The sequence below is a fragment of the Streptomyces sp. NPDC002795 genome (assembly GCF_042888725.1).
Taxonomy (GTDB): Bacteria; Actinomycetota; Actinomycetes; order Streptomycetales; family Streptomycetaceae; genus Streptomyces.
Genome location: NZ_JBIAQB010000003.1, coordinates 562,402 through 675,499 on the forward strand (window position 1 = coordinate 562,402; position 113,098 = coordinate 675,499).

The 113,098-nt window shown below is 70.8% G+C and carries 109 protein-coding genes, 1 tRNA gene and 1 pseudogene (2 of these 111 running past the window's edge); 55 read left to right on the plus strand and 56 right to left on the minus strand.

Annotated features, from left to right (window positions below; translation table 11 throughout):
* The 4 genes in view from ACFYWS_RS11950 to manD are tightly spaced (at most 53 nt apart) and all read left to right on the plus strand, a layout consistent with a single transcriptional unit that may run on beyond the window.
* A protein-coding gene (locus ACFYWS_RS11950; RefSeq protein ID WP_389273331.1) for an MFS transporter crosses the window boundary here: on the plus strand, positions 1-606 show its end. The gene continues 747 nt to the left of window position 1, outside the view; the window shows 606 of its 1,353 coding nt (coding positions 748-1,353); the start codon falls outside the window, past its left edge; it ends in the stop codon at positions 604-606.
* A 53-nt stretch (positions 607-659) separates the two neighbouring features.
* The gene (locus tag ACFYWS_RS11955) at positions 660-1,724 is read left to right on the plus strand and encodes an NAD(P)-dependent alcohol dehydrogenase (RefSeq protein WP_389273334.1); all 1,065 of its coding nucleotides are present in this window, start codon (positions 660-662) and stop codon (positions 1,722-1,724) included.
* A complete protein-coding gene (locus ACFYWS_RS11960; RefSeq protein ID WP_389273337.1) occupies positions 1,721-3,280 on the plus strand; it encodes a mannitol dehydrogenase family protein in 1,560 nt (519 codons plus the stop codon). The genes ACFYWS_RS11955 and ACFYWS_RS11960 overlap by 4 nt, the downstream gene beginning before the upstream one ends.
* Before the next feature lie 45 nt (positions 3,281-3,325).
* On the plus strand, positions 3,326-4,543 hold the full coding sequence (gene manD / locus ACFYWS_RS11965; RefSeq protein ID WP_389273340.1) for a D-mannonate dehydratase ManD: 1,218 nt from the start codon (positions 3,326-3,328) through the stop codon (positions 4,541-4,543).
* Positions 4,544-4,562: 19 nt separating this feature from the next.
* Here the strand turns inward: manD and ACFYWS_RS11970 are convergent, their stop codons facing one another.
* From ACFYWS_RS11970 to ACFYWS_RS12000, 7 genes are all read right to left on the minus strand, one after another.
* Positions 4,563-5,585, minus strand: coding sequence for a hypothetical protein (locus ACFYWS_RS11970; protein ID WP_389273343.1), 1,023 nt, complete (start codon positions 5,583-5,585; stop codon positions 4,563-4,565).
* A 37-nt stretch (positions 5,586-5,622) separates the two neighbouring features.
* The gene (locus ACFYWS_RS11975) at positions 5,623-7,227 is read right to left on the minus strand and encodes a hypothetical protein (RefSeq protein WP_389273345.1); all 1,605 of its coding nucleotides are present in this window, start codon (positions 7,225-7,227) and stop codon (positions 5,623-5,625) included.
* Positions 7,227-10,256: a hypothetical protein gene (locus ACFYWS_RS11980; protein WP_389273348.1), complete on the minus strand. Its 3,030-nt coding sequence runs from the start codon at positions 10,254-10,256 to the stop codon at positions 7,227-7,229. Before ACFYWS_RS11980 ends, ACFYWS_RS11975 begins: the two co-directional genes overlap by 1 nt.
* A 6-nt stretch (positions 10,257-10,262) precedes the next feature.
* A complete protein-coding gene (locus ACFYWS_RS11985; protein ID WP_389273351.1) occupies positions 10,263-11,216 on the minus strand; it encodes a hypothetical protein in 954 nt (317 codons plus the stop codon).
* 169 nt (positions 11,217-11,385) lie between these two features.
* Entirely contained in the window at positions 11,386-12,903 is a 1,518-nt protein-coding gene (locus tag ACFYWS_RS11990; protein WP_389273354.1) for a 3-hydroxyacyl-CoA dehydrogenase, read from the minus strand.
* 50 nt (positions 12,904-12,953) lie between these two features.
* Entirely contained in the window at positions 12,954-13,748 is a 795-nt protein-coding gene (locus ACFYWS_RS11995) for a CoA-transferase subunit beta (protein ID WP_389273357.1), read from the minus strand.
* Between the two features lie 47 nt (positions 13,749-13,795).
* Positions 13,796-14,713, minus strand: a complete 918-nt coding sequence (locus ACFYWS_RS12000; protein WP_389274090.1) for a CoA transferase subunit A — start codon at positions 14,711-14,713, stop codon at positions 13,796-13,798.
* Positions 14,714-14,860: 147 nt separating this feature from the next.
* Between ACFYWS_RS12000 and ACFYWS_RS12005 the strand changes: the two genes are divergently transcribed.
* The 4 genes from ACFYWS_RS12005 (at position 14,861) to ACFYWS_RS12020 (ending at position 19,134) form a co-directional block, all read left to right on the plus strand.
* Positions 14,861-15,805 carry a LysR family transcriptional regulator gene (locus ACFYWS_RS12005; protein ID WP_389273360.1) on the plus strand — a complete coding sequence of 315 codons (945 nt, stop codon included), beginning with the start codon at positions 14,861-14,863 and terminating at the stop codon, positions 15,803-15,805.
* A 104-nt stretch (positions 15,806-15,909) separates the two neighbouring features.
* Positions 15,910-17,136 carry an acetyl-CoA C-acetyltransferase gene (locus ACFYWS_RS12010; protein WP_389273363.1) on the plus strand — a complete coding sequence of 409 codons (1,227 nt, stop codon included), beginning with the start codon at positions 15,910-15,912 and terminating at the stop codon, positions 17,134-17,136.
* An 82-nt stretch (positions 17,137-17,218) separates the two neighbouring features.
* Positions 17,219-18,562 carry an MFS transporter gene (locus tag ACFYWS_RS12015; RefSeq protein ID WP_389273366.1) on the plus strand — a complete coding sequence of 448 codons (1,344 nt, stop codon included), beginning with the start codon at positions 17,219-17,221 and terminating at the stop codon, positions 18,560-18,562.
* Positions 18,563-18,675: 113 nt separating this feature from the next.
* On the plus strand, positions 18,676-19,134 hold the full coding sequence (locus tag ACFYWS_RS12020; protein ID WP_389273369.1) for a MaoC family dehydratase: 459 nt from the start codon (positions 18,676-18,678) through the stop codon (positions 19,132-19,134).
* Positions 19,135-19,186: 52 nt separating this feature from the next.
* On the opposite strand, the gene ACFYWS_RS12025 is transcribed toward ACFYWS_RS12020, so the two are convergent.
* From ACFYWS_RS12025 to iolC, 4 genes are all read right to left on the minus strand, one after another.
* Entirely contained in the window at positions 19,187-20,989 is a 1,803-nt protein-coding gene (locus ACFYWS_RS12025; RefSeq protein WP_389273372.1) for an ABC transporter permease/substrate binding protein, read from the minus strand.
* Entirely contained in the window at positions 20,982-22,091 is a 1,110-nt protein-coding gene (locus ACFYWS_RS12030; RefSeq protein ID WP_389273375.1) for a glycine betaine/L-proline ABC transporter ATP-binding protein, read from the minus strand. The genes ACFYWS_RS12025 and ACFYWS_RS12030 overlap by 8 nt, the downstream gene beginning before the upstream one ends.
* 105 nt (positions 22,092-22,196) lie before the next feature.
* Positions 22,197-23,231, minus strand: a complete 1,035-nt coding sequence (locus tag ACFYWS_RS12035) for a Gfo/Idh/MocA family protein (protein WP_389273378.1) — start codon at positions 23,229-23,231, stop codon at positions 22,197-22,199.
* Entirely contained in the window at positions 23,221-24,174 is a 954-nt protein-coding gene (gene iolC / locus ACFYWS_RS12040) for a 5-dehydro-2-deoxygluconokinase (protein WP_389273381.1), read from the minus strand. Before iolC ends, ACFYWS_RS12035 begins: the two co-directional genes overlap by 11 nt.
* A gap of 173 nt (positions 24,175-24,347) precedes the next feature.
* Between iolC and ACFYWS_RS12045 the strand changes: the two genes are divergently transcribed.
* Positions 24,348-24,953: a CatB-related O-acetyltransferase gene (locus ACFYWS_RS12045; RefSeq protein WP_389274092.1), complete on the plus strand. Its 606-nt coding sequence runs from the start codon at positions 24,348-24,350 to the stop codon at positions 24,951-24,953.
* A gap of 19 nt (positions 24,954-24,972) precedes the next feature.
* Here the strand turns inward: ACFYWS_RS12045 and ACFYWS_RS12050 are convergent, their stop codons facing one another.
* The 3 genes from ACFYWS_RS12050 to ACFYWS_RS12060 all read right to left on the minus strand — a co-directional run bounded on the left by ACFYWS_RS12050 (position 24,973) and on the right by ACFYWS_RS12060 (position 27,898).
* Positions 24,973-25,347 (minus strand): VOC family protein, encoded by a 375-nt coding sequence (locus tag ACFYWS_RS12050; RefSeq protein WP_389273386.1) that lies wholly within the window; start codon positions 25,345-25,347, stop codon positions 24,973-24,975.
* A gap of 99 nt (positions 25,348-25,446) precedes the next feature.
* Positions 25,447-26,928, minus strand: coding sequence for a purine-cytosine permease family protein (locus ACFYWS_RS12055; RefSeq protein ID WP_389273389.1), 1,482 nt, complete (start codon positions 26,926-26,928; stop codon positions 25,447-25,449).
* Between the two features lie 40 nt (positions 26,929-26,968).
* Entirely contained in the window at positions 26,969-27,898 is a 930-nt protein-coding gene (locus ACFYWS_RS12060; protein WP_389273392.1) for a flavin reductase, read from the minus strand.
* Between the two features lie 206 nt (positions 27,899-28,104).
* Here ACFYWS_RS12060 and ACFYWS_RS12065 point away from each other — a divergent pair, with 206 nt between their 5' ends.
* The 8 genes from ACFYWS_RS12065 (at position 28,105) to ACFYWS_RS12100 (ending at position 34,588) form a co-directional block, all read left to right on the plus strand.
* Entirely contained in the window at positions 28,105-28,746 is a 642-nt protein-coding gene (locus tag ACFYWS_RS12065; RefSeq protein WP_389273395.1) for an amino acid synthesis family protein, read from the plus strand.
* Complete coding sequence (locus ACFYWS_RS12070; protein WP_389273398.1) at positions 28,743-29,294, plus strand: amino acid synthesis family protein; 552 nt, start codon at positions 28,743-28,745, stop codon at positions 29,292-29,294. The genes ACFYWS_RS12065 and ACFYWS_RS12070 overlap by 4 nt, the downstream gene beginning before the upstream one ends.
* An 8-nt stretch (positions 29,295-29,302) precedes the next feature.
* Positions 29,303-30,070: an alpha/beta fold hydrolase gene (locus ACFYWS_RS12075; RefSeq protein ID WP_389273401.1), complete on the plus strand. Its 768-nt coding sequence runs from the start codon at positions 29,303-29,305 to the stop codon at positions 30,068-30,070.
* Positions 30,063-31,559, plus strand: a complete 1,497-nt coding sequence (locus tag ACFYWS_RS12080; RefSeq protein WP_389273404.1) for an aldehyde dehydrogenase — start codon at positions 30,063-30,065, stop codon at positions 31,557-31,559. The genes ACFYWS_RS12075 and ACFYWS_RS12080 overlap by 8 nt, the downstream gene beginning before the upstream one ends.
* Before the next feature lie 8 nt (positions 31,560-31,567).
* Positions 31,568-31,798, plus strand: a complete 231-nt coding sequence (locus ACFYWS_RS12085; RefSeq protein ID WP_389273407.1) for a 4-oxalocrotonate tautomerase family protein — start codon at positions 31,568-31,570, stop codon at positions 31,796-31,798.
* Entirely contained in the window at positions 31,795-32,838 is a 1,044-nt protein-coding gene (locus tag ACFYWS_RS12090; protein ID WP_389273410.1) for an LLM class flavin-dependent oxidoreductase, read from the plus strand. Before ACFYWS_RS12085 ends, ACFYWS_RS12090 begins: the two co-directional genes overlap by 4 nt.
* 99 nt (positions 32,839-32,937) lie before the next feature.
* The gene (locus tag ACFYWS_RS12095; protein ID WP_389273413.1) at positions 32,938-33,633 is read left to right on the plus strand and encodes a GntR family transcriptional regulator; all 696 of its coding nucleotides are present in this window, start codon (positions 32,938-32,940) and stop codon (positions 33,631-33,633) included.
* A gap of 88 nt (positions 33,634-33,721) precedes the next feature.
* Complete coding sequence (locus ACFYWS_RS12100; protein WP_389273416.1) at positions 33,722-34,588, plus strand: GNAT family N-acetyltransferase; 867 nt, start codon at positions 33,722-33,724, stop codon at positions 34,586-34,588.
* A gap of 6 nt (positions 34,589-34,594) precedes the next feature.
* Here the strand turns inward: ACFYWS_RS12100 and ACFYWS_RS12105 are convergent, their stop codons facing one another.
* Both ACFYWS_RS12105 and ACFYWS_RS12110 read right to left on the minus strand, forming a co-directional pair.
* On the minus strand, positions 34,595-35,098 hold the full coding sequence (locus ACFYWS_RS12105) for a DinB family protein (protein ID WP_389273419.1): 504 nt from the start codon (positions 35,096-35,098) through the stop codon (positions 34,595-34,597).
* 40 nt (positions 35,099-35,138) lie between these two features.
* A complete protein-coding gene (locus ACFYWS_RS12110; protein WP_389273422.1) occupies positions 35,139-35,543 on the minus strand; it encodes a MerR family transcriptional regulator in 405 nt (134 codons plus the stop codon).
* Between the two features lie 181 nt (positions 35,544-35,724).
* On the opposite strand from ACFYWS_RS12110, the gene ACFYWS_RS12115 reads away from it, so the two are divergent.
* Positions 35,725-37,254 carry a SulP family inorganic anion transporter gene (locus ACFYWS_RS12115; protein WP_389273425.1) on the plus strand — a complete coding sequence of 510 codons (1,530 nt, stop codon included), beginning with the start codon at positions 35,725-35,727 and terminating at the stop codon, positions 37,252-37,254.
* A gap of 53 nt (positions 37,255-37,307) precedes the next feature.
* Positions 37,308-37,778 carry a DUF3592 domain-containing protein gene (locus ACFYWS_RS12120; RefSeq protein ID WP_389273429.1) on the plus strand — a complete coding sequence of 157 codons (471 nt, stop codon included), beginning with the start codon at positions 37,308-37,310 and terminating at the stop codon, positions 37,776-37,778.
* A 24-nt stretch (positions 37,779-37,802) separates the two neighbouring features.
* On the opposite strand, the gene ACFYWS_RS12125 is transcribed toward ACFYWS_RS12120, so the two are convergent.
* The 3 genes from ACFYWS_RS12125 to ACFYWS_RS12135 form a co-directional block, all read right to left on the minus strand.
* Complete coding sequence (locus tag ACFYWS_RS12125; protein WP_389273432.1) at positions 37,803-38,192, minus strand: VOC family protein; 390 nt, start codon at positions 38,190-38,192, stop codon at positions 37,803-37,805.
* Entirely contained in the window at positions 38,189-38,497 is a 309-nt protein-coding gene (locus ACFYWS_RS12130) for an ArsR/SmtB family transcription factor (RefSeq protein ID WP_389273435.1), read from the minus strand. Before ACFYWS_RS12130 ends, ACFYWS_RS12125 begins: the two co-directional genes overlap by 4 nt.
* A gap of 75 nt (positions 38,498-38,572) precedes the next feature.
* Positions 38,573-39,760, minus strand: coding sequence for an MFS transporter (locus tag ACFYWS_RS12135; RefSeq protein ID WP_389273438.1), 1,188 nt, complete (start codon positions 39,758-39,760; stop codon positions 38,573-38,575).
* A 54-nt stretch (positions 39,761-39,814) separates the two neighbouring features.
* Between ACFYWS_RS12135 and ACFYWS_RS12140 the strand changes: the two genes are divergently transcribed.
* Positions 39,815-40,657, plus strand: coding sequence for an AraC family transcriptional regulator (locus tag ACFYWS_RS12140; protein ID WP_389273441.1), 843 nt, complete (start codon positions 39,815-39,817; stop codon positions 40,655-40,657).
* On the opposite strand, the gene mnhG is transcribed toward ACFYWS_RS12140, so the two are convergent.
* The 7 genes from mnhG to ACFYWS_RS12175 form a co-directional block, all read right to left on the minus strand.
* Positions 40,591-40,944 carry a monovalent cation/H(+) antiporter subunit G gene (gene mnhG, locus ACFYWS_RS12145; protein ID WP_389273444.1) on the minus strand — a complete coding sequence of 118 codons (354 nt, stop codon included), beginning with the start codon at positions 40,942-40,944 and terminating at the stop codon, positions 40,591-40,593. The genes ACFYWS_RS12140 and mnhG overlap by 67 nt on opposite strands.
* On the minus strand, positions 40,941-41,327 hold the full coding sequence (locus ACFYWS_RS12150) for a monovalent cation/H+ antiporter complex subunit F (RefSeq protein ID WP_389273447.1): 387 nt from the start codon (positions 41,325-41,327) through the stop codon (positions 40,941-40,943). The genes mnhG and ACFYWS_RS12150 overlap by 4 nt, the downstream gene beginning before the upstream one ends.
* Positions 41,324-41,932 (minus strand): Na+/H+ antiporter subunit E, encoded by a 609-nt coding sequence (locus ACFYWS_RS12155; RefSeq protein WP_389273450.1) that lies wholly within the window; start codon positions 41,930-41,932, stop codon positions 41,324-41,326. Before ACFYWS_RS12155 ends, ACFYWS_RS12150 begins: the two co-directional genes overlap by 4 nt.
* Positions 41,929-43,524, minus strand: coding sequence for a Na+/H+ antiporter subunit D (locus ACFYWS_RS12160; protein WP_389273452.1), 1,596 nt, complete (start codon positions 43,522-43,524; stop codon positions 41,929-41,931). Before ACFYWS_RS12160 ends, ACFYWS_RS12155 begins: the two co-directional genes overlap by 4 nt.
* Positions 43,521-44,114, minus strand: coding sequence for a Na(+)/H(+) antiporter subunit C (locus ACFYWS_RS12165; RefSeq protein ID WP_389273454.1), 594 nt, complete (start codon positions 44,112-44,114; stop codon positions 43,521-43,523). Before ACFYWS_RS12165 ends, ACFYWS_RS12160 begins: the two co-directional genes overlap by 4 nt.
* Entirely contained in the window at positions 44,111-47,005 is a 2,895-nt protein-coding gene (locus tag ACFYWS_RS12170) for a Na+/H+ antiporter subunit A (protein ID WP_389273457.1), read from the minus strand. The genes ACFYWS_RS12165 and ACFYWS_RS12170 overlap by 4 nt, the downstream gene beginning before the upstream one ends.
* A 69-nt stretch (positions 47,006-47,074) precedes the next feature.
* Positions 47,075-47,896 (minus strand): SDR family oxidoreductase, encoded by an 822-nt coding sequence (locus ACFYWS_RS12175; RefSeq protein ID WP_389273461.1) that lies wholly within the window; start codon positions 47,894-47,896, stop codon positions 47,075-47,077.
* Between the two features lie 58 nt (positions 47,897-47,954).
* Here ACFYWS_RS12175 and ACFYWS_RS12180 point away from each other — a divergent pair, with 58 nt between their 5' ends.
* Positions 47,955-48,542, plus strand: coding sequence for a TetR family transcriptional regulator (locus ACFYWS_RS12180; protein ID WP_389273464.1), 588 nt, complete (start codon positions 47,955-47,957; stop codon positions 48,540-48,542).
* Between the two features lie 3 nt (positions 48,543-48,545).
* Here the strand turns inward: ACFYWS_RS12180 and ACFYWS_RS12185 are convergent, their stop codons facing one another.
* Together ACFYWS_RS12185 and ACFYWS_RS12190 are read right to left on the minus strand one after the other, a co-directional pair.
* Entirely contained in the window at positions 48,546-49,571 is a 1,026-nt protein-coding gene (locus ACFYWS_RS12185) for an SMP-30/gluconolactonase/LRE family protein (RefSeq protein WP_389273467.1), read from the minus strand.
* 115 nt (positions 49,572-49,686) lie between these two features.
* Positions 49,687-50,745: an SDR family NAD(P)-dependent oxidoreductase gene (locus ACFYWS_RS12190; RefSeq protein ID WP_389273470.1), complete on the minus strand. Its 1,059-nt coding sequence runs from the start codon at positions 50,743-50,745 to the stop codon at positions 49,687-49,689.
* A gap of 161 nt (positions 50,746-50,906) precedes the next feature.
* Here ACFYWS_RS12190 and ACFYWS_RS12195 point away from each other — a divergent pair, with 161 nt between their 5' ends.
* On the plus strand, positions 50,907-52,709 hold the full coding sequence (locus tag ACFYWS_RS12195; protein ID WP_389273473.1) for a flavin-containing monooxygenase: 1,803 nt from the start codon (positions 50,907-50,909) through the stop codon (positions 52,707-52,709).
* Positions 52,710-52,729: 20 nt separating this feature from the next.
* On the opposite strand, the gene ACFYWS_RS12200 is transcribed toward ACFYWS_RS12195, so the two are convergent.
* From ACFYWS_RS12200 to ACFYWS_RS12215, 4 genes are all read right to left on the minus strand, one after another.
* Complete coding sequence (locus ACFYWS_RS12200) at positions 52,730-53,530, minus strand: endonuclease/exonuclease/phosphatase family protein (RefSeq protein WP_389274096.1); 801 nt, start codon at positions 53,528-53,530, stop codon at positions 52,730-52,732.
* A gap of 75 nt (positions 53,531-53,605) precedes the next feature.
* On the minus strand, positions 53,606-54,535 hold the full coding sequence (locus ACFYWS_RS12205; RefSeq protein ID WP_389273476.1) for a PaaX family transcriptional regulator C-terminal domain-containing protein: 930 nt from the start codon (positions 54,533-54,535) through the stop codon (positions 53,606-53,608).
* Complete coding sequence (locus ACFYWS_RS12210; RefSeq protein ID WP_389273479.1) at positions 54,525-55,850, minus strand: MFS transporter; 1,326 nt, start codon at positions 55,848-55,850, stop codon at positions 54,525-54,527. Before ACFYWS_RS12210 ends, ACFYWS_RS12205 begins: the two co-directional genes overlap by 11 nt.
* Positions 55,851-55,957: 107 nt before the next feature.
* On the minus strand, positions 55,958-56,410 hold the full coding sequence (locus ACFYWS_RS12215; RefSeq protein ID WP_266716607.1) for an Lrp/AsnC family transcriptional regulator: 453 nt from the start codon (positions 56,408-56,410) through the stop codon (positions 55,958-55,960).
* 113 nt (positions 56,411-56,523) lie between these two features.
* On the opposite strand from ACFYWS_RS12215, the gene ACFYWS_RS12220 reads away from it, so the two are divergent.
* From ACFYWS_RS12220 to ACFYWS_RS12230, 3 genes are all read left to right on the plus strand, one after another.
* Positions 56,524-57,138 (plus strand): LysE family translocator, encoded by a 615-nt coding sequence (locus ACFYWS_RS12220; RefSeq protein WP_389273483.1) that lies wholly within the window; start codon positions 56,524-56,526, stop codon positions 57,136-57,138.
* A 91-nt stretch (positions 57,139-57,229) separates the two neighbouring features.
* Positions 57,230-57,610: a PaaI family thioesterase gene (locus tag ACFYWS_RS12225; RefSeq protein ID WP_389274099.1), complete on the plus strand. Its 381-nt coding sequence runs from the start codon at positions 57,230-57,232 to the stop codon at positions 57,608-57,610.
* Positions 57,611-57,615: 5 nt separating this feature from the next.
* A complete protein-coding gene (locus ACFYWS_RS12230; RefSeq protein WP_389273486.1) occupies positions 57,616-58,116 on the plus strand; it encodes a GNAT family N-acetyltransferase in 501 nt (166 codons plus the stop codon).
* Positions 58,117-58,132: 16 nt separating this feature from the next.
* On the opposite strand, the gene ACFYWS_RS12235 is transcribed toward ACFYWS_RS12230, so the two are convergent.
* Complete coding sequence (locus tag ACFYWS_RS12235) at positions 58,133-59,314, minus strand: acyl-CoA dehydrogenase family protein (protein ID WP_389273489.1); 1,182 nt, start codon at positions 59,312-59,314, stop codon at positions 58,133-58,135.
* A gap of 176 nt (positions 59,315-59,490) precedes the next feature.
* Here ACFYWS_RS12235 and ACFYWS_RS12240 point away from each other — a divergent pair, with 176 nt between their 5' ends.
* The 3 genes from ACFYWS_RS12240 (at position 59,491) to ACFYWS_RS12250 (ending at position 62,258) form a co-directional block, all read left to right on the plus strand.
* The gene (locus tag ACFYWS_RS12240; protein WP_389273492.1) at positions 59,491-60,705 is read left to right on the plus strand and encodes a CaiB/BaiF CoA transferase family protein; all 1,215 of its coding nucleotides are present in this window, start codon (positions 59,491-59,493) and stop codon (positions 60,703-60,705) included.
* Positions 60,706-60,762: 57 nt separating this feature from the next.
* Positions 60,763-61,434, plus strand: a complete 672-nt coding sequence (locus tag ACFYWS_RS12245; protein WP_389273495.1) for a GntR family transcriptional regulator — start codon at positions 60,763-60,765, stop codon at positions 61,432-61,434.
* 77 nt (positions 61,435-61,511) lie between these two features.
* Complete coding sequence (locus ACFYWS_RS12250) at positions 61,512-62,258, plus strand: SAM-dependent methyltransferase (protein WP_389273498.1); 747 nt, start codon at positions 61,512-61,514, stop codon at positions 62,256-62,258.
* Positions 62,259-62,291: 33 nt separating this feature from the next.
* On the opposite strand, the gene ACFYWS_RS12255 is transcribed toward ACFYWS_RS12250, so the two are convergent.
* The 6 genes from ACFYWS_RS12255 to ACFYWS_RS12280 form a co-directional block, all read right to left on the minus strand.
* Positions 62,292-63,572 carry a YeeE/YedE family protein gene (locus ACFYWS_RS12255; RefSeq protein ID WP_389273501.1) on the minus strand — a complete coding sequence of 427 codons (1,281 nt, stop codon included), beginning with the start codon at positions 63,570-63,572 and terminating at the stop codon, positions 62,292-62,294.
* Positions 63,573-63,900: 328 nt separating this feature from the next.
* Positions 63,901-64,986: an ABC transporter ATP-binding protein gene (locus ACFYWS_RS12260; RefSeq protein WP_389273503.1), complete on the minus strand. Its 1,086-nt coding sequence runs from the start codon at positions 64,984-64,986 to the stop codon at positions 63,901-63,903.
* Complete coding sequence (modB, locus tag ACFYWS_RS12265; RefSeq protein WP_389273506.1) at positions 64,983-65,813, minus strand: molybdate ABC transporter permease subunit; 831 nt, start codon at positions 65,811-65,813, stop codon at positions 64,983-64,985. The genes ACFYWS_RS12260 and modB overlap by 4 nt, the downstream gene beginning before the upstream one ends.
* Positions 65,810-66,592 (minus strand): molybdate ABC transporter substrate-binding protein, encoded by a 783-nt coding sequence (gene modA / locus ACFYWS_RS12270; RefSeq protein ID WP_389274102.1) that lies wholly within the window; start codon positions 66,590-66,592, stop codon positions 65,810-65,812. Before modA ends, modB begins: the two co-directional genes overlap by 4 nt.
* A gap of 200 nt (positions 66,593-66,792) precedes the next feature.
* Positions 66,793-67,188 (minus strand): molybdopterin-binding protein, encoded by a 396-nt coding sequence (locus ACFYWS_RS12275; RefSeq protein WP_389273509.1) that lies wholly within the window; start codon positions 67,186-67,188, stop codon positions 66,793-66,795.
* Between the two features lie 74 nt (positions 67,189-67,262).
* Positions 67,263-67,865 carry a TOPRIM nucleotidyl transferase/hydrolase domain-containing protein gene (locus ACFYWS_RS12280; protein WP_389274105.1) on the minus strand — a complete coding sequence of 201 codons (603 nt, stop codon included), beginning with the start codon at positions 67,863-67,865 and terminating at the stop codon, positions 67,263-67,265.
* 233 nt (positions 67,866-68,098) lie between these two features.
* Here ACFYWS_RS12280 and ACFYWS_RS12285 point away from each other — a divergent pair, with 233 nt between their 5' ends.
* The gene (locus tag ACFYWS_RS12285; RefSeq protein ID WP_389273512.1) at positions 68,099-70,798 is read left to right on the plus strand and encodes an ATP-binding protein; all 2,700 of its coding nucleotides are present in this window, start codon (positions 68,099-68,101) and stop codon (positions 70,796-70,798) included.
* A 121-nt stretch (positions 70,799-70,919) separates the two neighbouring features.
* Here the strand turns inward: ACFYWS_RS12285 and ACFYWS_RS12290 are convergent, their stop codons facing one another.
* Entirely contained in the window at positions 70,920-71,591 is a 672-nt protein-coding gene (locus ACFYWS_RS12290; protein ID WP_389273515.1) for a GntR family transcriptional regulator, read from the minus strand.
* Between the two features lie 154 nt (positions 71,592-71,745).
* On the opposite strand from ACFYWS_RS12290, the gene ACFYWS_RS12295 reads away from it, so the two are divergent.
* The 12 genes from ACFYWS_RS12295 to ACFYWS_RS12350 all read left to right on the plus strand — a co-directional run bounded on the left by ACFYWS_RS12295 (position 71,746) and on the right by ACFYWS_RS12350 (position 86,483).
* Complete coding sequence (locus tag ACFYWS_RS12295) at positions 71,746-73,107, plus strand: malonyl-CoA decarboxylase domain-containing protein (protein WP_389273518.1); 1,362 nt, start codon at positions 71,746-71,748, stop codon at positions 73,105-73,107.
* A gap of 265 nt (positions 73,108-73,372) precedes the next feature.
* A complete protein-coding gene (locus ACFYWS_RS12300; RefSeq protein WP_389273521.1) occupies positions 73,373-74,917 on the plus strand; it encodes a malonyl-CoA synthase in 1,545 nt (514 codons plus the stop codon).
* 48 nt (positions 74,918-74,965) lie between these two features.
* On the plus strand, positions 74,966-75,391 hold the full coding sequence (gene madL / locus ACFYWS_RS12305) for a malonate transporter subunit MadL (protein WP_389273524.1): 426 nt from the start codon (positions 74,966-74,968) through the stop codon (positions 75,389-75,391).
* A gap of 1 nt (position 75,392) precedes the next feature.
* Entirely contained in the window at positions 75,393-76,157 is a 765-nt protein-coding gene (madM, locus tag ACFYWS_RS12310) for a malonate transporter subunit MadM (protein ID WP_389273528.1), read from the plus strand.
* A 121-nt stretch (positions 76,158-76,278) separates the two neighbouring features.
* Complete coding sequence (locus ACFYWS_RS12315) at positions 76,279-77,553, plus strand: SGNH/GDSL hydrolase family protein (RefSeq protein ID WP_389273531.1); 1,275 nt, start codon at positions 76,279-76,281, stop codon at positions 77,551-77,553.
* Between the two features lie 86 nt (positions 77,554-77,639).
* Positions 77,640-78,212: a TetR/AcrR family transcriptional regulator gene (locus ACFYWS_RS12320; protein ID WP_389273534.1), complete on the plus strand. Its 573-nt coding sequence runs from the start codon at positions 77,640-77,642 to the stop codon at positions 78,210-78,212.
* A 47-nt stretch (positions 78,213-78,259) separates the two neighbouring features.
* Positions 78,260-79,465, plus strand: coding sequence for a GDSL-type esterase/lipase family protein (locus tag ACFYWS_RS12325; RefSeq protein ID WP_389273537.1), 1,206 nt, complete (start codon positions 78,260-78,262; stop codon positions 79,463-79,465).
* Positions 79,466-79,492: 27 nt separating this feature from the next.
* Positions 79,493-80,947, plus strand: a complete 1,455-nt coding sequence (locus ACFYWS_RS12330; protein WP_389273540.1) for a glyceraldehyde-3-phosphate dehydrogenase — start codon at positions 79,493-79,495, stop codon at positions 80,945-80,947.
* Between the two features lie 369 nt (positions 80,948-81,316).
* Positions 81,317-82,240, plus strand: coding sequence for a TauD/TfdA dioxygenase family protein (locus ACFYWS_RS12335; protein ID WP_389274108.1), 924 nt, complete (start codon positions 81,317-81,319; stop codon positions 82,238-82,240).
* 125 nt (positions 82,241-82,365) lie between these two features.
* Positions 82,366-83,538, plus strand: a complete 1,173-nt coding sequence (locus tag ACFYWS_RS12340; protein ID WP_389273543.1) for a sensor histidine kinase — start codon at positions 82,366-82,368, stop codon at positions 83,536-83,538.
* Positions 83,535-84,185 (plus strand): response regulator, encoded by a 651-nt coding sequence (locus ACFYWS_RS12345; protein ID WP_389273546.1) that lies wholly within the window; start codon positions 83,535-83,537, stop codon positions 84,183-84,185. The genes ACFYWS_RS12340 and ACFYWS_RS12345 overlap by 4 nt, the downstream gene beginning before the upstream one ends.
* 186 nt (positions 84,186-84,371) lie before the next feature.
* A complete protein-coding gene (locus ACFYWS_RS12350; RefSeq protein ID WP_389273549.1) occupies positions 84,372-86,483 on the plus strand; it encodes an MMPL family transporter in 2,112 nt (703 codons plus the stop codon).
* 81 nt (positions 86,484-86,564) lie between these two features.
* Here ACFYWS_RS12350 and ACFYWS_RS12355 read toward each other — a convergent pair whose 3' ends face one another.
* The 4 genes from ACFYWS_RS12355 to ACFYWS_RS12370 all read right to left on the minus strand — a co-directional run bounded on the left by ACFYWS_RS12355 (position 86,565) and on the right by ACFYWS_RS12370 (position 89,909).
* On the minus strand, positions 86,565-87,041 hold the full coding sequence (locus ACFYWS_RS12355) for a thioesterase family protein (protein WP_389273552.1): 477 nt from the start codon (positions 87,039-87,041) through the stop codon (positions 86,565-86,567).
* Complete coding sequence (locus ACFYWS_RS12360) at positions 87,038-88,018, minus strand: 3-hydroxyacyl-CoA dehydrogenase NAD-binding domain-containing protein (protein ID WP_389273555.1); 981 nt, start codon at positions 88,016-88,018, stop codon at positions 87,038-87,040. Before ACFYWS_RS12360 ends, ACFYWS_RS12355 begins: the two co-directional genes overlap by 4 nt.
* Positions 88,019-88,084: 66 nt before the next feature.
* Positions 88,085-88,975 carry a 3-keto-5-aminohexanoate cleavage protein gene (locus ACFYWS_RS12365; RefSeq protein WP_326015152.1) on the minus strand — a complete coding sequence of 297 codons (891 nt, stop codon included), beginning with the start codon at positions 88,973-88,975 and terminating at the stop codon, positions 88,085-88,087.
* Positions 88,976-89,060: 85 nt separating this feature from the next.
* Positions 89,061-89,909, minus strand: a complete 849-nt coding sequence (locus ACFYWS_RS12370) for a TetR family transcriptional regulator C-terminal domain-containing protein (protein WP_389273559.1) — start codon at positions 89,907-89,909, stop codon at positions 89,061-89,063.
* Between the two features lie 265 nt (positions 89,910-90,174).
* Here ACFYWS_RS12370 and ACFYWS_RS12375 point away from each other — a divergent pair, with 265 nt between their 5' ends.
* From ACFYWS_RS12375 to ACFYWS_RS12410, 8 genes are all read left to right on the plus strand, one after another.
* Positions 90,175-91,152: an ABC transporter substrate-binding protein gene (locus ACFYWS_RS12375; protein ID WP_389273562.1), complete on the plus strand. Its 978-nt coding sequence runs from the start codon at positions 90,175-90,177 to the stop codon at positions 91,150-91,152.
* The gene (locus tag ACFYWS_RS12380; protein WP_389273565.1) at positions 91,149-91,916 is read left to right on the plus strand and encodes an ABC transporter permease; all 768 of its coding nucleotides are present in this window, start codon (positions 91,149-91,151) and stop codon (positions 91,914-91,916) included. The genes ACFYWS_RS12375 and ACFYWS_RS12380 overlap by 4 nt, the downstream gene beginning before the upstream one ends.
* Positions 91,913-92,713, plus strand: coding sequence for an ABC transporter permease (locus ACFYWS_RS12385; protein WP_389273568.1), 801 nt, complete (start codon positions 91,913-91,915; stop codon positions 92,711-92,713). Before ACFYWS_RS12380 ends, ACFYWS_RS12385 begins: the two co-directional genes overlap by 4 nt.
* Positions 92,706-93,521 (plus strand): ABC transporter ATP-binding protein, encoded by an 816-nt coding sequence (locus ACFYWS_RS12390; protein ID WP_389273571.1) that lies wholly within the window; start codon positions 92,706-92,708, stop codon positions 93,519-93,521. Before ACFYWS_RS12385 ends, ACFYWS_RS12390 begins: the two co-directional genes overlap by 8 nt.
* 69 nt (positions 93,522-93,590) lie before the next feature.
* Positions 93,591-95,345, plus strand: a complete 1,755-nt coding sequence (locus tag ACFYWS_RS12395) for a histidine kinase (protein ID WP_389273574.1) — start codon at positions 93,591-93,593, stop codon at positions 95,343-95,345.
* Positions 95,342-95,980, plus strand: a complete 639-nt coding sequence (locus ACFYWS_RS12400; protein WP_389274111.1) for a LuxR C-terminal-related transcriptional regulator — start codon at positions 95,342-95,344, stop codon at positions 95,978-95,980. The genes ACFYWS_RS12395 and ACFYWS_RS12400 overlap by 4 nt, the downstream gene beginning before the upstream one ends.
* Positions 95,981-96,315: 335 nt before the next feature.
* Positions 96,316-97,842 carry a long-chain fatty acid--CoA ligase gene (locus ACFYWS_RS12405; protein ID WP_389273577.1) on the plus strand — a complete coding sequence of 509 codons (1,527 nt, stop codon included), beginning with the start codon at positions 96,316-96,318 and terminating at the stop codon, positions 97,840-97,842.
* Between the two features lie 128 nt (positions 97,843-97,970).
* A complete protein-coding gene (locus ACFYWS_RS12410; protein WP_389273580.1) occupies positions 97,971-98,735 on the plus strand; it encodes a sulfite exporter TauE/SafE family protein in 765 nt (254 codons plus the stop codon).
* Positions 98,736-98,750: 15 nt separating this feature from the next.
* Here ACFYWS_RS12410 and ACFYWS_RS12415 read toward each other — a convergent pair whose 3' ends face one another.
* Together ACFYWS_RS12415 and ACFYWS_RS12420 are read right to left on the minus strand one after the other, a co-directional pair.
* Complete coding sequence (locus ACFYWS_RS12415; protein ID WP_389273583.1) at positions 98,751-100,838, minus strand: MDR family MFS transporter; 2,088 nt, start codon at positions 100,836-100,838, stop codon at positions 98,751-98,753.
* A 141-nt stretch (positions 100,839-100,979) separates the two neighbouring features.
* Positions 100,980-101,468: a DUF309 domain-containing protein gene (locus ACFYWS_RS12420; protein WP_389273586.1), complete on the minus strand. Its 489-nt coding sequence runs from the start codon at positions 101,466-101,468 to the stop codon at positions 100,980-100,982.
* Positions 101,469-101,597: 129 nt separating this feature from the next.
* On the opposite strand from ACFYWS_RS12420, the gene ACFYWS_RS12425 reads away from it, so the two are divergent.
* Positions 101,598-101,671 (plus strand) — tRNA-Pro (locus ACFYWS_RS12425).
* A 366-nt stretch (positions 101,672-102,037) separates the two neighbouring features.
* On the opposite strand, the gene ACFYWS_RS12430 is transcribed toward ACFYWS_RS12425, so the two are convergent.
* The 3 genes from ACFYWS_RS12430 to ACFYWS_RS12440 form a co-directional block, all read right to left on the minus strand.
* A complete protein-coding gene (locus ACFYWS_RS12430; protein ID WP_389274114.1) occupies positions 102,038-102,505 on the minus strand; it encodes a FadR/GntR family transcriptional regulator in 468 nt (155 codons plus the stop codon).
* Positions 102,506-103,009: 504 nt separating this feature from the next.
* A complete protein-coding gene (locus tag ACFYWS_RS12435) occupies positions 103,010-104,104 on the minus strand; it encodes an SPFH domain-containing protein (protein ID WP_389273589.1) in 1,095 nt (364 codons plus the stop codon).
* A gap of 29 nt (positions 104,105-104,133) precedes the next feature.
* Positions 104,134-104,571: an NfeD family protein gene (locus ACFYWS_RS12440; protein ID WP_389273592.1), complete on the minus strand. Its 438-nt coding sequence runs from the start codon at positions 104,569-104,571 to the stop codon at positions 104,134-104,136.
* Positions 104,572-104,766: 195 nt separating this feature from the next.
* On the opposite strand from ACFYWS_RS12440, the gene ACFYWS_RS12445 reads away from it, so the two are divergent.
* Complete coding sequence (locus tag ACFYWS_RS12445) at positions 104,767-105,456, plus strand: GAF and ANTAR domain-containing protein (RefSeq protein ID WP_389273595.1); 690 nt, start codon at positions 104,767-104,769, stop codon at positions 105,454-105,456.
* Between the two features lie 59 nt (positions 105,457-105,515).
* On the opposite strand, the gene ACFYWS_RS12450 is transcribed toward ACFYWS_RS12445, so the two are convergent.
* A complete protein-coding gene (locus ACFYWS_RS12450; RefSeq protein WP_389273598.1) occupies positions 105,516-106,700 on the minus strand; it encodes an alcohol dehydrogenase catalytic domain-containing protein in 1,185 nt (394 codons plus the stop codon).
* A 173-nt stretch (positions 106,701-106,873) separates the two neighbouring features.
* On the opposite strand from ACFYWS_RS12450, the gene ACFYWS_RS12455 reads away from it, so the two are divergent.
* Both ACFYWS_RS12455 and ACFYWS_RS12460 read left to right on the plus strand, forming a co-directional pair.
* Positions 106,874-107,374, plus strand: coding sequence for a hemerythrin domain-containing protein (locus ACFYWS_RS12455; protein WP_389273601.1), 501 nt, complete (start codon positions 106,874-106,876; stop codon positions 107,372-107,374).
* Positions 107,375-107,478: 104 nt separating this feature from the next.
* Positions 107,479-107,940, plus strand: coding sequence for an SRPBCC family protein (locus ACFYWS_RS12460; RefSeq protein WP_389273604.1), 462 nt, complete (start codon positions 107,479-107,481; stop codon positions 107,938-107,940).
* A 313-nt stretch (positions 107,941-108,253) separates the two neighbouring features.
* On the opposite strand, the pseudogene ACFYWS_RS12465 reads toward ACFYWS_RS12460, so the two are convergent.
* The 6 genes and pseudogenes from ACFYWS_RS12465 to ACFYWS_RS12490 all read right to left on the minus strand — a co-directional run.
* Positions 108,254-109,030 (minus strand): annotated as a pseudogene (locus ACFYWS_RS12465) (COG1361 S-layer family protein); the annotation flags it as partial.
* A 105-nt stretch (positions 109,031-109,135) separates the two neighbouring features.
* Entirely contained in the window at positions 109,136-109,972 is an 837-nt protein-coding gene (locus ACFYWS_RS12470; RefSeq protein ID WP_389273607.1) for a YihY/virulence factor BrkB family protein, read from the minus strand.
* A gap of 70 nt (positions 109,973-110,042) precedes the next feature.
* A complete protein-coding gene (locus ACFYWS_RS12475; RefSeq protein WP_389273609.1) occupies positions 110,043-110,591 on the minus strand; it encodes a hypothetical protein in 549 nt (182 codons plus the stop codon).
* The gene (locus ACFYWS_RS12480) at positions 110,581-111,522 is read right to left on the minus strand and encodes a DUF6286 domain-containing protein (protein WP_389273612.1); all 942 of its coding nucleotides are present in this window, start codon (positions 111,520-111,522) and stop codon (positions 110,581-110,583) included. The genes ACFYWS_RS12475 and ACFYWS_RS12480 overlap by 11 nt, the downstream gene beginning before the upstream one ends.
* On the minus strand, positions 111,519-111,710 hold the full coding sequence (locus ACFYWS_RS12485) for a hypothetical protein (RefSeq protein ID WP_389274147.1): 192 nt from the start codon (positions 111,708-111,710) through the stop codon (positions 111,519-111,521). The genes ACFYWS_RS12480 and ACFYWS_RS12485 overlap by 4 nt, the downstream gene beginning before the upstream one ends.
* A 78-nt stretch (positions 111,711-111,788) precedes the next feature.
* Positions 111,789-112,292 (minus strand): Asp23/Gls24 family envelope stress response protein, encoded by a 504-nt coding sequence (locus ACFYWS_RS12490; RefSeq protein ID WP_389273615.1) that lies wholly within the window; start codon positions 112,290-112,292, stop codon positions 111,789-111,791.
* A 193-nt stretch (positions 112,293-112,485) separates the two neighbouring features.
* Between ACFYWS_RS12490 and ACFYWS_RS12495 the strand changes: the two genes are divergently transcribed.
* Positions 112,486-113,070, plus strand: a complete 585-nt coding sequence (locus ACFYWS_RS12495) for an RNA polymerase sigma factor (RefSeq protein ID WP_389273618.1) — start codon at positions 112,486-112,488, stop codon at positions 113,068-113,070.
* Positions 113,067-113,098: the beginning of an Asp23/Gls24 family envelope stress response protein gene (locus ACFYWS_RS12500; protein ID WP_389273621.1), read on the plus strand. Its footprint extends 595 nt past the window's final position; 32 of the gene's 627 nt are visible here — the first part of the coding sequence; the start codon lies at positions 113,067-113,069; its stop codon lies beyond the right edge, outside the window. The genes ACFYWS_RS12495 and ACFYWS_RS12500 overlap by 4 nt, the downstream gene beginning before the upstream one ends.

Genomic DNA, 113,098 nt, shown 5'->3' on the forward strand with positions numbered 1-113,098 from the left:
CTGTTCCGGTACCGGACGGTCTGGGGCATGATGCTGGGCTTCTTCTGCCTCAACTACGTCATCTACTTCTTCATCACCTGGTTCCCCAGCTACCTCGTCGACGAGCGCGGCTTCGACCTCCTTTCGCTCGGCTTCTTCGGCACCGTCCCCGGCCTCGTCGCCATCGTGGGCTCACTGCTCGGCGGCTACACGGCCGACCGGCTGCTGCGCAAGGGCTGGTCCACCACCAAGGTCCGCAAGACCTGCCTCATCTCCGGCACCCTGTGCTCGTCCGTCATCGCGCTCGCCGTCGTCGTACCGACCGCGTCCGGCGCGCTCGCGCTGCTCTCCCTGAGCTACGCCTCGCTGACCTTCGCCACCGCGTCCGTCGCCTCGCTGCCCGCCGACGTCGCGCCCACCGCAGGCCATGTCGCCTCCCTCGCCGGCATCCAGAACTTCGCCTCGAACGTCGCGGGCGCCCTCGGCCCGATCGTCACCGGCTTCCTGCTGGCGGCATCCGGCGGTTCGTACCTGGTGCCGCTGCTGGTCTCCGGCGCGCTGTCGATCGTCGGCGCCCTGACCTACGCGTTCGTCATCAAGCGCGTCGAACCGCTGCCGGTTCGCTAGGGCGTTGGATCCCGTCGTCCCGTCGTTCGACACCCCCAGAAAGGAGCGCCCTCGTGACCACCACCATCACCACGCACCGCGCCGCCGTGCTGCACGGGCCCAAGGACCTGCGCGTAGAGGACCGTTCAGTGCCCGAGCCGGGCGACGGTGAGGTGCTCGTCGCCGTCCGCGCCGTCGGTCTGTGCGGCTCCGATCTGCACTACTACGAGCACGGCGAGAACGGGCCGAACGTGCTGCGGCAGCCGACCGTCCTCGGCCACGAGCCGTCCGGGTACGTCATCGGCCGCGGCGCGGGCACGGACGACCTGCCCGAGGGCACGCCCGTGGCCATCGAACCCGCACACCCCTGCGGGCGCTGCGCGCTGTGCAGGGCCGGGCGCTACAACCTGTGCCCGAAGGGCACCTGCTTCGGCTCACCTCCCACGAACGGCGCGCTGGCCGAACTCATCGCCGTACCAAGGGACTTCGTGCACCCACTGCCCGAGGGCATGGACGTGAGGCTGGGCGCGCTCGTCGAACCCCTCGCGGTCGCCGTGCACGCCGTGCGTCGCGCCGGCGTCGCGCCCGGCGAGCGGGTCCTGGTCACCGGCGCCGGGCCGATCGGTGTGCTCGTCGCCCAGGTCGCCGCCGCCTGCGGAGCCCTGGTGACCGTGTCCGATGTGGCCCCGGCGCGGCGTGAGTTCGTGGCCCGGTTCGGCGCCGAGACCATCGACGCGACCGCGCTCACCCCCGACCCCGACCGGGCACACGCGCTCGCCGACCCGGACGGCTACGACACCGTCCTGGACTGCTCCGGCGTAGGACCCGCACTGGTCTCCAGGATCCGCGCACTGCGTCCCGGCGGCACCGCCGTCGTCGTCGGCAACCCGAACCGCCCGGAGACAGAACTCCCTTTGGCCTGGATGCAGCGCCAGGAGATGTCCCTGCTCACCTCCTTCCGGTACGCCGCAGGGGACTTCGCGGCGGCCGTGCGGCTCGCCGGGGCCGGCCGCGTACGCCTCGAAGAGCTGGTCACCGCCGAGTTCCCGCTGGAGCGGGCCGACGAGGCGTTGCGCTCCGCGCTGGTCGACCGTACGCAGATGAAGGTGCTTGTTATGCCCGGCGGGGTGGTTGTGTGACCGGCTCCGATCGGCGCGGTCTGCCGCGGCTGGGACGGGCTGCGTTGGCCTGCTCAAGCGCCGCGGGGGCTGGAAGAGATTGGGGCTCTGCCCCATACCCCGCTGCCTCTCGTCCCAGAGCGGGGCTTGAGGGTGCCCCCGGCATCGTCCACCTCGGGCTCGGGAACTTCCACCGCGCCCACCAGGCCGTGTACACCGCCGACGCGCTGCGGCACACCGACGGGCCGTGGGGGATCACCGGTGTGTCCACCACGTCCGGCAACCGCCCCCGGCCGGTGATCGAGGGCATGGCCGCGCAGGACGACCTCTACACCGTGCTCACCCTGCACCGCGACGGCGCCGTCGCCGCGGGCGTGCCCGGCGTGCACCACAAGGGACTTGTCGCCGACGGGCAGGGCGCGGACGTGGTCGCCGCCATCGGCGCCGCCACCACCCGCATCGTCTCCCTCACGGTCACGGAGAAGGGCTACACGTTCGGCGCCGACGGCCGCCTGGACCTCGACGACCCGATCGTCCGCGCCGACCTCGCGGGCGGCACACCGCGCACCGCGCTCGGCCTGATCGCACGCGGGCTGCAACAGCGGCTACGCACGGGCGCCCCGCCCGTGACGCTCCTCAGTTGCGACAACCTCATGGACAACGGGCGCCAACTCCGGTCCCTGCTCGACGAGTTCATCGCCGCGCTGCCTGTCGCCGAGCGCGAGGACCTCCAGGCGTACGCCGACGCCTCCGTGTCGACGCCGAACAGCATGGTCGACCGGATCGCGCCCGCCACCACCGACGAGCACCGCGACATGGTCGCCCGCGCGTTCGGCGTCCGTGACACCGTGCCGGTGCCCGCCGAACCGTACAAACTGTGGGTGATGCAGGACGACTTCCGCGCGGGGCGTCCCGCGTGGGAGAAGGCGGGCGCGGTGTTCACCGAGGACGTGGCGCCGTACGAGCTGATGAAGCTGCGCCTGCTGAACGGCGCCCATTCTCTGCTCGCCTACCTCGGACTGCTGCGCGGCCACCGCTCCATCGACCGGGCCGTGGGCGATGAACTCCTTGGCGGCGCCGTCGAGTTCGCGATGCGTGAGGAGATCCTGCCGACCGTCCCCGAACCCGCGGGCATGCCCGGCGCGGCCTACGTCGGCGAACTCCTCGACCGCTTCGCCAACCCGGCACTCGGCCACCGCACCGCCCAGGTCGGCTCCGACGGCTCCCTGAAGATCCCCGTGCGCTGGGCCGGAACCCTCACCGAGTCACTGGCCGCGGGACGCGTGCCGCGCGTGCTCGCGCTCGGTTTCGCCGCGTACGTGCGCGTGTTCACGGCCGACGGCGCGTACGACGAGCGGAGCCTGGGCACCGTCCACGACGGCGCCCGCGCCCGCCTCACCGCCCTCGCGTCCCGCGCGAGCGGCCCCGATGGCAAGGCCCGCCTACTGCTCGCCGAAGGCGGGCTGCTGCCCCAACTGGTGGCCCAGCACGCCGAGTTCGCGGACGCCGTCGCCGAGTCCGCCCGGACCCTGGACGCACACGGGGCCGAAGCCGCACTGCGCGCCGCCCGCATCTGAGCCCGAGACACCACACCACGACGCCTCCCGAGAGAAGGGCTCCGCATGTCCTCCACCATCACCTCCGCCGAGGTCTTCGTCACCTGCCCCGGCCGCAACTACGTCACCCTGAAGATCACCACCTCCGACGGTGTCACCGGCATCGGCGACGCCACCCTCAACGGCCGCGAGCTGTCCGTCGCCTCCTACCTGCGCGACCACGTCTGCCCCACGCTCATCGGCAAGGACCCGGCCCGCATCGAGCATCTGTGGCAGTACCTGTACAAGGGTGCCTACTGGCGGCGCGGGCCGGTCACCATGACCGCGATCGCCGCCGTCGACGTCGCCCTGTGGGACATCAAGGGCAAGGTCGCGAACCTGCCCGTCTACCAGCTGCTCGGCGGCGCCGCCCGCGACGGTGTCACCGTCTACGGCCACGCCAGCGGCAACACGATCCCCGAACTCCTCGACGACGTACGTCGGTTCCGCGACAAGGGCTTCCGCGCGGTCCGCGCCCAGGCGGCGGTGCCCGGACTGGAACGCGTCTACGGCATGCGCAAGGGCGACGGAGACACCTACGAGCCCGCCGACGGCGATCTGCCGACCGAGGAGGTCTGGGACACCGGCGCCTACCTGGACTTCGTGCCGGAGTACATGGCCGCCGTCCGCGAGGAGTTCGGCTACGGTTTCCAACTGCTGCACGACGTGCACCACCGGCTCAGCCCGATCGAGGCGGGCCGGCTCGGCAAGTCCCTTGAGCCGTACCGCATGTTCTGGATCGAGGACCCCACCCCGGCCGAGGACCAGGAGGCCTTCCGCCTCATCCGGCAGCACACCACGACACCGCTCGCGGTCGGCGAGATCTTCAACTCGATCTGGGACTGCCAGCACCTCATCACCAACCGGCTGATCGACTACATCCGCGCCTCCGTCTCCCACGCGGGCGGCATCACCCACCTGCGCAGGATCTTCTCGCTCGCGGAGCTGTACGGGGTGCGCTCCGGTTCGCACGGCGCGGGCGACCTCTCCCCGGCGTCGTTCGCCGCGGCGCTCCACCTCGACCTGTCGATACCGAACTTCGGCATGCAGGAGTACATGGCCCATCTCCCCGGCTACGAGGAGGTGTTCCACACGTCCTGGACCTTCGAGGACGGCCTGATGCACCCCGGCGGCCGCCCCGGCATCGGCGTCGACTTCGACGAGAAGGCCGCCGAGCGCTTCCCGTACGAGCGCAGGTACCTGCCGGTGAACCGGCTGCGGGACGGGGGTGTGCACGACTGGTAGCGCAGGCGGGGCAGGCGGTTCATATCGTGAAGAGGAGGTCGATCATGAACATCAGCTGGTGGACGTCCACGTTGATGTAGTACTGGTCGAAGTCGAGCGGCCCACCCTTGAGGGAGGTCGTGGTGCGGACGTCGTGCGCCAGCATGCCCGGGATGCCCCTTGGGGCGATCGCCGAGTACTTGGTGCCGGCCCCGTTGAACAAGATCTGCTCCGGGAAGAACACCGCTGACTTGAACTGGCCGGGCACCGTCATCTCGACTGCCAGGATTTTGCTGAAGCGGTCCTGGATACGGGCGATCTGCGGGCCCACCGAAAGCGCGGCGCCGGGCAGTTTGATCTCGGCGCCGCTCAGCAGCCCCAGATAGAGCGTGTCGATCACCTGGTCCGACGGCATGAAGTACGACGTGCGCGCGGTGTCCACGAACTTGACCTTGCGGCCGCCGGGCTGATGGATCCAGATGTCCAGGGCGAGCATCGGCGGGCCGAAGCTTCCGGAGAGGTCGGTGACCGGGGTACCGCGGGCGTCGACCAGCTGCTTGGAGGGGTCTTTGACGTCGTCGACCAGCTGGTTCATGGCCCATCGCTCCTTGGCGGCGAGCCGGTCGAGCGTGATGTGCAGCTTCTCGTGGCCGTGGGAGAGCAGTTCGAAGCCCTCCCCACCGAAGACGCCCCGCAACCCCTGCCACTTGGCGCGCAGCTCGGGGGCGGTGTACGCGGGATAGTCCACCCGGTGCATCAGGTTGAGGAACCAGTCGGCGACGCCCAGGTGGTTCACGAGATGCACGCGCTTGGGGTCGATGTGAAGTGCTTCGCTGGCGTCGGCGAGTTTGGCCCGTACCTGGAGCTGGTGCTGGGTTGGCGCCAGGTACGCCTGGTGCGGGCCGAGGACCGTGCGGGCCTCCCGCAGCACCGAGGCGAAGTGCAGCACACCGGGCTTGGTCACGGTGCCGAGGGGTGGCGCGCCGAGGCCCTGGAGCAGCGACGTGTTGTGCAGCCATGCCTTATGGAGCATGCCGTCCAGGCTGAACTTCTTGCCGCCCATGGCCCTGAGCCCACCTCCCGGCCGGTGCTCGCGATGTCTACAGGCCGAGTACCGTGCGCAGATCCCCGTAGTAGCCGTGCAGTTCGAGCAGCGGCCTGACCTCGGCCCACTGACCCGGCCCCAGGGAGAACACGAACAGCAGCAGGCTCTCGTCGACGTTGTCGATGTACTGAGCGCGGTACGCCCGCAGTTCACCGAGGCGGGCCAGCGCGGGCAGCGCGAGCGCGTTCGGCCGCATCAGCAGCGTGGACAGGATCTCGTCGAGCATCGACAGCTGTCCGGTCACGGTGTGCAGGGTGTGCGCCAGGAGGATCGCGTCGGCGATCCGGGCCGCGGTCACCGCGCCCGGGGCGATCTCCGCTGCCGGAGTGAAGAGCAGGACCAGAGAAATGGCCGAGGCGAGCTTGCTGAAGGTCGACCAGAAACCCTCCCACAGAGCGGACGACTTGCGGCGTTCCTCGAGTTCGGGTCGCAGCACGGCCACGTAGTGTTGGCGGACGACACGGGTGAAGCTGTCGCGGCGCACCACACCCGTCTCCGCCAGGGTGTCGAGCATCGAGTCGCAGACCAGCGGGAAGTAGGCGGCCGAAGGGCCCAGCCGGGCCAGCGCCCAGTCGATGAGTGCGGCCTCCGGACCGGGGGGTTCGATGACGACCTCGGAAATGTTGTCGACGGTCACCGGCAGGCCGTCCTCCCAGCGGGGGCCGGCGCCCCGCAGCACGGCGGAGGAGATGCTGCGCCCGGCGTCGATGCCCTCGCCGAGCCGGTCGGCCCGGTCCAGGAACTCCTTGAGCGTGCGGCCGATGAGGTGCTCCATCTGCCAGCGCTTGGTGTCGTCCTCCATGCTGTTGAGGGCGAGCAGCGCGAGCGGGGCGTTGAGGTGGATCACCCGCCGCATCGACTCGTACAGTTCCAGGGCGGCCCGGGCCGCCTCACCTGGCTGCTGCTCCTTGTCGCCGACGAGCGCGTCGCACTTCTTGCGCTGGGCGTGGGCCGTCCGCATCGCCTTGTAAACGGCTTCGGCACAGCCCGGATCCTTGAAGGCCCACGCCTTCCCGGCGATGGTGGCGTAGTAGCCGAGCGGAACGTCGACCTTGATGCGGTGGAAGCCGAAGTGCTTCCAGGCCGCGGCGAGTTCGGACGCTACGTGGGACAGCTGCAGGGTGAGTCGCTCCGCCGCGAGCCGTTCGATCTCGATCAGCTCCTGCCGGATCAGCAGATACAGCACCCGCTGGGTGAAGCGGAAGAACTCCTGAGCAAGCGCCAGCGGCCGGTCCTCGGCGGTGAGCCGGTCCTCGATGGCATCGGCCACGGCGGTGATCGCCGTCCAGCCCTGGTAGGTGTAGAGGTCGAACAGCTGGCGGTAGAGGTCGCGGTCGAAGACGACGACCTCCTCGCGGCCGGCCACCGGCACCTCGGGATATCCGGACTCCTGTGGCAGCCCGCGGAGGTGGGCGGACCCGGCCGCCTTCCGGAAGGCGTCGCGCAGCTGTACCTCGTACTGGCGCAGCCGCACGAGGTACAGCCGCTTCAGCCGGCCGATCAGCGTGGAGTCGTCCTCCGCGCTCGGCAGTGTGAACGGATCCGGCCCGCGGGTGAGGCCCTCGTCCGGATCGGGCCACAGCTCCACATGTGTGAACATCAAGGCCTGACCTGGGGGTTTGACCCATGACCGTTGCGCAGTGCCTGTCCGCCGGACGGCTGCTTGGTGTCGACCTGGTCGGCGCCGGCGCGCTCGGCCGCCAGATCGGGCAGTCGGTCCTGGCTGCCTTGCAGGTACACCAGCGTCGTCGGCACCACGAACGACCAGGGCTTCCCCTCCGGGGTGGCGTGGTAGCGGTCGTCCTGTTGCCGGCGCAGCTCCTCGTGGATCGGCAGATACAGTTGATCGCCGATGACTGGGGCGTCCCCGCCGAACCAGGGCTCGCGGGTGCACAGGAAGTGCTCCACGTCGGCGTTGTAGTGCTCGGACACCGGCACCAGGACCCGTACCGCGCCGGCCCGCAGGAACGCCTCGAAGTGCGGGTCCGTGGGCTCGGTGCGGCCGCTCAGCTCGACCCAGCGCTTCGGTGTGCGCCAGAAGTACGGGTAGAAGACGTACGAGATCTGCCGCCAGTCGAATGCCTGCTCAAGGAACTGGATGTGCCGGCCCTTGTCGCGCGAGGATTCCAGGCGCGGCAGCGGATAGGTCACCTCGCGCGGGCCGTTGGAGAAGGTGACGCAGGTGATCTTCTCCTTCTTCTTCTCGTCCCGGTAGACGTCCTCGTCGACCCTGACCCGGATGGTGTCGGCGTCGACGGTGCGGCTGCCCATGGTCTCGTCGTCGGTCAGCAGATCGTCCGAGTCGTCGGCGTCGAACTCTTTGCTGATCATGGCGAGGCACTGGCGCTTGAGTTCGGTGAGGATCGTCTCCCGGTTGACCGATTCGGGTCCGCCGCGAAGGAGTTGGGCCACCGGCACGGAGCTCATCTCGGCGACCTTGTTGCGGTAGTCGACCTGGCGGGACCGGTAGTCGAGCTCCAGCTGCTGGTTCTCCCGGTCCACCCGCTCCTGCTCGATGAGGCGTACGGCCGTGTGGATCTTCTGCTGCCAGGCCTTGAGCTTCACCGTGCCGATCTTCAGGATCAGCGTCAGGGACACCGAGTACTCCGTGACGTCCTGGTGGGCGACCGACAGGGTGAGCAGGTCCCCGTCCATCAGGATCGGGCCGTCCGCCGGCGGCGAGACGTCGCTCTGCGGCGGGTGCAAGAGGTGGTGCTTGATCGTGAGCACGGTGTCGTCGTAGCGCAGCAGGTCCGCACCGTTCATGGTCACGGTGAACTGGTTCCAGTCGAAGGTCGCCGTGTGCTTGTTCTTGTCGGCCGGGAACTCGTCCAGCTCGCGGTAGAGGATCACGCCGGTCGGCCGGACCGTCCGCACCTCGTAGCCGTCGAGACCCTCGACACGGGACTGGTAGGTGTCGATCAGAGGGTGACGCTCCTTGGGGATGTCCTTGCGGGCGAACGTCACCTCGTTCGTCGCCGTGTTCATGAGGGTCACCCGCTTGTATTCCACTGGGTAACTCTCGTTCTGCAGGCCGTACTTCTGCTGCAGCCCGGCGAAGCACTGCGCGTCGATGTCGTCGGGCGTGAAGGACAGCTCGACCTTCTTGTACTCCGGCTCCTTCGGCTGCTCCAGACACGGAAGTTCCGCCTCGTGCTGCCGCAGCCGCGAATCCACGAAGAACGCCGAGGGCTCGGGCAGCACGAACTCGAACATCATCCGGCAGCCGTAGTTGAAGACCTGCGCGCAGTACTCCTTGTCGACCCAGCGGTAGATGCCCGAGACGTGGCCGTGGCCCTCTTCATTGTGGAACTCGTGCTCGTTGCGCTCCTCGACCTCGCGCAGCTTGGTCATCGAGCGCTGCTGGACGGTGCGCGACTGCACCCGGCTGACCGCCTTGCTCACCACTTCCTGCGAGAAATTGAGGGCGGCCTTGTCGGTGCGGTCCTGGGTCCTGCTCCAGGTGATGCCGCCGCCGATGTTGACGACGACGCTGGGCGCCTGCCCGTACGACAGGCTCAGGTTGGCGTTCGCGCCGAGCTGTTCCTTGACCACGCGCTCGCACTCGTTCTTGACCTCGAAGCGAGTGGTGGAACCGGTGTCGGTGGTCGTCTCGCTGTCCTCCTCGGTGGTGCCGGAGAAGACGTCCTCACTCTTGGACAGCAGCCGGTGGTGGCGCTTCTTCAGCTCGCCGAGCATCACGTTGTGGATGTCGGAGATCTCCCCGGGCCGATAGCCCACCAGCCACTGTTTGACGACCTTCAGTTCGGCCACACCCACCGGCTTGATCTCGTTGAACGGGGTGCCGCAGTAGCGGAACAACCGCGCGAACATCGGGTGGATCACCGGCTTCGCGGCCAGCAGCTCTCTCAACTGGGCGCCGGTGGCCACGGATGGGCCGGCCAGGTGCTCCAGGACGTGCAGCGTCCGCAGCCCGTCGATGATCCCCGACAGGTCGAGCGGGGCCCACCGCCGAAGGATGTAGAGCAGATACAGGGTGTCGAACAGGACCCGCTTGGCCGCCATGAACTCGACGCTGTGCACGGCCCCGTCGTACACGACCTGTCGTGCGACGCGCCCACCGAGGGCCTGGTCGAGGTCCTGCCGGAACTTCGCGGGCAGCGTCGCGGGCGACTGCTCCGCCGCCGCCCGCAGCACCTTCAGCACCGCGTTGAGCCTGGCCACCAGAGGCACGCCCAGTATCTGGTCCAGGGTGTCCGGCAGCACGAAGTACACATCACCCACCCTCAGATGCGCATGCCGCTCCAGCTCGGCGAGGTCCACGGGCGCGCTCGGCTCCATCGCCTCCCGAGGGTGGCAATTGGCGATCACGCGAGGGGTGAGCAGGCCGAGAAGGGCGTCGAACAGGTCCTGCATCGCCGCGTCGGACGGCTCCTGGTGCTCGCAGCACACCTTGGTGAAGACCAGCCGCCCGATCCTGGAAGGGCTGTTCGGCGAGTGCAGATCGGTGTCCTCGCGCACCGCCTTGCCCGCGCGCAGGACAAGGGCGTCGTCACGGATGTACGCGCGGCGCAGCACCGAGGCGTCGACCGCCCGCGGCGGCCGGACCACCAGGAAGTCGAGGATCGGCAGCCGCTCGTACTCCTTGGGTTCCGCGTCGTCGGCCACGGCCGCTCACCCGGCGTACTGCGGGCCAGGGGAGGCCACCGGCGGCGGGGTGAGGCTGCGTAGCGCGGTAGCCCACAGGTAGCACTTGGAGGTCATGTCGATCAGCTGATCGGCCGGGCCGTTCGGAGGGAACCGCAGGACGGCGGCGATCGCCTCCGCGCCCCGGATCGCGGTGCGCTGCCGGTTGCTGCTGCCGGCCCGGGTGAGCGGTGCCGGCGCCTCCTGGCCGGCCACGGCGGGCAGCGGGAACTGGCGGTCGATCTCCTCCAGGAGCTTGTCGGCGTTGGCGTCCTCGCGGAACGGCCAGTCGGGGTGCGGAGGAGTCGTGATCCCGAACGCCGCGTTGATCCCGGCGTCGTGCAGCAGCGGATAGGAGAGCTGCCGGGCGATCCCACCCAGGGTCTCCTCCACGCTCCACACCAGGCTGTCGCCGTGCAGGCCCGCCAGATAGGACTGCAGCGTCACATGGGCGTTGCGCACCGACGCGAGCAGCAGGTCGACGCCGGTGTCGTAGACCCGTTCGGCGTACTTGCAGCAGGCGTCGAGGAGGGCGTCGCGCTCCTGCGGGAAGCTGAAGCCGCCCGCGTCGCGCACCGGCCGGGACGCCGTCTCCTGGAAGGCGCCCAGGTAGACGGCGGTGCGCTGGGCCCTGTCGGGCACCCGCTCGTCGTGACCGTACCGGGCCCGCAGCCGGGCCAGATCACTGGCCGACCCCTTCTCGCGCAGCCGCGTGAACATCTGCGGGCGTTCGACCGCGGCGATCGCGACCCGGTGCGCGGCGCACACCACATGGTCCATGTGCAGGTAGAAGTAGAGCGCCGCCGCCTGGCCGGGGTCCGAGGTCAGCGCGTCGAACGATGCCTCGTCGGCGATCGGCGGCCCGAACCGCCCCTCGCCCTCGCGTCCCTGATCCCGGTCGCCTGCGGCCTTCGTCGTGCCCTTGCGGCTGCTGGTCGGCATTGCGCGCCCCCCTGGTTTCGGGCAGGGCCGACGCGGCGGCCCCAGGCCAGGGAGAGTAGGACGGCAGGCTGGTTGGCGAAACGGGCCAACCGGCCCTGATGTGGGGCATGTTCGGGCGCAGGGGCGGATCGGATCGGACGGTTCACGGTCCGGATGGCCGGCCGGCGGTTCAGCCCAGGCAGTCCTCCGGCCTCGTACCCCGGTGCGTCAACGGCAGCCCCAGCTCGGCGCGTTCGGTGAGCCAGCGCGTCGGGCGGTGGCGGGGGTCGCCCGTGGTGGTGTGCAGGGAGCGCTGAAGGTCCAGCATGCGGGCGGCGCCGATGCGGTCGCCCCAGGCCAGCGGGCCTACGGGGTAGCCGAGGCCGAGTGTCACGGCGAGGTCGATGTCCGCCGGGGCGGCGAGCGAGCGCTCGGCGATCGACGCGGCGACCGACACCACCGAGGCGAGGAGGCGCTGGGCCACCGAACCGGCGGTGTCACGGACGAGTGTCACCGTGTGGTCGCCGCGGGCCAGGACCGCGCGGGCGTCGCGGGCGGCGGCCGGGTCGGCCGCCGGTGTCACCGACAGCACACGGCGGCCGCTCGCCACCGACAGCGGGTCCACGCCGAAGGTGCGCGCGGCGGGGAGCCCGTGGGCGGCGACCGCGTCGGCCACGGTGGTGCCCCAGACCGGGACGAGGGCAATGGCCTCGGCGGATGGGCGGCTGTCGTGCTCCACGGAGGCGCCGGCCGTCGTCAGCGCGTCCCGCAGGGCCTGCACGTCCCCGCCCTCGCCCGCGACGTGGACCGGGCGGCCCGCGTCGCCCGTCACCGGCTCCTCGGGGGAGCCCGACTCCTCTAGGCCGTACGCGTACCAGCCCTGCCCGGTCTTGCGGCCGAGCAGGCCCGCCGTCACCCGGTTCGGTGTGAGGTAGGACGGGCGGAGCCGGGGCTCGTGGCGGAAGCCCTGCCAGATGGAGTCGATGACCGCGGCCGTGACATCGAGCCCCGTGAGGTCCATCAGCTCGAACGGACCCATCCGCAGCCCCAGTACATCGCGCGCGACGCGGTCGATGTCGACGGGCCGCGCCACCGACTCCTCCAGGAGCGCGAGCGCCTCGGTCACCAGGCCGCGCCCGGCGTGGTTGACCAGGAAGCCCGGTGTGTCGGCCACCGTCACCGCCCGATGCCCGCAGCTTTCGACCAACTCCATGAGGAGCGAAGGGAGTTCGGGGCGGGTGGCGGCGCCCGGCACCACCTCCACGATCCGCATCAGCGGAACCGGGTTGAAGAAGTGCAGACCCGCGAGGCGCGTCGGGTCGTCGAGCGAGGCGGCGATCCGCGTCACCGACAGGGACGACGTGTTCGTCGCGAAGACGGTGGTGGCCGGCAGCGCCTGCTCCAGCTTCCCGAAGACCTCCGCCTTCGTGTCCAGGTCCTCCCGTACGGCCTCGACCACCAGCTCCACGTCGGGGCCCGGTGCCCAGGGATCGTCCAGCGGGATCAGCCGCGCCACGGCCGCCGCCCCGTCGTCGGCGGTCATGCGGCCCTTGGCCACCGCGCGGTCCAGCATCGACCGTACGAACGCGACGGCATCGCGCACCGCCTCCGCCCGGACGTCACCCAGCTCGACGGTGTGCCCGCCGCTCGCCGCCCACTGGGCGATGCCGCGGCCCATGGCTCCGGCGCCGACGATCCTGATACGCATGGCAGTTGGGGTCCTTTCGCAGATTCGGGAGGTGTGCCGTACGGGGTGGGTCAGCGGAGGTAGACCCGGCCGGGGTCGACGTCCTCGCGCAGCAGCCGCAGCTCCGCCGCGCTCGGCGGTTCCACCGTCTCGACGCGGTCGGCCACCTTCAGGTCCCAGCCCGTGGCCTCCTTGACCTGCTCGACGGTGACACCGGGGTGGACGGCGGTGAGCCGCAGTTCCTCGCCGACGCCCTCGCGGGCCAGGATGCCCAGCTCGGTGATGACACGCGTGACACCGACGCCCAGCGGCCGGATGCCCTCGGCGAGCGCGCGGTCGGGGCCGGGGGTGGTGCAGAAGTCCAGGGTCTCGGTGAAGGAGCGCGGGTTGTGCCGGCGCATCACGACGAAGACCTCACGGGAGTTGGCCATCACCTCGATGCCGCCGCCGGATCCCGGCAGCCGTACCGACGGGCTCTCCCAGTCCCCGATGACCGAGGTGTTGAGGTTGCCCCAGCGGTCGATCTGCGCGGCGCCCAGGAAGCCGACGTCGATGTGTCCGCCCTGCAGCACACACCCGAACAGGGCCGGCATCGAGAGCACGGCCTCCGCGCCCGAGATGAGCACGGCGTCCGCGATGGTCTCCGGCAGGTGCGAGGGGTGTGCGCCGCACACCCCGGACTCGTAGACGACCTCGATCTGCGGGGCGACCGTCAGGTGCGCCAGTTCGGTGGCGAGGGTGGGGAGGCCGATTCCGGCGAACACCGTGCGGCGGGCGGCCAGTTCGCGTGAGGCGACGACGGAGAGCAGCTCCGAAGAGGTGACCGTGTCGGTGACCCCGGGTGTCTCGGGCGTGGCGGCAGTCATGGTGGTCCGTTCCTTCTCGTGTGTCGCGTCCTTCTCGTGTGTCGCGCTCACAGTCGCCGCCCGTAGTTCACCGGTTCGCTGAGGGCCTCGCCGACCGCGAGTCCCTCCCAGAACTCCTCGCCCTGCTTGGCGACGTACTCGGCGTGGTCGGCCGTCCCGTACACCCACTCCGCCAGCCACTCCTGGAGACGCTGAGGATCCTTGCTGATGTGCGACCAGGCGCGGTAGAAGGCGTTGTCGCGGTCGTAATAGCCCTGCGCGAACGACGGGTGCGCGCCGCGCGGACACACCACGACGGCGTCGACGGCGTGGGCAGGGACGAGCGTGCGGTTGGGGTCCGAGCGGACCACGTCGTCGTCGACGAGCTCCTCGACCACCACGATCGCCTTGTCGGCCGCGTACACCGCCTCGGCCTGGATGCCGGTGAGGCCCCAGATCTGGGTGTTGCCGCGACGGTCGGCGCGCTGCGCGTGGATGATCGTGACGTCCGGGTTCACGGGCGGGACCACGTAGATCTGCTCGGGTTCCCCTTCGGGGCCAGGGTAGGGCGAAGTCACCTTCCGCAGCGCGTTGTTGATGCCGGGCAGGTCGCTGCCGCCGTAGGAGCGCAGCGGGTAGAACGGGAGGCGCTGGGAGCCGGCCAGGTAGCGGCAGATCATCCCGTAGTGGCTGTACTCCTCGAACGCGAGCGGCGCGGGGTCCGCTCGCTCGATCCTGCGGCGCAGTTCACCGAGCGAACCCGCGGAGGAGTTGCCGACGAAGGAGGAGACGAGGCGCGAGACGCAGCCCGCGGCGAGCATCTGGTCCACGACGATGTCCGCCGTCATCCGGACGACCGTGAGGTCCCTGCGGCCCTGCCGGATGATCTCGTGTCCGGCGGCGGTGGGGACGAGGTGGGTGAAGCCCTCGATGCTGACGGTGGCGCCGTCGTGCACGAAGGCGGCGATGGCCTCCTTCATCGACATGACCTTCGGTGACACGGTGCTCCTCGGTGAGTGCGTAGGGGTGGCCCTACCGTGTCAGCGCCTATTGATTGCCGTCCAATACCAAATTAAGGTCGGATCAAGACTCCTGATTAATGAATCTCCTGATTGATGAAGGGGGGCGGGCTCGTGGAGCTGCGTCATCTCACCGCGTTCACCGCCGTCGCCGAGGAACTCCACTTCGGGCGGGCCGCCAAGCGGCTGCAGATGGCGCAGCCGCCGCTGAGCCAGCAGATCCGGCAGCTGGAGAAGGAGCTCGGCGTCCAGCTCTTCGAGCGCAACACCCGCTCCGTGCGCCTCACCAGCGCGGGGGAGTCCTTCCTCGAACCCGTACGGACGGTGCTCGACGACCTCGACACGGCGGTGCGGGCCGCGAAGGCCGCCGGGCGCGGGGAGTTCGGCCGGGTCACCATCGGCTTCGCCGGCGCCTCCAGCCACGAGACACTGCCCCGGCTCACCCGCGCGGTACGGGCCGCGCACCCGGCCCTCGAACTGGTCATGAAGGGCCAGACGTACGCCAACGTCGCGCTCGACCGGGTCGCGGACGGCTCGCTCGACCTCGGTTTCGTGCGGCTCCCGGTGACCCAGCCGGGCGTGGCCCACCGGGTCATCGACGAGGAGGAGCTGCTGTGCGCGCTGCCCTCCGACCACCACCTCGCCGCGCTCGACGAGATCCCCATCGGGATCCTCGCCGACGAGCCCTTCGTCTCCTTCCCCGCGAACGCCGGGTCGACGGTGCGCGACGCCATGGTCGAGACCTGCGAGGCGGCCGGGTTCAACCCGCGCGTGGTGCAGGAGGCCCCCGACTCGTACACGATCCTGGCGCTGGTGGCGGCCGGTGTCGGTGTCACGCTCACGGTGTCCTCGGTGCGGCACATCCAGCAGACCGGGCTCGTCTACCGGCCCCTCGCGGGAGAGCCCATCCGGCGTCAGGCGGCCCTCGCCTGGCGGGCCGACAACCCTTCGGCTGCCCTCCGTGCGGTGCTCGCGGTCTGCGAGGAGGCGCTGCCGACGCCCGGAAGCGCTGATGCAGACCCCGGAGGCGCTGATGCAGACCCCGGAAGCACTGATTGAGACGCCTCCCGTCTTGATGGATCGAAAACTTGGTATTGGACCGACTCAGCGGTCGGGTGCGATGGTCGCCTCACCTCCCTGAGCCGCCCGAAAGGTGTTCCGCCGTGCCCGAACAGGACGATGTCGTCATCTGCGAACCACTGCGCACCCCCATCGGGCGCTTCGGCGGCGCCTTCGCCCGGCAGACACCGGCGGCGCTCGCCGCGCGCGTCGTCTCCGAGCTCGTCGCCCGCACCGGAATCGACCCGGACCGCGTCGACGAGGTGATCCTCGGGCAGGCCTACCCCTCGTCCGACGCCCCGGCCGTCGGCCGCGTCGCCGCCCTGGACGCCGGCCTTCCCGACACCGTCACCGGCGCCCAGATCGACCGGCGCTGCGGCTCCGGACTGCAAGCCGTACTCGACGCCGCCATGCAGATCAGGGCCGGGTTCAGCGAGGTCGTGATCGCCGGCGGCGTCGACGTGATGAGCGCCGCCCCGTACTACACACACGACGGCCGCTGGGGCATCAAAGGGCCCGGCCTCCAGCTCCACGACTCGCTCGCGCGCGGCCGGGTCACCGCGGGCGGCATCCACCACCCCGTCCCCGGCGGCATGATCGAGACCGCCGAGAACCTGCGCCGCGAGTACGCCATCAGCCGCGCCGACCAGGACGCCCTCGCCCTGCGCTCGCAAGCACGCGCCGCCCGCGCCGCCCAGGAGGGCCGCTTCGACGCGGAGACCGTGCCCGTCACCGTACGGGGCCGCAAGGGCGACACCGTCGTCAGCTCCGACGAGCACCCGCGCCCGGACACCACCGCCGAGCAACTCGCCGCGCTGCGGCCCATCATGGCCAAGTCCGACCCGGAGGCCACCGTCACCGCGGGCAACGCCAGCGGTCAGAACGACGCGGCCGCCGCCTGCCTCGTCACCAGCGCCGCCACCGCCGAACGCCTCGGCCTCACCCCGCTGGTCCGCCTCGTCTCCTTCGCCCGCGCGGGCGTCCCCGCCAGGACGATGGGCATCGGACCCGTCCCGGCCACCCGGGCCGCCCTGGAGCGCGCCGGGCTCACCCTCGCCGACCTCGACCTGATCGAGCTCAACGAGGCGTTCGCAGCCCAAGTCCTCGCCTGCACCCGCGAGTTGAGCCTCGGCGAGAAGGACCACGAGCAGCGCATCAACATCAACGGCTCCGGTGTCTCCCTCGGTCACCCCGTCGGAGCCACCGGCGCCCGCATCCTCGCCACGCTCGCCCGCGAGATGCACCGCAGCGAGGCGCGCTACGGCCTGGAGACCATGTGCATCGGTGGCGGCCAGGGCCTCGCCGCGGTCTTCGAGCGCGTGGCCGCGTAACGACTCCCCAGTCACCAAAACAGTCCCCAGCAGTCCCCGCCCGTCCCCATCCGCTTGATCAACGACGTTCACGGAGCGACCCATGAGTGCGTCCACCGCCACCTCACGTGCGGAGACCAAAGCCGCCAACAGAGCAGGAGTCGGTGCCTTCGTCGGTTCCACCATCGAGTGGTTCGACTTCTACATCTACGGCACCGCGGCGGCGCTCGTCTTCGACAAGGTGTTCTTCCCCGAACTGGAAGGCGCCATCGGCACGTTGGTCGCCTTCGCCACCTTCTGGGTCGGCTTCCTCGCCCGACCCATCGGCGGGATCATCTTCGGTCACTTCGGCGACCGCCTGGGCCGCAAGAAGACCCTCGTCATCACCCTGCTGATGATGGGGATCTCCACCACCGCGATCGGCCTGCTGCCGAGCTACGCCTCCATCGGCGTCGCGGCCCCCATCCTGCTGGTCTGCATCCGCATGATCCAGGGCATCGGCCTCGGCGGCGAATGGGGCGGCTCCGTCCTCATCGCCTCCGAGAGCGCGCCCAAGGGCAAGTCGGTGCTGTACGGGGCGTTCGCCCAGCAAGGGTCGCCCGTCGGCAACACCCTGGCCACGCTGAGCTTCCTGGCCATCAGCCAGCTGCCCGACGACGCCTTCGTTTCCTGGGGCTGGCGCGTGCCGTTCCTCGCCTCCGCCGCCCTCGTCCTGGTGGGCCTGCTGGTCCGTCTGAAGGTCGCCGAGTCCCCGGCCATGGCCAAGCTCATCGAGAAGAAGGAAGTCGTCAAGCTTCCGCTCACCGAGGTGCTGCGCAGCCACCCCGGCCTCATCGCCCTCGGCATCGGCGCCTGCACCATCGGCCTGTCCGCGACGTACTTCAAGTCGACGTTCGCCCTGTCCTGGGCCACCACGTCGCTCGACTTCGACCGCAGCTCCTTCCTGACGATCATCCTCGTCGCCAACATCACGCAGGTCATCGTCCAGCCCTTCGGCGCCGTGCTCGCCACCAAGATGAAGAGCTGGTCCCGCGCGGTCACCGTCATGCTGGTGCCCGAACTGGTGCTGCTGCCCGTGATGTTCCTGCTCATCAGCACCAACAACTACGGCCTCGCGATGCTCGGCGTCGCCGTCGCCACCATCCCGCACTGCCTGTACTACGCGGCCCTCGCCGGCATGCTCGCCAGCCGCTTCCCCGCCCACCTGCGCTACACCGGCATCTCCCTGTGCTACCAGCTGTGCGGAACGATCCTCGGTGGCACGACCCCGATCGTCGGCCAGTTCCTGCTCAACCGGACGGGATCCATCACCGCGGTCATCGCCTACGCCCTGTTCCAGGTCGCGTTGACGCTGGGCTGCATGCTGCTCCTGCTCAAGCGCCCCAACCACGACGAACTGGCCGCGGACCCGGCCCCGGCACCCCGCACGGTCGCCGCGTCCGCGTGACCGGCGGCAAAGCAAGCCCCTGCGGCGTTTGAGCAGCGGGTCCGGGGCAGAGCCCCGAGGCCGCACCCCTGGCACACGCGTACCTCAAGTCAACGACGAACGGACACCCCGCAATGCCCCTGACCGTCCATGGCATCCCGGAGATCCTCGGCCTCACCGGACGCGACCTCGGGCACTCCGAGTGGAAGGAGATCACCCAGGAGCTCATCGACACGTACGCGTACGTCTCCGGGGACCACCAGTGGATCCACACGGACGTCGAGCGCGCAGAGGCGGGCCCGTACGGACGCACCATCGCCCACGGCTACATGGTCCTCAGCTGGGGAATCCCGATGTTCGGCGAACTGCTCCAGGTCAAGGGCGTGGGCCGGGCCCTCAACTACGGTGTCAACAGGGTCCGTTACCCGGCTCCCGTGCCCGTCGGCAGCCGTGTACGCCTGCACGCCTCCGTCACCGACGTGACGGAGGTCGCGCGGGGCGGCGTGCAGATGACGCGGGCGTTCACCTTCGAACTGGAGGGCTCAAAGAAGCCGGCGTGCGTGGCGGAGTCACTGACGCACTTCTACCCGTAGGCCGGCGGACCGTCAGGGACGGTCCAGCGGCGCCGGCCTACGGACACCTGCCCTACTTCTTGACCGGCGTCATCTTCTCCGTGTAGCCCGGGTGCCGCTTCAGCCAGGTACGCACCGCGTCCTGCTGCGCGCCCTTGTCGGCCTTGTTGATCACGGACTCCAGGTCCATGAGCTGCTTCTCGCTCATCTTGAAGTTCTTGAGCCAGCCGGCCACGCGGGGGTGCTCGTCGGAGAAGCCCTTGCGGCCGACGCCGCGCAGGTCGTCGCCCTTGCCCCAGGCGTGCTTCGGGTCCTTCAGGTTCTTCATGTCGAAGTCGGCGTAGGCCCAGTGCGGGGTCCACAGGCTGACGACGATCGGCTTCTTCGCCGCGTACGCGCGCTTGAGTTCGGCGAGCATCGCGGGCGTGGAACTGTCGACGACCTTGAACTTGGAGCCGAGGCCGTAGGCGGGTACGACCTTCTTCTTCAGGAGGGCCGTCAGGCCCGCGCTGGCCTCGATGCCGGTGATCTTGCCGCCGAGCTCGCTCGCGTGGCTGTTCAGGTCGGCGAGGGAGTCGACGCCCTTCATGTACGCGGGCACGGCCAGCTTGTTCTCCATCTTGCCGGTGTACCAGGTGCCCAGGGACTCGACGTCCTTGCCGTACTTCTTCCAGTACGGCGCGTGCGTGACCGGGAGTGAGGCGTCCGTCTGGAAGTCCACGTCGCCGCGGGACAGCGCGGTCCACAGCGGGCCGAGCTCGAACTGCTTGACCTGCACCTCGTAACCGCGGCGCTCCAGGGCCTCCTTCCACAGGTACGTGGTGGCGGTGGCCTCGTCCCAGGGGATGTAGCCGATGGTGATCTTCTCGCCGCTGCCGACGCCCGAGACCGTGGACTTCTCGGAGCCGCCGAAGGCGCCCAGGCCACCGGCGACGAGCGCGAGGACGACGATGCCGACCCCGGCGAAGGCGGGGCGGGGGCGGTGGTTCCAGAACTGCGTGCCGAAGCCCGTGACGGTGGCGCGGCGCTTGGCCGTGAAGCGCCTGCCCAGCGGCGAGACCTGGGTGCCGAGCGCGCTGGTCATCCGGTCCAGGTAGATCGCGAGCAGCACGATGGCGATGCCGGCCTCCGCGCCGAGCCCCACGTTGAGCTGGCCGATGGCCTCGTTGACGTCGCCGCCGAGCCCCTCGGCGCCGACCATGCCCGCGATCGCGGCCATGGACAGGGCCATCATGATGACCTGGTTGACACCGGTCATGACGGTGGGCAGCGCCAGCGGGAACTGCACGCGCAACAGGATCTTCTTGGGCTGCGTGCCGAACGCCTCGGCGGCTTCGACCAGTTCCTTGTCGACCTGGCGGATGCCCAGCTCGGTGAGGCGGACGCCGGGCGCCAGGGCGAAGACCAGGGTGGCGACGATGCCCGCGGGGGCGCCACTGCCGAAGAACAGGATGGCCGGGATCAGGTAGATCATCGCCGGCATCGTCTGCATGAGGTCGAGCACCGGCCGCACCGTCGCGCTGACCCGCTCGGAGTACGCGGCCCAGATGCCGACCGGCACCGCGATGACCAGCGCCAGGATCGTGGCGACGAGCACCAGCGACAGCGTCATCATCGCGTGTTCCCACAGTCCGAGGGAGTCGATGAAGGCGAAGCCGACGAAGGCGAGGACACCGGCGAGCAGTCCGCGCAGCCACCAGGCGCACACGGCGAAGATGCCCGCGAGGAGCAGCGGTTGCGGGGCGTCGAGCACGAGGAGGATGCCGTCGTAGCAGCCCTCGAAGACGGCCTTGAAGAAGTCGAACAGCCAGGCGGCGTTGTCCAGGAGCCAGTTGACCGCGGTGTTGACCCAGTCGCCGAAGGGGATGCTAGGCACGGGCGATCACCTTGTCCCCGGCCGTTCCGCCCTGTTCGGCGGTCGCGCCCTCACCGAGCACGGCAAGCAGCCGCTCCTGGCTCACCACACCGATCAGTACCTCGTCCTCGACGACGGCGACGGGCTCGGAGGTCCGCTGCGCGCACGGCGCGAACAGCTCGGCGAGCGGGGTGTCGGGACCGACACGGGCGGGCGCGTTCGCGAGCAGCTCGGTGTCGGTGAGATCCGTCCGGCCCGAGCCCGCGCGCAGTGCGTCGGGGGACTCCATGACGGCGCCGGCGGTCAGCACCCGCGAACGGTCCACGTCCTGGATGAAGTTGGTGACGTAGTCGTCGGCAGGGCGGACCAGGATGTCCTCCGGTGTGCCGTTCTGCACGATGCGGCCGTCGCGCATGACGGCTATTCGGTCGCCGAGGCGCATGGCCTCGTTCAGATCGTGCGTGATGAAGACGATGGTCTTCTTGAGCCTCTTCTGCAGCACGAGCAGCTGGTCCTGCATGTCACGCCGGATCAGTGGGTCGAGGGCGCTGAACGACTCGTCCATCAGCAGCAGTTCGGCGTCGGTGGCCAGCGCGCGGGCCAGGCCCACGCGCTGCTGCATGCCGCCGGAGAGCTCGTCGGGGAAGGACTTCTCCCAGCCTTCGAGCCCGGTCATCGCCAGGGCTTCCGTGGCCCGCTGCTCGCGCTCCGCGCGCGGCACACCCTGCACGGCGAGGCCGTACGCCGCGTTCTCCAGCACACTGCGGTGCGGGAACAGCGCGAAGTGCTGGAAGACCATGCTGATCTTGTGGGAGCGGACCGCCCGCAGCTCCTTGGCGGGCAGGGCGGTGAGGTCCTGACCGTCGAACTTCACGTGCCCCGAGGTCGGCTCCGACAGGCCGTTGAGCATGCGCAGCAGCGTCGACTTCCCCGAACCGGACAGCCCCATGACAACAAAGATCTTGCCGGATTCCACCGTGAAGGAGGCGTCGATCACGCCCGCGGTGGTCCCTTCGGACCGCAGATCCTCACGGTCGGCCCCTTGACGGAGCCGCTCGACCGCCTCGCCCTGTCGCCTGCCGAACACCTTGTACAGGTGCTCGGCCTCCAGCCTGACTGACACGTGAACCTCGTTCTCTTCGACCTGTGAAAGGTTGCAGAATCAAGCAACATCCGTCGGTCGTGGCGCCTGCCCCGGGTTCGTCGGGGCAAACACCGTCGGTGAGCCTCAGGCCCTCGCCGGGGTGTAGAAGTCGGGGCGTTTCGGGATGTCCGTGGTGACCACCCGGCCCGAGGTCCGGGACTCGATGGTGGCGCCGGTGATGACGGTGGCCGCGTAGCCGTCCCAGGCGGAGGGGCCCGTGGGCTCGCGGCCCGCCGTCAGGTGCGCGACCCACTCGCGGAACTCGGTGTCGAAGGCGTCGGCGAAGCGGCCCGTCCAGTCCGGCAGGATCGCCGTGCTGTGCGCGCCCGCCGTGCGCACACCGACCGCCGCCGGATCGGGCAGCCGGACGAGCCCGTCCTCGCCGACCGTCTCGCACTGGATGTCGTAGCCGTAACGGCAGTTGACGAACACCTCCAGGTCGATACGGACGCCCCGCGCGGTCTCGAAGAGCATGAACTGGGGGTCGGTGAGGTGCGTGAGCTTGTGTGTCGTCGAACGCGGGACGATCACCTGGGCGGAGACGATCTCGTCGTCGAGGAGCCAGCGCAGCACGTCGATCTCGTGCACCGCCGTGTCGAGGGCGGCCATGTCGGAGGTGTACGACTCCACGGACGATGCGTTGCGGTGCGCGCAGTGCACCATCAGCGGGGTGCCGATCCGGCCCGCGTCGATGACCTCCTTCATCTGCCGGTAGCCCTGGTCGAAGCGGCGCATGAAGCCCACCTGGACCAGCCGGCTGCCGTGCGCCCGCTCCGCCTCGACGATCTTCAGGCAGTCCTCGGGGGTGGTGGCGAGCGGCTTCTCGCAGAACACGGGCTTGCCCGCCGCGATCGCGTTCAGGACGTGCTCCGCGTGGGTCGGCCCCCACGACGTGACGAGCACCGCGTCGACATCATCGGAGGCGATCAGTGAGGCACCGTCGGCGTGCACCCTCGCGCCCGGGTATCGCGCCGCCTGCGCCGCGCGCTCCGCGTCGATGTCGGTCACCGCGGTGACCCGGGCACCGACGATCACATCGGTGAGCCGACGGATGTGCTCCTGGCCGATCCAGCCGGCCCCGATGACACCTATGCGCACACTCTTCTCCTCAGACGTCACCGTTCACCTCGCGGAGCTTCTCCTCGACCTCTGCCGCGGTGGGCATCGCGTCCGAGCAGGCGAGACGGCCCGCCACCAGCGCACCCGCGGCGTTGGCGAACGACACCGTCCGTGCCACGTCCCAGCCCGAAAGCAGCCCGTGGCACAGCGCCCCGCCGAACGCGTCGCCCGCGCCGAGCCCGTTGACCACGTCCACCGGCACCGGCGGCAGTTCGGCGACCGCGCCGCCGCGGTCCATGGCGAGCACACCCTTGGGGCCCTGCTTCACGACGGCCAGCTCAACTCCCGCCGCCAGCAGGGCCGTTGCCGCCGCGTGCGGCTCCCGCTCGCCGGTCGCGATCTCGCACTCGTCGAGATTGCCGACGGCCACCGTGGTGTGGGTGAGTGCCTCGCGGTAGTACACCCGAGCCTCAGTGGGGTCCTTCCAAAACATGGGCCGCCAGTCCAGGTCGAAGACCGTCGTCCCCCGCTTGGCCCGGTGCCGGAGCGCCGCCAGCGTCGCCGAACGCGAGGGCTCCTCGCAAAGACCCGTCCCCGTCACCCAGAAGATCCGGGCCGCCGCCACCGCGTCCAGGTCCAGATCCTCGGGGTCGATGTCCAGGTCCGGCGCCTTCGGCAAGCGGTAGAAGTACAGCGGGAAATCGTCCGGCGGGAAGATCTCGCAGAACGTCACCGGCGTCGGCGCGACGTCCGACGTGCCGACGAACGAGGCGTCAACTCCATAGCCCGACAAGGCAGTTCGCACGAACTCACCGAAGGGGTCCGCGCCGGTCTTCGTGATCACCGACGTACGCCGTCCGTAGCGTGCCGCGGCGACCGCGACGTTCGTCGGGCTGCCGCCGAGGTACTTCCCGAACGTCGACACCTCCGCAAGCCCCACGCCCGTCTGGAGCGGATACACATCCACTCCGACGCGGCCCATCGTCAACACATCGAACGGCATCTCGGCTGGCGTCCCTTCGCTCCGGGCTTCTGGCGCGCGCTGGCCCGAGTACGATCGTCCTTGTTCAAATGTCCTGTCAATGGGTGGTCGGCCGCTCACGCCGGCCCCACGTGTCCGAGAAAGGCCGACCGGTGACCGCGAACGTTCCCGCCGATCCGACCGCGCTGCACCCGATGCCCGGGCAGCCGCGTGTCGTCCTCCTCAAGCCCCTGGTGAAGTCGCCTCTCATCGAGGTCGGCGAGTTCTCGTACTACGACGACCCGGACGACCCGACCGCCTTCGAGACCCGCAACGTGCTGTACCACTACGGGCCGGAGAAGCTGGTCATCGGGAAGTTCTGCGCGCTGGGGGAGGGTGTGCGGTTCATCATGAACGGCGCCAACCACCGCATGGACGGGCCCTCCACCTTCCCGTTCCCGATCATGGGTGGGTCCTGGGCCGAGAACTTCGACCTCATCACCGGGCTGCCGGGGCGGGGCGACACCGTGGTCGGCAATGATGTGTGGTTCGGCTACAACGCGATGGTGATGCCCGGCGTCCGCATCGGGCACGGCGCGGTGATCGCCTCGGGGGCCGTGGTCGTCGACGACGTCCCCGACTACGGCATCGCCGGCGGCAACCCGGCCCGTGTCATCCGCCGCCGCTACAGCGACACCGACATCGAGCGGCTCCTCCAAGTGGCGTGGTGGGACTGGCCGTTGGAGCACATCACCGCGCACGTACGGGACATCATGTCGGGGAGCGTCGACGACCTGGAGCGGGCCGCGCCGACCGGGTGAGCCGGGCGGCGCGGCGGGCTCAGTGCAGGCAGAGGCAGAAGGGGTGTCCTGCCGGGTCCGCGTAGACCCGCCAGTTGGTGTCCGGATGGATCTGGTCCGTGCGCTCAAGGAGGGTCGCGCCGAGAGCGAGCACCCGCTTCTCGTCCGCTTCGAGGTCGTCCACGTCGAAGTCCAGATGGACCTGTTGCGGGCGCTCCTGGCCCGGCCACCGCGGCGCCTGGTACCCGTCCACCCGCTGGCAGGCCAGAGGTGTCCCCTCGAACCCCACCACGTCGACCCAGTCGGGATCCTCGGGGTCAAGGACCACCCGGCCGCCGAGCAGCTCCGCGTAGAACTCGGCGAGCTGTACGGGGTCGGCGCAGTCCAGCGCGACCGCCTGCAGTTTTCGAATCACTTCCGGCACTCCTCGCTCGTCCGCCGCTTCAGCGACATCCTGCACGGGAAGTGCCGTACCCGCCACCGCGGCGGACACACCCGCCGCGGTGGTGTGCCGTCAGCCGCGACCGATCAAGTCCGGTGCGCGCTCCGGCAGTTGCTCGGCGGAGGTGTCCTTGCCGGGGGCCGTGTCAGTGGCCGTGGCGACGTCGGGGTCCTCGCCGCCCGCTCGGCGCCACAGCGGCTTCAGCCGGTACGTGAACAGGTACACGATGACGGCGACCCCCGCGGCGACGAGCATGCTGAGGTCACCGGCCCCCGGGTGGGCCGCGGCGAAGGCGCCGGTGTAGATGTCGGACACCCAGAACGGCACGGATGCCGCGACGCCGAGGGCCCAGGCCACCAGGCCCCAGTCGACGATCCTGGAGCGGTCGTAGAGCTCGGCGATCCTGCGGGGGTCGCCGCGCCCGCCCAGGTAGAAGTCGATGAGGAGCACGGCGGCGAACGGCGCGATGAAGTACGCGGTGAGGTTGAGGAAGACCTTGAACTTGTCCTCCGTGCCGGAGGCGCCCCACAGGCTGATCCCGTACGCGAGGACACAGATGCCGGCCACCGCCTGGGTACGGGTGACGGGGACCTTGAGGGTCTGGACGGAGATCGCGCCGCCGTACACGTTGAGGAAGTTCTGGGCCAGCGCGGACAGGCCCACGGCGACGAGGGCGGGCACGGCGAACGGGCCCATCAGCTCGTGCAGGGCCGTGATGGTGTCCGAGCTGGAGGCGGAGGCGCCGACCACGACGCCGAGGATGCCGAGCCAGGCGATGGTGAGGAAGTTGCCGAGGGCGGTGTACCAGGTGGTCTGCCGGACGACCTTCGCGGTGTCGGGGAGATAGCGCGAGTAGTCGGAGGCGAAGGGCATCCACGCCACGAGGAACGCCAGGAACCAGCCGCCCAGCGTGATCGAGCCGCCCGCCGCGCCGACATACCCGTCCGCGTGCGGATTCGCCTCGAAGAGGCTGCCGCCGCGGACCACCGCCACGACCGTGATCAGGACGAACAGCGGGGTGAGGACGTACGTCAGCGCCCGCTGAAGGAAATTGATCATGTTGTAGCCGAAGATGGCCACGACGAGCTCGACCACGGTGAGCAGGAGCGCGCACAGCCAGTACGGCAGGTGACTCAGCTCCGCGAAGGCCTTGCCGCCGAGGATGACCGTGACGGCCGCCCAGCCCACACCGGAGAACACGTTGATGTAGGCGACGGGCAGGAAGTTGCCGAAGAAGCCCAGCGGCCCCCTCGCCTGGATCTGCTGCGGCACACCGAGGCGGACGCCCATGCGGGACATGACGGCCATCAGCAGGGCGCCGACACCGGCGCCGACGACGATCGCGGCGGCGGCGGTGGTGAAGCTGAGCCCGAAGTACGCGGCGCTGAAGCCGAGCAGGATGACCGGGAAGTTCAGTCCGGCCGCGAACCACACGAAGAACTGTGAACTCGGTTTGCCGTGTCGCTCGCTGTCGGGGATGTGGTCGACACCGAACGGCTCGACCTTGGTGACGGCGCTGCCGTAGACAGGTGGGCCCTGGGAATCATGGGTCATGGCGTGCTCCGGGGGACGAGGATGCGGGGGCGGACGCGAGTCACCACGGAAGGGGCGCCGTCTGCGAGATGTCGAAGAAGCCACCACCGCTGTAGACAAGCGGGGCGAGCTCGGAATGACCCGCCGACACTACACGTCCGGTGAAGACGGTGTGACTTCCGGCCTCCAGGCGCTCACCGATCTCCACCTCCAGCTGGGCGGCGGAGCCGTCGAGCAGCGGGGCGCCGTGCTCGCCGGGCGCCCAGTCCAGGGCGGCGAACTTGTCGGTGCCCTTGCTCGCGAACACCTTCGCCACGTCGAGCTGGTCGGCCGCGAGGATGTTGATGCCGATGTGGGTGGCACGGTGCAGCGCGGGGTGTGTCGACGAGCTGCGCTGGACACACACCAGGACCATCGGCGGGTCCAGCGAGATGCTGGAGAACGCGTTCACGGCGAGGCCCCTGGGAGTCCCGTCGTCGTCGGTGGTCACCACGGTGACACCGGTGATGAACTTCCGGTGCACGCCCTTGACCAGGTCTGCGTCGACGGCGGCCTCGTGTGCCGTCGTGATGATGCCGAGCGCCTCGAGGAGCTGCCGGGAGTCGAAGGTCACAGACTCCTCGGTGACGGTGTCACCGTCGAAGCGGGCGAACGTGGCGCCCGACACCTCGACAGGCCGGCCGGTGGGCGGCACACCCATGAACGTGTCGGTGTGCCGCCCCGTGCTGCGCCAGCGGACGGCGAGACGGTCCCCGTCCACGACCAGGTCCTCGATGTCGGTCCGCAGATCGGGGAACGCCGCGCGCACGGCGCTGATGCTCTCCTTGAACCCGGCGCGGTCCTGAGCGGTGCCGGCCGGTCCACGGCGGCGCACGTAGCCGGGGCTCAACACGGCGTCCAGGGCGTCGACTTCACCCCGGTTCCAGGCCGCGTCCCAGGCGGCGCGGAGGCGGGCGGGGCGGTCGGTGGCGTGTTCCAGGGTGAGTGACATGGCGGCTCCATCGATCGGATCGGCCTGCTCTTGCATGGCAGATCTGTTGTATGGCAGTGGACCGTAGGAATCGGGCATCCGTCGTGTCAATGGTTCGGACGGAATTCACTGCTTCCCATGGCGTATTGCCGCTAACTCCTAGGTCAGGGAGGGGTATTTGCCGTCGACCCTTGACGGCTCTCCGCGTCACTCTTAGCCTCGCTGCCATGGCACAGCAACAATCAGCAGGCCAACAGCTGTGGGCCACACCCACACGAGGCAGACTGCGCAAGGTCGTGACCGTGGTGGACGAGGTCCTCCTGGAACTCGGGCGGCCGGTCGCCACTCCCGTACGCCGCGTCGCCGCGGCCGCCGTCATCGAGAACCCCTGGGCCGGGCGCGGATTCGTCGCCGACCTGCAGCCCGAGGTGGAGGACATCGCGCCCGGCATCGGCCGCCTCCTCACCGACCGGCTGATCGAGACACTGGGCGGCGTGGAGCACGTCGAGGCGTTCGGCAAGGCGGCCGTCGTCGGGCTCGACGGGGAGATCGAGCACGGCGGGGCGCTGATCCACACCCCGTACTTCGGCAATGTGCTGCGCGAACTGACCGAGGGCACCTCGATCATCGTGTTCAGCGACGACCGGCTCGCCGCCGGCGAACCGCTGACCGTCCCGGTGTGGCACAAGACCGCTGCCGCCACCCGCTCCCACTACCAGACCGTCCAGATCCGGGTGCCCGACGCGCCCCGGCCCGACGAGATCGTCGTCGTGGCCGCCGCCGCTTCGGGGCCGCGCCCCAACGCCCGGATCGGAGACCGCCGCCAGGACCCCGTGGTCCGCCTCGCCGACTTGGAGACCGCCCGATGAACCTCCGCAAGATCCTTACCTACGTCGAAGACATCCACGCCGAGGGCGGCCGCCCCGTCGACTCGGTGGCGCGCACCGCCGTGGTGCTCGCCGTGATCGAGAACCCGTGGGCGGGCCAGGGCTTCGTCACCGACCTGCTGCCCGGCATCGACGAGGTGGCACCCCAGCTCGGCGAGCTGCTCGCGCCGCGCGTCGTGGAAGCGCTCGGCGCACCCGTCGAGGCGTACGGGAAGGCCGCCATCGTGGGCCTCGACGGCGAGGTCGAGCACGGCAGCGCCCTGATCCACACGCTCAAGTTCGGCGACCACTTCCGCAAGGCGGCGAACGCCACCACGCTGCTCCCGGCCGTGGAGAAGCGCGCGGTCGCCGGAGGTGTCTTCGACATCCCGCTCAAGCACATCACCGACGCCACCGTCCGCTCCCACCACCAGAGCATCGAGGTACGGGTCCCGGACGGCCCCCGCGCCGACGAGATCGTCATCGGCCTCGCCGCCGCGTCCCAGGGCCGCCCGCAGGCCCGCCTCGCCCCGCTCTCCACCGAGCAGTAGGCACCGCCATGGACAAGCCGCCCCTCGTACTCCTGCACGGCGTCGGCCTCGACCGCACCATGTGGGAGCCCGTCACCGCCCTGCTGGCCGACCGCTTCACCGTCAGCGCGATCGACCTGCCGGGACACGGCGCCCGCCCACCCGTGCGCGGCGACGTGACCCTGGCGGAACTCGCCGACGGGGTCGCCGGGCACATCCCGCCGGGCTCACACCTGGTCGGGTTCTCGCTCGGCGCCCTGGTCGCCCAGCAACTCGCGCTGCACCGGCCGGAGTTGACGCGCACGCTCACCTCGGTGAGCTCGGTCTGCCGCCGCACCCCGGACGAGCGGGCGGCCGTCCGGGCCCGGCTGCGAGCCGCCGAGAACGACTTCGCGGCGAGCACCGCGGCGTCCATCGAACGCTGGTACGCGGGCACCACCGTGCCGGCCGAGACCATCGACCGGACACGGGCCACACTGAGCGCCAACGACGTCGACTCCTTCCTCGGCTGCTACCGGGTGTTCGCGGGAGCCGACGCCGAGCTGGGCCCGCGGCTCGGTGACATCACCGTGCCCGCGCTCGCCGTGACAGGCGAGAACGACCCCGGCTCCACCCCTCAGATGACGCACCGGCTCGCCGAGGCGCTGCCCTCGTGCCGGGCCGTGATCGTGCCCGGAGCGCGACACATGCTGCCTGTCGAGCGCCCGGACGCGTTCGCCGAGGCCCTCACCACGTTCATCGCGCAGAGCGCACAGCACACCGACGAGAGCGCACCTGGAGACACCGCACATGTCTGAGCCCACGACGCTCACGACCTGGAAGCACTTCATCGGCGGCAGGTGGGTCGAGCCCGCCGCGGGCGAGTACTTCGACAGCACCGACCCGGCCACCGGCCGCACCCTCTACCGCGCCGCCCGCGGCACCGCCGCCGACATCGACAAGGCCGTCGCCGCCGCCCGCGCCGCCTTCGAGGACCCCAGCTGGCGCGACCTCAACCAGACCCGGCGGGGCCACCTGCTGCGCCGCCTCGGCCAGCTCATCGCCGAGAACGCCGACGAGCTCGCCCTCATGGAGTCGCGGGACAACGGCAAGCTGCTGCGCGAGATGCGCGGCCAACTCGCCTCCCTGCCAGAGTACTTCCACTACTACGCGGGCCTCGCCGACAAGATCCACGGCGAGACCATCCCCACCTCCGACCGCGCCGTCCTCAACTACACGGCACGCGAACCCCTCGGCGTCGTCGGCGCGATCACCCCGTGGAACTCGCCGCTGACCCTGACCACCAGCAAGCTGGCCCCCGCCCTGTGCGCGGGCAACACGGTCGTCGTCAAGCCCTCCGAGTACACCTCGGCGAGCGGACTGCGCCTCGCGGAGCTCGCCCTGGAGGCCGGCTTCCCGCCCGGCGTCGTCAACGTCGTCACCGGGTACGGCGCCGAGGCCGGGCAGCCCCTCGTCGACCACGAGGACCTCGCCAAGATCTCCTTCACCGGCTCCACGGCGACCGGATCGAAGATCGCCGCGTCGGCCGCGGGCCGCTTCATCGGCGCCACCCTCGAACTCGGCGGCAAGTCACCACAGATCGTCTTCGCGGACGCCGACGTGCCGAACGCCGCCATGGGTGTCATCGCCGGTGTCTTCGCCGCGGCCGGACAGACCTGCATCGCCGGCAGCCGCGTCTTCGCCCACCGCTCCGTCTACGACGAGCTGCTTGAACGGGTCTGCGAGCGCGCCAAGTCCATCCGCATCGGCGACCCCCTCGACGAGGCCACCGAACTCGGCCCGCTCGCCTTCGAGGCACAGCGCGACAAGGTCGCCGCGTACGTCGACCTCGGCCGCGAGGAGGGCGCCCGCGTGCTGACCGGCGGCGCGCCCACCGACGGTGGCACGGGCGGCTGCTTCTACGAGCCGACCGTCCTGGTCGACGTCGACAACAGCATGCGCGTGGTCCGCGAGGAGATCTTCGGCCCCGTCGTGGCGATCATGCCGTTCGACACCGAGGACGAGGTCGTCGGCCTCGCCAATGACACCGAGTACGGGCTGGCGGCCGGGATCTGGACCACCAGCCTGTCCCGCGCCCACCGGGTGGCCGGCCGCCTCGACGCGGGCACGGTCTGGGTCAACACCTACCGGGCCATGTCCCCGATGTCCCCGCGCCAGGGCTTCAAGGCCAGCGGCGTCGGCGTCGAGCACGGCACCGAGACCATCAAGGAGTACACCCGCCTCAAGAGCGTATGGATCAACACGAGCGAGGAGCCCGTGGCCGACCCGTTCACGATGCGGAGCTGAGGCCCGCCATGCCACAGATCACCGTCACGCTCGCCGAGGGCCGCACCCCCGAGCAGATCAGGACCTTGCAGCACGAGGTCCACGAGGCCGTGCTGCGCTCGATCGACACCCGGCCCGAGTACATCCGGATCGTCGTCCACGAGGTGCCCACGACGCACTGGTCCACGGGAGACACCACGATCGCCGAGATGCACGCGCCCCACACACCCACCCCCACCACCGAAGAGGAGATGTCATGAGGTTTTCGCTGTTCGTGCACATGGAGCGCTGGGACGAGAGCACCACCCACCGCGAACTCTTCGAGAACCTCACCGAGCTGACGCAGATGGCCGAGGCCGGCGGGTTCAGCACGGTGTGGGTCGGCGAGCACCACGCCATGGAGTACACGATCTCGCCCAGCCCGATGCCGATCCTGGCGCACCTGGCGGCGAAGACCGACACCATCCGGCTCGGCGCGGGCACCATCATCGCCCCGTTCTGGCACCCGATCCGCGCCGCGGGGGAGACCGCGCTCCTCGACGTGATCAGCAACGGCCGGGCCGAGGTCGGCCTGGCCCGCGGCGCGTACCAGATCGAGTTCGACCGCCTCGCCGACGGTCTCAAGGCCTCCGACGGCGGCAAGCACCTGCGTGAACTCATCCCCGCCGTACGGGCGTTGTGGCAGGGCGACTACGCGCACGACGGCGAGATCTGGCAGTTCCCGACGTCGACCAGCGTGCCCAAGCCGGTGCAGCGGCCCACCCCGCCGATGTGGGTCGCCGCCCGCGACCCCGCCTCGCACGACTTCGCCGTCTCGCAGGGCTGCAACGTCATGGTGACCCCGCTGATGAAGGGCGACGAGGAGGTCGCCGCCCTCAAGGACAAGTTCGACACCGCCGTGGCCAACCACCCCGAGGTCGAGCGCCCCGACATCATGGTGCTGCGCCACACCCACGTGCACGCCCCGGAGGACCCGGAGGGCTGGCGCCCGGCCGCCGAGGGCATCAACCGCTTCTACCGCACCTTCGACGCCTGGTTCGGCAACAAGAAGGCCCCGGTCAACGGCTTCCTGGAGCCCAGCCCCGAGGAGAAGTTCGCCGAGCGCCCCGAGTTCGCCCCGGAGGCCCTGCGCAGGACCGCGATGATCGGCACACCCGCCGAGGTCATCGAGCGGCTGCGCGGTTACGAGGAGCTGGGCGTCGACGAGTACAGCTTCTGGATCGACAACACGCTCTCGCACGAGGAGAAGCGCGAGTCGCTGCAACTGTTCATCAAGGAGGTCGTCCCGGCCTTCGAGTAGGCCGCCCGGTCACACGGCATTGCCCGCCTTCTTGCATGGCAATTCCGGGATTCCCCGTCAATTGACGCCACACGTCCCCGAAGACTAGGTTCTCGTGCCATGCAAGAGCCCGATCACCTCGCAGGCAGCCCGCTGAAGCAGACCAGCATGCAGGCGAAGGTCGCCGAAGAGCTGCGCCGGATGATCATCAGTGGGGAGCTGCCGCCACGCTCCAGCCTCTCCGAGATGACGCTGTCGCAGACCTTCGGTGTCAGCCGCACCCCGATCCGCGAAGCCCTCAAGCAGCTCCAGATCGAGGGCCTGGTGGAGGTGCGCCCGCGGGTCGGCACGTTCGTCGCCGTGCCCTCGCGCCGTGAGATCACGGAACTCTTCCAGATGAAGGAGCTCCTCGAAGGCGCGGCGGCCCGCCTCCTCGCCTTCCGCGGCAACGTCCCCGAGGTGGAACGGCTCGCCGCCAACATGAGCGCCGCCGACGAGGCGGTGCGGGCCGGCGACTCCGAGCAGTACGAGAAGCTGGTTCACGACTTCCACGAGCTGATCATGGTCGGGGCCGACAACTCCAAGCTGGAGGCCCACTACCGCACCCTGATGAACCAGCTCGCCTACGCCCGCCTCGTGCGCACGTCCCTCTCCCAGCCGGGCCGCCTCACCGAGTCCGACCACGAGCACCACCGCGTACTCGACCTCATCCGCGCCAGGGACGGCGACGGCGCGGAGCGCGTCATGCGCGAACATGTGCGGCGCAGCCATCAGGCACTCATGGCGGGGATGGACGACGAGCGGTTCAAGGACTGAAAGGACTGAAAGGACGCAAAGGGCCGAGTCGGCGGCGTCGGCGGAATTCGGGTGCGGACACCGGGACTTGTGGTGTGTCATCGACCGCATGGCCATCGAGTTGAGGACACCTGGCGTCGACGATCTGGACGAAGCCGCCGACGCCCTGCGGGCATGGCAGCACGACTCGGCGCCGATGCAGCTGCACCCCGGCGACCTGGGCTGGTACCGGCGGTTCGGCGTGGAGCGCGCCGCGGCGGCCGTGCGGACGTGGCGGCGTGACGGGCGGGTCCTCGCCGTCGGACTGCTGGACGGCCCCACCCTGCTGCGGCTGACCCTCGCGCCGGACGCCCACCAAGACGTCGAGCTGGCACGGGAGTTGCTGGCCGATGTGGGGGAACCGGGGCGCGGGGTCCTGCCCGAGGGGCCGGCCGACATCGAGGCGCCCGAGGGCGCGCTGCTGCGCGACCTCCTGACGGAGGCCGGCTGGCGCCCCGGTGAGGCGTGGACGCCGCTGATCCGCGATCTCACCGAGCCGGTCCCGCCCCCGGCCGTGCGGATCGAGGTGGCGGGTCCTGAGCGGGCGGACGCGTACGCCGGTGTGCTCCGGGCGGCGTTCGACAGGTCGACGTTCACCGCGCAGCGATGGCGCGCGATGGCGGTCGGGTCGCTGTATGAGGAGGCGCGGTGTCTGCTCGCCTACGACGACGGGGGCGCGGCGGTGGCGGTGGTGACGGTGTGGTCGGCGGGGCCTGGGCGGCCCGGACTGCTCGAACCGATGGGCGTGCACCGGGACCACCGGGTCCGTGGTCACGGGGCGGCGATCTGCGCCGCCGCGGCGGCCGCGCTGCGCGAACTCGGCGCGTCGAGCGCCCTCGTGAGCACACCGAGCGCCAACACGGCGGCCGTGGCCACCTACAAGGCGGCGGGCTACCGTCCCATGCCCCAGGTCAGGGACCGCTCCCGGCAGGCGTAACGGCTTCTAGTCGCCCACCGCGCCGTCAGCCATCTCCCGCAGGATGTCGATGTGCCCGTTGTGCCGCGACGTCTCCTCGATCAGGTGCATCAGGATCCATCCGATGCTGACGTGCGTACCACCCCTGACCGGCTTCTTCGCCGTCGCCGACAGATCGGTGTCGGCCACCAGTCGGCGATACCGCGCGCTCTGCGCCTCGTATGCGGCGATGAGTTCGGGCACGGGCGTCTGCGCGCCGAGCCGCATCTCCCGGTCGGGATCCTCGTCCGTCCACGGCCCCGCGTCCTCCTCGCCGAGGAAGATCACCTGGAACCAGTGGTACTCCACCCACCGAAGGTGGTTGATCAGACCGCCCAGTGTCATGAGCGGCGAACCGGGCAGCGGCGCCGCGCCGCCGTGCTCCGGCGCGAGGTCGGCGCACTTGGCGACGGCCGTGGCGCGCGCGTAGTCGAGAAACGTCGTGAGCATCGTGCGCTCGTCCAAGGACGTGGGCATGTCGGTGCGTGTCATGGCGGGATCCTGGCACGCCCGGGACCCGAGAGGTACCGGATTACGCGGAGCCCGCCCCGCCCAGCCGCTCCCGCAGCGTCCCCGCGAACTCCTCCGCGCGGCCCAGCTGTTTGCGCAGGTCCGCGACGCGGTCGGCCGCCGCACGCTCGAAGTGGCGTACGCGGTCCAGGAGTTGCTCGCGCTCCTCGCCCTCGGGCGGCGGGGTCGCGTCGAGGCGGTCCGTGGCGTCCAGGAGGTCCCGCATCTGGTCGAGGGTGAAGCCGAGCGGCTTCATGCGGCGGATCACCATCAGGCGGGCCACATCGTTCTCGGTGTAGAGACGGAAGCCGCCCTGAGAGCGGGCGGACGGGATGACGAGGCCCGTCTCCTCGTAGTGCCGGATGGTGCGCAACGACAGCTCGGTCCGCGCGGCGACCTCGCCGATCTGCATGTGCTCGCTGCTCACGCGGCGCCTTTCTCCGTGTCTGCGTGGTGTCACCGAGGCCACAGTCGGCGAAACCGATCTCTACCCTAACGTCAGGGTAGAGTTGCTGGTCGTCCCGGCCGGCCCTGCGCCGCCCGTCCCTTCCGTACACACAGGCCACGCGACGCCGCTGTGCCCGACCACCACGACAGGCTACTTACCCTTGCCCCCCTCCTCCGCCTCCTCCGCCCCTTCCGTCCCGTCCCCGGCCGCCCGGCTGCGGCGCCCGCGCCGCCCCGACTGGTGGTCCGACCCGAAGGTGTGGCGCACCGAGATCCTGGGCGGGCTCGTGGTGGGGCTTGCGCTGATCCCCGAGGCGATCTCGTTCTCGGTCATCGCGGGCGTCGATCCGCAGATCGGTCTCTTCGCCGCGTTCACCATGGCCGTGACCATCTCGATCGTCGGCGGACGGCGCGCCATGATCTCGGCCGCCACGGGCGCGGTCGCGCTGGTGATCGCGCCGCTCAACCGGGAGCACGGGTTCGGCTATCTGGTGGCCGCGGTGATCCTGGCCGGCGTGTTCCAGATCGTCCTCGGCGCGCTCGGGGTGGCGAAGCTGATGCGGTTCGTGCCGCGCAGCGTGATGGTCGGCTTCGTCAACGCGCTCGCCATCATGATCTTCATGGCCCAGGTGCCCGAGATGACGGACGTGCCGTGGGCCGTCTATCCGCTGATCGTCGGCGGGCTCGCGCTGATGGTGTTCTTCCCCAAGGTCACCAAGGCCGTCCCGGCGCCGCTCGTCTCCATCGTCATCCTGACCGTCATCACGGTCGCCGCCGGGATCGCGGTGCCGACCGTGGGGGACAAGGGCGCGCTGCCGTCCTCGCTGCCGGTACCGGGGCTGCCGGACGTGCCGTTCACCTTCGAGACCCTGAGGATCATCGCGCCGTACGCGCTCGCGATGGCGCTCGTGGGGCTGATGGAGTCCCTGATGACGGCCAAGCTGGTCGACGAGATCACCGACAGCCGCTCGTCCAAGACCCGCGAGTCGATCGGGCAGGGCATCGCCAACATCGTCACCGGCTTCTTCGGCGGCATGGGCGGCTGCGCCATGATCGGCCAGACGATGATCAACGTAAAGGTGTCGGGCGCGAGGACCCGCCTGTCCACGTTCCTCGCGGGCGTGTTCCTGATGGTGCTGTGCGTGGTCTTCGGGCCCATCGTCTCCGAGATCCCGATGGGCGCCCTGGTCGCCGTCATGGTGATGGTGTGCTTCGCGACGTTCGACTGGCACTCCATCGCCCCGAAGACACTGAAGCGGATGCCGGCCGGCGAGATCGTCGTCATGGTGCTGACCGTCGTGGTCGTGGTCGCCACCAGCAACCTCGCGATCGGCGTCGTCGTCGGCTCGATCACCGCGATGGTCATCTTCGCCCGGCGCGTCGCCCACGTCGCGAACGTCACCCCGGTCACCGACCCCGACGGCGGCCGGGTCGTCTACTCGGTCACCGGCGAACTCTTCTTCGCCTCCTCCAACGACCTGGTGACCCAGTTCGACTACGCGGGCGACCCCGACAAGGTCGTCATCGACCTCTCCGCGACGCACATCTGGGACGCCTCGTCGGTCGCCGCGCTCGACGCGATCGAGACCAAGTACGCGGAGCGCGGCAAGGCCGTCGAGATCGTCGGCTTCAACCCGGACAGCGCGGCCCTGCACGGAAGGCTGAGCGGCGAACTCACCGCCAGCGGCTGACCCCTTCCATCTGCGATAGCCTCCCTCCTCTTTGGACGAGTGAGAGGCACGACGTGCAGGTTCAGGTGCGGGGGCGGACGGTACGTCGATGGGTCGTGGCGGGGGTGTCGGCGTTCGGCGGGATCTTCCTGGTGGTCGGGCTGATCCTCACGTGGTCGTCGGTCTCGCTGCTGCGGGAGGCGGACCGTACGACGGGCAGGGTCGTGGCCCTGCAGTGGCGCGACGCCGACACCGGTTCGTCCCGCACGTCCCGGGGCCGGGACGAACCCTCCGCGTACCCCGTCGTCGAGTTCGCCACCACGGACGGCACCGCGCACACCTTCCGCAGCTCGACGGGCTCCAACCCGCCCTCGTACGAGGAGGGGGAGCGCGTCGAGGTGCTGTACCGGGCCGACGCCCCCGAGGACGCGCGGATCAACGGTTTTCTCTCGCTGTGGCTGCTGCCGCTCATCTTCGGCGGGATCGGGCTGATCGCCGCCGCCGTCGCCACGGGCATCGCGGTCTTCGGGCGGCGGCGCGCGTAACCCGCCCCGGGTCTGCTCTCGGCGTTACTTGGGCTCGGTCGCGATCTGGATGAGGTTGCCGCAGGTATCGTCGAGCACGGCGGTCGTGACCGGGCCCATCTCCAGCGGCTCCTGGGTGAAGCGCACGCCGAGCGCGGTCAGCCGCTCGTACTCGGCCTGTACGTCGTCGACGGCGAACTGGGCGAGCGGGATGCCGTCCGCGATCAACGCGTCCCGGTAGGGCTTGACGGCCGGGTGGCCCGAGGGCTCCAGGAGCAGCTCGGCCGCGTCGGGCTCCTCGGACGACACGACGGTCAGCCAGCGGGCCTCGCCCAGATCCACGTCGTGCTTCTTCTTGAAGCCGAGGATCTCGGTGTAGAAGTGCGCCGCCTTGGCCTGGTCGTCGACGAAGACGCTGGTCATGTGGATCTTCATGGGGTGCTCTCTTCCGGGTCCTGTGCGGGGGGTGCTGGCATGAGCCACCGCTCCGATATCTGGCGCAGCGGGGCGGTGTTCACGTCGTGGAACTTGTAACGCCCCTCCCGCCTGGCCTCGACGAGTCCGGCCGCCTCCAGCACGGCGAGGTGCTGGGAGACGGCCTGTCTGGACAGGCTCAGCTGATGCTTCATGGTCAGCCGGGAGCAGATCTCGAACAGCGTCTGCCCCGACTTCCGCGTCAGCTCGTCGAGGATCGTGCGGCGGGTGGGGTCGGCCAAGGCTTTGAAGAGGTCGTCGGCCACGAGCCCAGCATAGGCAAGTATTGGCTTGCCTATCAACCGGGAGCTTGCCTATCAACCGGAAGGGGGAAGCGTGTGTCACTGCCGGTGTGCCGGTCGTGGTGTGTCCTTTCCGGAGCTGTCGAGCGCGGGGCTCGTCGGCTCCGGCAGCCCCCGGAACAGCAGCCAGCTCAGCAGGGGCATGAGGATGAGCGGAGTCAGGGCGGTGCGCAGGGATGTCTGGTCGGCGACCGTGCCGATGAGGGGGCTCGTCAGGCCGCCGATGCTCACCGTGAGGCCGAGGGTGATGCCGCTCGCCGTGCCGACGCGCGACGGCAAGTAGTCCTGGCCGAGCGTGACTTGGAGCGAGAAGGGGACGTACAGGCCCGCGGAGGTGAAGGCGAGGAAGACGTAGAGCGCCGGGCCGGGCACCCACACCACACCCGCCACCGACGCCGCCGTCAGCAGGTACGACCAGCGCGAGACGGTGACCCGGTTCCAGCGGCCCGCCAGCGCGCCACCCAGGACGCTGCCGACCGCGCCGCCCACGTAGAGCACGAACAGGGCCGCGGTGCCCGCCACTTCGCCGCCGCCCATGCGCTGCGTCGCGTACAGGGAGACGAAGGTGCTCAGGCCCGTGAACACGATGGAGCGGCACACCACCGCGAGCGACAGGCGGACGAACGCCGGCACGTCGTCCTTGGCGGGGGGCTGCGTGGTGGCGGACGAGGTGTTCTCGCGGCGACCCAGCGCGCGCAGCACCGGCAGGCAGATCGCGGCGCCGGTCGCGGCGGGCAGCGCCAGCAGGGGAGTGAACCGCAGGCCGCCCGTGGCGACCGCGGCGGCGACCAGGAGCGGGGCCAGCGCGAAACCGACGTTGCCGCCGAGCGAGAACCAGGCCATCGCGCTGTGGCTGCCGCGGCTCGCGAGCCGGGCCACCCGTGCCGACTCCGGGTGGTAGGCGGCCACACCGAGTCCGGACAGCGCGACGACGCCGAGGGTCACCGCGTATGAATCGCTCACCCCGCTCAGCGCGATGCCCACGCCCGCGAGCAGGGTGCTGAGCGGCAGCAGCCACGGCATCGCCCGGCGGTCGGTGAGCAGGCCGAAGACCGGCTGCGCCACTGAGGACAGCAGAGACGCCGCGAGCACGATGCCGGACACGGCGGCGTAGCTGTAGGCGCGTTCGGCGACGAAGTACGGCACGAGCGAGGCGACGGCGCCTTGGTAGACGTCCACGCACGCGTGCCCGACAGAGAGCAGAGGGATGGAGGTGTTCTTTCGCACCCGGTCATCGTCGCGACCGGGCGCTGTGTCCCGCTTCCGATAACCTGCCAGACAATGTCGAAGAACCGCCACACCGTCCGGCACACCCCGGTGGCGCCCACCCGCACCAGGTATCTGGCCCACGGGGCCGAGATCGACGCCCACCGGCACGACGACCACCAGATCGCCTACGCGGGCCGGGGCGTCGTCGCCGTCACCACCGACGCCGGGTCGTGGGTCGCGCCGGGAACGCGAGCCCTGTGGGTGCCCGCCGACACCGTGCACGCCCACCAGGCCCACGGCGACGTCGAACTGCACTTCGTGGGCCTGCCCGCGACCGAGAACCCGCTCGGCCTCGACACCCCGGCCGTGCTCGCCGTCGGCCCGCTGCTGCGCGAGCTGATCATCGAGTACGCGCGCACGGGGTCCTCGGACACCACGAACGTCGGAACCCCCGAACGGGCGCGCCTGCGTGCGGTGTTGCTCGACCAGCTGAAGGTGTCACCGCAGCAGCCGCTGCACCTGCCGACGCCGACCGCACCCCTGCTGCGCGCCGTGTGCGACATCCTGCACGCGGATCCCGCCGACCGTCGCACCCTGGCCGAGCTGGGCCGGGAGATCGGGGCGAGCGACCGCACGCTGTCCCGGCTGTTCCGCGGCGACCTCGGCATGACGTTCCCGCAGTGGCGCACCCAACTGCGCCTGCACCACGCGCTGGTCCTGCTCGCCGACCGGACACCGGTGACGACCGTGGCGCAGCTGTGCGGCTGGTCGTCGACGAGCGCGTTCATCGATGTGTTCCGGCGTGCGTTCGGACACACGCCGGGCAGTTATCCGGGCAGCCACACGGGTCAGGACGAGGGCCGGTCCCGCGCCGAAGCCAGTTCGTCCCGCAGCAGTGCGGCCTCGCCGACCTGACCCGTGCGATACGCGGCCCGTGCCACCAGGTGGGCCGCGACCGCGCTGGTCAGGAGCTGGAAGAAGGCGACGAGGGCGAGCGTGCCCAGGTCGACGCCGGAGCGCAGTCGCAGTGCGACGCCCGCCACGAGCAGCAGCATGCCGAGCGTCTGGGGGTTGGTCGCGGCGTGGCTGCGGGTCAGTACGTCGGGCAGCCGGAGCATGCCGATGACGCCGGTCAGGCAGACCGCGGCTCCGGCGAACAGCAGGATGGATCCGGTGAGGTCGGTGACGTCGTGCCAGTTCACGGGCGCTCCTTGGAGCCTTGGTCCTTCTTGAGTTCCTTCTTGAGTTCCTTCTTGAGGTTGATCTTGGGGTTCTTTTTGAGGGAGATGGCGCCGGATCTCGGCCGGATCCCCGGCCGGTCGCGCGCGGCGATGAAGCGGGCGATGGCCACCGAGCTCGTGAAGCCGAGGAAGGCGATCACCAGCATGATCGACAGGTAGTAACTGGTGCGCGTGATAGCGGCGTTGACCCCGATCCCGGCGATGATGAGCACCGCCGCGATGTCCACGGCCACGGCACGGTCCAGCATCGAGGGCCCGCGCCAGATCCGCACCAGGAGCAGCGCGCCGGCCAGGACGATCAGCACCAGCGCGCCGTTGAGCAGGATGTCGTTGGCCAGCTTCATGCGTCGGGCGCCCTTCCGTCGGCAGGTTCGGGAGCTTCGGGATCGTCGGGTGCGTCGGGTGGCGTGGGCTCCGTGAGTCGGGCGATCTCCTCGCGCGTGCCGAAGGCCCGTACGACGAGGGTCTCCAGGCGCCGCACGTCGGCGCGGGCCCGGTCCACCGCCCGTGGGTCGTCGGCGTGCGAGACGTGCAGGAACAGGGTGGCGGTCGAGCCGTTGACCTCCACGAGCGCGCCGCCCGGGACGCTGGACACGGCGACGGCGGTCGCCGCGATCATCAGGTCGGTGCGGCACCGCAGCGGGACCGCGATCACGGCCGCGGGTCCCGGCCTGCCGCGCAGCGTCTGCCAGGTCACGGTGACCGTGGACGATGTCATGTCGTACAGGAGATAGCCGGCGAGCCGGACGATGCCGAACGGCCGCAGGCGCAGGTCGAGTTCGACGGCGGGCAGCGGGAAGACCAGGCACAGCACGACCGCGACCACCACGCCGCTGATGACGTTGCCCCAGCTCAGGCCGGTCCACAGCAGCGTCCAGATCACCGTGAGCCAGGCGATCAGCGGCAGGTCCATGCGGCGCCAACGCGTTTTGTGGCCAGAGGAGTTCACTGGTTGAGCACCGCCTCGACGTAGGGCGTGCGGGTCAGGAGTTCGGCGGCCGAGCGGTCGGCGAGGCCGGTCAGCGGGGTGGCCAGCAGGGTGTAGGACAGGCCGAGGGCGACCGCGGCGGCCGTCGCCACCGTCATGGCGCGGGGGACGCGCATCGTGGTGCGTACGGACACGGCGGTCGCCACCGTGACACCACCGCCCCCGCTCTCCTCCGGCGCCGAGTCCGGATCGTCGCTCTCCTCCAACACATCGCCCTCGGACGGTGGTTGAGCGGGGGCCGCCCGCCAGAACACCAGGTTCCACACCTTCGCCATCACGTACAGCGTCAGCAGGCTCGTCACGGCAGCCGCGGCGAGCAGCGTGTACGACCACACACCACCGGCCGCCGCGCCCGCCCGCATCAGGCCCAGCTTGCCGAGGAACCCGGACAGGGGTGGGATCCCCGCGAGGTTCATGGCGGGCACGAACCAGAGCGCGGCGAGCAGCGGAGCCGAGCGCAGCGTTCCGCCCAGGCGCGTCAACTCCGTTGTGCCGTAGCGTTTTTCGAGCAGGCCCGCCGCCAGGAACAGCGTCGTCTGTACGGTGATGTGGTGTGCCGTGTAGACGATGGCGCCGCCGATGCCGCCCCGAGTGCCCAGCGCGAGCCCGTACAGCATGAAGCCGATGTGGCTGACGAGGGTGAAGGACAGCAGGCGCTTGAGGTCGGTCTGGGCGACCGCCCCGAGGATGCCGATGATCATCGAGGCGAACGCCACCGCCATCAGCACGCCGGAGAGCCGGTTGCCCGGGAAGAACAACGTGTCCGCGCGGATCATCGAGTACACGCCGACCTTGGTGAGCAGCCCGGCGAACACGGCCGTCACCGGCGCGGGCGCCGTCGGGTACGAGTCGGGCAGCCAGGCCGCGACGGGGAACGCCGCCGCCTTCACCCCGAACACCGTGAGCAGCAGCACCTCCGCCAACGTGCTGACCCCCAGCGGGAGTTCGGGCATCCGCTGCGCGAGCTGCGCGAAGTTCACGGTGCCCACCGCCGCGTAGGTCACGGCGATCCCGCACAGGAACACCAGCGACGAGACGAGGGAGACGACGACGTACGTCGATCCGGCCCGCACCCGTGGCTCCGTGGCACCCACCGTGAGCAGCACGAAGCTGGCCATCAGCATGATCTCGAAGCCGACGTAGAGGTTCACGAGGTCGCCCGCGAGGAAGGTGAGTGACACCCCGGCGACCAGCACCAGATACGCCGGGTGGAACACGGCGATCGGTGCCCGCTCCTCGCGGTCGGCCATGCCCTGGCTCATCGCGTAGATCAGGACGATGAAGGTGACGGCGCCGGACACCAGGAGCATCAGCGCGGCCAGCCGGTCGGCGACCAGGGTCACGCCGAGCGGCGGTCCGAAGTCGCCGAGGTGCACCACGAGCGGTCCCGTGCGGTCGGCCTCGACGAGCAGGATGACATCGACCGCGACGACCGCCGCGAGCACCCCGACCGTGATGAGCCGGTGCAGCCAGCGCAGCCGGGGCCCGATGAACAGGGTCAGTCCGCACACCACGAGGGGCAGCACGACGGGCAGCGGGACGAGGGAGTTCACCGGGTCTCCTCCGGGCGGGTCTCGGGGGGCTCGGCGGGGTCGGCGGCGGACGCCTCTGGCGGGTCCGTGCCGAGGACGTCGTCCCACAGGTCGCCGTTCGCGTCCCGGGCGCGGGCCTGGTAGGCGCGGTTCGCGCGCAGCCGGCGGCGCTGGTCGCGCCGCTCCTCGCGCCACGCGCTCGGGCCGTCCTCGCGGTGCAGCTCCCGCAGCTCGGCACGCTCGGCGGAGATCTCCGCGCGCAGCACCACCCGCCGGTCCGCGACGTCGTCCGGCACGAAGTCCGAACCGGTCAACTGGCTGCTGCGGTACGCCATCGCGAGCACGAACGCGGTGGTGGCGAGGGTGATGACGACGGCGGTGAGGATGATGGCCTGCGGCAGTGGATCGGTCACCTTGGACGCCTCGACGCCCGGGTAGAGGAGGGGCGGGGACCCCGCCGCCCCTGTCGAGGCGAGGACGAAGAGATTGACGCCGTTGCCGCACACGATGATGCCGACGAGTACCCGGGTGAGGCTGCGTGTGTGGATGAGGATCCCGCCTGCGCTGGTCAGCACGACCGCGCAGACCAGCAGGGTGAGACTGACGGTCACGAGTTCCGCTCCTCCCCGGCGAGCGCGAGACTCGCCCTGTACTCGGTCTGCTGGTCGATCTTCGAACCGAGCGCCCGTACGACGTCCAGGACCACCCCGAGGACCAGCAGATACACCCCGAGGTCGAAGACGACGGCGGTGCTCGCGTGCCAGTCGCCGATCAGCGGCAGGTGCCCGTGCCAGATCCAGCCGTGCAGCACCGTGCCGTCGGCGAGCCCGACGAGCGCGACCGTCGTCGAGAGGGTCAGTCCGAGTCCGGTGAAGAAGCCCGGGTGGACCGGCGCGGCCACCGCCAACTCGTGCCGCCCGCCCGCCAGATAGCGGATCGTCAGGGCGACACCGGCGACGAGACCGCCGACGAATCCGCCGCCCGGCAGGTTCTCCGCGCACAGCAGCAGGTACACCGACAGCATCAGGATCGGGTGGAAGACGAGCCGGGCGACCACCTCGAAGACGACCGAGCGGTGCTCCGGGGCGAGCGTGTCACCTGCCACCAGCCAGCTGCGTTCGGGCGCGCCCTGCTGGTACTTGGCGGGCACCTTCAGCCGGGACGTCGCCAGCGACCACGCGGTCACCCCACCCGGGAGCCGGGGCGGCGGCGCACTCGCCCGGCCCTGGCGGCGGTGCACGTACAGCAGGCTCGTCACACCGAGCACCGCGACGGCGAGGACGGCCGACTCACCCATCGTGTCCCAGGCCCGGAAGTCCACGAGGATCGTCGCGACGACGTCCTTGAGGCCGTGGTGCGCGGTCTCCTTGATCAGCGCGGCACCCGCCGGTTCCGCCGTGCGCGCGCCTGTCGCCAGCCACACCGAGCAGGCCACCGCCACACTGCTGCCGAGCGCGATCAGCATGCTCACACCCCAGCGCCAGGTTCGCTGCGTGTCACCGAAGAACACCGGGAGGCGCCGCAGGACGAGGACGAGCACCACGGTCGACACCGTCTCCACGCCGAACTGGGTGAGCGCCAGGTCGGGCGCGCCCTGCACGACGTACAGCAGCGCCGTGCCGTACCCGGTCAGGCCCGCGAGCACCGCCGCCTTCATACGCCGCTGCACCACCAGGCACATCAGCGCGCACGCGCACGTCAGCGCGCCGACGCCCACCTGCATCGGGTGGTCCCACAGGCGCGGCGCGGGTGTGCCGTGCCAGGGCCGGTCGGTGGCGAGGACCGCGAGCAGCCCGACGAACATGACGCCCAGGACCGTCGCCACGTACGAGGGCAGCGAGCCCTTCTGTACCGCGCCCGTGATCTGGAGCGCGGACCGTTCGAGGCCGAGCACGGTCCTGCCGAACACCTCGTCCGCCTTCGGCCAGGCGAACCGCCGCCCGAGCCGCACCACCGGCCCCCGCGCCAGGAACAGCGCCGCGCCGCCCGCCCACGCGAGCACCGACAGGCCGAGCGCCGTCCCGAATCCGTGCCACAGCGCCAGGTGGTAGGGGTGCGCGGGGACCGGGTACTGCTTCGCGTACTGCTCGAAGAGGTGCGCCGTCCAGTCGATCCCCGGACCGAGCAGCAGCCCGGCGAGGGCGAGCAGCGCGGGCGGCGCGAGGAAGGCGAAGCCGACGCGGTGCACAGGCGTGTCGGCGACCCGGGGCTTGCGCGCGAACGCGCCCCACAGGAAACGCATGGTGTACGCGGTGGTGAGCGCGGAGCCGACGACGACGCACGCGAGCACCCAGCGCTCGCCCACGCTCCCGTGCAGCAGCGCGTCGAACGCCGCCTCCTTCGCCGCGAACCCGAGCAGCGGCGGGAGCGCCGCCATCGACGAGCCCGCGAGGACGGCGACCACACACACCCAGGGAAGCCTCCGCCCCACCCCCGACAGGCGCCGCAGATCGCGGGTGCCGCTCGCGTGGTCGACGATCCCCGTCACCAGGAACAGCGGCGCCTTGAACAGCGCGTGCCCCAGCAGCATCGCGATGGCGGCGAGGGCGGCGTCGTACGTACCGGCGCCCGCGAGCACCACCAGGAAGCCCAGCTGGCTGACGGTCCCGTAGGCGAGCACCAGCTTGAGGTCGTTGAGCCGCAGCGCACGCCACCCGCCGAGCAGCATCGTCACCGCGCCCAGCGTCAGCAGCACGGGACGCCATGGCGCGACATCGGCGAAGGCGGGAGCGAACCGCGCCACCAGATAGACGCCCGCCTTCACCATCGCGGCGGCGTGCAGATAGGCGCTGACCGGGGTGGGAGCCGCCATCGCGTTCGGCAGCCACATGCTCAGCGGCCAGATCGCCGATTTGGCGAGCGCCCCGCACAGGATCAGGACGATCGCGGCGGACAGCGTGCCGCTCGCGGCGGGCGGCGACTGAAGGATGTGCGAGATCCGGTACGTGCCCGCCAGGTGACCGAGCATCAGGAATCCGACGAACATCGCGAGCCCGCCGACCGAGGTCACCGTCAGCGCCTGCAGCGCGCAGCGGCGGCTGGCGCGTTTCTCGCTGTCGTAGCCGATGAGCAGGAAGGACAGGACGGTGGTGAGTTCCCAGAACAGGTAGAGGGTCATGAGGTCGTCGGCCAGGACGAGCCCGAGCATCGCCCCCGCGAACGCGAGGAGGTTGCCGCCGAACGAGCCCAGCTGCCGGGCGCCACCGTCGAAGTAGCGCACGCAGTACAGCAGCACCAGTGCCCCGATGCCGGCGGCGAGCAGCACCATCACGAGGGACAGCGCGTCGAGCCGGAACGCGATCTCGACGTCGTACTCCCTGATCCACCACCAGGCCTCTTCGCTCGCCCCGCCCCCGCTCACCTCACCCCAGCGGGACAGCGCCAAGCCGAGGGCGGCGGCGGGTGGCAGCGCGAGCAGCACGAACCCGCGTGGCCCCACCCGGTGGATCAGCGGGGCAGCGCAGAGCGCGACGACGAAGTGTGCGAGGACCAGTGCGGTCATACACGATACATATCGGTTGAAATGGCGCGTTCCGGGTGGGGCGCGCCGGGGCGGGAGCCGTTCCTGTGGCTACGGAGCTCGGTGTGCGGCGAGCGATGCCACCACGCCGCCGTCCACCAGGAGGTCGGTGCCCGTGACGAAGGACGCGGCTGGGGAGAGGAGGAAGGCCGTCGCCTCCGTGATGTCGTTCGGGGTGCCCGCGCGGCCCGTGCCCGAGCCCTCGATCATCGCGCGCATGTGGGAGCCCGACTCACCGGCCAGCTCGGCGCGGCCCATCCGGGTGGAGATGACCCCGGGGCTGACCGTGTTGACCCGGGCCCCGCGCGCGCCCCACGCGAGTGAAGCGGCCTGTACGCGCAGGTGGTTGGCGCGCTTGGCGAGGGAGTAGGCGGCGCCGGGGTCCGACAGCGTGTCAGGGCGCAGGAACGGCAGGCCGAGAAGGTCATCGGTGGCGGTGGAGCGCAGCGCGGTCTCGACCTCGGGCGGCAGCGGGGCCATGTGTCCGGCCATGGACGCGATCACCACGCCCGCGCCGCCCTCGGCGACCACCTTGCCGAACTCCTCCAGAACGAGGGCCACACCCAGCAGGTCCACGGCGAGCACCGCCGCCGTCGGCGCCTGCACCGGGGAGAGGCCCGCCGTGTGCGCGACCTGCGTGACGGGGCCGAGCGCCGCGCACTGTGCGGCGAGCGCCGCGACCGAAGCCCGGTCCGAGACGTCGACCCGCACCGGGGTGACCTCGTAACCGTCGGCCGTCAGCTCGTCGACCGCCGCTGCCAGCAGCTCGCCGTCGAAGTCGGCCGCGACGAGCCGGGCCCCGGAGCCCTGACGTCGGGCGATCTCCTTGCCCATGCCGCCGACACCGATGACGACGACCACTGGCTTGGACATGAACTTCCTCCTCGTTGATGTTGATCAGGCCGGTATTGCACTGCATTACGCTGCCCACGTGACGAACCCCTCCGACCCCTCCGAGCCCGACCGGACCCGCCCGGCCAACCAAGGCCGGCGGGTCGCCGCCCGCAACCGCGCCGCCCTCATCGCCGCCGCCCGCGAGGTCTTCGCCGAGCAGGGGCTGAACGCGCCGCTTTCCACGGTCGCGCGCCGCGCCGGGGTCGGGCAGGGGAGTCTGTACCGGCACTTCGCCGACCGGGTGGCGCTCGCCTCGGCCGTGCTCGACGAGAACGTACGGCAGATCGAGACGGCCGCCGCCGAGCCGGACGCGAGCCTCGAATCCGTGCTCGGCGTCGTCACGTGGCACATCACCCGCTCCACGGCCTTCGTCGACCTGCTGCGCGTACGCGGGGACGACGAGCAGGGCCGGGAACTCTCGGGGCGGGTGCGCGGAGTGCTCGACGGGGGCCGGCGGGCGGGGCAGGGGCTGTCCGCCGACGAGTTGATGCTCGCCATCGCGATGGTCTCCGGCGCCGTAGCAGGCCCCACCCTCGCCGAGCGCGAGCGCCTGGCGCTCGCTGCCTGGGGGCTGCTCGGCGTCGAGGTGGGGCCGCTGCGGTCCGTGGAGCTCGCGGAGGACTGAGCGTCAGCCGCCGTTGGAGAGGCGGATTCCCTTGGCCAGCGCGTCGAACTCGTAGACGTACCCGCCCTTGGGACCGCTGACCGTCATGTACGCGGCGCGCCCGCCCGGCGTGATCGCGACATTGGTCGCCGACTGGAGGCCCTTGGCCTCCTTCGCGGGAACCTCCACCGTACCGAGGCGCTCGCCGTACTTGCTGAAGACCGCCATGGCGGGGCGGCCGTGCAGCGCCTGGTAGAGATTGCCCTCGGCGTCCACGGCGATGGAGTCCGTCTGCGCGACGCCGCCGTCGACGTGGATGGCCTCGTGCTGTGTGGTCACCGCGGTCTTGTCGGCGTCGAGCAGCAGGTACGAGACGGTGTCCTTGGCCAGCTCGCTGATCCACAGGCCCTTCTGCCCGGGGTCGAACATCACGGCGTTGGGGTGCGCGAGCTTGTCGGCGAGGACGGTGGTCTTCGCGCCGTCCCGGTCGATGCGCACGATGCGGCCCTCGGCCTCGCCCGTCTTCATGCCGTGCAGATCGCTGACGTAGAGATTGCCGTCGTCGTCGAACGCGATGTCGTCGGGGTTCATCGGGGATCCGTCGACCTCGCCGGAGAAGAACGTCCGCCGGTCCGAGCCGTCCTGCGCGATGCTGATCACGTCGCCCGACTGGTACTCCGTCAGATATACGCGGCCGTCGTGCGGGCTGATCTGCGCGGAGGTGTAGGCACCCGTCTTGTCGCTGTAGACGCCCTTGTGGTCACCGGACTTCACGTCGACGGAGATCACCTTGGGCTCGCCGGGCGGCGCGGTGACGTCCACGACGTACAGATCGCCGCTCTTGGTGAGCACCGGGCCTTCGAGCAGCGTCATGCCGGTGGCCTCGTGCGGGTCGGTGACGTGGGAGAGCTGGGTGGCCCGGATGGTGTGTCCCTCGCCCGAGGCCGGGGCGGCGGGGCGCGCGTCCGAGGTGGCGGTCTGCGTGCCGCAGGCGGTGAGGGTGAGGAGGCCGAGGGCGGCGCTTGCCGCCAGGAGGTGTCTGGTGGTCATGGGGGAGTGCACCTTTCTGTCGTCGTCCGGGTTGCGCCGCGTCGTGGTCGAGGTCGAGGGGCTCTGCCCCGGGCCCCGCGGGCTCTCGTCCCAGAGCGGGCTCTATCTGCACAACTCAGGCCACGGACCAGCCCCCGTCCGACGGCAGGACGACCCCGTTGAGGTTCACCGCGTCCTTGCTGAGAAGGAACGTGACGGACGCCGCCAGCTCCTCCGCCATCGCCAGCGAGGGGATCGCCACCCGCATCTTCGCGGTGCGCGCCGAGCCGTAGGGCGCGCCCGCCGGGACCGTGATACCCGTGGCGACGGCGCCCGGTGCGACCGCGTTGACCTGCACTCCCGTGCCCGCGTACTGGTACGCCGAGGACTTCGTCAGGCCGACGAGGGCGTGCTTCGACGTCGTGTACGCGGCGCCGGCCGCCGAGCCGCGCAGCGCAGCCTCCGACACGATGTTCACGATCCGGCCGCCGCCCGCCGCGAGCATGCCCGGCACGACGGCGCGCATCAGGTACATGGGCCCGTCGACGTTGATGCGCATGACGCGCTCCCAGATCCTGTCGTCGACCTCGTGCACGGCGGCGTCGTTGTCCATCACGCCCGCGACGTTGGCCAGCGCGTCGACGCGACCGCCCGCCGCGGCGAGCACGGTGTCGGCGGCCGTGGGCTCGGTGATGTCCGCGGTGACCGGCACGAGCGTCTCGCCCAACTCGGCCGCCAGATCGGCCAGTTTGTCGCCGGACACGTCCACGGCGACCACCCGGCCGCCCTCGCGCACGATCCGCGAGGCGACGGCCTTGCCGATGCCGGAGGCCGCGCCGGTGACCACGACGGTCTGGCCCGCGAAGCGGCCGGAGGTGAGCTGCTCGGTCCACGGCTCGGGGGCGCCGGTCTCGATACCGGTGTCAGGGGTCGTGGCCGTGGGGGCGGCCGGGGGAGCGGTGGGCAGGCCCTCGGGTATCTCGCCGGTCTCGGCGGCGGTGACCAGCACATCCACCAGCTCCGCGGGGAACTTGCCGCCGGACATCTTCACGAGCTGCTCCAGTGGCAGGCCGAGCGCGGGGGCCAGGGCCTCCTCGCTCTGCCCCTGCGAGGCCAGCATGGAGCGCAGGATCTGCCCGGCGGCCGGGTCGGCGAGCCAGTCGCGCAGCGGGGAGGCGGGGGTGAGGTTCGACATCGCGGACCTTTCACATCGAGTCACGTCATGGAGCGGGCCGCACCGGACCCCTACCGGACAGTGTTGTCCGGTTGTTGGGTTACGGTACCCGTGACGGTGCGGAAGTCCCAGTGAGGGGCGCTCCCTCCGCCGCATGTCCCCCCACGAGAGGAAGCCGCCGCATGACCCTGCCGCAGTGCGACACGCCCCCCACCCCGCAGGAGACGGCGGAGCTCCGCGAGCGCTACCGCGCCGAGCGCGAGCGCCGCGTTCGCCCCGAAGGCGCCGCCCAATACCGGTCCACCACCGCCGAGTTCGGCTACTTCGCCGCAGACCCGTACGCGGGCGAGGTCCCCGAGCGCGAGCCGCTGCGCGACGAGGTCGACGTCGCGGTCGTCGGCGGCGGGTTCGGCGGGATCCTGGCGGGCGCGCGGATGCGGCAGCAGGGCCTGGAGAAGGTGCGGGTGGTCGAGCAGGGCGGCGACTTCGGCGGCACCTGGTACTGGAACCGCTACCCCGGCATCCACTGCGACATCGAGTCGCACGTCTACCTGCCGATGCTGGACGAGACCGGCTACGTGCCCGAGTGGAAGTACGCGCCGGGCGACGAGATCCGGCGGCACGCGGTACGCATCGCCGAGCGCTTCGACCTGTACGAGGACGCCCTCTTCTCCACCGCCGTCACCGCCCTGACCTGGGACGGCGGCGCCCACCAGTGGGTGGTCGCGACGGACAGGGGCGACGAGTTCCGCGCCACGTACGTCGTCACCGCCACCGGCACCCTCTCCGAGCCCAAGCTGCCCGGCATCCCCGGCATCGAGGACTTCAAGGGACACACCTTCCACACCTCGCGCTGGGACTACGGCTACACCGGCGGTGGCCCCGATGGCGGCATGACGGGCCTCGCCGACAAGCGGGTCGGCGTCGTGGGCACGGGCGCCACCGGCGTCCAGGCCATCCCGAAGCTGGCCGAGGACGCCCGCAAGCTGTACGTCTTCCAGCGCACGCCCTCCGCCGTCGACACGCGCGGGCAGCGGCGGGTGACGCCGCAGGACGTCGGCGCGGACCGGCCCGGCTGGGCCGACGAGCGTCGCGAGAACTTCCTGCGCATCGTCTCCGGTGAGGATGCCGAGCGTGACCTGGTCGCGGACCGCTGGACCGAGTCGGCGGGCCTCCTCGAAAAGCTCCTGCCGAGCTTCCGCCGGGACGGCGAGGCGGACTTCGAGGCCGCGTACGAGGCCGCCGACCACGCCACGATGAACCAGATCCGCGACCGCGTCGCCGCCGAGGTCACCGACCCCGCCACCGCCGAGGCCCTCAAGCCCTGGTACCGCTACGCCTGCAAGCGGCCCACGTTCTCCGACCTGTACCTGCCCGCCTTCAACCGCGACAACGTCACGCTCGTCGACACCGCGGACACCCACGGCATCGAGCGCATGACGGAACGCGGCGTCGTCGTGGGCGGGGTCGAGTACGAGATCGACTGCCTGGTCTTCGCCACCGGGTTCTCGGTCGGCGTCTCCGGAGTCACGTCGGGGAAGCTCTCGGTGGCGGGCCGCGACGGCGTCCAACTCCTCGACGCGCTCGCCGAGTTCGGGCCGCGCACCCTGCACGGCTTCACCTGCGCAGGCTTCCCCAACCTGATCCAGCTTGGCCCGATGCAGAACGCCTCCAGCGTCAACTTCAGCCACATCCTGGACGAACAGGCCGCCCATGCCGCCGCTCTCGTGGCGGCCGCGGAGGAGGCCGACGCCGTCCTGGAGCCGACCCCCGAGGCCGTCGACGCCTGGCGTGCCATCTGCGCCCAGGGCTCCCCGGACCACGAGTGGTTCCACGCCGATTGCACCCCCGGCTACTACAACCGCGAGGGCCGCGGCCGCCCCAACGGCCCGCACGCCTACCCGCACGGCGCGGTCGCCTTCCACGAACTGCTGCGGCGGTGGCGGGAGGAGAGCGTGGGGGAGGTGCTGCGGAAGAAGGGGTGACGGTTGCGTAGGCCCGGCCCCTACGGCTCCAGGTTCTTCAGGTCGGCGCGGAACGAGTGGTGGTCCGAGTACTCGCTCGGACGCACCGCATGGCGACGCGCCTCGAAGCCGCGCAGGAAGATGTAGTCGAACTTGCTGTACCAGTCCGTGGTCGTCCCGCAGCCGGGGTCGGCCGCGGGGTGGCACGCGGGGTCCGCGTCCTTGGCCAGTGACCACATCGGGTCGAGTTCGGGAGCGTCCGGCACGGCGTTGAAATCGCCCAGCATGACGGCGCGTTCGTGCCGGGCGGCCGCCTTGGCGAAGAAGGCGACCTGCTTCTCGCGGAACGACTCCTGCTGCCGCTGCGCGAGATGGGTGTTGAAGACGCGGACGGGGCGGCCGCCCACCGAGGTGGTCACGGCCAGGTAGCCGCGGTCCTCGGAACCGCCGTCCGGATACTCGACGGTGACCGGGTCGGCCATCGGCGCCGCCGAGAGGATCGCCTGGCCGTAGCCGCCCGCCCGCCACGGAAGTCCCCCGCAGCGGCCCCAGTTGCGCAGGACCGACCCGTACTCGACGTGGTACGTCAGCCCGTAGAAGGTCTTCAGGTAGGCACGGATCTCCTCGACGTCCCGCACGCACGCCTCTTGCAGGCCGATGACCTGAGGTGCGTACGTCGCGATGTCCGCCGCTCTGCCGAGGTTCTGGGCGCTGCCGCAGGGGTTGCAGATGTTCCACGTCATGACGCGGCTCGGCACGACGTCCTTCGCGGCGCCGACGGGCAGCGGAAGCGGCTCGGAGATGAGCGCGCCGCTGGGCGTGCTCGGGCCGATGAGCACCATGCAGACCGCGGCCACGGCCACCGCGAGGACCCGCTTGCCCCGTCCGAACACCGGCACCTCCTCAGGGCGATCCTGTCATCGCACCGTCGTCGTCTGGAGCAGTTCGCGGGCCATTTCGCGCGCTGGCGCCTCGGTTTGTTCGGCGATGCGGTGGAACGTCTCCTGGGCGGGGCGGGCCGGCCAGTCGTGCGGGAGGTGACAGGCCGGCAGCCGGGGGTCGGCGCGGATGGTGTCGAGCCACTCGCTGACGAGCCGCAGTCGGGCGCCGAGCGGGTCGTCGGCGCCGACTCCGGGCCGTTCGCGCGGACCGTCGCGCCATCTCTCCTCGAAGGCGCGGTAGCGGGCCGCGATGCTCTCCAGGTCCCAGGTGTCGCGGATCATCCGCTCGATGTCCGTGGCCACCCCCGCCGCCCCGTGGAAGACCTTCACGTACTCGGCGAGCCCCAGCTCCCCGACCACCTCCGACACGTCCACGTGGCCCGGCGCGATCCACAACCCGCTGTAGAGCGTGCCGAACCCGGACCACACGAGCCGGGAGCGCAGTTCGTGGCGCCGGCGCTTCCAGGCGTCGGGCAGCGAGAAGGCGAGCAGCGTCCAGGCGCCGTCCCACTCGTCGTTGACCGCGCCCTGCTTCCAGATGCGGGCCCGGCCGTCGTCCAGCACGTGCTTGGCCTGTTCGGTGAGCCCGAAGTGCATGCGGCGGCCCTCGCGCCGGCGGTGCAGCAGGCCCCGGTTGACCATCCGCGACAGCGTGGAGCGCACGGCCTGTTCACCCACGCCGACCCGGCCGAGCACCTCGATGATGCTGCCCGAGTACACGCACAGGTCCCCGTCCTCCGCCAGCACGTGGTTGCCGAAGAAGGCGAGCAGGAGCGACTGCGGGCGGGGCTGCGAGCTGTCCGCCGCGTCACTGATCGGGTCGTCGATACCGGTGTCCTCCACGCCGGTAAGCCTACGGTCGACCACCGACAACGCGGCGGGCGGCCGTCCGGGCTCAGCGGCCATCGGCGGAGGTCTCCTTGGTGAGAGCGGCGGGGGCCTCCACGGTGTGCGCGAGCGCGTCCTTGCCGGTCTCGCGGACGAACCACAACGAGAGCGCGGTGATGAGTGAACCGCCGCACAGCAGCAGGGCGATGGGCGTGCTGTCGCCGCTCCCCGCCACCAGGGCCCCGGCGATCATCGGGGAGAAACCGGCGCCGATCAGGGTGGCGCCCTGGTAGCCGAGCGAGGCTCCGGTGTAGCGCACGCGCGTGCCGAACATTTCGCTGAACAGGGCGCCCAGCGGCCCGTACATCATGGACTGCGCGAGCCCGTGCCCCAGCACCACGGCCAGGATCAGCAGGCCGGGCGAGCGGGAGTCGACGAGCGCGAGGACGGGAAAGGCGAGCGCCGCCGAGACGAGGGCGCCGGCGAGGACGACCGGGCGGCGGCCGATCCGGTCGGAGAGAACCGAGGCGCACGGCAGCACGATCAGCGCGACCGACGAGGACACCGTGAGCGCGGTGAGTGCCTGCGAGCGCGCGTAGCCGATGTCGGTGGCGTAGGAGATGAGGTAACTGGTCAGCAGGGACTGGGTGGTGAAGGCCCCGATGCCGACGCAGCAGGCCAGCAGGACGGGGCGCGGGCGGCGCAGCACGTCGATGATCGGGAGGCGTGCCGTGCCGCGCTCCTGCTTCACCTCGGCGAACAGCGGGCTCTCGACGACCTTCAGCCTTACGAAGAGGCCGACGCCGAGCAGCACCACGCTCAGCAGGAACGGCACCCGCCAGCCCCACGACATGAACTCTTCCTTAGGAAGCGTGACGACGAGAGCGACCACGGCGGCCGAGAGCAGGGAGCCGAGCGGCGCTCCCAGTTGCGTGAAACTGGACCACAGTCCGCGCCGCCGCGCCCCCGCGTGCTCGACCACCATCAGCGTGGCGCCGCCCCACTCACCGCCGATGGCGAGGCCCTGCACGACGCGCAGCGTGATCAGCAGCAGCGGCGCCCAGACACCTACGGTGTCGTACGTCGGCAGCAGCCCGATGAGGAAGCTGGCGCCGCCCATCAGGCCCATCGTGAGCAGCAGCATCGACTTGCGCCCCAGCCGGTCGCCGAAGTGCCCGAAGACGATCCCGCCGAGCGGACGGGCGACGTATCCGGCGGCGAAGGTGCCGAACGCGGCGATGGTGCCGACGGCCGGTTCGGCGCCGGGGAAGAAGAGTTCGCCGAAGGCGACGGCGGCCACGGTCCCGTAGACGAGGAAGTCGTAGAACTCGACGGCGGTCCCGAGGAGCCCGGAGAGGGCAACTCGCCTTAGTTGCTTGGTGCGTTGGGACATCACGGACTCCCTTGGGCAGGGGAAGGGTGCCCGCGAATGTATGCGTGTTGATGACTGCGGTCAATAAAGTGCACAACATCGGAGGGTTGGGGCGGAGAGTCGGTGAGCTAGTCGGGCAGCGGTCGGTTCGCGACGACGTTCTTCATCACGAGCGTGGAGTTGAGGCGCTGCACCCCAGGAAGGCGCGCGAGCTGCTGGTCGTAGAGCTGCTGAAAGGCGGTCAGGTCGGCGGCGGCCACCCGCAGCAGATAGTCCGGATCGCCGAACAGGCGCTGCGCCTGCAACACATGCGGCACCGCCGCCACCGCCTCCTCGAACGACGCCACGGTGTCCCGGTCCTCCCAGCCCAGGGTGACGAAGACCAGCGCCTCGAAGTCCAGGCCGAGGGCCGACGGGTCGACGACGGCGCGGTACCCGCGGATCGCCCCCGAGCGTTCGAGATCGCGCAGCCGGCGGTGACAGGGCGAGACGCTCAGCTTCACGCGGGCGGCCAGCTCGGTGATGGTGAGACGGCCGTCCATCTGCAGCTCGGTCAGAATTTTCCGGTCCATGGCGTCCATGGAGAATATTCTCCCTCAGGTTCGCCGTTCACGGGGTAAAGAAGGGAACACTTACGGGCGAATCCGGCCTAGCCTTCCTCGCGTACAACTGCACGTGAGAGGGATCGACATACATGGACACGACCACGTTGGCCGCATTTCTGGCCGTGGACCTCCTGCTGGTGTTCACACCGGGCGCGGACTGGGCCTACGCGATCGCGGCCGGACTGCGGGACCGCTCGGTCGTCCCGGCGGTCGCCGGCCTGATAACCGGCTACGTGGGATACACACTGCTCGCCGTCGCGGGCCTGGCCGTGCTCGTGGCGAGTTCGGCGACCCTGCTCACGGTGCTGACCGTCGCCGGGGCCGGGTACCTGGTGTGGCTCGGCTGCAACGTGCTGCGGCAGCCCGCCGTGCTGACCGCCGGTGAAGAGTCCGTCGGCGCCTCCCGCCGCCAGGTCATGCTCAAGGGCATCGGCATCAGTGGCCTCAATCCCAAGGCGCTGCTGCTGTACCTGGCCCTCTTCCCGCAGTTCATCCACCCGGCGACGGGCTGGCCGGTGGCCGTGCAGACGGGTGTGCTCGGCACCCTCCACATGACCGCCTGCGCCGTCGTCTACCTCGGTGTCGGCGTGCTGGCGCGCACCGTACTGAAGACACGGCCTTCTGCGGCCCGGGCGGTGACGCGGGCCTCCGGGGTCATGATGATCGCGATCGGTGGTTTCCTGTTGGTGGAGCAGTTGTCGTAGACGAAGCCCGGGGAGAGCGTGTGAACGGGGAGAGCGTGTGAACGACGAGACAGTGGCCCGCGTCCGCAAGAGCTTCGAGCGCCAGGGGCTTATGGCCCACCTGGGCGCCGAGCTGACGGAGATCACCGAGGGGCGTGTACGCATCGTGCTGCCGAGCAGACCCGAACTCTCCCAGCAGCACGGCTACTTCCACGCGGGCGCCACCAGCTCGATCGCCGACAGCGCAGGCGGCTACGCGGCGTACACGCTGTTCCCCGAGGGCACCGAGGTCCTCACCGTCGAGTACAAGATCAACCTGCTCGCCCCGGCCGTCGGCGACCACCTGGAAGCCGTCGGCACCGTCCTGAAGCCGGGCCGCACCCTGACGGTGTGTCAACTGGAGGTCTTCGGCGTGCAGGGCGAGCGGCGCAAGCTGGTGGCGAACGGGCAGCAGACCCTGATCCGCGTGGACCGGCCCGCGACGGGCGCGTGAACGGGATGTCCGCCTTCACCACCGACCGGCTGGCCATGCTGCCGCTGCGCGTCGAGCACGCGGAGGAGATGGCCGGTGTGCTCGCCGACCCGGCCCTGCACGCCTTCATCGGCGGCGCGCCGGACACGGCCGAGGAACTGCGGGCGCGCTACCGGCGGATGCTCGCGGGCTCGCCCGACCCGGCCGTCACCTGGCTCAACTGGGTGGTCCAACTCCGGTGCGAGGAGCGCCTGGTGGGCACGGTGCAGGCGACCGTCGCCGGCGGCGTCGCGGAGATCGCGTGGGTCGTCGGCACCCGGTGGCAGGGGCGCGGCTTCGCCACCGAGGCCGCGCGGGCGCTCGTCGTACGGCTCGGGGAGCAGGGTGTCGGGGAGCGGGGTGTCGGGACGTTCGTCGCCCACATCCACCCCGAGCACCGCGCGTCCGCCGCCGTCGCCACCGCCTGCGGGCTCGCGCCCACGGACGAGTGGCACGACGGCGAAGTGACGTGGCGACTCACCGGGTGATGGTGCGCAACGGCGCTCAGCGGAAGGCCGCGAGCCCGGTCAGGGTCTTGCCGATGACCAGCGAGTGGACCTCGCTCGTCCCCTCGTAGGTCAGCACCGACTCCAGGTTGTTGGCGTGCCGCATCACCGGGTATTCGAGCGTGATGCCGTTCGCGCCGAGGATCGTGCGGCACTCGCGGGCGATCTGGATGGCCTCGCGCACGTTGTTCAGCTTGCCTACGCTGATCTGCTCCGGCGTGCCGCGGCCCTCGTCCTTGAGCCGGCCGAGGCGCAGCGCGAGCAGCATGCCCTTGTCGAGTTCGAGGGCCATGTCGGCGAGCTTCTGCTGGGTGAGCTGGTACGAGGCCAGGGGGCGCTCGAAGACCGTGCGGTCACCGGCGTAGGAGATCGCCGCCTCCAGGCAGTCGCGGGCGGCGCCGATCGCGCCGAACACGATGCCGAAGCGGGCCTCGTTGAGGCAGCCGAGCGGCCCGGAGAGGCCGCGCGCGTTCGGCAGCATGGCGTCGGCGGGCAGCCGTACGTCCTCCAGGATCAGCTCGCTGGTGACACTGGCGCGCAGGGACAGCTTGCGCTTGATCTCCGGCGCCGAGAAGCCGGGCGTTCCGGCCGGGACGAGGAAGCCGCGCACACGTTCCTCGGTGCGGGCCCAGACGACGGCGATGTCCGCCACCGAACCGTTTGTGATCCACATCTTGGCGCCGTTGAGGACCCAGTCCGCGCCGTCGCGCTTCGCGTTCGTCCGCATCGAGCCGGGATCGGAACCCGCGTCGGGCTCGGTGAGGCCGAAGCAGCCGATCTTCTCGCCCGCCGCCATGCCCGGCAGCCACTGCTGCTTCTGCTCCTCGGAGCCGTACTTCCAGATCGCGTACATCGCGAGCGAACCCTGCACGGAGACGAGGCTGCGCAGCCCAGAGTCCACCGCCTCCAGCTCCATACAGGCGAGCCCGTACGAGACGGCGCTGGTGCCCGCGCAGCCGTAGCCCTCCAGGTGCATGCCGAGGACGCCGAGGCCGCCCAGCTCACGGGCGAGTTCGCGGGCGGGGATGGCGCCGGCCTCGAACCACTCGGCCACCTTCGGGCGCAGCTCGCGCTCGCCCATGGTGCGCACGGTGTCGCGGATGGCGCGCTCCTCGTCGCTCAACATGCCGTCGATGTCGACAAGGTCGAAGGGGTGGAGGGGAGTTGAGGACGACGGCATCGCGGGCTCCTTGGCTGCTGACTGTTAGCTGTGATGACTGACGGCTGGCTGCTGACAGATGCGCGGGGTGGCGCTAGGGTGCGGATACGGATATCGGATTTTGGATCCAACTTCTTCGAGTCCTCGGATCGTAGCCGCACGCCCACCTCTTGCCAAGGTTCCACAAGGAGAGCCGCATGCCGGCCACAACGCCCGCCGCCCAGGGAGCCCTTTCAGGGCTCGTCGTCGCCGACTTCGGCCGGGTCCTCGCGGCCCCGTACCTGACGATGCTCCTCGCTGACCTCGGCGCCGAGGTCATCAAGGTGGAGCGCCCGGGAGTCGGCGACGAGACCCGCTCCTGGGGGCCGCCGTTCGCCGACGGCGAGGCCACCTACTTCCTCGGGGTCAACCGCAACAAGCGCTCCGTCGCCCTCGACCTGGCCGAGGAGTCCGGACGCGCGGCGGCCCGCGCCATCGCCGCGCGCGCCGACGTCCTCGTCGAGAACTTCCGGCCCGGCACCATGGACAGACTCGGCCTCGGCTACGAGGAGTTGAGCGCGCTCAACCCCGGCCTCGTGTACTGCTCGGTCACCGGATTCGGCACCGCCGAGGGTGCCGCGCTGCCCGGCTACGACCTGCTGGTGCAGGCCATGGGCGGCCTCATGAGCGTCACCGGGGAGCCGGGCGGACAGGGCACCAAGGCCGGCGTCGCGCTCGTCGACGTCATCACGGGGATGCACGCGGGCCTCGGAGTCATGGCGGCGCTGCGGCACCGCGAAACCACCGGCGAGGGACAGAAGGTCGAGGTCTCCCTGCTCACCTCGCTGCTCTCCGCACTCACCAACCAGGCCTCCGCCCATGTCGCCGGGGGAGTGGTGCCCCGCGCGATGGGCAACAAGCACCCGAGCATCGCCCCGTACGAGGTCCTCGACGCCAAGGACCGGCCGCTGGCGCTCGCCGTCGGCAACGACCGGCAATTCGGCGCGCTGTGCGCCGAGTTGGGGGTCCCCGCGCTCGCCGACGATCCACGCTTCGCGAGCAACACCGCGCGCGTGGCCCACCGCGAGGAACTCCTGGCCGAACTCACCTCACGCCTGAAGGAGCGCGGCGCCGACGAGTGGTTCGAGACACTGACCGCCGTCGGCGTGCCCTGCGGTCCGATCAACGACCTCGGGGAGGCCTTCGCCTTCGCGGAACGCCTCGGCCTCGCCCCCCGTGTGCACATCGACGACCCGAACCGCGAGACACCCGCCGCCCAGGTCGCCCATCCCATCCGGCTCAGCGCCGCGCCCGCCGCGTACGTCACGGCGCCGCCGCGGCTCGGGGAGCACACCGAGCAGATCCTCGCCGAGCTGGGGCTTTCGGGTACTTCCGCCGCAGGTGAGGCGGGCGATGTCGGTGGCGCTCCGTAGGATGGGCGCCGTTCACCACGTGCTGCCGACGCCCGGCAGAGAGGAAGAGGAGCCGCCATGACCACGCCCGCGAGCAGGCGGCGGCCCCCCACGGCGCAGCAGTTCGTCCTTGAAGAGCTGCGCCGCGCCATCACCAGCGGGGAGATCAAGCCGGGCATGCCGATCCGGCAGGACGCCCTCGCCGAGCAGCTCGGCGTGAGCCGGGTGCCGCTGCGCGAGGCGCTCAAGACGCTGGAGGGCGAGTCCCTCGTCGTCCACCACGCGCACCGCGGCTACTTCGTGGCCGAGCTGTCCTTGGCCGAGCTGCGCGAGGTGTACCGCATCCGGGAGCTCCTGGAGGCCGAGGCCGTACGCGCGGCGACGCGCGGCGACGGCGCGGTCCTCGACGCCCTGGAAGAGGCCCAGGAGGAGGTGGAGGCGCAGGCCGCCGCGGCGGACGTCGCGGCGATGGCGGCCGCCAACCGCAGATTCCACTTCGTCCTCTTCGAGGCGTCCGGCATGCACCGCCTGGTGCGCCTCATCGCGACCCTGTGGGACGCCACCGACGCCTACCGCTCCCTCTACTACGCGGACTCGATCAGCCGCGAGCACGTCCTCGTCGAACACCGTGCCGTCCTCGACGCGCTGCGCGAGGGGCGCACGGAGGACGCCGTGCGACTGCTCGACGGACACCGCGAGCATGCGGTGGCGGCGCTGGAGGGGCTGCTCGGCGAGGGAGCGGGCGCGTAAATCGGTGGAGGCGCGGGACCGGACGGCCTAGGTTGGCCGGGTTCGCGACCCCCCGTCGAACGTAAGGAACACCCCTCGTGGATCTGCCACGCATCTTCACCATCCGCGAAAGTAACCACCGCATCCACAACCCGTTCACCCCGGGCAAGCTCGCCGCCCTGGGCCGGGCGCTGCACCTGCCGCCCGGCACTCGCGTGCTCGACCTCGCCAGCGGTTCGGGCGAGATGCTGTGCACCTGGGCCCGCGACCATCACGTCACCGGAACCGGAGTGGACATCAGCACGGTGTTCACCGAGGGGGCCCGCGCCCGCGCCGCCGAACTCGGTGTCGCCGACCGGATCTCCTTCGTCCACGGTGACGCCAGCGGGTACGTCGCGGACGAGCCGGTCGATCTCGCCGCGTGCATCGGCGCCACCTGGATCGGGAACGGCGTGGCCGGCACCGCGGACCTCCTCGCCAGGAGCCTGCGCCCCGGCGGCCTGATGCTGATCGGCGAGCCGTACTGGCGCCGGGAGGTGCCGGATGAGGAGACCGCCAAGGCCTGCCACGCCACCGGCAAGGACGACTTCCTGCTGCTGCCGGAGCTGATCGAGAGTTTCGGCGACCTCGGGTACGACGTCGTGGAAATGGTGCTGGCCGACCAGGACAGCTGGGACCGGTACCAGGCGGCGCAGTGGCTCAACCTCCGCCGCTGGCTCGACAAGAACCCCGAGGACGAACTGGCCGCCGAGGTACGGGCCGAGCTCATCACCGAGCCCGTCCGCTACACGCGCTACCAGCGCGAATATCTCGGCTGGGGGGTCTTCGCGCTGATGGCGCGCTGACGGACCCGCTCTTGTCTCTGGTGTCCTACGGAGTCAGCAGACGCTGTCCGACGGCTTCGGGTTGCCGAGCCCGAACAGCGGGCGCAGGCGCAGGCCAGCCCACGTACCGAGGATGGCGACGGCTCCCCAGATCCAGCCGTGCAGCGAACCGGAGACGATGCCCGCGAGGTACGCGCCGATGTTGCAGCCGCCCGCGAGACGCGCGCCGATCCCCATCAGGACGCCGCCGAGGACCGCGGCGACCGCCGTACGGGCCGGGATCCCGCGGTGCAGCTTCCACACACCGCCCGCCGCGGCGGCGACCGCGGCGCCGACCATGATGCCGATGTCCGTGAGGCTCGTCTTGTCCGCGAGCACCGGGCCCGCCAACTGCTCGGCGCTGCCGGGCTGCTGCCAGAACGCCCACGTCTCGGGGGACCCGCCGAGCGCGCCCACCACCTTCGAGCCCCACAGTGAGAACGCGCTCGTCACGCCCCACGCGCCGCCGGACACCAGCAGCACACCCGCGCCGAGCACCGCGAGCACCACGGCGCCCGCCGCCAGCGGCCAGGAGCCGCGGACCGTACGGAGCAGCGCGCCCTTCGCCGACGGCGGGGCGCCGACCGGCGGGGGATTGCGGCGGGCCTGCACGGCACGCGCGATGAACCAGATCGCGGCGAGCGCGACGATGGTGATCGCCCAGGAGCCGAGCCAGCCGACGTGATCGGACAGCAGGTACGGGTCGAGCGCCGGCAGGTCGCCCCAGAGCCCGAACTGCCAGGCGGCGAGGGTCGAACCGACGATGAACCCGAAGAGGGTGAGGACGATCGAGGTCTGTCCCGAGCCGACCGCGAACAGGGTGCCCGACGCGCAGGCGCCACCGAGCTGCATGCCGATGGCGAAGACGAACGAGCCCACGATGAGGCCGATGCCGATCGGTCCCGCACTGGGCGCGGGCACCGAACCGAACAGCCCGGTGCCGGTGCCGATGATCAGGGCGAAGAGCGTCGCCGTGGTACCGAGCAGCAGGGTGTGCGCCCGCAGCCCGGTGCCGTTGCCGACGGCCACGAGCTGCCGCCAGGCGGAGGTGAACCCGAACCGCGAGTGGAACAGGGCGATTCCGAGCCCGATGCCCAGGAGCAACAGGACACCCGGCTTGGCGCCGTGCTCCACGAACACGTAGGCGTCGAGGACCGCGCCGATGACCCCGGCGCCGACGAGCGGCCGCCACCGGGTGGGCGGCGCGGCCTCGGCGACCGGGGCGGGCGAGGAGGTGGGGGACGGGGTGAGCAGGGCGGCGCGCGGCGGCGCCCCGACGGGGGGAGCGGTGGTCACGGCAGATCTCCGGCAGGTGGAGTGGGAAACGCTCGGGCGCGGGGGAGGAGCGTCAGCGACGACAGAGCGCGTCGTCGACACTCCACGACGTGGCCGCGAAGAGCGCGAGAGCCAGGTGCCGAGCGGGTCCGAACATGTGCGCCACCTTAGGCTCCGCCCCGGGTTACGTGAACGCGCGTCTCACATGGCGGTCGGGCATGCCAAGCCCCGCTCTGGGACGAGAGCCAGCGGGGTCCGGGGCAGAGCCCCGGGGCTCAACCCCGTCAGGCTGATGCGCACGGCGCCGCCCTCCGGGGGCTCCTCAATCGCCGGAGGGGCTTGAAATGGCTCACGCCGGATACGCATGCGTCTGCGTCGCCTTCACCGTCGCCCACACCGCGACGCCGGGGTGCAGCCCCAGCTCCGCCGCCGCCACCGTCGTGAGATCCGCGGCCAGCGGAAGCTCGCCGGAGAGGGCCGCGCGGATCTGATCCCCGTGCGTCTCCATGCCGCTCACCTCGCAGCGCCACAGGTTGCGCGCGCTGGAACCGGTGGGGCGCTCGCGGTGCAGCGTCACCGCGCTCGGCGGGAACGCCACGAAGACCGGCCCGGTCAGGTCCTCCGTGGTCGTGATCGCGGGACCGTCGTCCGCGATGTGGACGGTGTGTCCATCGGCGTTGCCCCGGTACAGGTTCAGCCCCACGAGCTGGGCGATGTAGTCCGTGCGCGGGCGGCGCGCGACGTCCGACGGCGCGCCCTCCTGGACGACGTGGCCGTGCTCGATGACGACGAGCCGGTCGGCGAGCACCATCGCGTCCAGCGGATCATGAGTGACCAGGACCGCGACGGCCTCGAACTCGGCCAGGTGGTGGCGGAGTTGGGCCCGTACGTCCAGGCGTGTGCGGGCGTCGAGCGCGGCAAGGGGCTCGTCGAGGAGCAGCAGCCGCGGCCGCGTGGCGAGCGCGCGGGCGAGCGCGACGCGCTGGGCCTGGCCGCCGGACAGCCGGCGCGGCTTCGCCCCGGCGTGCTCCACGAGCCCCATCCGGTCGAGCCAGGCCTGCGCCTGCGTACGGGCCTCGGCCTTCGTGGCGCCCTGGCAGCGCGGCCCGAACGCCACATTGTCGAGGGCGGTCAGGTGCGGGAAGAGGAGGTAGTCCTGGAACACCACACCCACCGGGCGCGACTCCGGCGGCGTGCCATCGAGGGACGTGCCGTCGAGCCGGAGATGTCCGCCGTCGAGCGGTGTCAGCCCTGCCAGCGCGCGCAGTGCGGTCGTCTTCCCGGCCCCGTTCGGGCCGAGCAGCGCGACGACGTCGCCGGGGTTCGCGGTCAGCGCCACATCGAGCCGGAAGTCGCCGCGGTCCACGACGAGCCGCGCGTCGAGACCGGCCCCCGCCGCATCCTCGGGCGCCAACGTCTTCTGAAGGTCGGTCATGACGCGGTCATCCAGCGGTCACGCAGGCCTGCGAGGACCGTGATCGACACGGCCAGCAGCACCAGGCTGAGGGAGATCGCCGCCGCCGGGTCGCTCTGCATGGCGAGGTAGACGGCGAGCGGCATGGTCTGGGTACGGCCGGGAAAGTTGCCCGCGAAGGTGATCGTCGCGCCGAACTCGCCCAGCGCCCGCGCCCACGCGAGCACCGCGCCCGCGGCGATACCGGGCGCGATCAGCGGCAGCGTCACCCGCCGGAACGCGGTGAACCGGGAGGCGCCGAGCGTCGTGGCCGCCTCCTCGTAGCGCGGGTCGGCCGCCCGCAGCGTGCCCTCGACGCTGATCACGAGGAACGGCATCGCCACGAACGCCTCCGCGATCACGACACCGGTCGTGGTGAACGGCAGCGTGATCCCGAACCAGGAATCCAGGTACTGCCCGACGACACCGTTCCTGCCGAGCGCCGTGAGCAGCGCCACGCCGCCCACCACGGGCGGCAGCACCAGCGGCAGCGTCACAAGCGCCCGTACGAGACCGCGCCCCGGGAACTCCGTGCGCGCGAGCAGCCACGCCAGCGGCACCCCGAGCACCAGGCTCACCAGCGTCGCCAACGTGGCGCACACCAGCGACAGTTGGAGCGCCTGCCACACCTCGGGACTGGTCAGCTGCTCGGGCAGCTGCGCCCACGGGGCCCGTACGAGCAGCGCGATCAGCGGCACCACGAGGAACGCCAGGCCCACGAGCGCGGGCACGAGCAGCGGCAGCGGAGGGACGCGGCCACGGCGCCGCCGCGACCCGCCCTCCACAGTCTCCTTCGCCGCTACGGTCACGGCTTCAGGAACCCGGCGTCGGTCAGCGCCTTCTGCCCGTCGGCGGACTTGACCAGCTCGATGAACGCCTTGCCCGCCTCGGCGTTGGGCGCCTTCTTCAGCGGGGCGATCGGGTAGTCGTTGATGGCGTCCTTGGACTCGGGGAACTCCACGCCCTCCACCTTGTCACCAGCCGCGTGCACATCAGTCTTGTACACGACCGCCGCGTCCGCCTCCTTCAGCTCCACCTTCGTCAGGGCGCTCTTGACGTCCTGCTCGTACGAGACGGGGGTGAGCTTCAGCTTGCTCGCGGTGAGCGCCGTCTGCGCGGCGGCGCCGCACGGCACCTCCTTCGCGCACAGCACGACCTTCTGGCCGGGCTTCGTGAGGTCCTTCAGGGACGACACCTTGTGCGGGTTGCCGGGGAGGGTGGCGATCTCCAGCTGGTTGCGGACGAAGGTGCTCGGACCGCCGTCGGCGTCACCGGCGTCGGTCACCGTCTTCATCGTCTTGGGGCTGGCGGCCGCGAACACATCGGCCGGGGCGCCGCCGGTGATGCCCGCGGCGAGGCTGTCGCTGCCGCCGAAGTTGAAGGTGACCTCGGTGCCGGGGTGTGCCTTCTCGAACTGCTTGCCCAGCTTCTCGAAGCTCTCCTTGAGAGAGGCGGCGGCGAACACGTTCACCGTCCCGGACAGCTTCTTGCCACTGGACGAGGAGCCGGCGGACTCCGCGTCGCCGGACGATCCGCAGGCGCTCAGCGTCAGCACCGCCGCCGCCCCGACGCCGGTCACCTGGAGCATGCGGCGGGTCGTGGTCCTGCGTGCGGAACGGGTTGTCACGGTTCGGCTCCCCTGCTGTGTCCTGGATCGCTTACGGCGACCATACTGCCGCATCTGCAAGGGGGAAGTCCCCTGTGGGTTCGCATGATCCCGGCAGGTGGACTGTGTGGGTGCGCATGTGCGTTCGTACGTACAAGCAAGGGGGTTGTTTGGAGCGGCGCTCACGTGCGGTCGATATGGACATTCGTCGACTTCACGCGGGCCGTGGCCTCCATGCCGACCTCCAGGCCGAGCTCCTCCACCGCCTCCCGCGTGAGCAGCGAGACCAGCCGGTGCGGCCCCGCCTGGATCTCCACCTGGGCGGCGACGTCGCCGAGCTTCACGGCGGTGACGATCCCGGGGAAGGCGTTGCGCACCGAGGTGTACGAGGGGTGGTCGTCGGCGTCGTCGCCCGCGGCCAACTCCACGGAGAACGCGGCGAGATCCTTGCCCTGGACGACCCGGCGCCCGCTCTCGTCGCGGTGTGTGACGATCCGCCCGGCGTCCGCCCACCGCCGCGCGGTGTCGGGGCTGACGCCGAGCAGCCGTGCGGCCTGGCCGATTGTGTAGGACTGCATGCGGCCAAGATAGCTTCCGGCCACCGGGCCGAGACCGCCCGGCGCACCTGCCGAGAACGTCGCGGTGCCCCTGCCTACAGCCGCGCGACCAGCTCCTCAAGAGGCGCGGGCACGCACCCGGCGTCACAGGCCGCCTCGGTCAACAGCCGCCCGTAACGGATCTTGCGGCCCGCCTTGGTGCCGAGGAACCGCCACAGCCGACGGTGCGCCGTCCTGTCCTGCTGGGCGGGCTGGCGGGCGAAGGTCTGCCAGGGATGCCACTCGCCGGCTTCCCGGACGAGCTCCTCCACCCGTGCGACACCGAGCGCGCGGATGAACTCGTCCTCCAGGTCCGCGACACACACGAAGACGGTGTCGCCGCCCCGCTCCAGGGCCCGGTCGTAGAACCGCCGCTCGCGCTCGTCGCACAGCCCGCTGAGCCGCAGCCCGAGCCCCGCGGGCCCGAGCAGCCGTGCGTACCGCCCCACATTCATGGCGCCACCCATGGACACGACGCACACGCCCTCGGCCGCGAGGTCCCGCCCGCGCCGCTCGGCGAGCGCGTCGACCGCCGCGGCATCGCTGAGCCCTTCGAGGAGTACGGCGCTACGGATGCGAAGGCGCACGGCCAACTCGCGCGCCGGCTCACCGGAGCCGCCCGCGGCCCACTCCGTGACCGCGTCGTGGAACGCCTTCATGCCCGCCGTGTCCGTCGTCTCCGTCACGTGCTCAATCCTCTGATGGAAGGGCCGGGAGCCCAACCGAGTATCACGGCGAGGAGGAATCTCGGTCGAACCGCTCCCGCGCCGCACACCACCGGTACTAGCCTCGAAGTCCGTTCAAAACGCCCACGCGTGCCGTGGGCACATTCCGTGGGCCGTTGCTACGGGTACGTACCGCGGCCCCTGTATGACGACCCCCAGGGACCGGTATGGATGCCACACCTCCAGGACCCCGTCTCCTTGAGCGTGACCTCGAAATGGCCGCGGCGACAAGGGCGTTGGACGCGCTGTGCGGTTCGCGGCGCACCGGCGGGGTCGTCGTCTACCGGGGTGAGGCGGGCGTCGGGAAGACGGCGGTGCTCACCCGGATCGCGGACGCCGCCCGCACCCGCTGCACCGTGTACGCGGCGCGGTCCGGCGAGGCCACCACGCATCAGCCCTTCCACCTGGTGCGCCACCTGCTCGGCCCCGCGCTCGGCTCGGCCGTGCCACGGGCCGCGTCCCGTCCCGCCCTCGACGTCGCGGGGCCCGCCCTCGGTCTCAGCGCGCCCGGCGCCCGCCCCGCCGACCCGCAAGGCGTCCGCGACGCGCTCGACACGCTCCTCGCCGAACTGGCCCGCGAGCGGATCGCCGCCCAGGACGGCCCCGAGCCCCTCGTCCTGCTCGCCGATGACGCCCACTGGGCGGACGGCGAGAGCCTCACGTGGCTCGCCTCCCTGGCGCCGCGCCTCGCCGCACTGCCGGTCCTGCTCGTCGTCGCGCACCGCCCCGAAGAACTCGCGGACACCTCGCGCGAGGCCGCGGGCGACCTCGCCGCGCTCGCCCGCGCCGCCCGCCTGCACGTCACCCTCCAGTCGCTCACCCAGGAAGCCACCGGCGACCTGGTGCGGGGCGTGCTCGGCGACACGGCCGACGACGTGTTCTGCCGCGAGGTGTGGGCGGTGACCACCGGAAACCCGTACGAAGCCGTGGAACTGCTCGCCAAGTGCAGCGCCCGCGGCCTCGCCCCGACGCAGGACGCCGCCCCGGTGCTGCGCGCCTTCGGCACCACGGCGCGCGGCGGCGGCATCGTGGCCCGGCTCGGCGAACTCGACGCGGACTGCAACCGGTTGGCGTGGGCCGCCGCCGTCCTCGGCACCGACATCACGTTCGCCGCGGCGGCCGGCCTCGCGGGCCTGGCGCCGGAGCGGGCCACCCGGTGCGTGGAACTGCTGCGCGAGGCCCGCATCCTGGCGCCCGACGCGGGACCGGGCGGCCCCCGCCCGCCCGCGTTCGGAGAGGTCCTCGACCCTTCCGAGGCGCTCGACTTCCAGCACCCCCTCGTCGGCACCGCCGTCTACCGCAGCGTCCCGCCCGCCACCCGCACCGCCCTGCACGGCCAGGCAGCCTGGACGCTGACCCGGCGCGGCCACGGACCCGCCGCGATCTCCCGGCACCTCCTGGAGGTGCACCCAGACGACGACCACGAGGCGGTCCGCCTGCTGCGCGAGGCCGCCGCCGAACACCTCGCCGTCGGCGCGCCCGAAGCGGCCCGCCGCTGCCTGGAGCGCGCCCTGCGCGAACCGCCGTCCGTCGTCGACCGCGCCCAGGTGCTCTACGAACTCGGCTGCGCCTGCCTGCTCTCCTCGCCCGCCATCACCGTCAAGCACCTGCGCGCCGCCCTCGAACTGCCCGGCCTCACAGAGCAGTTGCGCATCGACGCCACCCTGCGCCTCGCCCAGGCCCTCGCCCACGGAAACCAGATGCGGGACGCAGCGCGCTGCGTCGCCGACAGCGCCGCCGTCACCCCGGCCGGCACCCAGCAACTGCGGCTGCTGGCCGCCCGGTTCATGTACGAGTCGTTCCTCGCCGAGGAGGACGACGGGCCCGCGCGGTCCGAGCAGCTGGTCCTGCTCGCCGACGCGCTGCCCGGCGCCGACAACGCCGAGCGCGCCCTGCTGACCCTGCGCGCCTTCGACGCGATGCTGCGCGGCGAGCCCGCCGACCACGTGGCGGACCTGTGCGACCGCGTCCTCGTCGAAGGACGGCTCGCGCCCGGGCTCGGCTGGACCGACACCGAATGGGGCTTCGAGATCCCCGCCCTGCTCGGCATCACGCTCGCCTACATCGACCGGCTGCACGACGCGGAGGGCCTGTTCACCGAAGCGCTGCGCACCTTCGAGCTCGGCGGCTGGAGCGGCGCCCACCTGGCCTTCGCGCACATCCTGTGCGGAGCCGTCGAGCGCAGGCGCGGCCGCCTCGTGGAGGCCGAGGCGTACCTGCGCGAAGGGCTGCGTCTCGCCGAACGCGTCGGCGAAGGGGCCACCGTCCAGTGGGACGCGCTCTGCCTGCTGATCGACACCCTGCTCGCCCGCGGCCACGTCGACGAGGCCCACCGGCTCGCCGACGACCACGGCTTCCGCGCGCCCTACCCGGACGCGCTGATCCTCCCCGACGCCCGCTCGGTGCGCGGCCGCCTGCTGCTCGCACTCGGCCGCACCAAGGAGGCCAGAGCCGAACTCGAGAGCACGGCCGCCTCGACGACGATACGAGGCCGCTACAACGTGCAGTGGGCGCCCTGGTCCTACGACCTCGCGGACCTGATCGCCGATGAGGACCCGGAACGCGCCGCCACGCTGCTCGCCGACGCGCGCCACTGGGCGGGCGTGCTCGGCACCCGCAGCGCCGTCGGTGAGTCCCTGCGTCGCGCGGCCGCGTCGGCGCCACCGGAGCGGGCGCGCGCCCTGCTCACGGAGGCGGTACGCAAGCTCGCCGACTCCCCGGCCGCGTACGAGGAGGCGGCGGCCCGCCTCGACCTGGCCGAAACCACGACCGACCCCGACCAGGCCCGCCGCGCCCTGACCCTCGCGGAGACGTGCGGTGCGGACGGCTTGGCGCGGCGGGCGCGGGCGCTGATCGGGACCACTTAAGCCCTTGCGGCGTGCTTGCGGTGTGGGATCGGTGCCGGTCAATCAAGCCCCTGCGGCGATTGAGCAGCGGGGTCCGGGGCAGAGCCCCGCGGCGTAGGCAACGCGTGCCGCAACCGACCGGTCACCCCGCCGCCGGCTCCGTCACATGCCGCCACGTCCGCACCAGCTGACTGAACTCCTTCACCTGCACCAGGACATGCTCACGCGCAGCCTCCTCCGCCCGGTCCGCCGCCCCCGCGGCAACCGCGTCGGCGATCGCCCGATGCTCGGCGAGGGAACGCCGCATCCGGTCCGGCACCCTCAACTGCAGCCGCCGGTACGGCTGGAGGGCCCGCTTGAGCGCGTGGGCCTGCTGGCGCAGATACTCGTTGCCGCACGAGTCGTAGACGATGGCGTGGAAGCGGGCGTTGGCGTAGTAGTAGGGGTCGGCGTCGCCCGCGAGCGCATGCTGCTCGCACTCCCGCAGCGCGTCCTCCAGCTCGGCGAGCGCCTCCCGCTCTATGCGGCGCGCCGAGAGCCGTGCCGCCATCCCCTCCAGCTCCGCCATGACCTCGAAGCGCTCGGCCAGCTCGGACACGCTCAGCTCGGTGACGTACGTCCCCTGCTTCGGGCGGATCTGCACCAGGCCCGACCGTTCAAGGGCCTGCAACGCCTCGCGCACCGGCGTGCGCGAGCAGCCGAACTCGCGCTCCAGCTCCGCCGGGTCAAGGCGTTCGCCCGGCCGGTACCGGCCGTCCACGACTGCGTTCTCCAAGGCGTCGCGCACGCGCCTGGCCTCAGGGACTCGAGCCATCTCCACCTCCTCCGCTCGCCCTCCGCTCGCCCAGATTATCCGCCTGCTCAGGGGGTGGCGTCGGCCCTTCCTGTGATCTACGGTGCGGTTGTTATATACATCACGGCCCACGATGCATATCAAGCGTCGGAGCCAGACGTGGGGAGGGGCGCAGATGGAACGGCGTGAGGATCGGCACGACAGCTGGCTGCTGACCGACCTGTACCGGGCTCTGGGGGAGCGGCGCGGCGGCCACCCGGAGACCGACACCCCGCTCGATCAGCTGCTCGTCGCCTGCGAAGTCCTGATGAGCGACGTCGGCGAGGCCTCCACGCGCGCCGTCGCGGCCCGCGCCCTCGCCGCGTACGACGCGCTCGACGACGCCGGCAGGACCACCTTCTTCACCCACATCACCCGGACCTACGACGCCGACGCCGACCAGGTCCGCGCCGCCTACCGCCGCTGGGAAGAGGCCCGCGCCACCGGCTCCCAGGGAGAGGTGGAGCTCGTCCGGCTCTTCGACGTCGTCGAACCGGCCCGCCAGCAGCTCCTGCGCCGCATGAACCACGCGCCCGACGCCACCCTCGCCCTGGTCCACATGCGCGCCGACCTGCGCCGCCTGCTGCCCGCCCACCCCGAACTGCGGCCCCTGGACCACGACTTCCACCATCTGCTCACGTCCTGGTTCAACCGCGGTTTCCTGCGCATGGAGGAGGTCACCGTGGACTCGCCGCCCGCGCTGCACCGGCATCTGCTGCGCGGCGAGAAGGTGCACCCGATGGCGTCCGAGGCCGAACTGCGGCGCCGCATCGAGCCCGAGGACCGCCGCGTCTACGCCTTCTTCCACCCGGCCACCGGCGACGTACCGCTGATCTTCGTAGAGGTCGCCCTCGTCGGCGGGCTGCCCGACAGCATCGCCCCGCTGCTCGACCCCGGACCCGCGCTCAGCCCCGCGCACGCGGACACGGCGGCGCTCTACTCCATCAACAACGCGCTCGACGGCCTCGCCGGCGTCTCCTTCGGCAGCTTCCTCATCAAGCAGGTCATCGAGCAGGTCGGCGAACAGCTCCCGCACCTGACGCAGTTCGCGACGCTGTCACCGATCCCAGGCTTCAGGGCGTGGCTGGAGGGGCGGGCGGAGGTCGAACCCGAACTCGCCTCCCTGGTAACGGAGTTGAGCAACTCGGGCGCGGTCGACAACGCCGAAAGCATCCGCCCCCGCCTCCTCCCGGTCCTCGCCCGCTACATCACCGCCGAACGGCGCCCCGACGGCCGCCCCCTCGACCCCGTCGCCCGCTTCCACCTCGGGAACGGCGCCGCCGCCTGGCAGCTCGACTGGCCCGCCAACGCCTCGCCCGAGGCCTGGCGCCAGTCGTACGGCGCGATGATCAACTACCGCTACGAACCGGATCAGTTGGAGCGCCGCCACGAGGACTTCGTGCGCCGCGGAGCAGTCGCGGTCGGCGGCCCTCTCAAACAAGACTCCCCACCGAACGGTGCCCCGCAGCACGAGCCCTCACCAGGCCGGACTCCGTGAGCCCGGCCCCCGCAGGACCCGCCCCCGAGGGCCCGGACCGCGTCAGTCTGGGCCGCGCAGGGCCGGACCGCGTCAGGCCGGGCCCCGCAGGACCGGACCCCGAGGCCCCAGACCACGTGAGACCGGACCTCGTCAAGCCAGCCCCCGCAGGACCGGCCCCCGAACGGCCAGACCGCGTACGGCGAGCCCGCGTCAGGCCAGACCCTGAACGACCAGCCCCCGTACCACCCGCCCTCGGTAGGCAAGAAGAAAGGAACCACCCCCGATGAGCACGCAGCCGAGCCCCTCGACCGCACCACCCTTCCGGACCATTCACCGGTCCTTCGTCGAGCAGGCGGAACTCCGCCCGGACAAGGCGCTCTTCGAGCTGCCCGACGGGCGGTCCGTGACCTACCGCGAGACCGCGGAGACCGTGCGACGCATCGCCGCGCGTCTCGTCGCCGACGGTGTCACCCCCGGCGACCGCGTCGCCATGCAGGTCGACAAGTCGGTCGAGGCCATCGCCCTCTACCTGGCGACGTTGCAGATCGGTGGTGTGTTCCTGCCGCTCAACACCGCCTACACCGGCGCCGAGATCGACTACTTCATCGGCGACGCCGAGCCGCGCGTCCTCGTCTGCCCGCCGCAGCGCCGCGCCGACCACGCTCACCGCGAGGGCCCGGACCTCGTCGTCGAGACCCTGGGTACCGCGGGCGACGGCAGCCTCCTCGAAGGCGACGCCCACCACGACGACGTACACGAAGCGGCGGCGGGCGACCCGGCGGCCATCCTCTACACCTCCGGCACCACCGGCCGCTCCAAGGGCGCGATCCTCACGCACGAGAACCTCGCCTCCAACTGCGAAGCCCTGCTCGGCGCCTGGCAGTTCACGTCCGATGACCGGCTGATCCACGCCCTGCCGATCTTCCACGTCCACGGCCTCTTCGTCGCCGCCAACATGGTGCTCGCCTCGGGCGCCTCCATGTTCTACCTGCCGAAGTTCGACGCCGACGCGATCGCGGAACTGCTGCCGCGCGCCACCGTGCTCATGGGTGTGCCCACCTTCTACACGCGCCTGCTCAAGCACGAGAAGGTCACCCCCAAGACGTGTGCCTCCATGCGTCTGTTCGTCTCCGGCTCGGCGCCGCTGCTCGCCAGCGACCACGAGGCGTTCGAGGCCCGCACGGGCCAGGCCATCCTGGAGCGCTACGGGATGACCGAGACCGGCATGAACACCACCAACCCGTACGAGGGCGGGCCCCGCAAGCCCGGCACCGTCGGCAAGGCGCTGCCCGGCACGGAGATCCGCGTGGTGGACGCCGAGACCGGAAAGCCGCTGCCCGACGGAGAGGTCGGCAGCGTCGAGGTCCGCGGCCCGAACGTCTTCGCCGGCTACTGGCAGATGCCCGAGAAGACCGCCGCCGAGTTCCGCGAGGACGGCTTCTTCATCACCGGTGACCTCGGCCTCATCGACGAGGACGGCTACCTCTGCATCTCCGGGCGCGGCAAGGACCTGATCATCTCGGGCGGCTACAACGTCTACCCCAAGGAGATCGAGACGCTCCTCGACGCCCACCCCGCGGTCCTCGAATCGGCCGTGATCGGCGTCCCGCACCCGGACTTCGGCGAGACGGCCGTCGCCGTCGTCGTCGCCGCGCCGGGCCAGGAGCCGAACGAGCGGGAACTCATCGACTCCATCTCCGCCGACCTCGCCCGCTTCAAGCACCCGCGCGCCGTACGCGTCGTGGAGTCGCTGCCCCGCAACGTCATGGGCAAGGTCCAGAAGGCCGAACTCCGCAAGCGGTACGCCGACTTGTTCGCGACCGCCTGACCTTCCTTCTCGCTCACTTTTTCCCGGTCTCTCAATGTGGAGAAGACGATGGTCCTCTATGGAGTGGCAGCGCTGGCGGTGTGCATGCTCACGGGCACGCTCGTCGGTGAATACCTGGGCGAGGCGCTCGGCGTCGACGCCAATGTCGGCGGCGTCGGCTTCGCCATGATCATGCTCGTGTTCGCGACCCACTGGCTGCGCCAGAAGGGGAAGTTCCCCGAGGCGAGCGAACAGGGCGTGCTCTTCTGGAGCGCGATGTACATCCCGATCGTCATCGCGATGGCGTCGACGCAGAACGTCTACAAGGCGGTCACGGGCGGCCCGATGGCCCTGCTGGCCGGACTCGTCGCGCTCGTCGCGGGGTTCGCCCTGGTGCCGGTGATCGCGCGGATCGGCGGGCGCGGGGAACCGCTCCCGCCGCTGACCGAGGCCAATACCGAGGCGGAGTCCGCCACCGAGAAGCAGGCGGTCTGACATGGATACGTTCGTCTCCGTCTGCAAGGACAACGGCCTCATAGTCGCCTTCGCACTCGTCGGCACGCTCATGCTGGTCTCGGCATGGCTGTCCAAGAAGCTGACCCGAGGGCGGCTGCAGGGCTCCGCCATCGCCATCGTGCTCGGCCTCGCGCTCGCCTACTGGGGCGGCTCGGCGACCGGGGGAGACGCGGGGATCGCCGACATCGCCGCGCTCTCCGGGATGAGCCTGATGGGCGGGGCGATGCTCCGCGACTTCGCCATCGTCTCCACCGCGTACGGCGTGGACCTGAGGGAGCTCAAGGGGGCGGGGGCCGCCGGCGTCCTGTCGATCCTGCTGGGCGTCGTCGTCTCCTTCGTCGCCGGTGCGCTCATCGCCGCGCTGTTCGGCTACCGGGACGCGGCCTCGCTCGCGACCATCGGCGCGGGCGCGGCCACGTACATCGTGGGTCCCGTCACGGGCACCGCGGTGGGCGCGAGCTCGGACGTGATCGCGCTGTCGGTCGCGGCCGGCCTGGTCAAGTCCGTGGTGGTGATGGTGGGTACGCCGCTGGCCGCGCGCCTGATCGGCCTGAACAACGCCAAGTCGGCGATGGCCTTCGGCGGCCTGCTCGGCACCACGTCCGGTGTCGCCGGCGGCCTCGCGGCCACCGACAAGCGGCTCGTCCCGTACGGGGCGATGACGGCGACGTTCTACACGGGCGTCGGCTGCCTCCTGTGCCCCTCACTCTTCTACGTGTCCCTGAGGGCGCTCGTCGGCGGATGACAGGAAACCAGGAAGGGGCCCACGCGGGGCCCCTTCCGCATCCGCCTTCGCACTGTTCGTCCTCCCGTTCGCAGCACAGCGCCATCCACACTCCCGTTCATCGGAAGCAAAGGTTGTGCACATGCCTCGAATTCGTACGATCACGACCGCCGCAGCCGCCGTCCTCGCCCTTGCGGGCGGCGGCCTCGCGGGAGCCCCGGATCCGGCAGAGGCGAGAGCCGGGCAGGGCGGCGGCAGCGCTTGGTTCACCTCCTGGGCGCAGTCCCAGCAGGACGCGGCGACGGATCCCCTGCGCGACCAGTCCGTCCGCACCGTCACCCATCTCAGCCAGGGCGGGGACGGCGTCCGCGTCCGTATCCAGAACACCTTCGGCACGGCGCCCCTGGAGATCGGCGGCGCCTCCGTCGGTCTGAGCGGCGACGGGGCGTCCATCAAGGGCGACACCCACCCCGTTCGCTTCGGCGGGAAGACCCGTGTCACCGTTCCAGCGGGCGGCGAGGTGTGGAGCGACGCCAGTGACCTCAAGACGGCCGCCCAGGACGACGTGGCCGTCTCCGTCGCGCTCAAGGGCCCGGCCACCGCCGGTCAGCACCGCACCGCGCTGCGCACCAACTACCTCACGCCCGAGGGGACCGGCGACCACACGGCGGACACCAGCGGCGCCGCGTACACCAAGACCGTCGACGCCACGTACCTGGTCAGCGCGGTCGACGTGCACAACCCGCGCCTCAAGGGCACCTCGGTCGCCTACGGAAGCTCGGTCGTCGACGGCGTCGGCAGCACCAACTGCGGCCCCGGCTGCACCGAGACCGGCACCAACCGCCGCTGGACCGACGACCTCGCGCGCCGCGTGCACCGCGAACTCCCGCCCACCGAACAGGTCGCGATCGCCAACGCGGGGATCAGCGGCACGACGAGCGCGGCCGACTGCCCCGGCACCCCGCCGAACGTCCAGGACCTCGACGCCGCCACCCGCCTCAAGCGAGACGTCCTCGCCCTGCACGGCGTCACCTCGGTCCTCTACTACTACGGCACCAACGACCTTGCCTTCGGCTGCGACGGCGGGCAGATCCTGGCCAGCTACAAGAAGGTCTTCAAGGAACTGCGCGACGCGGGGATCAAGGTGTACGTCACGCCGATCACACCCCGCCCCGGCTACACCGACCGGAGCAACCTGGACCGCCACACGGTCAACCTCTTTACGAAGAAGGCGAGTTCGTGCGACGGGACCTGCGACGGCGTCATGGACTTCGACGAGGTCCTGAAGGACCCGCTGCACCCCAACAGCATTGAGCCCTCGTACGACAACGGGGACGGCGTCCACGCGAACATCGCCGGCCAGCAGGCGATCGCCGACTCGATCTCGCTGCGGATGGTGACCTTCGGTTCCCTGTAGGGAATGGCGAATTGCCTAAAGGTTATAGGCAGGAGCACAATGGCTTTCGGTAGAAGTCGGAGGGGCTCACGAGAGGGCGTACGGTCATGGCGCGTGCCGGATTGAGCGCGGAGCGGCTGGCCCGCGCCGGTGCCGAACTCGCGGACGAGGTCGGCTTCGAGCAGGTGACCGTCTCGGCCCTCGCCCGGCGGTTCGACGTCAAGGTCGCGAGCCTGTACTCGCACGTCAAGAACTCGCACGACCTGAAGACGCGGATCGCCCTGATCGGCCTGCGAGAGCTGGCCGACCGGGCCTCCGACGCCCTCGCGGGGCGGTCCGGCAAGGACGCGCTCACCGCCCTCGCCAACGTCTACCGCGACTACGTCCGCGAACACCCGGGCCGCTACGCCGCCGCCCAGTACCGGCTCGACCCGGAGACGGCGGCGGCGAGCGCCGGCGTGCGGCACGCGCAGATGACGCGGGCCGTGCTGCGCGGCTACGACCTCACCGAACCCGACCAGACCCACGCCGTCCGGCTCCTTGGCAGCGTCTTCCACGGCTACGTCAGCCTCGAAATGGCCGGCGGATTCAGCCACAGCGCACCCGACTCGGACGAGAGCTGGGCGCGGAGCCTGGAGGCGCTCGACGCACTGCTTCGCAACTGGCCCGCGCAGACGTGAGCCCGCGCACGGTCGTCCACCCTCTTGATCAACAGATTGACGCCACAGTGAACAGCACGAACACCCCGAACCCCGTCCACACATTGACCACCACACCGCTGACGGACAACCTCGTCCATGGTGCGATCGACATCGAGCGCACCGCCCGCGGTCTCCTCCCGCACCGCCTCCCCGCCTGGGCCCGCGCCCAGAACACGGACGGCCAGCTGACCATGGCCGAGTCGCAGCCCTCCGGCGTCCGCCTCGCCTTCCGGACCCGCGCCACCGTCGTCGAGCTCGACACGGTGCCGACCAAGCGCGTCTACGTAGGCGTGCCTCCGCGCCCCGACGGGCTCTACGACCTGCTCGTCGACGGCCGGCTCGCCGCACAGGGGAGCGTGTCCGGCGGCGACACCCTCACCATCGACATGAGCGCGGGCACCTTCGAGCACGAGTCGGGAAAGCCGGGCACGCTCCGTTTCGCCGGTCTGCCCGACGAGCCCAAGACCGTCGAGATCTGGCTCCCGCACAACGAGACCACCGAGCTCGTCGCCCTGCGCACGGACGCCCCCGTGGAGCCCGCCGCGCCCCTCGGGGAAGCGGGCCGCAAGGTGTGGCTGCACCACGGCAGCTCCATCAGCCACGGCTCCGACGCCGCGAGCCCGACCACCACCTGGCCCGCGCTCGCCGCGTCCCTCGGCGGCGTCGACCTGATCAACCTGGGGTTCGGCGGTGGCGCCCTGCTCGACCCGTTCACCGCGCGCACCCTGCGGGACACCCCGGCCGACATGATCAGCGTCAAGATGGGGATCAACGTCGTCAATGCCGACCTGATGCGCATGCGGGCCTTCACCCCCGCCGTGCACGGCTTCCTCGACACCATCCGCGAGGGGCACCCGACCACCCCGCTCCTCGTCGTCTCGCCGATCCTGTGCCCCATCCACGAGGAGACGCCAGGACCCGGCGCCCCCGACTTCAGCACGCTCGCCAGTGGACAGCTGCGCTTCATGGCGATGGGCGATCCGGCCGAGCGCGCGCAGGGCAAGCTCACCCTCGTATCCATCCGCGAGGAACTGGCCCGCATCGTCGCCCAGCGCGCGGCCGACGACCCGCACCTGCACTACCTCGACGGCCGCGAGCTGTACGGCGAGGCGGACCACGCGGAGCTCCCGCTGCCGGACTCTCTGCACCCCGATGCCGCCGCCCACCGCCGCATCGGCGAGCGCTTCGCGGACCTGGGGATCGGTGCTCTGGGCGGGCCGGTTAGCATATGAGCGCCGCCTAGCTCGAAAGAGACGCACGTGACTGTCAATGACGACTCGTTCACCAACTGGAAGCACCGCGAGGAGACCGCGGAGGCAATGATCCCGATCATCGGGAAGCTGCACCGCGAGCGGGACGTGAACGTCCTGCTGCACAGCCGCTCCTTGGTGAACAAGTCGGTGGTCAGCCTGCTGAAGGCCCACCGATTCGCCCGCCAGATCGCCGGCGAGGAGCTCTCGGTCACCGAGACGATGCCCTTCCTGAAGGCCCTCGCCGCACTCGACCTCGGGCCTTCCCAGATCGACCTCGGCATCCTCGCCATGACGTACAAGACCGACGACCGGGGCCTGAGCGTCGAGGAGTTCACCGCCGAGGCCGTCGCCGGTGCCACCGGCGCCCTGAAGCTGGAGCGCGGTGAGGGCCGCGACGTCGTCCTCTACGGCTTCGGCCGCATCGGCCGCCTCGTCGCCCGCCTGCTCATCGAGAAGGCGGGGTCCGGCAACGGACTGCGGCTGCGCGCCATCGTCGTGCGCGGCGGCGGTGAGCGGGCCGCCGAGGACATCGTGAAGCGGGCCTCGCTGCTGCGCCGTGACTCGATCCACGGCCAGTTCCAGGGCACGATCACCGTTGACGAGGCGAACAGCACGATCAACGCCAACGGCAACGCGATCAAGGTGATCTACGCCAACGACCCGTCCGAGATCGACTACACGGCGTACGGCATCAAGGACGCCATCCTCATCGACAACACCGGCAAGTGGCGCGACCGCGAGGGCCTGTCCGAGCACCTGCGCCCCGGTATCGACAAGGTCGTCCTGACCGCGCCCGGCAAGGGTGACGTGCCGAACATCGTGCACGGCGTCAACCACGACATGATCAAGCCGGACGAGCGGATCCTGTCCTGCGCCTCCTGCACCACGAACGCGATCGTGCCGCCGCTCAAGGCGATGGCCGACGAGTACGGGGTGGAGCGCGGTCACGTGGAGACCGTCCACTCGTTCACGAACGACCAGAACCTGCTGGACAACTACCACAAGGCCGACCGTCGCGGCCGCTCCGCGCCGCTCAACATGGTCATCACGGAGACCGGCGCCGCCTCCGCCGTCGCGAAGGCGCTGCCGGACCTCAAGGCGCCGATCACCGGCTCCTCGATCCGCGTCCCCGTCCCGGACGTCTCGATCGCGATCCTCAGCCTGCGGCTCGGCCGCGAGACCACCCGCGACGAGGTCCTGGACCACCTGCGCGACGTCTCGCTGAACTCGCCGCTGCGCCGCCAGATCGACTTCACGGACTCGCCCGACGCGGTCTCCAGCGACTTCCTGGGGTCCCGGCACGCGTCGATCGTCGACGCGGGCGCGACCAAGGTCGACGGCGACAACGCGATCCTCTACCTCTGGTACGACAACGAGTTCGGCTACTCGTGCCAGGTGATCCGCGTCGTCCAGCACGTCTCCGGCGTCGAGTACCCGACGTTCCCGGCGCCCACCGCCTGACGCCCGGTTCACCTCCCGAGGCCGGTCCCGCCTTCTGTGGGGCCGGCCTCGCGGCACTTGACGGAATGATCAACTGGGGCGCAGGATGGGCCGCATGTTCATGCATCGCGCCCACGCTCTCGGAACGGCCCCCGTGCCGGACCGATGTGGCTGCGCGCGCAGCGGCTTGTAGCGGGCATCTCGACCCCTCGCCGAACCATCCCGTACGTCTTGTAGAAGCCATCGCCCCGTAGGGCGTTGGCCGCGCACGTACCACGTACCACGTACTACGTACTACGTACCGCGTACCGCACGTACGGATCACTCTCGCGTTCAGCGCGTTCCCTCGTCACTGCGTGCCTGTGGAGGCCCCCCTTGTCCGTGACCGAAATGCCCCCTTCTCTCTCGCTGCGCCCCGCCCACATCCCCGCCGACGGCCTCTACGAGGGGAGCCGCGTCCTGCGCCGCACCCCCGAAGGCTGGCAGGACCGCCCCTACGAGCTGTTCGACCTCGTCCCGCAGGGCGCCACCATCGGCGCCGAGATCAGCGGCCTCGACCTCAGTAAGCCGCTCTCCCCGGAGCTGCGCGAGGAACTGAACCGGGCCCTGCTCGAATGGAAGGTCCTGTTCTTCCGGGGCCAGCATCTGACCAGCGAGCGGCAGCGTGAATTCGCCCGAAACTGGGGCGAGTTGGAGACCAACCCGCTCCTGGAGCGCGGCGACAGCGAGGACGTCGTCCGCTTCGACAAGGGCGCCGGCGGCGTCCCCAGCTACGAGAACGTCTGGCACACCGACGTCACCTTCCGCGAACGCCCCGCGCTGGGCGCCGTGTTGCAGCTGCGCGAGGTACCGCCGTTCGGTGGCGACACCATGTGGGCCGACATGGCGGCCGCGTACGACAACCTCTCCGACGAGGTGAAGGCGCGCATCGAGGGCGCCGAGGCCGAGCACGACTTCCTGCCCGGCTTCCGCCGCTTCTACGGTCCCGAACGCCTCGCGCAGTGGCAGGAGTTGTTCCCGCCGGTCACCCACCCGGTCGTGCGCCGCCACCCCGAGACCGGTCGGCGCATGCTCTTCGTGAACACCTCCTTCACCACCCGGATCCTCGGCATGGAGCGCGCCGAGAGCGACCGGCTGCTGCGCCTGCTGTACCAGCAGGCGCACGTGCCGGAGTTCCAGGTGCGGTTCCACTGGCAGCCGGGTGACATCGCGTTCTGGGACAACCGCGCCACGCAGCACTACGCGGTGGCCGATTACGGCGACGCCCGCCGGGTCGCGGAGCGCGTCGCGATCGCGGGGGACCGCCCCTTCTAGGGTCCTGGACGGTCGGTGCGGGCGGCCCGAAATCCCTCTCTCCGGCGAGGCGTTGGCCGGGCCGCCCCTCGATACTGGCCCCGCAGAGCACTCTGCGCAGGGACCAGGCCACGAGGAGCCGCACCATGCGTCTGCCGCGCCGCACCAGCCCGTACCTCGTGGACGGGGCGCTGGCCGCCCTCGTCCTGTTCGCCGTGTCCCTGCAGTTCCTGTTTCCCGACGAGGGCGGCGACCCGCTGTCCTGGCAGGGCTTCCTGCTGGGCGCGGGCACGGCGGTGCCCCTGATCTGGCGGCGCCGCGCGCCGCTCCTGTGCGCGGCCGCGATCACCTGTGCCACCCCGGCCATGGCGCTCTACCACGCGCCGCCGCCCGACGTCGTGTACGGCGGACTCGTCCTGCTCTACACGCTCGCCGCGTACGCGGAGCCCGTGCCGCGCCGCGTCATGCTCGTCGGCTGGCTGATCGGCGCGTCGGCGACGATGTCCATGAAGGAGCACGCCGAACCCTTCGAGTACGCCTTCCACCTGCTCAGCGTCCTGAGCGCCTACGGGTTCGGGGTGCTTGCCCGCACCCAGCGCGCGTACACCACCGCGCTGGAGGAACGCGCCCGCGCCCTGGAGCGCGAGCGCGAGATCGACCGGTCCCGCGCGGTGACCAGCGAACGCGCCCGCATCGCCCGGGACATGCACGACGTGGTCGGCCACGCCGTCAGCCTGATGGTGGTCCAGGCGGAGGCGGGCCCCGTCGTGGTGCGCAGCGACCCCGTGCGCGCCGAGGCGGCGTTCGACGCGATCGCGGGCGCCGGGCGCGAGGCCTTGCAGCAACTGCGCCTGATTCTGGGCGTGTTGACCGACACCGGTAACGGTAGGGGCGGCCTCGCGGCTCCCGTTCCCGGACTCGCCCGCCTCCCGGACCTGATCCGCCAGGTGTCCGCGACCACCGACGTGACCGTCACCCTGCGCGCCTCGGGCCACCCCCGCCCCATCGGCGCCGAAACGGAGACAGCCGCGTACCGGATCGTCCAGGAAGCCCTGACCAACACCGTCAAGCACGCGTACGCTGCCCGGGCGGACGTACAACTCGACTGGGGGGCCGCGGAGTTGGTGATCACCGTGACGGACGACGGAACCGGCTCCGGATCATCCGCGGCCAGTGGCGGGCGTGGACTCGTCGGCATCGAGGAGCGCGCCGCGGCCTGCGGCGGCAGCGCGCGCAGCGGGCCCGCTCCGCACGGCGGATTCCGTGTCACCGCAAGGCTGCCCGCGACCCATAGGCCCGCCGCCGAAAAGGCGCCATGAGCATCCGCGTGGTCGTCGCCGACGACCAGGAGCTGGTACGCAGCGGCTTCACCATGATCCTCGAAGCGCAGCCCGACATCGAGGTGGTCGCCGAGGCGTCCGACGGAGCCGAGGCCGTCACCGAAGTGCGCCGCCACGCCCCGGACGTCCTCCTCCTCGACATCCGCATGCCGCACATGGACGGCATCGAAGCGGCCAGACGCGTCTGCGAACAGTCGAGTTGCCGCGTCGTCATGCTCACCACGTTCGACCTCGACGAGTACGTCTACGAGGCGCTGTACGCGGGCGCGTCCGGGTTCCTTCTCAAGGACGTACGCCGCGACGACCTCGTGCACGCGGTCCGCGTCGTCGCCGCGGGCGACTCCCTCCTCGCCCCGTCCGTGACCCGCCGCCTCGTCGCCGACATCACACGCCGACGCCCCAAGTCCCCCGAACCGCCCACCCTTTCGACGCTCACCGCCCGCGAGACGGAAACCCTGCGCCACCTCGCCCGCGGCCTCACCAACGCGGAGATCGCCGCGACCCTCCACGTCAGCGAACACACGGTCAAGACGCACGTCAGCAACGTGCTGAGCAAACTGCACCTGCGCGACCGGGTACAGGCGGTCATCTGCGCGTACGAGTCGGGGCTCGTGGCGCCGGGTTAGCCGATGGGCTTCATGAAGCAGATCCTGCCCGGCCCGCCCGGCACCTGTCACTCACCCGCGCGACCCATGCCCCGCGCCCCGCCTCCCCCGTACGCGTGAGTCGGGAACCGCCCGTCCCGGCGATCCGCCGCACCCCGTGCGCGACCACGCTGACGGTGACCCATCGGAACCCTCCGAGGAGGCGCCGTGCTCAGCGCACTCGCCCGGGCGGCGACCCGCCGCCCCCGTACCGTGATCCTCACCTGGCTCGCCCTGATCGTGCTCGGTTTCGGGCTCGGCACCGGTGTCTTCGGCCGGCTCTCCGACTCGGTTCCCGACGTGCCGGGCACCGAGTCCGACCGCACCGCCGAACTCCTCGACGACATCGACCCGCGCGGCGAATCCCTCAGCGCCGTCGTCGAGGCACCCCGCGTCGCCGACCCCGCACTGCGCGAGCACGTCGAGCGGGCCGTCACGGACCTGCGCCGCATCCCCGGTGTCGCCGACGTCCCCGACCCGTACGCCACCGAGGGCCTGGCCTCCGGCGACGGCCGCGCGCTCATCGTGCCCGTCGACCTGAAGGGCGGCCTCGACGACGACGCGGAGGACAGGACCGTCGACGCCGTCGCCGACCGGGTCAAGGAGATCGAGGGAGCCGACGTCCACGTCAGCGGCGGCCCCCTGCTCGGCGACCAGCTCGGCGAGCGGGCCCAAGAGGACGTACAGCGCGCCGAGTTGATATCCCTTCCCATCGTGCTCGGGCTGCTTCTGCTGATCTTCGGCGGGCTGCGCGCGGCCGGACTGCCGCTGCTCGTGGCGGTGAGCGGCGTGGCGGGCGCGTTCCTCGCCCTGTTCGCCTTCAGCCAGGTCACCGAGATCTCCGTGTACGTGATCCAGGTGACGACCATGCTCGGCCTCGGCCTGGCCGTGGACTACGCGCTGTTGATGGTGATGCGGTTCCGGGAGGAGCGGCGGGTCGGCGGCGACGTCACCGAGGCCGTGCACCGCACCGTCGCACGCGCGGGCCGCACCATCCTCTTCTCCGGCCTCACCGTCGCCGTCAGCCTCAGTGGACTGCTCGTCTTCCCCAGCCCGTTCCTGCGCAGCATGGGCCTGGCCGTGGCCGCCGTCGTGGTCGTCGACATGCTCGCCGCGCTGACCCTGCTGCCCGCGCTCCTCACCCGGTTCGGCGCACGCATCGCCCCGTCCAAGCCCCGCGCACCCGGCGCGGAGGGACGCGTCTTCGCCCGCCTCGCCCGGTTCTCGGCCCGCCGCCCCATCGCGGTGACGACGGTGAGTGTCCTCGCCCTGCTCACGCTCGCGCTGCCGGTCGCCAACCTGCGTATCGACATCGGCGACGCCCGCCAACTCCCCGCCTCCACCGAGGCGCGCCAGCTGTACGACACCGTGCGCGCGCACTACCCGGCGGGCGTCGGCGTCGACCCGGTCGTCGTCGTGGCACGCCCCGGCACGGACCCGGCCTTCGAGACCCGCGTCAAGGCACTGGACGGCGTCGCGTCGTCCGAGACCCGGGCCCTCGACGACGGCACCCGCGTCCTGAGCGTCACCCCGGCCGGCTCAGTGGATGGCGCCACGGCGACCCAACTCGTAGAACAGGTAAGGGAGTTGCGCGGAGACGATCCGGTGACCGTGGCGGGCGTCGCCGCCCGGCTCGTCGACTTCCGCCAGATGCTCGCCGACCGCGCACCCTGGGCCGCGCTCACCGTCCTCGCCGGGATCTTGGCCCTGCTCTTCGCGTTCACCGGCTCGCTCCTGATCCCGCTGCGCACGGTCCTCACCACACTGCTCAGCCTGGGCGCCGCGCTCGGCGTGGTGGTCCTCGTCTTCCAGGACGGGCACGCCGCGTCCTGGCTCGGCGGAGAGGGCCTCGGCGCGCTGAGCCTGACCGCGCCGCCACTCATCGTCGCCATCGCCTTCGGGCTCGCCATGGACTACGAACTGTTCATCCTGGCCCGGATGCGCGAGTCGTGGCTCGCCACGGGGGACGCGCAGGAAGCGGTGGTGACGGGCCTGAGGCGCTCGGGCCGCGTCGTGAGCTGCGCGGCGCTTCTCCTCGCCGTCGTCTTCGGCGCCTTCATGACGGGCGGCTTCGCCCCCATCCTGGAGATCGGCCTCGGCCTCACCCTGGCGGTCGTGATCGACGCGACGATCGTACGGATGTTGCTCGTACCGGCGTCGATGGCGCTCATGGGCAAGCGCGCGTGGTGGGCGCCGCGAGCGCTGCGCAGGGCGCACGAACGCTTCGGCCTACGAGAGGAAGAGCCCCCGAAAGAACGCCTGATGACGTCGCGTCAGTAACGGCGTGACAATAGCGGCGCGTACGTGCAGGGGCCCCGGACACACGGTCCGGAGCCCCTGCACGTGAGGTGGTGACTGCCGTCAGACGACGGCGATCGACCGGCCCGCCCACTCCGGGGCGGGCTCCGTCAGCTCGGTGAAGCGGTCGCGGACCGCGGCCGGGAACTCGGCCGCCTTCCCCGCCTCCTGGTCGACGTGGATCGCGAGCAGCTCGGTGGTCGCCACCGGAGCCGCGTCCGGGGCGGGCTCGTCCGCCTCCTCGTCGACCACGAACATCTCGTGCGTGAAGCGCGCCTTCTTCGACGCCGCTCCCAACACCCGCGTACGGATGGCGAGATGGGCCCCGTCGGGGACGTCACGCAGATAGCGGATGTGCGATTCGACCGTGTAGAGCGAGCAGTGGGTGGACTCCCGGTAGGTGGAGTCCAGGCCCGTCTCGATCATCATGGCGTCGGTGGCGTGACCGAAGGCGAGAACGTAGAACGCCTCGCTCATGTGACCGTTGTAGTCGATCCACTCGGGGCGGACCGTGCGGTGCAGAAGGGGGAGCTGCGTCATCGCGGGTCCGCCTTTCCGTTCCCGTTCGCGTTCAGTCGGCCCGTCGCGCGCAGCACGTCGATGACGCCCTGGTCGCGCTCGGCGACGAGGTCGGCGATGGAACGGCCGTCCGCGGCGACATCGCAGCCCGCGACCACGGAGTCGTACAGCTGCTTGTCGAGCTCCGGGGCCTCAAGGCGCGTCCACGGCGACTTCAGGGACGGGCCGAAGTGGTCGAGCATGTGCGCCATGCCGCCCTCGCCGCCCGCGAGCGCGAACGTCAGCATCGGGCCCATGAACGCCCAGCGCAGGCCGGGGCCCTCGGTGATCGAGTCGTCGATCTCCTTCACCGTGGCCTCGCCGTTGGCGACCATGTGCAGCGCCTCGCGCCACAGGGCCTCCTGGAGGCGGTTGGCGATGAAGCCGGGCACCTCGCGGTCCATGGTGATGACGGACTTGCCCGCGACCTCGTAGAAGCGGGAGGCCCACGCGGAGGCGTCCGCGTCGGTCTGCTCGCCACCGACGACCTCGACGAGCGGGATCAGGTACGGCGGGTTGAACGGGTGCCCGACGACCAGACGGGACGGGTCCGCGGCCGTGGTCTGCATGTCCGTCATCGGGTAGCCGGACGTGGATGAGGCGATGACGACGCCGGCCGGCGCCGCGGCGTCCAGGCGGGACAGCAGGTCACGCTTGAGGTCGAGGTTCTCGGGGGCGCTCTCCTGCACGAACTCGGCGTCGGCGACGGCCTCTTCGAGGGTCGGGGTGACCGTGAGGCGCTCGCGCGAGGCGCCGTCGGCGAGGCCCATCTCGGTGAGGGCGGGCCAGGCGGCGTCGACCAGGCGGCGCAGCTTCTGCTCGGCGTCGGGGGCCGGGTCCCAGGCCTTCACGTCGTAGCCGCGGGCCAGGAAGTGGGCGACCCAGCCGCCGCCGATGACGCCGGCTCCGACGCAGGCCACCCGGCGGACGTCTTCGGGAGCGGTGAGGGGAGAGGTCATGAGGGTGGTGTTGCCTTCCGGTGGTGCGGTGTGCGTGTACGTGTGCGTGTGCGTGTGCGGGGGAGGTCAGGAACGCGGCTTGAGGCCGAGCAGCGCGCGGGCCTCGTCCGGCGTCGCGACGCGCGAGCCGAGGGACTCCGTGATGGTCACGGCGCGCTCGACGAGCTGGGCGTTGGTCGCCTTGTTGCCCTTGCCGAGGTAGAGGTTGTCCTCCAGGCCGACGCGGGCGTGCCCGCCGAGCAGGATCGACTGCGCCACCCACGGCATCTGCATGCGGCCGAGCGCGAAGCTGGCGAACTGGGCGCCCTCGGGGAGCATGTTGACCATCGACTGCAGCACGCCCGGGTCGGCCGGGGCGCCCCACGGGATGCCCATGCACAGCTGGAACACGGTCGGGTCGTCGAGCAGGCCCTCGGCGAGCAGCTGCTTGGCGAACCACAGCTGGCCGGTGTCGAAGATCTCCAGCTCGGGCCGCACACCGAGCTCCTGGATGCGCTTGGCGCCCTGGCGCAGCATGTCGGGCGTCGACACGTACAGGTTCGAGCCGTCGCCGAAGTTCAGCGAACCGCAGTCGACGGTGCAGATGTCGGGCAGCAGCTCCTCGACGTGCGGCAGCCGGTCGAGGCCGCTGACGAGGTCGGTGCCGGGCAGGTGCTTCGTCGGGTTGTCCGGGTCGATGACCAGGTCGCCGCCCATGCCGGCGGTCAGGTTGATGACGACGTCGGTGCCGGTCTCCTTGATCCGCTCGACGACCTCGCGGTACAGCTTCGTGTCGCGCGAGGGGTCACCGGTCTCGGGGTCCCGTACGTGAATGTGCACGACGGCGGCGCCCGCGTCGGCGGCCTCGACGGCGTTCTTGGCGATCTGCTCCGGGGTGACGGGCACGTGCGGGCTCCGCCGCACGGTGTCGCCGGCGCCGGTGAGAGCGGCAGTGATGATGACGTTTTCGGTGGGCATAAGGGGACCTCCCAAGGTGAGTGAAAATAAGGCCCGCTGTTGGACGGGAGCCAGCGGGGTCCGGGGCGGAGCCCCGAGTCGTCGGCTACGGGTTCGTGATCACGCAATCGACGTAGGAAACCAGCGCCGAATGCATCGCGTCCGCGGCCGAGCCGAACGACTCCCGGCTCACCGAAAGGACTTGCGTGGCAAGCCCGTCGATGAGCGCGGTCAGCGCGTACGCCGCGGCGGAAGGATCGACGGACGACCGGAACACGCCCTGTTCCACGCCGCGACGCAGGACATCCGCCACGGTCTCCCGCCACTGCCGGTAGTACTCGGTGTGCAGCCGTCCCACCGTCGTGGAACGCGCCGCCTCGGCCCACAGGTCGAGCCACACCTTCCACTGGCGGCGCTGCTGCTCCGTGCGCGGCGTCTGCAACTCGATGAGCTGGCGCAGCTCCGCCGCCGCGTCGTCCGCCTCCGCGAGGTGGGTGGCGCGGCGCGCGGTGTCCTCGTCCATGCACCAGCGCACCGCGGCCTCCAGGAGGTCCGCGCGGCCGGGGAAGTGGTAGTGGATCGCGGCGGTGCTGGTGGCGCAGGCGCGGGCGATGTCGGAGACCCGCACCGCGTGGAACCCGTGCTCGGCGACGAGCCGGACCGTCTCCTGGACGATCTGCAGCGGCCGACCGCCCGCCACGGGCGCGGGCGCCTCGGCCTCGGTCTCCAGGGGCCGCGCGCCGAGCAGCCAGCCCGGGTCGACGCGCGCCTCGTCGGCGATCCGGGCCAGCTCGGCCACCGTGAACCGGCGGGTGCCGCTCAGGGAGCGGGAGAGCTTCGACGGATCCATGACGATGCGGCGCGCGAACTCGCGCTGGCTGACACGGGCCGCCGTGATGACCTCACGGACGCGGGCGGCGGTGTCGGCAGGGCTTGCCTCGTTGCTGGATTCCACGGGGCACGACCCTAACCATGTGTTGAGAAGAACACAACACGGATGCCCTCTTCTACCGGAAAACACTGGCCATTGAGGCTCTGACTTCCTCATCAGTCACCATCGCAACGCGCGGGGCGGCGTCGACCGGCGCCGCGGATGGCGCGGCCCGCACGCGAAGCGTGCGCTGTGAATCGTGTCAACACCCTTGCCCACAAGGGGAGTTGACCCCATAGGGTGCGGGTCCTACGTTCCCGCTGAGCACCAGGGCCCCAGGGGGATACCCATGCGTTGCACACGTCGCACACTTACCGCTGTCGCCACCACGATGCTGCTCGCGGCCACCGCTGCCTGCGGCTCCGGCTCCGACAGCGAGAAGTCCGAATCCACCGGTGACGTCGGCACCACGAACCTCAAGATCGGCATCATTCCGATCGTCGACGTCGCCCCCCTGTATCTCGGGCAGAAGAAGGGTTTCTACAAGGAGCAGGGCCTCAGCCTGTCCATGACCATGGCGCAGGGCGGCGCGGCGATCGTGCCGGGCGTGGTCAGTGGCCAGTTCCAGTTCGGCTTCTCGAATTCCACCTCGCTGATGGTCGCCCAGTCCAAGGGCGTCCCCGTCAAGGTCGCCGTCAACGGCGTCGGGTCGACGGGCAAGGACGGCGGCGACTTCGGCGCCGTGGTCGTGAACAAGGACAGCCCGATCAAGTCCGCCAAGGACCTTGAGGGCAAGAAGGTCGCCGTCAATACGCTCAAGAACATCAACGACACTACGGTCCGGGAATCGGTCCGCAAGGACGGCGGCGACCCCTCCAAGGTGAAGTTCGTCGAGCTCGCCTTCGACCAGATGCCCGCCGCGCTCGACAAGGGGCAGGTGGACGCGGCGCAAGTCGTGGAGCCGGCCACCGCCACCGTCAAGGCGCAGGGCGGCCGAGTGATCGCCTCCAACTTCGTGGACACGGCGCGCAAGTTGACCATCGCGATGTACTTCTCGTCGACTCAATACATTGATCAACACCCGGACATCGTCAAGAAGTTCAGCGCCGCCACCCGGAAGTCCCTCACCTACGCCAACGCCCACCCCGAGGAAGCCCGGGACATCGTCCGCACGTACACGAAGATCCCGCAGGCGACCCTGGACAAGGTGACCCTCCCGGCCTGGCCCGCCCAGTGGAACCGCCCCTCGCTCGACACCCTCGCCAAGCTCGGCGAGCAGGACGGCCTGTTCGAGAAGACCCCCGACCTCGACGCGCTGCTGCCGTGATCCCCGGAGTGCCGGGACTGCTCGGGCTGCTGGTGTGCGCGGCACTGTGGGAGGCGGTGCCGCGCATCGGCCTGGTCAACCCCGACTTCCTGCCGCCCTTCACGACCACACTGAACGCCCTGCGCGGCGAGCTCGCCGACGCCGCCTTCTGGGCCGCGCTCGGCGACACCCTCACCGGCTGGGCGCTCGGCCTCGCCCTCGCCACCGCGGGCGGCGTCCTCACGGGCCTCGTCATCGCCACGGTCCCGTACCTGCGCGAACTCACCGCGTCCACCATCGAGTTCCTGCGCCCCATCCCGTCCGTGGCGCTCATCCCGCTCGCGATCCTGCTCTACGGCACGGAGCTGCGCTCGGTCCTGCTGCTCGTCGTCTACGCCGCGTTCTGGCAGGTCCTCGTGCAGGTCCTGTACGGGGTGCGGGACGTGGACCCGGTCGCCGACGACACGGCGCGCGCCTTCGGCCTCGGCACGTGGGCGCGCGTGCGGCACGTCGTGTGGCCCACCGCCCTGCCGTATGTGATGACAGGGGTACGGCTCGCCGCCGCCGTCGCGTTGATCCTCGCCATCACCGTCGAACTCGTCATCGGTGCACCGGGCTTGGGGCACCGGATCAATATTGCGCAGAGTTCACAGGCCGTCCCGGACATGTACGCATTGATCCTCGTGGCCGGCTGTCTGGGCGTATTGATCAATGCTGGAGCGCGGTTCGTGGAGCGCCGCTCCCTGTCCTGGCATCAATCCGTACGGTCGGAGGCCCCGGCGTGAGCCGCACACTCCGCGCCCTGCGCGCCGCCGCGCTCGCCGTCGCCCTGCCCTGTGTCCTGGTCGCCATCTGGTGGTTCGCCTCCGACGCCAGCACCAGCTTCTACGCACCGCCCCTGCGCACGATCCTCGGCCGCTTCGACGACACCTGGACGCCCGACCGGCTCCAGGACGACGTCCTGCCCAGCGTGGCGCGCCTGCTCGCCGGATACGCGGCCGCCGGCGTCGCCGGGGTGGCCCTCGGCGTCGTCATCGGGTCCTCGCGCCGCGCCCGCGCCGTGTGCGAGCCCGCCCTGGAGTTCCTGCGTGCGGTGCCGCCGCCGGTCCTGGTCCCGGTCATCATGCTGTTCGCGGGCATCGGCGACACGATGAAGATCGCTGTGATCGCCTCCGGCTGCGTCTGGCCCGTGCTGCTCAACACGGCCGCCGGGGTCCGCGCCGTGGACCAGGTCGCGGCCGAGACGGCCCGCTCGTACGGCATCGGGGGAGCGGCCCGGCTGCGGCGCCTGGTGCTCCCCGCCGCGAGCCCGCAGATCTTCGCGGGCCTGCGCCAGGCCCTGTCCATCGGCGTCATCCTCATGGTCATCAGCGAGATGTACGCCTCCAGCAGCGGCCTCGGCTTCGCCGTCGTGGAGTTCCAGCGCTCCTTCGCCGTGCCGGAGATGTGGACCGGCATCCTCGTCCTCGGACTGCTCGGGGTGCTGCTCGCGCTGCTGTTCCGGCTCGTCGAACGGCGGGCGCTCGGCTGGTACCACGGATCGCGCGGGGCGCGGCGGAAGGCGGGAGGCGGCGGTGCTTGAGGTCACGGGACTGCGCAAGCTCTACGAAGGTTCGGGCCGGCAGGTGGAGGCACTGCGGGACCTGACGTTCCGCCTCGACGCGGGCGAGTTGGTGTGCGTCGTCGGCCCCTCCGGCTGCGGCAAGACGACGCTCCTGAAGTGTGTGGCCGGTCTGCTGCGGCCGACCGGAGGATCGGTCGCCCTTGACGGCGCCCCGGTGACGGGCCCGCGCCCCGGCCTCGCCGTCGTCTTCCAGGAGTACGGGCGCAGCCTCTTCCCGTGGATGCGGGTCGCCGAGAACGTCGAACTCCCGCTCAGGCAGCGCAAATCGATCCCCAAGGCGGCCCGCCGCGAACGCGTCGCGGAAGCCCTCGAAGTGGTCGGCCTCGCGGGCGTCCACCGCGCCTACCCGTGGGAACTCTCCGGCGGCATGCAGCAACGCGTCGCCATCGCACGCGCGTTGGCGTACGAACCGGAGGTGCTCCTGATGGACGAGCCCTTCGCCGCCGTCGACGCCCAGACCCGCGCCGACCTGGAGGACCTGGTGCGCGGCCTGTGGCGGGAGCGCGGAATGACGGTCCTGTTCATCACGCACGACATCGACGAGGCCGTGTACTTGGGGGAGCGCGTGCTGGTCCTGAGCGCGTCGCCGACGGTCGTGCTCGACGACGTGGCGATCCAACTGTCCGTACAGCGCGACCAGTTGACGACCCGGGCCGACGCACGGTTCACGGCTCTCAGGAGCCGGGTCCTCGAACTGATCCGGCAGGGCGGCACGGTGGGTGCAGGTGATGAGCGCGACGAGCAGGCGGCAAAGGATATGCGGTAACCCGCGGTTACCGTCAGGGGGCAGCGATCGAATTCCCCCGCCCCGGCCCGGATGCCTTACCGTGTGGCCGTGGACAGTCAGGGTGAGCGGGCGGTTCGGCTGCGCCTGACCGGGGCCGCGGCCCTCGCAGCAGTATCGGGTGGGGCGGGCGCGTGGGCGTACGTGCGCAGCGGCGCGTCCGCGGGCGATCTCGTACGGGACCTCTCGGTGGGCTGGGCGTATGTGGTCGCCGGCATCGTCGCCTGGCGGCGCAGGCCCGCCAACCACACCGGGCGCCTGATGGTGCTCGAAGGCATCACCTGGTTCCTCGGCAACCTCCAGGGCACCGCGGTGCCCGCGCTCTTCGCCTTCGGCGCCTGGTGGGAGGCGCTGAACATGGCGGTCCTCCTGCACCTCGTCCTGTCGTTCCCCGAAGGCCGCCTCACCACGGTCCTCTCGCGCCGCCTGGTGCAGTTCGCGTACGGGCTCGTCGCCGTCGGCGGATTCGTGCGCACGCTCCTGTTCGACCCCGCGGCCCAGGCCGGGGCGACGTACCTGGACTGCCGCGACTGCGGCCCGAACCTGCTGCACGTGCCCGCCTGGGACGGCCTCTTCGGCCCGTTCGACGCCGCCTATCACGCGGCGGGCTGGGTCCTCTCGGTCGTCGCCGCCGTCGCGATCGTGCTGCGCTGGCGCAACGCCTCCGCGGCCCGCAGGCGCGCCCTGCTGCCCGCCTGGATCGGCATCGGCGTCGCCACGGCGTTCCTCATGTGGGACATGTTGTTCTACGTAGTGCCGTGGTTCGGCGGCGTCGGTTCCGTGCCCGAAGAGGCCGTCTACTTGTTGTCCGACCTCGCCCAGGTCGCCGTCCCCTTCACCTTCCTCGCGGGACTGCTGCGCATGCGCCTGCAGCGCGCCGAGGTCAGCGGTCTCGTCATCGACATCGGCACCGACTCCGACCCGGCGCGGCTGCGCGAGGCGCTCGTCCGGGTCCTCGGCGACCCGACCCTGCGGCTCGGCCTGTGGGACGAGCGGCGCGGCGGGTACGTCGACGGGTCGGGCCGCGAGATCGCCGCCGAGGGCGCGGGGCGGACCCCGGTCGCCGCCGCGGACGGCCGCCCGCTCGCCCTGCTCCACCACGACCAGGCGCTCGACGAGGACCCCGAACTCCTGGAGTCCGTGGCCGCCGCCCTGCGCCTCGCCCTGGAGAACGTCTGGCTGCGTACGCGCGCGAAGGACGTCGCCACCCGCATCGTGGCGGCCGCCGACGCCGAGCGCGGCCGCCTGGAGCGCGATCTGCACGACGGCGCGCAGACCCGCCTCGTCTTCGCCCTGATGTCCGTACGCCGCGTGCAGAAGGGCCTCGCGGACCACCCGGACGCGGCGCTGCGCGAGGCCGCCGACGAGGCCGAGGCCGGCGTGCGGCACGCCATCGCGGAGCTGCGCGGCATCGCCCACGGCATCCACCCCGCCGTCCTCACCCGCGAGGGACTCGCCGCCGCGCTGAGCGAGCTGGCCGAGGAGGCCACCGTGCCGGTCGTCGTCGCGGCAGAGTCCCGCCGCTACGACCCGCTCGTCGAGTCCACCGCGTATTTCACCGTGTGCGAGGCCCTCACTAACGCGGCCAAGCACGCGGAGGCCCGAGCCGTCAGTGTCTCCGCCCGGCATCACGAAGGGCGGCTCGTGGTGGAGACCGTGGACGACGGCGTCGGCGGCGTCGACCTCGCGCGCGGCACCGGCCTGCGCGGCCTCGCCGACCGCCTCGCCGCCGTCGACGGCGTACTGCACATCCACAGCCCCGCCGGGGGCGGAACCAGAATCAGGGCGGAGCTGCCGTGCGGGTGATCGTCGCCGAGGACTCGGCACTCCTTCGGCTGGGGATCGTACGGCTGCTGACCGACGAGGGCATCGAGGTGGTCGCCGAGTGCGGCGACACCGCGCCGCTGCTCGCCCTGGTCGCCGAACACACCCCGGACGCCGTGCTGCTCGATATCCGTATGCCGCCCACCCATACCGACGAGGGCCTGGTCGCGGCGGCGGCCGTGCGCGCGGCGCACCCCGGGACCGGTGTGCTGCTGCTCTCCCAGTACGTGGAGACGACCGCGAGCGTCCGGGCGCTCGCCCAGCGGCCCGAGGGCTTCGGCTACCTCCTGAAGGAGCGCGTCGCCGACGCCGAGGAGCTGAGCGGGGCACTGAAGCGGGTGGCCGCGGGAGAGACCGTCGTCGACCCGCTGGTCGTGGCCCGCCTCATGGACGCGCCGCGCCCACCGGGGCCGCTCGACGAACTCACAGGACGCGAGCGCGACGTGCTCGCGCTGATGGCCGAGGGCCGCTCCAACGAGGCCATCGCGAACAAGCTGGTCATCGGCGGCAAGACGGTCGAGACCCACGTCCGCAACGTCTTCGCGAAGCTGAGCCTCGAGACGGACCCCTCCGAGCACCGCCGCGTGATGGCGGTGCTGCGCTTTCTGCGCGGCTGAACCGCGCCTGCTCACCCGCGCCTCCTCCGTAAGAAGGCAAGAAATTCCGGCTACCCGCTCCGTCGGACGACGCGCCACCCCCGTAGCCCCCGTGCTCCCCCGAACGTCGTCCGCGGAGCGGTGCCGGACCTCAACCGTAGGCGGCCCGACCGGGAGAGACATCAGGGCCAGCCCTGAGATCCGGAAGTGACCCAGGGCACATACCGTTCGGTCGGGGTCGAGGCGTAGAGTCCCACCAGGAGTACAAAACTAGCGGCGCTAATTTACCGCTGGGGCACTCTCCCGACCTGGTCCACCGCCGAACCAGCAGTCAGTACGGAACGGAGCGCTACCCGATGGCCACCCTCTCGCTCGCCGCGATCCTCGCCGACAACGCCCGCCGGCACCCCGACAAGACAGCCCTCGTCGCGGGCGAACTGCGCAGCACCTTCGCCGAGTTGTGGCTCCAGGTCCGCAAGCAGGCCGCCGCCCTCACCGAGCTCGGCGTCCGCCCCGGCGACAAGATCGCCCTCATGGCGCCCAACACTGCCGAGTTCCCGCGCGCCTACTACGCGGCCATCGCGGCCGGCGCCGCCGTCGTCCCCGTACACCTGCTCCTGTCGGCGCCCGAGGTCGAGCACGTCCTCAAGGACAGCGGCGCGACGCTCCTGCTGTGCCACCCGGCGCAGGCCAAGACCGGCGAGGCGGCCGCCGACGCCGTCGGCATCCGCACCGTCGCCCTCGGCGCCGACGGCGAGCTGGAGAAGCTCACCCACGACGCCGAGCCCATCGCCACGTACGCCACCCGCGACGCCGACGACGCGGCCGTCGTCTTCTACACGAGCGGCACCACCGGCGTCCCCAAGGGCGCCGTGCTCAGCCACCTCAACCTCGTCATGAACGCGACCGTCGACGCCTTCGACTGCAACGAGTACAGCCCCGACGACATCGTCCTCGGCGCCCTGCCGCTCTTCCACGCCTTCGGCCAGACCGCCTCCATGAACGCCGTGTGGCGCGCCGGCAAGACCCTCGTCCTCATGCCGCGCTTCGACGCGGCGAAGGCCGTCGAGCTGATGGTCCGCGAGCACGTCACCGTCTTCCAGGGCGTGCCCACCATGTACGTGCATCTGCTCTCGGCGGCTTCGCAGGCGCATCAGCAGGGGGCCGAACTGCCGCGTCTGCGCGTCGCGGTCTCCGGCGGCGCCTCACTGCCCGTCGCGGTCCTCGAACGCTTCCAGGAGCTCTTCGGCGCCCCCGTCCACGAGGGCTACGGACTGAGCGAGACCTCGCCCGTAGCCTCCGTCAACCAGCCCTGGTACGGCGCCAAGGCGGGCACCATCGGCCACTCCATCTGGGGCGTCGACGTCGAGGTCGCCCGCGCCGAACTCGACGACCGCATCGAACTCCTTCCCACCGGCGAACTCGGCGAGATCGTCGTCCGCGGCCACTGCGTCTTCTCCGGCTACCTCGGCCGCCCCGAACAGACCGCGGAGGCCCTCGTGGACGGCTGGTTCCGCACCGGCGACCTCGGCACCAAGGACGACGAGGGCTACCTGCGGATCGTCGACCGCAAGAAGGACGTCATCATCCGCGGCGGCTACAACGTCTACCCGCGCGAGGTCGAGGAAGTGCTGATGCGCCACCCCGGCATCGAGCACGTCGCCGTCATCGGCCTGCCCGACGAGGTGCACGGCGAGGAGGTCTGCGCGGTCGTCGTCCTCAAGCCGGACGCCTCGCTCGACGCCGCCGAACTCACCGCGTGGTCCAAGGAGAACCTGGGCAAGCACAAGTACCCGCGCCGCGTGGAGTTCACCGACCAGCTGCCGCTCGGCCCGAGCATGAAGGTCCTCAAGCGCGAGCTGCGGGACATGTACGCGGCTTGAGGTGTACGGGAATTGGGGCGCCGTGACCGCGGCCCCACGGCCCGCCGGACCCGGTGAAACGTAACCCGTATCACCATGCGGCGCCCCTGACGCCCGACAGGTAGTTGCGTCTAGCATCTGTCCTCGCCATGCACGACATACTCGGGATATCCCCCTGGGAGTTCTCCGCCCTGGCCGCCGCGGCCATGGTGGTGGGGTTCTCCAAGACGGCCGTCAGCGGCGCCAATACGGTCAGCCTCGCGGTCTTCGCCGCGATCCTGCCCGCGCGCGCCTCCACCGGAGTGCTCCTCCCCATCCTGATCTGCGGCGACCTCCTCGCCGTGCTCACCTACCGGCGGCACGCCCACTGGCCCACCCTGTGGCGCCTGTTCCCCGCCGTCGGCGCGGGAGTCGTCCTCGGGACCGTCTTCCTCGGCTTCGCGGGGGACGGGGCCGTACGGATGTCGATCGGCGTGATCCTGCTCGTCATGGCCGGGGTGACCCTCTGGCGCCGCAAGCAGGCGGCCGCCGCCGACACCGGGTCGACGCCGAGCCGCGCGGCCCGAGTCAAGGCCGGCTCGTACGGGGTGCTCGGCGGCTTCACCACCATGGTCGCCAACGCGGGCGGCCCCGTGATGTCCATGTACCTGCTGTCGGCGGGCTTCAAGAAGCTCGGCTTCCTCGGCACCTCCGCGTGGTTCTTCCTCATCGTGAACTCCGCGAAGGTACCCTTCAGCGTGGGCCTCGGCCTCATCGACCGCCGCTCGCTGCTCCTGGACGCCGCACTCGTCATCTTCGTCGTGCCGGGCGCGGTGATCGGCAAGGCCTGCGTGAACCGGATCAACCAACGGCTCTTCGAGCGACTCGTCATCGCGGCAACGGTCCTCGGCGGCCTCCAACTCCTGCTGAACTGACGCCTGGAGAGAGCCCTACATGGGGACCAGCGCGCGCTCCGAACCCGACTGGCTCGTCAGCCCCTGCGCCATGTCCTCGGCGAGCAGCCGCTTCGCGATCAAGTCGACCGCGACGCGCAGCTCCGCGTCCGCCGGGCGGCCGACATCCGCCTCGACCTTCGCGCTCAGCCAGTCGCCCCAGGCGCGGTTGATGACCTCCGACTCCCGGCGCCCCGCTTCGGTGTGCGAGAAGTACGAGCCCGTACGCGTCAGGAAGCCCTCGTCGACCATCCGCTGGAACACCGGCACCAGCACCTCCGGCGGTACCCTGCGGCGCGCCGCGATCATCCCGAGGCTCGCGTGCCCGACCATCCGCGTGAAGAAGTCGACCTGCATCACGGCCCACGCGCCCGCGACGTCGAGCCGGGTCTCGGATCTCTCCAGGATCTGCCGCGCGGTGTTGAGGTTCGTCTCCTTCACCAGGTTCGCCACGGACCGCTGGAGCACGTGCGACGGATCGCCGGACGACGGCTGCGCGAATCCCTCGCCCATGTCCGAGGAGCCCGCGCGCGCGGTGTCGCGCAACTCCACCTGCTTGAGGAACAGCGCCACCAGGAACCCGATGACCGCCACCGGCACCGTGCACAGGAACACCGTGTGCAGCGAATCCGCGTACCCGTTGACGATCGGCTCGCGCGCCGCTTCGGGGAGGCCGTGCAGGCCCTGCGGGCTCTGCGCGGCCTTGGCGAGCGCTTCCGGAGCGATCCCGGTCCCGGCCCGCGCCGCCTCCGCCACGCCCTGCTTCAGGTTCGGCTCCAGGCTGTTGGCGTAGACCGTGCCGAACACGGCGGTGCCGAACGAGCTGCCCAGCGTACGGAAGAACGTGACACCGGAGGTCGCGGTGCCCAACTCCGCGTACTCGACGGTGTTCTGCACGGCGATGGTCAACACCTGCATGCACAGCCCGATGCCGAGCCCCAGGACGAACATGTACACGGACTCGAGCCACGCACTGGTCGAACTGTCCATCAGGGACAGCAAATACAGCCCGAGCGCCATCACCAGGGCGCCCACGATCGGGAAGATCCGGTACTGCCCGGTCTTGCTGACAACATTGCCGGAGAAGATTGAGGCGATCAACAGACCGATCACCATGGGCAATGTGCGTACACCCGAGATGGTGGCCGAGTCCCCGTCCACGTACTGCAGATACGTCGGCAGGAACGTCATCGCGCCGAGCATCGCGAAGCCCACGATGAAGCTGAGGATCGAGCAGACCGTGAACACCGGGTTCCGGAACAGATGCATCGGCAGCATCGGTTCCTCGGCCCGCATCTCCACCCAGCAGAACAGCCCGAGCGCGATGAGACCGCCGACGAAGAGCCCGATGATGACGCTCGAACCCCACGCGTACTCGTTGCCGCCCCAACTGGTCGCCAGAATCAGGGCGCTCGCCCCGACCGCGACGAGCGCGATGCCGAGGTAGTCGATGATCGGCTTCGCCGCCGACTTCACCACCGGGATCGTCCGGGCGGCGGCGATGACGACGACGATCGCGATCGGTACGTTGACGTAGAACGCCCAACGCCACGTCAGGTGGTCCGTGAAAAGTCCGCCGAGCAGCGGCCCGATGACGGTCGAGACACCGAAGACGGCGCCGATCGCCCCCTGGTACTTGCCACGCTCGCGCAGCGGGATGACATCCGCGATGAGGGCCATCGCCGTCACCATCAGACCGCCGGCGCCGATGCCCTGCAGCGCCCGCCAGGCGATGAGCAGCGACATGTTCGTGGCCAGGCCGCACAGGAACGAGCCGGTGATGAAGATGATCGCCGAGAGCTGGAAGACGATCTTGCGCCCGAACATGTCGCCGAACTTGCCGACGAGGACCGTGGCGACGGTCTCCGCGAGCAGATAGGCCGTCACGACCCATGACATGTGCGCCGCGCCGCCCAGGTCCGAGACGATCGTCGGAAGCGCCGTGCCGACGATCGTCTGGTCCAGGGCGGCCAGCAGCATGCCGAGCATGATCGTGCCGAAGACGATATTGCGGCGGCGTCTGTCGAGTACCGGCGGAGCCGCCTCGGCGGCCGGCGGCGGGGCTGCTTCTTCGGTGGTCGTCACTCTCGCAGGTTCACATCGGGGCCTGGGCGGCGCATGTGGGTGGGGGCCGGACCGGTGACATGCACTCGCCGCGTCGGGTGGGGGCGTGCGTGTGCCCCGGGGGCGAAGACGGGCGGCGGCGTGCGCGCCCGGCGCTCCGCGTCAGGTGAGGCGCGGCGCGACGGAGGCGGCGTCCACGGGTTCGCTCCTCCGCTCCACCTCATCGGCCAGATCCCGCGCCCACCGCACCAGCGCCGCCGTGTCCAGCCCGGCCGGCGCGACGCCCTGCCACGCCGCGATGCCCTCCGCGCCCCGGCGCAGCAGCCGGGCGCCCCCGGTTGCGTTGCCGCGCGCGGCGTGCGTCAGCCCCACGGCGGTCTGCGCGAGAGCCCGCCACAACCCGCGCTCGCCCTCCGGGCCCGACTTCCACGCGTCCTCGAACACCTCATGCGCATGGAACGGCCGCCCGGAATCCAGCAGCGTCTGCGCCTCCGCGACACTCTGCGCGGCCGTCCGCACGACACCTTCGGGCTGTCGCTCGACACCGGCCGTGCCATAGGGGAGCGGCCGACCGAGGCCGTCCCGGGGCCGGGCATTGCGTGCCCGTCCCTCCTGGTCACGGTCCCGTTCCCCACTGCGCGAAGTGCTCATCCCCCGATTCTCGCGCACCCGCCCGCGCGCCCGCAGTTCCGGTTTCAAACCACCCCTGAGCTTGGGGTATTGTTCCTCTTGTCGCCGCCGGACGGGCCGGAGAAACACCGGGCCGAAGGCAGTGGGCATCGGGACGTGGCGCAGCTTGGTAGCGCACTTGACTGGGGGTCAAGGGGTCGCAGGTTCAAATCCTGTCGTCCCGACAGTTCGAGCGATCGAATGTCGCAGGTGAGGGGCCGTTTTCGAACGGCCCCTTTCTCGTGTTCGGGGGTGGCTGGGAGAGGGCTTGCTCCCACGTGCTCCCACATGGGCGGTAGGCCCGGGCGAAGAAAGTGCCGACGAAGACCGGGACGTCGACCACCAGGACGTCGACCTGTTCAGCCGCGTCGCGTGGCGGGGGCCTTTCGCTGCTGTGGCCACAAGGAGGAATCGTTGCGGTCGAGTTGTCGGGGCACGGGGGAGTCGAGGCCCTAGGTGAACGTCGTCATGATCACCGGGGTGGTCGGCCGGGCGTAACCGATGGGCGGCTGGTCCCCGGCCTGAAGGAGACGCGGACCACCCGCGCCCCCTCACCTCTCCAGTTCGAGCTCCTCCCGCCGGTCCGCCCGTCCCGCCGCCCGCGCGAACGCGCACACATGGCGCTCCATCCGCCGCTTGGCGCCCGCCTCGTCCCGGGCCCGGATCGACTCGTTGACCCGCGAGTGGGCCCGAACGGTGAGGTGGCGGATGTCGTCGTCGAGGAAGTGCTCGATGTCGGTGGCGGAGTGGATCGCGTCGGCGAGAGCTGTCATGAGGCCGATGAGGAGTTCGTTGCCGGACGCGCGCGCCACCGCGGTGTGCCGGCGCACGTTGGCGCGAAGGAATCGGGGGACATCGTCCACCGTGCCTGTGTCCGCCAACTCCTCGTGCAAGGCGTCGAGTTGCATCATCTCTCCCTCCGTGCGCCGGACCGCGGCGAGCGCGGCGCAGGCGGGCTCGACGGCCTCCCTCCTCTCGTGCAGCGCGTCGAGCCGGAGGCGCCGGCCCCGGATGACCAGCTAGACCGCGCCGGCCACCGGCCCTTCGTCATCGAACGCCCGGATGAGCTCCGCGGCCTCGTCGAGGCTCTCGCCGAACGGCTCACCAACTCTGCCCGGCGAGCCCCATGAACGGATCGACCCTGCACAGAGCCCCGCCGACCGCGCCGGGGGGCTTCGGCAGCAACACGCGAGCAGCCTCGTGAGTGTGGCCGGCGACCGGCTCCAGGACACCGCCCGCCAGGTGGCCTCGGTCCTGCCCGGTGTCAGCCACGGATACCCTGCTGCCGTCGAGCGACTGCCGCGACGCGACCGACCCCGTACCCGCTCCCGTACCTGGCGCAAGCGCGCCCACGAACCGCTGGGCCGCATGGTCGCCCACCGCATCCAGCCGCGCGACCCGCTGTACGACAAGGCGCAGGACGGCCACTGCAACCTGATCTTGGGACACGATCGTCGCGCGGGTGCGAGGTCGGAGGAAGTCGTCCGGATGCCGGCCGTCGACGCCTTCCCCCCCCGGAGGGCTCAGCCGGTGGAGGGCTGCCCCCGGCCCGGTGCGGGGGAGGACTGCGCGGCCTCGGCCTCGGCCTTCGCGTTGCTCACCGCGGCGGCGGCCTGCTTGGCGACCTCGTCGGCGGCCGCGGCCGCGCTGTTCGCCGGCGCCTGCTCGATCTCCGGCGTCCCGCCCTCGTCGGAAGTGCCGACGGCGTCGGCGTTCTCCGATCGCGCGGCGTCGGGAAGCCCCGTCTTCGAGTGGTCGCCGAAGGCGGTGGTGACGGTGCGGATGGCCTCGGTCAGCTCTCCTGGGATCACCCAGAACGTATTGTTCTCGCTGTTCGCCAGGTGCGGGAGGGTCTCCAGGTACTTGTAGGCGAGGATCTTGTGGTCGGCGTTGTTGCGGTGGACGGCCTGGAAGACCCGCTCCACGGCCTTGGCCTCGCCGTCCGCCCGCAGGATCATGGCCTGCTGCGTGCCCTGCGCCTCCAGGATGTCCTTCTGCTTCGTACCCTCCGCGGTGAGGATCTTGGCCTGCCGTTCCCCCTCGGCGTGCAGGATGGCCGCGCGCTTGTCGCGCTCGGCCCGCATCTGCTTCTCCATCGCCTCCTTGATCGTGTTCGGCGGATCGATGGCCTTGATCTCGACGCGGTTGACGCGGATGCCCCACTTGCCGGTGGCGTCGTCGAGGACGGTGCGCAGCCGGGTGTTGATCTCCTCGCGGGAGGTGAGCGTCTCCTCCAGGTCCATGCTGCCGATGACGTTGCGCAGCGTGGTCACGGTGAGCTGGTCGATCGCCTGCAAGTAGTCGGCGACCTCGTAGGCCGCTGACCTGGGGTCGGTGATCTGGTAGTAGAGCACGGTGTCGATGTTCACCACGAGGTTGTCCTCGGTGATCACCGGCCTGGGGTCGGAGGAGTACACCTGCTCACGCACGTCGAGCTTGGTGTTCACGCGGTCGGCCACCGGCAGCACGAGGTTCAGGCCGGGCTGCAGCGTGCGGCGGTATCTGCCGAACCGCTCGATGTTGTAGCGGCGGGCCTGCGGCACGATCCGCACCGAGGCGGCGACGAGGAAAATGATGACGAGGGCCGCCACCAGGATCGGGATGACTACGGGATCCATGCGTCCTCCATAGATAAGTGCTCAGCCGGTCATGGAAGGAGTTCGCGGGGATAGACCACGGCCGTCGCGCCTTCGATCTCCATGACGTCGACCAGTGCGCCCACGGGGATCACCTGGGTCTCGTCGAGGGTGCGAGCGGACCATTCCTCGCCGGAGAGCTTGATCAGACCGCGGGTCGCGGTGACCTCCTGCATCACCTCGGCACGCTTGCCGATCAGTGCGTCGCTGCCATCGCGGGTGAGAGGTGACTGCGACAGATGCCGCAGCGCGACAGGCCGTACGAGGAGGAGGCCCGCTGCCGCCGAAACCCCGAGCGCCACGAGCTGACCGAGCAGGCCGACGCCCACACCGGCGACGACCGCGGTAACCAGGGCCGCACCCGACAACAGCCCGAAGACCAGCGTCAGCGTGAAGAACTCCGCAGCACCGAGCCCCGCGGCGGCGAGCAGCCAAATGAACCATGGCATGGCGATCAGCCTCCCTCAGGGGCCCTGTTCACAAAGCTACCGTCTGGGACGCCGGACAGAACAGACTTAACCGGCTTGTTCAGGGTGTCGGGGGCACCCACGCGGATATCCGCTGCCCGTTCCCCCTCGCCGCGGGCCTCGCGTGGAAGTCTGGGTATGAGGTCTGTCCCGGCGGAACGACGAGCGGAGGACGAAGTGGACTTGGGACGGTTCGCGCAGCAGATGGCGTCCATGGCGCGGGATCTCCTGGCGCAGGACTCGGTCGACTCCACGCTCCAGCGGATCACCGCGACGGCCACCGAACTCGTCGACGGCTGCGACGCGGCGGGCATCCTCATCCTGCACGACACGAAGGTGGAGACCCTCGCCGCCACCCACCGGATGGTCACCGACAGCGACCAGATGCAACAGCAGCTCGGTGAAGGGCCGTGCTTCGACGCCGCCCACGACGCGCGGGGAGAGCACGTCTTCCGCATCGCGGACCTCACCAACGACTACCAGCGCTGGCCCGCCTACGCCCCCCGTGCTCGCGAACTCGGCGTCGGCAGCATGATGGGCTTCCTGCTGTTCACCGACGACGAAGACCTCGGCGCGCTGAACTTCTACTCCCGCGAACCCGGGGCGTTCACCCAGGACAGCGAACTGGCCGGGCTGCTACTGGCCTCCCACGCGGCCGTCGCCTTCTCCAGCGCCCGTACCCATGCCCAGATGGAACACGCCGTCGCCACCCGCCACGTCATCGGCGAGGCCATGGGCATCCTCATGGGCCGCCACCACATCACCGAAGACCAGGCATTCGACGTGCTGCGCCGCTACTCACAGGAGAGCAACACCAAGCTCCGTGAGGTCGCCCGCCAGGTCTGTGAACACGGCGGCCTGCCCTGACCTCGCGCCATCCGCACGTCCGGGGGCAGGCGGCCGGGGCGCCGCATCCTGTGTGGGCGTCAGGGTGTGAGTACGGTCTTGATCATGCCGTCGTCCTTCGCCTGGAACGTGGCGTACGCCGCCGGCCCGTCTTCGAGCGGCAGGGTGTGGGTGGCGAAGTCCTCGACTCCCAGGACGTCTTCGTCGTCGAGGAGCGGCAGGATGTCATCGACCCAGCGCTTTACGTTGGCCTGCCCCATGCGCAGCTGGATCTGCTTGTCGAACATGGTGAGCATCGGGACCGGGTCCACGGCGCCGCCGTACACGCCGATGATCGACACGGTGCCGCCACGGCGGACCACGTCGACAGCCGTATTGAAGGCGACCATGCTGTCCACCCCGGCGCGGCCCATCACCTTCTCCCCGAGGGCATCGGGCAGCAGGCCGGCGACCCGCTGGGCCGCCCTCGTCAGCGGGGCGCCGTGTGCTTCCATGCCGACTGCCTCGATCACGGAGTCGGTGCCACGGCCACCGGTTCTGGCGCGGACTTCGTCGCCCACCGCGCCCTCGTGGTCACGCAGGTCGATCGTCTGCACCCCGTGTGCCGCGGCGCGGGCGAGTCGTTCGGGGACCAGGTCCACGCCGATGACCTGGCTCGCTCCGCGGTGCAGGGCGATGCGGGCGGCCATCTCTCCGATCGGCCCGAGGCCGATCACGGTGACGCTTCCGCCCTGCGGGATGTCCGCGTAGGACACGGACTGCCATGCGGTGGGCAGGACGTCGGACAGATAGAGGTAGCGCTGATCCGGCGGCCCGTGCTCCACCTTGATCGGCAAGGTGTTGCCGAACGGGACGCGCAGCAACTCGGCCTGCCCTCCGGGCACTTGACCGTAGAGCTTGGTGAAGCCGAAGAGGGAAGCTCCCATGCCCTGTTCGGTCACTTGGGATGTCTCGCACTGCGAGTGCAGGCCTTGGCCGCACATCCAGCACGTACCGCAGGAGATGTTGAAGGGCACGACCACACGGTCCCCGGCTGATACGGCGGTGACCCGGGAGCCGACCTCCTCGACGATGCCCATGGGCTCGTGGCCGAGGATGTCACCAGGGTCGAGGAAGGGCCCGAGAACCTCGTACAGATGCAGGTCCGACCCGCAGATCCCTGACGAGGTGATCCGCACGATGATGTCGGTCGGGTCGACGATTCTCGGGTCGGGGACGGTGTCCACCCGGACGTCGCGCCTTCCATGCCAGGTCAGAGCCCTCATCGCCATCTCCAGTGGTTGACCCCCGCCTCTCCAGCCTGGGGCAAGCGGGCGGACCGCGCCAGCGGCCTCCGCCGGGCCGCCCGGGGCCTGGGTGGCGAGAGGTGGCATCGAGGCGTGAGGTAGGGGTAGGCGTACCGGGCTCTGCCCGGGCCCACAGAAGAGGAGCCATCCCCATGCCGGACAAGTCAGCGTCCACCGACGTCGTAGAACTGATCCTCGACGACCATCGGCGGATGGAGGAACTGTTCCGTCAGATGCGCAGTGTGGAGGCCGAACGCGCCGACGCACTCAGGGAGTTCGCGGGTCTCCTGATCGCGCACGCGCTCGCCGAGGAGCACGAGGTCTATCCCGCGCTCAAGCGTTTCCGGGACGTCGACAACGACGAGGTCGACCACGGAGTCGAGGAACACGAGGACGGCAACAAGGCGCTGCTGGCTCTCCTCGAGGTGGATGACGTCGGCGGCAGCGACTGGGACGAGAAGCTGGAAGAACTGGTCGAGGCAGTCACTCACCACACCGATGAGGAAGAACGGACGATCCTCAACGGCGCACGCGAGAACGTGCCCATGGAGCGCCGCGAAGAACTGGGCACCACCTTCACCGAGGACCGGGCCAGGCATCTGCGGGCGGACTGCGGAAACGTCGACAACATTCGCCGCATGGTCAAAGCCTGAGCGGACCCGCGCCAGGGGCGCCCGGGGCCTATGAGGCGGACGGTTGTGACGTGGCGGGGAGGGTACCCGGAGCCCGTCGCGATCAACGAAGGCGGGAGAAGCCGATGGCTATCAGACACCAGCTGATCAGGCGGCCGACGAGCGATGTGTGGAAGGTGCTCTCGGATGTCAGGCGCTACGGCGACTGGGTGCCCGGGACAGCCCATTCGGAGCCCGGCGAGGGCGCCTGGCCGCAGCCCGGCTCCAGCCTCACGTTCACCGTGAATGTGGGCTGGTGGTCGGTATCGGGGCAGACCACCGTCCGACGGTGCGAAGAGCCCGACATTCTGGAGCTGGAGGCGGACAGCGGATGGCTGGGAACGGTCCGGATCGCCATCGACGTCCGTCCCTGGGGTGAGAACACCCTGGTCATCATCGACGAACATCCGCTGACAGGCATCGGCGACAAGGTGCACAACCCGGCAGCGGACGCCCTCCTCCAGCTGCGGCACCGCACCATGCTGACGCGGCTGGCGCGTGTGGTGGAGGAGGCCGCCCCCACCACACGCTCGCCCCAGCCCGTCTGACCTCACCTGCGGTGCTCAGTGCCTGCGGCTGGTGGCCTTGCCGAGCCGGAGAAGCCACGCGCCCGTCGCTGCCAGCAGCAGGGCCGCGATGCCGAGGAGTCCTGCTCTCGCGCGCGCCGGTGTCCGCCAGTTCCTCGCCGTGCGACGGGGTGGGCGAGGCCGACGGGGTCGGGTTGTCGGTGGCGCTGGGAGTCGGCGAGTCGGTCGGTGTGGGGGTGGGTGAGTCCGTCGGTGTGGGTGTGGGTGTAGGTGTGACGGTGTCGGTGGGCGTGGGGTCGGGGGTCAGTGGGTTGACCGATGTCGAGACGCAGGAGTGGTTGTCCGCGGTCTGGGTCTCGCGGCTGCCGGTGTACACGTCGGCGCAGTTCGCGATGTTGGTCCCGCCGGGCACGTCATCGTGTGCGTGGACTGTCACGCTGAAGGTGCGTGTCTCGCCTGGCTTCAGGGTGTGCAGCGGGCAGGTGATCGTGGTGCCGCTGGCGGGGCATTCGGCGGGCAGCTTTTCGATGTCGAGGTCGAGGGAGTCGGTGTTGTCCTCGACGGTGACCTCTTGGGCGTCGGAGGGGCCCTCGTTGGTGACCTTGAAGGTGTAGGTGTACGTGCCGTCCGGGCTCACCTTGGCAGGACCGGACTTCTCCAGTACGACGTTGGTGCGGGTCTGGGCGATCGTAATGGTGCGGGCCTGGGCGCTCTGCGCGTCGCTGCTGGTGGCCGTGGCCTCGTTGACGATGTTCGTGCCGTCCGTGGTGTCCGACAGGACCCGTACCGGGATCCGGTAGGTCGCCGAGGCGCCGGGGGCCAGGTCGGTGCCGCTGCCGCCGCAGGTCACGGCGGATCCGACGACGGTGCAGCCGTCAGGGGCCGACCCCTCCAGGGCGAGGTGGGCGTCCAGGGTGTCGGAGACCGTCACGTCGTGCGCCGTCTGGTCGCCGGTGTTGGTCACCTCCAGGGTGTAGACGCCGGTGTCACCCACCGTCAGAGGATCGGGCGAGACTGTCTTGTTGAGCTGCAACGGGCCCGCCGCCCGCGACTCCGGTCCCCGCTGAGCCGGGGAGTCGGCGGACGGGCGGGACGGTTGAGCTGGCCGCAACGCCGGACCGCGGCCGCGGTCCGGCGTTGCGGCCGGGCCCCGGGTGACGGTAGTGGGCGTTTCCTGTGCAAGAGCGGCGACACCGTACTCCGGTCGCGCGCCGGCTCAGCCCGACCCCCGCCCCTCCGGCCCACTGAGCTCCGCGGTGAACTGTGCGCCGGCGAGCAGCGCCAGGTTGGACAACCACAGCCAGATGAGGAAGACGACGGCGCCTGCCAGCGATCCGTAGAGTCTGCTGTAGGTGCTCAACTCCGAGGTGTAGAAGGCGAATCCGGCGGAGGCGCACAGCCACAGGAAGGCTGCCAGGGCGCCGCCGGGGATGCTGTGGGCGCGGACGCGGGCCTGCGCGGGGCCGGTGCGGAAGACGATGACGACGAGCAGAGCGACCACGCACAGCAGCATGGGCCAGCGCAGCAGACTCCAGGTCCACGCGGCGACGGTGCCGAGGCCGAGGTAGCGGCCCAGTGTCTCGGCGACCGGACCGGTCATCAGGAGCACAAGGGCGCTGAGCACGAGGATGCCGAGCAGGGCGAGCGCCGTGATCAGGATGCGGTGGGCCTTGTGCCAGGTCGAGCGGCGGTCCGCCACCCGGTGCATACGGTGGACCGCACGACGGAACACCGCGAGGTAACTGGAGGCCGACCACAGCGCGCTGACCGCCCCGACGCACAACAGCGTCCAGGCGGCCGTGCCGTGGTGCAGCGCTCGGGACAACACGTCGTGGAGCTGGCTGCCCGACTGGCCGGGAGCGTAATCGCTGACGTGGGCGATGAATTGCTCGGCCGTCCGCGGGCTGATGAGGCTGAACGCCAGGGAGATGACCAGCAGGGAGGGCAGGACGGACAGGATCGCGTAGTACGTGAGCGCGGCCGCGGAGTCCGACATGTCGTCGCGCCACATCGACACCGGGGTGCGGCGCAGCGCGGCTCTCCAGGCCGACATGGGACCGGCACCGCTCGACGGGAGGGGGTGTGGGCCGCGCTCGTGCGACGTTCCGTCGAAGGTGTGTGGGTCAGCGGACATGCGGCCTGCGGTGCGAGGGGGCGGAGAAGCGGATGCGCATGCGGAAACGGTACGGGGCGAGAGCGTCCCCCGTGTCCGAGGCGATCCTGGTGAGTGGGGGGAGGACGGTGGAGGGCGTGGTGTCGTGGTGAAGGCGCACCCGCAGCACGGCGTCGAGCCGATCCGTCCGTGCCCCGCCCCGTACCCGGGACCGGCAGTGGGCGACACCGTCGACGTCCTCCACGAGAGCGGACAGTGTGTCCTCCAGGGCGCGGGTGCGCAGATGACTTCGTGAAGTGGGCAGGGCCAGCAGCCGTCGGCCTCCGGAGCGCAGTTGCCGCGCACCCCACCAGGCGAGCAGGACGGCGACGGCGACCGAGACGGCCATGACGGTGGGCGTCCACCACTCCTGGCCGCGCAACGAGGGGGCGGACCACTGTTCGGGGACGGTGGACCGCCACGACGTGTGTCCTGAGCCGAGCCGGCCGCCCCCCGCCACGGCGACCAGGCCGAACAGGGCCAGCGCGATCCGGTTCACGAGCGTACGGCTACGGGGCATCGGTGACACGGCCCTTCTGGTGGCGTGACTCTTGGACCTTGACGCGCAGTCTCAGTGGGCGTCGCAGGCAGCAACCGTCGAGGACGCCATGTGCCGCGACCTGGATGTCGCGTCGCACGATCGCCCCGTCCCCGAAGGCCAGTTGGGCCCGGACGACGACGCGGCGCCGACGTACCCGGACACGTACGGTGCTGATCCCCGGGACGTCGCCCACGGCATCACGCACCACAAGAGCGATCGCCGTGCGGTCCATGGCCGCCAACAGGTGTGCGTCGGGGGAGGTCAGGGTGAGCAGACCGCGGCGCCCGGGGCTGACGGCCAGGGCGATCATCAGGAATCCGAGGAGGGCGAGCGCGCCGGCGGCGATGCCGACGACGGGGGTGTCCGGGCCGTGCCGCTCCAGCCAGCGGACCGTGTCTGCGCGCCAGGAGGCGGCAGGACGGTGTGCCACATGCACCCTGAACATGTCGACCGCCAGAACGCCGCAGGCGGTGGCGGCCGCCAGAGCGAGCAGCGCCGTCGGCAGCCTGCGCTGCGACCACCAGCGCAAGGGGGTGCGTGAGCCGGAGCTCCCGGCGCCCCGGTGTGTGGCACCCGGGTCGCCGACCGCCGTGGTCGTCGCGGGCCCCTCCGCGGCCGGAGCGGGAAGGAGCCCGGTGACATGAACCCGTGCCACGCTGACGTGAAGCCCCGTCAACTCGCCTGTGCGGCGGGTGACATGCTCCTGAATCAGGCGCGCCGCCTCGGGCAGCGGTGCCGGGAACGGCAGCGTCACCTTCACCCCGACGTCCGCCCGGCGTCCCCGCACGGTCGCGGAACCCGCCCCGGTGCTCCCGGAGGCCGACGCGACCTCACCGGCCGTACGCCCGGCGATCTTGCGCACGGCCCTGTCCGAGACGACCGTCGTGCCCCGCTCGGCGGCCTCGGTCATCGCCGGCCCCGATCCCAGCCGTCGCGCAGGTCCTGGACCCGCCCGCCGGCGTCGAACCAGTGCCCCACCGCCCCGCCCAGAGCGCCGAGGGCAGCCACGAGCAGGAACGCCCCGAAGCCCCCGAAATACCCAGCAAAGGCCAACGCCATCCCGGCGAGCATCCCGGTCATCGCTCTGGTCACTGCCACCGCTGCCACCTCACCCTTCTCGACCGACGCCCCCCGGGCCCCGGCCACCTCCGTCGGCCCGTACATACGACCAACCGGTCAGTCCACGCGGGTCTCCGTGGCGGGTGCCTCGTCGTCCTCGGGCAGGTGGACGTCGTTGATCGTGACGTTCACCTCCACCACCTCCAGACCGGTGGTGCGCTCCACCGCGGAGATGACGTTCTCGCGCACATCGCGGGCCAGGTCCGAGATCGGGACCCCGTACTCGACCACCAGGTCGACGTCGATGGCCGTCTGCCGCTCGCCGACCTCGACCTTCACACCCCGCCCGACGTTCGGCCGCCCGCCCGGCACCCGGTCGCGCACAGCGCCGATGGTGCGCGAAAGGCCGCCGCCCATGTCGTGGACACCAGGAATCTCCCGAGCCGCGAGACCTGCGATCTTCACCACGACGACATCGGCGATGGACGTCCTGCCGCGATCGGCGGCGGGCTGATCGACTCCCGTCGCGCCGCCGAACAGCTCCGTCGTCTGCGGCGGCCGGCCGGCCCGCTCCGGCTGCACGTTCTTGGTGGCCGGTGCGCTCTGCGTGTTCGTGCTCATGGCGTGTCCTTCTTCCTGCGGTCGGTCAGATGCCGTTACGTGGATAGACCCGCCCCGGAAGCATCTGTGACGCGCCAAGAGGAAGAACCTTTTCGAACTCTGTGGCAGTGGACTTCGAAATCCTCGAATTCCTGCGTCACAGATCCGGCGCAGGTGTGTCCAACAGTCAGGAAGACACGAAAGGAGCCACTCAGTGGCGGGTGCCCGCAGAGATACCGCACCGCCGGAGGGCGGGAGCGCGAGCGATGACGCGCTCCTTGCCGTCCGGGCCGCGGAAGGGGACGAGGACGCCTTCGCCGTTCTCGTCCAGCGGCACGCTCCCGCGCTGCTGCGGCTGGCCACACGGCTGCTCGGTACGCGCACCGAGGCGGAGGACGCCGTGCAGGACGCCTTCGTCAGCGCGTGGCGGCGGCTCCCGGAGTTCCACGGCTCGGCGTCGTTCGGTACCTGGACGTACCGCATCGTCACCAATCGTTGCCTGAACATCCTGCGGTCCCGCAGGCCGGTCGTGCCGCTGGAGACAGCCGCGGAGGTGCCCGCGCCCGAGCACACGGTCTCACCGGCCCGGATCGCCGAGGCCCGCGGCGCCGTACGCGAACTGGGCGCGGCCCTCGACCAGTTGTCGGCCGAACAGCGCGCGTGCTGGGTGCTGCGCGAACTGGACGGCCGGCCCTACGACTTCATCGCGGACGCGGTCGGAATCAGCCAGGAGGCTGTCCGCGCCCGTGTCTTCCGTGCACGACGCTGCCTGACTCAAGCGATGGGGGCCTGGCGATGACCGCTCACACCGACCCGCCCAACACACA

Bases quoted from the DNA above. Each gene is read 5' to 3' on its own strand.
- manD (WP_389273340.1), top strand. From the start codon at position 3,326: ATGTCCTCCACCATCACCTCCGCCGAGGTCTTCGTCACCTGCCCCGGC.
- ACFYWS_RS11970 (WP_389273343.1), bottom strand. From the start codon at position 5,585: ATGGGCGGCAAGAAGTTCAGCCTGGACGGCATGCTCCATAAGGCATGG.
- ACFYWS_RS11975 (WP_389273345.1), bottom strand. From the start codon at position 7,227: ATGTTCACACATGTGGAGCTGTGGCCCGATCCGGACGAGGGCCTCACC.
- ACFYWS_RS11985 (WP_389273351.1), bottom strand. From the start codon at position 11,216: ATGCCGACCAGCAGCCGCAAGGGCACGACGAAGGCCGCAGGCGACCGG.
- ACFYWS_RS11990 (WP_389273354.1), bottom strand. From the start codon at position 12,903: ATGCGTATCAGGATCGTCGGCGCCGGAGCCATGGGCCGCGGCATCGCC.
- ACFYWS_RS11995 (WP_389273357.1), bottom strand. From the start codon at position 13,748: ATGACTGCCGCCACGCCCGAGACACCCGGGGTCACCGACACGGTCACC.
- ACFYWS_RS12000 (WP_389274090.1), bottom strand. From the start codon at position 14,713: ATGTCGATGAAGGAGGCCATCGCCGCCTTCGTGCACGACGGCGCCACC.
- ACFYWS_RS12015 (WP_389273366.1), top strand. From the start codon at position 17,219: ATGAGTGCGTCCACCGCCACCTCACGTGCGGAGACCAAAGCCGCCAAC.
- ACFYWS_RS12020 (WP_389273369.1), top strand. From the start codon at position 18,676: ATGCCCCTGACCGTCCATGGCATCCCGGAGATCCTCGGCCTCACCGGA.
- iolC (WP_389273381.1), bottom strand. From the start codon at position 24,174: ATGCCGTTCGATGTGTTGACGATGGGCCGCGTCGGAGTGGATGTGTAT.
- ACFYWS_RS12045 (WP_389274092.1), top strand. From the start codon at position 24,348: ATGCCCGGGCAGCCGCGTGTCGTCCTCCTCAAGCCCCTGGTGAAGTCG.
- ACFYWS_RS12055 (WP_389273389.1), bottom strand. From the start codon at position 26,928: ATGACCCATGATTCCCAGGGCCCACCTGTCTACGGCAGCGCCGTCACC.
- ACFYWS_RS12060 (WP_389273392.1), bottom strand. From the start codon at position 27,898: ATGTCACTCACCCTGGAACACGCCACCGACCGCCCCGCCCGCCTCCGC.
- ACFYWS_RS12065 (WP_389273395.1), top strand. From the start codon at position 28,105: ATGGCACAGCAACAATCAGCAGGCCAACAGCTGTGGGCCACACCCACA.
- ACFYWS_RS12070 (WP_389273398.1), top strand. From the start codon at position 28,743: ATGAACCTCCGCAAGATCCTTACCTACGTCGAAGACATCCACGCCGAG.
- ACFYWS_RS12075 (WP_389273401.1), top strand. From the start codon at position 29,303: ATGGACAAGCCGCCCCTCGTACTCCTGCACGGCGTCGGCCTCGACCGC.
- ACFYWS_RS12080 (WP_389273404.1), top strand. From the start codon at position 30,063: ATGTCTGAGCCCACGACGCTCACGACCTGGAAGCACTTCATCGGCGGC.
- ACFYWS_RS12085 (WP_389273407.1), top strand. From the start codon at position 31,568: ATGCCACAGATCACCGTCACGCTCGCCGAGGGCCGCACCCCCGAGCAG.
- ACFYWS_RS12090 (WP_389273410.1), top strand. From the start codon at position 31,795: ATGAGGTTTTCGCTGTTCGTGCACATGGAGCGCTGGGACGAGAGCACC.
- ACFYWS_RS12095 (WP_389273413.1), top strand. From the start codon at position 32,938: ATGCAAGAGCCCGATCACCTCGCAGGCAGCCCGCTGAAGCAGACCAGC.
- ACFYWS_RS12100 (WP_389273416.1), top strand. From the start codon at position 33,722: ATGGCCATCGAGTTGAGGACACCTGGCGTCGACGATCTGGACGAAGCC.
- ACFYWS_RS12105 (WP_389273419.1), bottom strand. From the start codon at position 35,098: ATGACACGCACCGACATGCCCACGTCCTTGGACGAGCGCACGATGCTC.
- ACFYWS_RS12125 (WP_389273432.1), bottom strand. From the start codon at position 38,192: ATGAAGATCCACATGACCAGCGTCTTCGTCGACGACCAGGCCAAGGCG.
- ACFYWS_RS12140 (WP_389273441.1), top strand. From the start codon at position 39,815: ATGTCGAAGAACCGCCACACCGTCCGGCACACCCCGGTGGCGCCCACC.
- ACFYWS_RS12150 (WP_389273447.1), bottom strand. From the start codon at position 41,327: ATGAAGCTGGCCAACGACATCCTGCTCAACGGCGCGCTGGTGCTGATC.
- ACFYWS_RS12170 (WP_389273457.1), bottom strand. From the start codon at position 47,005: ATGACCGCACTGGTCCTCGCACACTTCGTCGTCGCGCTCTGCGCTGCC.
- ACFYWS_RS12175 (WP_389273461.1), bottom strand. From the start codon at position 47,896: ATGTCCAAGCCAGTGGTCGTCGTCATCGGTGTCGGCGGCATGGGCAAG.
- ACFYWS_RS12185 (WP_389273467.1), bottom strand. From the start codon at position 49,571: ATGACCACCAGACACCTCCTGGCGGCAAGCGCCGCCCTCGGCCTCCTC.
- ACFYWS_RS12190 (WP_389273470.1), bottom strand. From the start codon at position 50,745: ATGTCGAACCTCACCCCCGCCTCCCCGCTGCGCGACTGGCTCGCCGAC.
- ACFYWS_RS12195 (WP_389273473.1), top strand. From the start codon at position 50,907: ATGACCCTGCCGCAGTGCGACACGCCCCCCACCCCGCAGGAGACGGCG.
- ACFYWS_RS12200 (WP_389274096.1), bottom strand. From the start codon at position 53,530: ATGGTGCTCATCGGCCCGAGCACGCCCAGCGGCGCGCTCATCTCCGAG.
- ACFYWS_RS12205 (WP_389273476.1), bottom strand. From the start codon at position 54,535: ATGGCCGCTGAGCCCGGACGGCCGCCCGCCGCGTTGTCGGTGGTCGAC.
- ACFYWS_RS12210 (WP_389273479.1), bottom strand. From the start codon at position 55,850: ATGTCCCAACGCACCAAGCAACTAAGGCGAGTTGCCCTCTCCGGGCTC.
- ACFYWS_RS12215 (WP_266716607.1), bottom strand. From the start codon at position 56,410: ATGGACGCCATGGACCGGAAAATTCTGACCGAGCTGCAGATGGACGGC.
- ACFYWS_RS12220 (WP_389273483.1), top strand. From the start codon at position 56,524: ATGGACACGACCACGTTGGCCGCATTTCTGGCCGTGGACCTCCTGCTG.
- ACFYWS_RS12225 (WP_389274099.1), top strand. From the start codon at position 57,230: ATGGCCCACCTGGGCGCCGAGCTGACGGAGATCACCGAGGGGCGTGTA.
- ACFYWS_RS12230 (WP_389273486.1), top strand. From the start codon at position 57,616: ATGTCCGCCTTCACCACCGACCGGCTGGCCATGCTGCCGCTGCGCGTC.
- ACFYWS_RS12235 (WP_389273489.1), bottom strand. From the start codon at position 59,314: ATGCCGTCGTCCTCAACTCCCCTCCACCCCTTCGACCTTGTCGACATC.
- ACFYWS_RS12240 (WP_389273492.1), top strand. From the start codon at position 59,491: ATGCCGGCCACAACGCCCGCCGCCCAGGGAGCCCTTTCAGGGCTCGTC.
- ACFYWS_RS12245 (WP_389273495.1), top strand. From the start codon at position 60,763: ATGACCACGCCCGCGAGCAGGCGGCGGCCCCCCACGGCGCAGCAGTTC.
- ACFYWS_RS12260 (WP_389273503.1), bottom strand. From the start codon at position 64,986: ATGACCGACCTTCAGAAGACGTTGGCGCCCGAGGATGCGGCGGGGGCC.
- modA (WP_389274102.1), bottom strand. From the start codon at position 66,592: ATGCTCCAGGTGACCGGCGTCGGGGCGGCGGCGGTGCTGACGCTGAGC.
- ACFYWS_RS12275 (WP_389273509.1), bottom strand. From the start codon at position 67,188: ATGCAGTCCTACACAATCGGCCAGGCCGCACGGCTGCTCGGCGTCAGC.
- ACFYWS_RS12280 (WP_389274105.1), bottom strand. From the start codon at position 67,865: ATGAAGGCGTTCCACGACGCGGTCACGGAGTGGGCCGCGGGCGGCTCC.
- ACFYWS_RS12285 (WP_389273512.1), top strand. From the start codon at position 68,099: ATGGATGCCACACCTCCAGGACCCCGTCTCCTTGAGCGTGACCTCGAA.
- ACFYWS_RS12290 (WP_389273515.1), bottom strand. From the start codon at position 71,591: ATGGCTCGAGTCCCTGAGGCCAGGCGCGTGCGCGACGCCTTGGAGAAC.
- ACFYWS_RS12295 (WP_389273518.1), top strand. From the start codon at position 71,746: ATGGAACGGCGTGAGGATCGGCACGACAGCTGGCTGCTGACCGACCTG.
- ACFYWS_RS12300 (WP_389273521.1), top strand. From the start codon at position 73,373: ATGAGCACGCAGCCGAGCCCCTCGACCGCACCACCCTTCCGGACCATT.
- madL (WP_389273524.1), top strand. From the start codon at position 74,966: ATGGTCCTCTATGGAGTGGCAGCGCTGGCGGTGTGCATGCTCACGGGC.
- madM (WP_389273528.1), top strand. From the start codon at position 75,393: ATGGATACGTTCGTCTCCGTCTGCAAGGACAACGGCCTCATAGTCGCC.
- ACFYWS_RS12315 (WP_389273531.1), top strand. From the start codon at position 76,279: ATGCCTCGAATTCGTACGATCACGACCGCCGCAGCCGCCGTCCTCGCC.
- ACFYWS_RS12320 (WP_389273534.1), top strand. From the start codon at position 77,640: ATGGCGCGTGCCGGATTGAGCGCGGAGCGGCTGGCCCGCGCCGGTGCC.
- ACFYWS_RS12335 (WP_389274108.1), top strand. From the start codon at position 81,317: ATGCCCCCTTCTCTCTCGCTGCGCCCCGCCCACATCCCCGCCGACGGC.
- ACFYWS_RS12340 (WP_389273543.1), top strand. From the start codon at position 82,366: ATGCGTCTGCCGCGCCGCACCAGCCCGTACCTCGTGGACGGGGCGCTG.
- ACFYWS_RS12345 (WP_389273546.1), top strand. From the start codon at position 83,535: ATGAGCATCCGCGTGGTCGTCGCCGACGACCAGGAGCTGGTACGCAGC.
- ACFYWS_RS12355 (WP_389273552.1), bottom strand. From the start codon at position 87,041: ATGACGCAGCTCCCCCTTCTGCACCGCACGGTCCGCCCCGAGTGGATC.
- ACFYWS_RS12360 (WP_389273555.1), bottom strand. From the start codon at position 88,018: ATGACCTCTCCCCTCACCGCTCCCGAAGACGTCCGCCGGGTGGCCTGC.
- ACFYWS_RS12365 (WP_326015152.1), bottom strand. From the start codon at position 88,975: ATGCCCACCGAAAACGTCATCATCACTGCCGCTCTCACCGGCGCCGGC.
- ACFYWS_RS12375 (WP_389273562.1), top strand. From the start codon at position 90,175: ATGCGTTGCACACGTCGCACACTTACCGCTGTCGCCACCACGATGCTG.
- ACFYWS_RS12405 (WP_389273577.1), top strand. From the start codon at position 96,316: ATGGCCACCCTCTCGCTCGCCGCGATCCTCGCCGACAACGCCCGCCGG.
- ACFYWS_RS12410 (WP_389273580.1), top strand. From the start codon at position 97,971: ATGCACGACATACTCGGGATATCCCCCTGGGAGTTCTCCGCCCTGGCC.
- ACFYWS_RS12420 (WP_389273586.1), bottom strand. From the start codon at position 101,468: ATGAGCACTTCGCGCAGTGGGGAACGGGACCGTGACCAGGAGGGACGG.
- ACFYWS_RS12435 (WP_389273589.1), bottom strand. From the start codon at position 104,104: ATGGATCCCGTAGTCATCCCGATCCTGGTGGCGGCCCTCGTCATCATT.
- ACFYWS_RS12440 (WP_389273592.1), bottom strand. From the start codon at position 104,571: ATGCCATGGTTCATTTGGCTGCTCGCCGCCGCGGGGCTCGGTGCTGCG.
- ACFYWS_RS12450 (WP_389273598.1), bottom strand. From the start codon at position 106,700: ATGAGGGCTCTGACCTGGCATGGAAGGCGCGACGTCCGGGTGGACACC.
- ACFYWS_RS12455 (WP_389273601.1), top strand. From the start codon at position 106,874: ATGCCGGACAAGTCAGCGTCCACCGACGTCGTAGAACTGATCCTCGAC.
- ACFYWS_RS12460 (WP_389273604.1), top strand. From the start codon at position 107,479: ATGGCTATCAGACACCAGCTGATCAGGCGGCCGACGAGCGATGTGTGG.
- ACFYWS_RS12470 (WP_389273607.1), bottom strand. From the start codon at position 109,972: ATGTCGGCCTGGAGAGCCGCGCTGCGCCGCACCCCGGTGTCGATGTGG.
- ACFYWS_RS12475 (WP_389273609.1), bottom strand. From the start codon at position 110,591: ATGCCCCGTAGCCGTACGCTCGTGAACCGGATCGCGCTGGCCCTGTTC.
- ACFYWS_RS12480 (WP_389273612.1), bottom strand. From the start codon at position 111,522: ATGACCGAGGCCGCCGAGCGGGGCACGACGGTCGTCTCGGACAGGGCC.
- ACFYWS_RS12490 (WP_389273615.1), bottom strand. From the start codon at position 112,292: ATGAGCACGAACACGCAGAGCGCACCGGCCACCAAGAACGTGCAGCCG.